Source organism: Paraburkholderia phymatum (assembly GCF_038900715.1).
GTDB lineage: Bacteria > Pseudomonadota > Gammaproteobacteria > Burkholderiales > Burkholderiaceae > Paraburkholderia > Paraburkholderia phymatum_A.
Window position 1 is genome coordinate 1 of record NZ_JAYMRZ010000028.1, and the last position, 115343, is coordinate 115343.

Consider the following 115343-nt stretch of genomic DNA (forward strand, 5'->3'; position numbering starts at 1 on the left):
CAGGCCCACGTACTTGCTAAACTGGTTCATGGCCTGCCCCCTCAATGCGGCTCTGAGCCGCGGTGTACCCCACCTCAAGCTTAATCCGCGTACCTTGAGGCGCGGCAGGTCCATACATGATGTCTAGTCCCAAGGCATCAGTTAGATTGTTGACCTCAATCTGGATGCTGTAAAAGATGATAAGCATGAGCACAAGGTCCGGTGTACCGATCGGATCAAGGTCGTATACGCCAATCCGATTCCGCGAAAGCCACGATTCTGCGATGATTTCGCCACGGCGCCCATGAGGCTCAGGACAACCGCGGCCGCAAGGGACAGCACCGACAAATCGTTTGTACGGACAGTACCGGCCAGCAGCGGGCCAAATCCGAATAAAAACACACTGGTCTCCATGCTTGTTGTAGAGAGCTAACGGCTAGTGGTAGGCCGCGCAAGTCTTCCATGCGGTCACCAATCAGTCAGCCGGACAGCAAAGGGAATTCAGGCGGGCCGAAAGGATCATCCCCCTTGGCGCGCGGTCCCTTCCATAAGGCTAGTGCGAATAGAACCGACGTGGGGCAGCAAATCGGCCAGCTTTTTGCCGCCGAATTCCGTATGAGGTGATCTTTGGCGCTGAGTGGTCCTCCTGCGGGTCACGAACAGTCGCCTCCGCTGCCCAGACCGCGAACAGTGATACATACCCGGATGGTCTTCCGGAGCCGACTAGAGCAAGGTTCACCGTTGGTCTAACACCGCCTTGGGGGCATTAGCCGCCAATGGATGTGCTCACCATCATCGGGTACCGATTCTCAGGCCAAAGGTTTTCGGGATAGCCGCGGCGACTCGAGGTAACAGTCGTGACGTCTTGCCAACTTCCTCGTCTTCTTCGCATCGGAGAATACCCCAGCGCACAAAGCGTCCGCCGACATATCGAAGAGGCTCGGGCGGCAGCGCTCGTGGTTCACGCGTACAGAAAGGTAGCGAACTCCATTCGTCTTTTGACTTCAGAACGAGCGAAGCAAGACATTGCCCTCCAATGTATGTCGGATTAACGCCATGCCCCGAAAATCCGCAGGCGTAGTGGACGCGGGTTCCAGGTAACGTTCTAAAGAACGGTAGCCGGTCAAACGAGATATCGATGCCACCGCCCCACGTTCTGTCAATCTGAACGTCTCTGAAAGCTGGCAACAGGCGACGAAGGCCGCGCTCCGCACGTACTGCCGACGCCAGGTCTGTAGTCAGCCGTGGATCCGACGTATTTCCCCCAAAGCCGATTGGACCTGAGCCCGAACCCATGAGGATCCGTCCATCGATAGTCTTCCGAAAGTAGTGGACGAACATTCGCAAGTCAGCGATGCCTTCCTCGCGCTTCCAGCCCATTAGACTGATTTTCTCCGGTGCCGGTTGCGTCATTAATGCGTAGGATGAGAACACGGTAAGGTATGGGACGATCTCCCTGCGCTTCGCGAGTTCGATGTTGGTCGCGAGCACCACTTCCTTTGCGATGATTTCACCGTTAGGGGTGGCAACGCGATTGAGCGTTCCCTGGTCGAGCCGGATCATCGGCGTGCCTTCGAATACCTTCACATCGGCAGCAATCGCCGCAGTTCGCAACTGGCGCGCGAGACGTGCTGGTTGGACAGTCGCGCCCTCGGGGAAATATACGCCTCCCCGGAAAACGGGCGATCCGCAAATCTCCCGTACTTCTTCGGCCGTCAGCGACCGTACGGTGTCCGGTACGCCGAGTTGCCGTGCCGTATCAAGGTATGCTGCGATCTGGGCATCTTGCGCCGGTGCTGCGGAGACGCGCATATGACCGTTTTCACGCCACCATACGTCGCGACTAGGCTCGGTAGCAAACAGCCGAATAGCGTCCTGAGCCCGCGCGCCAGCTCTTGCAACCGCCAACGCCGCATCAGGGCCAATGTTCGCCGCGATTCCAGTGAGAGACGGCCAGTACCCGCTGACCTTCCCACCATTTTTACCGCTCGCTCCCGAACCGCACTGGGACGATTCAATGAGAGCGACGATGAGATGTGGGGCGCGCTCCTTGACGGCCAGCGCAGTCCACAGTCCGGTATACCCGCCACCGACGATCACTACGTCAACCGTGAGCACGCCGGTAAGGGCTGGCGCCGCAGGTTGTACACCCTCGCTCCGCAGCGCTTCCTCAAACCACCATGATGGATCATGCGGAGCTTTTCCCTGCAGATTCATTGGCCCTTCCCTCTGATAAACGAATATCGCTCTCGCAACATCACCCGCGTCCTCTTCATATAACCGCTTGGATCTGAATCTCGACGAGGATGTCTTCCCCGGCCAATTTTGATTCTACCGTCGCGCGCGTGGGGGATGTTCTTTATCGACCCAAGCTTCCCATACTTCGTTTAGCTCATTGAAGGCGCTAACATCTTTGAGCCAGATATTCGCGACAGCAATACGCGACTTGGCGCTGCCTGCGGCCAGCAGATAGTTATCGATTTGTGCAAGGATATCTGCCACCTGCTCCTTGATTCCCCCTGTAGTATCCTTGGCCGTTAGGCCAGAAAAAAGGCGAATCCATTCGCGATCAATACCTTGCTCAATAGGCCCGTACTCTCCAGACGGCGAATCATGAAACCTCCTCTTTCGTTAAAAGTTCTGATGTAGCGGCTTACTCTAGGACGCTGCACTGTGCACACGCCCGACATCAATCGTTGTCTCGATTCGAATGCCTAAAGTTTTCCGCTCCGAGTCACCGAATGACTTTCACACTTCTGACGCGTCGCGCTGCCTGTAGCCCCATAGCGCGAGTATATGCAAACCAGCAGTACCGCTATCGTGACGCGCGCCCCCACACGCGGTCAAATGTCAATACAATCGATACCTATACCATTTCCTTATAGGTGGCTCAATGAAGCTCCGACAAATCGAGGCATTTCGTGCAGTAATGGAGTCAGGGTCAATGACCGGTGCAGCGCGCGACCTGCAGACAACCCAGCCCAACGTGAGCAGGCTGATTGCGCAGTTGGAGAATGAAACACGCCTTGTCCTGTTTGATCGCGCAGGCGGACGCTTGCTGCCACGGCCGGAGGCCAAAGCTTTGTTTCGCGAAGTTCAGCGCGTTTTTGTGGGGCTAAAAAGCCTGACGTACGCGGCAGATACCATCCGTAACCTCGGAAGCGGTCGCCTCCGCATCGGGGCCGTGCCGGGTATTGGACTCAGTTTCCTTCCTAGGGTCGTTGAACGTTTCAAACGGACGAGACCGGGAGTCAGCATCTCTATCCATACGAACTCATCGATCACGGTGGAGCAGTGGGTCTCGTCCGAGTTTTGCGACGTCGGAATCGTGGCGTTCGTTTCAGGGGCGGCGACGTGTCAGATTACCCGGTTACCGGACGCTCAGGCACTTTGCATGGTTCCGAAAACGCATCGGCTTGCTCGACGCACTGCGATTAACGCAAGCGACCTTCGCGGGGAGGAGTTCATCTCCATGTGTCAAGGCGATGGTTCGCGGGAAAACATTGATCAGTTGTTTGAAGAAGAAGGAGTTGAACGCAAGCTAACACTCGAAGCACAGTACAGTGCTACGTGTTGTGAGATGGTGAAACTCGGTATGGGTGTCACGTTGGTTCATCCACTCGTTGCAACAGACTTCGTCGGCCAGGGAGTGAAGGTTCTTCCTTTCTCGCCACCCCTCTGTTACCACAGCTTTCTTCTTTATCCGCCACATGATGTCGCCCCGCAACTCGTTAGCGAGTTTGCAACTCTGCTGCAATGTGAGATAGAACGCGAGCTGAAAATCTGGAACGAATAAGACGTGGATGAAGCAAGAAGGCTAGTCAGTCTGGCCGCCTGTTTTTATCAGGGTTATCGTAGGAAACCGTGGAGGGCTAGAGTCATCTCGTTATACAGAAGTGGCGCAGTAGCAGACGTTTGTCCGAAAGCGCATTGAGCGATGCGCCGGCGTGACGGGGGTTGTTAACGGCCGGAATTTCGCGTTTACTCTCGACTTTTCGTTGCGACACGACGTCGCCTGCAGAAGTTGTTCCCACGGCAACGGAGGGAACCAACCGTGTCACCGGTTGAATCCAGGAGCCTGAATAAAGCGCGGCTCTGACAACGTAACGAAGCACCGTACGGTGCGGGGTATCAATCGCGAGAGGCATACCCTTCTGGCAGCCACGCGCCGGTGAAGTGCCAGATAGTCGGCAGGGTGAAAACATTTGAATCTGCGATAAAGATCGTGACGAGAAACAAGCGGAAGTGGCTACTACGCTTGCACCAAAACGGTAATGGAGGCGGGAACAGCGTCTCGAAAATGCGCTTTCGTGACCCACATGCCTCCCGGTCAATAGCAGGCACCTAACCCGACGTACTTTTGCAAGCGGAACGTGGAAACCCCGTATCGCTCCCTATATGGGGACAGCAGGCTGCAAGGTCTGCCCATGGCGGTGCGGGCACAGGAACGGGGAGAAAGCGAATGCCCGGCTGTAATGGACGGGATACGGGTTGCAACATCACCCGACGCGAAAGCGGGCAGACTTCCTCATGGTCTCTCGTCACCAGAGAGTTTCCAGAACCATCTTAACGGAGGGAAAGCAAATGAGCGCTGCAACACAGGCGCGTGCGCCTTCTGGCGTGACGTGGGACGGCATCAATTGGGCCAAGGTCCAACGGCATGTAAGAGGGCTGCAGACGCGTATGGTGAAGGCGTCACAAGCTGGCCGCCATAACAAGGTGAAAGCCTTGCAATGGCTGCTGACCCACTCGTTCAGCGGCAAGGCGTTAGCTGTGAAGCGGGTGACTGAAAATCAAGGCAGGAACACCCCGGGAGTGGACAAGGCCATCTGGAAAACACCGGGGGCAAAGACCAACGCGATTGCGTCGTTGAAGAGGCGGGGCTACTCGCCCCTTCCGCTTCGGAGAGTATTGATACCGAAGAAAAACGGCAAGACGAGGCCGCTCGGTATACCTGTGATGACGTGCCGCGCCATGCAGGCGTTACATCTGCTGGCGCTGGAACCCATTGCGGAGACCACCGCCGACCTGAACTCCTATGGGTTCAGGCCGGAGCGCTCAACCGCGGATGCCGGGGGACAGTGTTTCGTCTCGCTTGCGAAAAAGGCAAACGCGCAATGGGTGTTAGAGGCCGACATTCAAGGCTGTTTCGACAAAATCAGTCACGACTGGATGCTCGCCCATATCCCCACGGATAAGGTGATCCTCAAGAAGTGGCTCAAGGCGGGATTCGTGTACCGGAACGAGCTCTTCCCGACCGAGGCAGGTGCCCCGCAAGGGGGAATTATCAGCCCTGTCTTGGCTAACATGACGTTGGACGGTCTCGAAGCCAGGCTGGCGGAGAAGTTTCCGCAGGCACGGCGGGCAGGTCTGAAAATGAACATGGTGCGTTACGCGGACGACTTCATTATTACAGGCAGTTCGAAGGAATGGCTGGAACAGGAGGTTAAGCCCGCAGTGGTTGAATTTCTGGCGGAACGCGGGTTAGTGCTCTCGCCAGAGAAGACCCGAATAACGCATATCAGGGACGGGTTTGACTTTCTCGGATGGAACATTCGCAAGTACAACGGCAAGCTGCTCATGAAGCCGTCCAAAGCGAACGTCAAAGCGCATCTTGACAAAATCCGTGAAGTCATCAAGGCCAACAAGACGGCTAAACAGGCAAACCTGATAAGGCTGCTCAATCCAGTATTACGTGGATGGGCGAATTACCACAGCCATGTAGTCGCTAAGGAAACCTTCGCTCGGGTTGATACCGATGTCTGGTCGATGCTATGGCGATGGGCGGTAAGACGGCACCCCAACAAAGGAGCCAAATGGGTCAAGGAGAAGTACTTCAAGGCCCGAGGTACCCGGAACTGGGTATTTACCGTCAAAGAAAAACAAGAGGACGGAACGACACGGGAGCTTACCCTGCTGCAAGAGTCGGACACGCCAATACAGCGGCATGTCAAGATCAAAGCCAACGCGAATCCGCACGACCCAAAATGGGAACAGTACTTCGAGTCCCGGTGGGGCAAGAAAATGCTGAACTCGTCAAGAGGCCGTGTGAAGCTTTACCGCGTCTGGCTCAGGCAGGACGGCCTGTGTCCTGACTGTCAGGAACCTATCGCAATGGGCACCCGCTGGGATGTCCGCCACATTGTGAAAAGAACCGAAGGCGGATCGGATTCAGGCAGCAATCTCGAACTACACCATCCCAATTGCCGTAGAAATCGGTAGTACTCCAGCCAGAAATACAGTCGTGACACCGGGTACCGAAAGGTGCCTTCGTAGAGGCTTGAGCCGTGTGGATCGAAAGACCCATGCACGGTTCTAAGGGGGCCGGGCGCGGGTAACCGCGTCGGGCTACCCGGCAATGCAGATTCGTAATGAGCCGGGAGCGTGGGTGGACGAGGAATTTGAAACACTGGATCTGGGTGACCCGAGGCGGGATCGTCGCGCGAAGGAATTACTAAAGCGGTTTGCCGCACGTCCGACGGTCAGTATTCCGGGTGTCTGTGAGGGCTGGGCCGAGACCATGGCGGCATACCGCTTTCTGGGCAATGAGCACATCGACTGGCGCGACATGATGCAGCCGCACTGGGAGCGCACCGCTGTGCGCATGGGCGAGTCACCGGTAGTCCTGTGCGTGGCTGACACGACCGAGCTGAACTTCAACGGCCAGGACATCGAGGGGGCCGGCCCGCTCAGTTACGAAGCGCAGGTGGGCATGTATCTTCACGCGACCTATGCGGTCACACCGAATCGCGAGGCGCTGGGTGTCATGAACGCCTGGATGTGGGCGCGCGAGCCGCGCGACGAAAACGGCCGGCGTGGCGGCGTATGCGAGAGCGTTCGATGGATCGAAAGTTACGAGATCGTCGCGCAGCAGGCGGCAGTCATGCCGGGCACGCGGCTGGTATATGTGGCCGATCGCGAAGGTGATATCGCCGCGCTCATGCAGCGTGCGCAGGAGTTGGGCGAACCGGCCGACTGGTTGATCCGCTCCCAGCACAACCGCGCACTCAAGGGCGAAGCAAAACTGTGGGAGACGGTACACGCGAGCGAGGTGCTCGGTCAAATCAGCTTCGTGCTGCCCGGGCGGGGTGGCCAGAAGGCGCGTGAAGTGACGCAGGAGCTGCGAGCACAGCGCGTGACGCTACCCGGGCGCGGCGACGTCGAGCTGAGCTGCATTGAGGCATGTGAAGTGAATGCGCCCACTGGTGTAAAGCCCGTCGTCTGGCGCCTGCTGAGCAATCGCGAAGTGCCCGATGCACATGCGCTCACCGAACTGATTGACTGGTACCGCGCGAGGTGGGAGATCGAGATGTTCTTCAATGTGTTGAAGAACGCCTGCCGGGTTGAAACGTTGCAGCTCTCGCAGATGGAGCGCGTGGAGAAGGCGCTTGTGCTGTATATGGTGGTGTCCTGGCGTATCGCACGGCTCATGCGGCTGGGCCGGACCTGCCCGGACCTGGATGCTTCGTTGTTCTTTGAGGCTGACGAGATACACGGCGCTCACGTGCTCTCAAAGAAACCCCGCCCGAAAAAGCCACCGACGCTTAACCAGATGATACGGATGATCGCGTCACTGGGTGGATTCCTCGGACGCAAGAGCGATGGTGAACCCGGCGCGAAGACACTGTGGATTGGCATGCAGCGTGTCATGGATGTGGTGATCACCATCCAGATCCTGCGCGACGGGTACGACACTTCTGTATAACGAGATGGGCTAGAGTAGCCGCCTTCGCAATCAGCACAGGCGGCTAGCACGCGAAGACGTTGTGGGGCCTGTGCCCATAGCTATCCCGGTAACGCTACAACACGCGACTCGTTGGCAAGCATGCGCGCTCGATGCAATCACACGCTGCGGTCGAATACTTTAGTATGTTGCTCCCCCAGAAGGTCAGCCGCCGTATACATCATACGTGAAGTACTTTTTGGAGAGCCTGTCATACGTACCGTCCTTACGTATGGCGTCGATCGCGTTATTGATCGCATTCAGAAGAGCCTTATCCTCCTTTCGGACGCCGATGCATACGCCGTTCCCAAATATCGCGGCATCCCTGATTTCGGGCCCCCCAGAAAAACCATAGTCACGACCTTGAGCCGTCTTCAGAAAGCCACCCTCAGCCTGCGGGGCAAATGCAAATACCGCGTCAAGGCGACCGCTCACGAGGTCTGCCCATGCCTGGTCCTGCGTCTGGTACGAAACGATGTCGACACCGTTTTCGCCCCAGTACTTTCTCGCATAAGTTTCCTGCGTACTTCCCTGAAGCACGCCAACGCGCTTTCCGTTGAGAGATTCCACTGTTGCCGCTAGACCGGAGCCACCTTTGACGACCAGTTTCTCGATTGGCGCATATAACTTGTCGCTGAAATCGACGATTGCGGCGCGCTGTGCGTTCTTTGACAGCGAAGAGTTGATTGCATCGAACTTCCTCGCCTGAAGCGCGGCTATGATCCCATCAAAAGAATTTTCAACCCAGACGCACTTGACTTTCATCCTCGCGCAGATCTCATTTCCGAGGTCTATGTCAAATCCGACCGGCCGTCGATTTGGAGACTTGGACTCAAACGGCGGATACGAACTGTCTACGCCGAAGCGGAGCACTTTAGGGTCTTGCGCAGGTGCGCTCGTCGAAAGACTGGTTGCGACGAACGCAAGCAGTATAGTCATAGTCACCTTCATTTTGAATCTCCTCACTGGTCCCCCAAAAGCGGACAAAAGGATTTGCACGGCGACGCGTGGTCGCCGTGATTGCCGCGCGGCTGACTCCTACGATGACCAAAATCCGATCAATTCCGGAAGTGGCGCACCAATTGGAGTCTTCCCGTAACCACGCCCCGATGATCGGACGATGTAGGGGGTGGCAAGCTCATCATGCTCGGCAACGAGGCGTGGCGTCCAATGCGGAAAATATTTGGTGCCTATAAGGAATAGGTATACCCAAGCCGTAGAATGTCGCGAAGATACGTGCGTGCGGTGGTGGATGCGGCGGCGTCGTGCCTTCCTGAACCCCCTTGTAGCTTGATAGTCACAACGGAGGTCACCATAACGCGCAGGGATATAGGTCGACGCATACGACCGACGAAAGTGGCTTACGACCACGATAGACTTCCGCTCTTTTCGCCTCTTTTGAAATCCGAGTGGGTTGTTTTGCGGGTCAAGGGCGGGCGTGAGCCCGGCGTAGCGAACCCTTGAGGCGCCTTGAATCGACAAGCTGGGGCATGGCTGATTGCGGCAGAATGCGGCAACCAGCCATGCAAGACGAAGCGAACAATGACCAATCAACTCTTTGAATCCGCCTTGGGAATCAAGGCTCCGTGGTATGTGCAAGGCGTCGACTTTGATATGGCCAAACGACAGCTGACGATTGCTGTGGACTTTGTCGCTGGCAGTCGCTTTGGCTACCCTGGGCTCGCCGGCGAGCACGCAGTGCATGACACGCAAATCAAGCGGCTGCGCCACCTGAATTTCTTCCAGCACGAGTGTTATCTGGAAGTGAGGGTGCCGCGAGTGCGCTTGCCGGATGGCTCGGTACGGCTGGTCGAGCCGGAATGGGTCGGCCAGATCGACGGTTTCACGTTGCTGTTCGAAGCGCTGGTGCTGATGCTGGCGCAGCAGATGCCGTTTGCCGCTGTGGCGCGCATCGTCAATCTGTCGTGGCACCGGGTGCATGCCATCTGCTCGCGCTATGTGGAACTCGCGCTGGCGTCGGCGAACCTGTCTGACTTGAGCTCGGTCGCCATTGATGAGACCTCGTACCGGCGAGGCCACGAGTATCTGACGCTGGTCGCCGATATGCAGGCTCGGCGCGTCGTGTTCGTCACGCACGGCCGTGACGCGAAGACGATTGAGAGCTTTGCAGCCTACCTTCGCAAGCACCACGGCACGCCTGAGCAAGTCACCTCCGTGAGCATCGACATGTCGCCCGCGTTCGTCAAAGGCGTGGGCGAACATCTGCCCAATGCGCGAGTGACGTTCGACAAGTTTCACATCGTCGCCCATGCGTCCAAGGCGCTTGATACGGTGCGTCGCCAACAACAGAAAGCCGACCCGGAACTCAAAGGGATGCGCTGGACGCTGCTCAAGGACGCCAACAAATTGAACCTTGCGCAATTGACCGACCTCGAGGCGCTGCTCAGGCAGTACACCACTAAGCGAACGGCCCGCGCCTGGTTGTATCGCGAGCAGTTGCGCGAGATTCTCGAACGCAAGCAGATTCATGTCGTCTCTGAGATGTTGCAGCAGTGGTGCACCAACGTCATGCGTTCGAAAGTCGAACCCATGAAGGACGTCGCACGGTTGATTCGTCGACACGTCGACGGCATCGTTGCGTGCACTCAGACTCGAAAGACCAACGGCTTCATCGAAGCCATCAACGGCTTGTTTCAGGCCGCCAAGCGCAAGGCGCGTGGCTATACGCGCTTCGAAACCATGCGAACCGTGCTGTTTCTTATCGCGGGCAAACTCGACTTCTCCGCATTCAACTCGCATGCCCGCTGACGGCCGTTACCCACTGCATTTTCAAAAGAGCCTTATTTTTCCTATGATAAATTAGGATTACTAGCGTATATAGGTTTCTATGAAAGACGTTGCGGAAGCGTGGGACCGTGAATTGGGGGATTGCATGAGAGACTGGCTAGGGGCTGTTTACATTTAAAAATTTGTGTTTACATCCTGTCTTTTGTACAGCGAGACAGGATGGCGCGAACGTTACTGAGCGATGAAGTATGGAAGAAGATCCGGGACATCCTGCCTGGCAAGGAAGGCGATCGCGGCCGAACGGCATCCAACAATCGCTGGTTTCTCGAAGCGGTGCTGTGGATTGCCCGGACTGGCAGTCCATGGCGCGACTTGCCTGCAGAGTTCGGTCGATGGCATACGGTGTACATCCGCTTCTCGCGCTGGCGAAGCAAGGGCGTATGGCAACGGGTGGTGAATGCACTGGCAGGCCACACGGAAATCGAGCACGTCATGATCGATTCGACGATCGTTCGCGCACACCAGCATTCAGCCGGAGCTACAAAAAAAGTGGGCCGCAAGCTCTCGGTCGTTCCCGAGGTGGACTGAGCACCAAGCTGCATCTGGCGATCGATTCGACGGGGCGTCCGTTGCGCCTGATCGTCACTGAAGGGCAGGTCGCCGACATCTCGTGTGCGGTACAACTGGTTGAGCATTTGCGCACGGGAGCGGTTATCGCAGACAAGGGCTATGACTCCGACGCCTTCGTGCAAGCCATTCGGGCTACCCACGCGAAGGTTGTCATCCCGCCACGTTCGAATCGCAAGACAAAGCGCCGCTACGACCGTGGGCTGTACCGTACGCGCAATCTGGTCGAGCGTTTCTTCAATCGCATCAAACATTTTCGCCGTGTATCCACTCGATATGACAAGCTCGCCGACAGCTATCTCGTGTTTGCGTCACTTGCCTGCATATTTGGACCGGTCGTAAATGTGAACATCACCTAGCCTGCTCAGGCGTGCGGAACCGCGACAGCGTTCGCTCGCTTATCTAAAAGGTTGGCTGGGAACAGTCGAGCGAAAAACGGCTGGCAGCTCGCAGAATGGATCGGCGAGGCCACACCCGATGGGGGTGCAGCACCTTCTCGAGCGGGCGCAATGGGATCCCGACGCCGCCCGCAACATCCTTCGCGACTACGTCGTTGAACAATTCGGCGAGCGTGATGCCGTGCTGATCGTGGATGAGACGGGTTTCCTCAAGAAGGGTGAACACTCTGCCGGTGTACAGCGCCAATACAGTGGTACGGCAGGTCGCATCGAGAATAGCCAGATCGGTGTGTTCCTGTGCTACGCAGGCAACGGGGGTAGCGCATTCATCGACCGGGCACTGTATATGCCCCAGTCATGGATAGAAGACCGTCCTCGTTGTCGGGCAGCGGGCGTCCCCGACAACGTGGGCTTTGCAACCAAGCCGCAGCTCGCGCGCCGGATGCTTGAACGGGCACTGGATGCGGGCGTACCCTGTGGCCGGGTCACCGGAGATGAGGTGTATGGCGGTGACCGTCCTTTGCGGCTTTGGCTCGAGTCGCGTGCGCAACCATTCGTGCTGGCGGTTAAGAAGAACGAACCTCTGTGGTGGAAAGGCACCGACCTATGTGCGCCCTGACAAAGATTGCGCAAGCCTTGCCGCCACAGGCCTGGCGCCGTGGCGCCGTCTTTCGGCCGGAATCGGTGCAAAAGGTGAGCGACTGTATGACTGGGCGCTGACGCCGTTATGGCGCTTACAACTGTGCGCCGAGGAACGTCGCTTCGGCCATTACCTGCTGGTGCGGCGCAGTCTCTATGAGACCCGTGAGCACGCGTATTTCATCGTCTAAGCAGCTCGCAGCAAGGTGACCCGTCAGACGCTGGTCAACGTCGCCGGTAGGCGATGGGAAATCGAGATGGGATTTGAGGCCGCCAAAGGCGAATGCGGCCTCGGTCAATATGAGGTGCGTCGCTGGCGGGGCTGGTACCGCCACATCACACTGGCATTGCTGGCGCACGCGGTGCTTGCTGCCCTGAGGGCACAGGCAAAAAAAACAGCTGAAGGTTCACTGCCATTCAGCGTTCAGGAAATCCGCCGGTTACTGTGCCGAGTGATATGGCGAACGCTCCACTCCATTGAGCATGTAATGTCGTGGTCAATATGGCGGCGCCGACACCAGTACCGAGCCCAACAATGCCATCACCGGCGACGCGGCGACGTGCACCCGGCACATCTAGTGGGTAGCCGCGTTCCTTCTCAGAAACGCGGCCCCCGAAGAACTGTACATGCAAGTTTCCCTGCATACAGCTCGAGCACAGCATTAAGCGCCATACTGACGCCGGGCTTGCTATTGCAGCGCGAGCCCTTCGCAAACGTCACATTGTTGATTCGCCTCATTGCTCAGGCGAACGGCGCTGAACCGAAGTCAGACGGGTTACTCACAGGCTTCCCTTCGTAGAAATTCAAATGCTGGCTTGCGACAACTGCACCACGCGGAAGTCTGCACCCTTTCAGGTCAGGGCAAATCTGGAACCCCTATACGACCCACTACAGGTCGTCATTCGCTTTCTCCGCGTTCTCATCCCCGCTTCCCCAACAGCTTCCCTCGCGGTTACCTGCCGCTGCTCCGCTAGACTGAAGCAACGGCGGGAAATCGGGGTTACCACGTTCCCGATCCTGCCGGCCCGACTGTTACCGGGCCTGTCCGTTTAGCGCCCGCCTATTCCCCGATGGCACTTTGGCGACGTGCCCCAAAGCCGTAGGGAAGCAACCGGCCATCCACCTTTTGGTTAGAGCCTGTCAGCAGCTTTGGCTCTGCGTACTTAACGAGGATTTGACGACGGTTCACTTACGTGTTCCGGTATTGAATGTGACAAGGCAGAATCGAGCTTTGCCATCCACTACTATGCCGATTTACGTCCGGCGGACGGCGACACGTGTCGCACACGGCTGTAGTACTAAGTGAAAACGCGATAATTGCACAGTGGTAGCCGCTTCGAAAGAATGTATCGGTAAGCTCGTGCGACCGAACAAAGTGGAAACTATAGGCACGCGCGTGTGGAATGAACGAGTTCACGCTGTACAGACGCCTCATCATCTCTTCCGCACTGCGAAGGTCCCTACCTTTACAGCAATGAGGTGATTCTTATGCTGCATGCCACCTCGGTTGCTTTCACGGCGACCGTGCCCGATATCCTGAAGGTTGCCCGCGACGCCAACTCGGCGACCTACCAGTCGTTCGCGGCATTTGGCATTGCTGCACTGCTTTACCTGACCGTCTCCTTCGCGTTAGTCGTTGTTTTCCGACGTGCTGAACATCACTGGCTCGGCTATCTCAGGCCACGCTCACACTGAATTTGGATGTCCGCGTCAGTATGACTCACCAGTGCTTTAAATGTAACGATAAGCGATCGGAATGTTGAAACGCACTACTCAAGCAGAAGCCTGCAAGCTAGAAGTTCTAGATATCCACAAGCGCTTTGGGAACCATGAGGTTCTCAAGGGCGTGTCCCTGAGCGCTAACAAGGGGGATGTTATCAGCATCATCGGAGCAAGCGGTTCGGGAAAGAGTACGTTTCTTCGTTGCATCAACCTCCTCGAGCGTCCGAATTCAGGGCGGATTTTGGTCGATAGTGTGGCGGTAAAAACGAAAACGGATCAATCCGGCTGTCTCGACATCGCGGACGCGAAGCAACTGGAACATATCCGGACGAAGCTGTCGATGGTATTTCAGCATTTCAATCTCTGGGCGCATATGAATGTTCTTGAGAACGTCATTGAAGCGCCGATACATGTCCTCGGTCTGCCACGTCGCGAAGCGGAAGAGCGCGCGCGTGAGTACCTGGAAAAAGTCGGGCTCACACCGCGCGTAGAGACGCAGTATCCTTCGCGGCGGACAGCAGCCGCGTGTCGCGCTTGCTCGCGCGCTTGCAATGCACCCTGACGTGATGCTCTTCGATGAGTCAACATCTGCGCTCGACCCGGAGTTCGTTAGTGAGGTTCTTAAGGTAATGCAAAAGTTCGCAGATGAAGGGCGCACGATGATTGTTGTTACGTATGAAATAGGGTTTGCCCGCAATGTGTCGAATCACGTTGTGTTTCTTCATCAAGAGCGAACGGAGGAAGAGGGGCCTTCTGAGAAGTATTCGGCAACACTCGAAGCGATCGTCTCAGGCAGTTTCTCTCGGGCAGCCTGAAGTAGGTCGTGGCCGTCAGAGGAGCTACAGGCGGTTGTTGAGATGACGACCACGAATGCGAGAGCAACTGCTCGTCAAGGAATGCGTCCGTACATCCGGCTTCTGATGTGCTGCTACGAGCACGAGCCATCATGGAAGTTTGCGCGCTTGCCCCTCATCGGCCTTCTGGCTTCATACTGCAGCCGCCGCATATATCAGGATCTGCAAGCGCCGGTCCGACCGGTTCGCCATGCTTACCGCTTCTTGCGCAATCGCTAAGAGGGTGAAATTACTTTAGAAGTTACAGGCTGCTACACCACCTTGAAACTATCATTGCTCGTCAATATTGCCCAGGCAATGCGTGCCGTCTTGTTCGCCAGAGCGATTGCCACGTCACTCATGTGACGGCGTTGCATCACGGCTTTGATCCATCGACTATCTGCGTTGGCAGCAGCCGTACAGTATGCCCAAGGAGGGTCAATTCACGAGCCCAGTAATGGGAACCGTGACAGGCCTCGATGCCTACCAGACTTGGCTCCAGCTTTGAGAAGAACTTTAATACGTCAGCGCGGCGCAGCTTCCGCTGTATGACCGCTGTGCCTCTACGATCGACACCGTGTACCTGGAACACGTTTTTCGCAATATCAAGACCGATGGTCAGCGTAGGCATCTCGATTCTCCCGAAAGTGGCTCCGAAAGTGTGCACCCCGGAGGGGGCGGGAGTCCATGCCATCAGCCTTGTTGAGCACTATCGTTGCGTGTGCCCCGGGCCCGGATAGTAACCGCGCAGCAGGACTCCATCCGGATCACGGCGAATACATGCGATGTAGCGCCTGGGGGGTGTTCGAGTTCGCCCGCTGCCGGTCTGACCTGTCGCTATCCTTGCCTTTGCGTCCTGGATTGCGAAGTCACGCTTCTACGAATTTACCTGTTCGCGCTGTTGTCCTACCCTGGCTGGCCCCGTGTTGAGGGAGTGGTGACATGCGAGGGATCGAAGCGCTCGCCCTTGGCCAGAATCGCCCACAGAATGCGCGCGTGCTTGTTGGCGATAGCCACCAGCGTTCGATACCAGCCTACGCGTGCCTGGAGTTGAACGATCCAGCGCGAGAGCCGGTCGGTTCGTCGATGGGCGCTCGTTACCGCGGAGCGCGCGCCCTGGAACAGCGGCATGCGCAGATACGTGTTGCCCTGTTTAGTGATGCGGCCCAGGCGGGTCTTGCCGCCGCTGCTCTTCTGTTTGGGCACCGTGCCGATCCAGGCGGCAAATTGGCGCCCGTTCTTGAAGAGGTGAGCGTCACCGACGTTCACCACCGCAGCGGACGCGGTGAGCGGTCCGATGCCGATGACCGCCATGAGGCGCTGCGCGCTGCTGTCGTGCTTCACGTGCGTGGCGACTTGCGCGTCGTACCAGGCGATTTGCTGGTCGAGGGCCTGCAGGTGTTCCCAGCCTCGCAGCAGCGCAGTGCGCGCGACACCGTTCAGTTCAGTGTCCCCGTCCTCCAGTGCCTCGACGAAGCGCGCACGAAATGCGTCAATGCCTTGCGGCAGGAACACGCCGAACTCCATCAGTTCGCTGCGCAGCCGGTTGATCAGCGCGGTACGCTCCTCGACGAAACCGCTGCGCATGCGGTGCACCACCAGCGTGTTTTGCTGGTCTGCGGTTTTGACGGCCACAAAGCGCATGTGCGGCCGGCCTGCGGCCTCGCAGATGGCCTCCGCATCGAGCCTGTCGTTCTTCACGTGCTTGCCGCCTTTGCGATACGGCGCGGCGAACTGCGGCGCGATCAGCCGAACCTCGTGGCCGAGCTCGCGCGGCTTGCGCCCCCAGCAGTGGGCTGCACTGCACGCTTCCATTGCGACCAGGCACGGCTCAAGGTTGGCAAACCATTCGAGGAATTTCTGCCGCGAGATCGCTTTCCTGACCACCACGCGTTCCATGCTGTCCACGCCGTGTACCTGGATGATGTTCTTGGCCAGGTCCACGCCGATACGAGTAATCTTGTCCATGACTTTCCCCTTCTCCGATGGGTTGCCCAGCACCAACCATCCTGGCATATCGCTATGCCACGAGATCGGGAAAGTCGTTACTAATTCGGATCATGACTGCGACTGGGGGCGAGAATCATGCCGGGCCTGGCTGGTGCCAAATCCTCGATTGTCGAGGAGTGAAGATAGTAACGGGGGCATGTTGGCTCCCCTGTGTGGGAATTAGTCTCTCAGATCGATCCAGGTTGTTTTAAGGTCGCTGTACTTGTCCAGCGCGTGCAGGGACTTGTCACGGCCGAAGCCGGACTGCTTGAGGCCGCCGAATGGCACGGAAATATCCCCATCGGCATAGCAGTTGACCCATACCAGCCCGGCGCGCAACCGACGCGAGAGTCGGTGGGCGCGGCCGACGTTGCGGGTCCAAAGTCCGGCGCCGAGTCCGTAGATTGAGTCGTTGGCGAGGCGGATGGCGTCTTCCTCAGTCGCAAAGCGCTGTACGGCTAGCACCGGTCCGAAGATTTCCTCGCGAACTACCGATAGGTCCTGGCTGGCGCAGTCGAAGATTGTCGGCTCGATGTAGTAGCCACCTGTTTCGCACCGTACCCGCTGGCCACCGGTACGCAGCACGGCCCCCTCGCTGATACCCGCTTCGATATGGCTGAGCACGGCCTGCATCTGTCGTTCATCGACGATGGCGCCGATTGGGGTGTCGGGGTCCAACGGATGACCGGGGGCCATGGCCTTGGCGTGCTTGGCGAGGCGATTCATGAAGGCGTCATGGATGCCTTCCTGTACATAGAGGCGCGAGCCCGCAATGCAGACTTCGCCCTGGTTTACAAAGATGGCCTGAGCGGCTACAAGTGCTGCACGATCGAGATCCGGACAGTCATCGAAGACGATATGTGGAGATTTGCCACCGCACTCAAGCCAGACGCGCTTGAGATTTGAGTCGGCTGAATAGCGCATAAACCGCTTGCCGGTGAGCGTTGATCCAGTGAAGGCCAGGCAATCGACGTCGGGATGCATTCCTAGCGCCTGGCCGGCCACGGCGCCAAGGCCGGGAACTACGTTGAAGACGCCTGGTGGAATACCGGCTTCCGCGGCGAGCGCTGCCAGGCGCAAGGCGCTCAGCGACGACTGCTCGGCCGGCTTGAGCACCACGCTATTTCCCACGGAAAGTGCCGGCGCTACCTTCCATGCCGACATCATCAGCGGGAAATTCCATGGCACGACAGCCGCGACAACACCCAGAGGTTCGCGCGTGATCGTGGCGAGTGCGCCTTCGCCGGTGGGCGCTATCTCATCATAGTGTTTATCCACGGCTTCGCCATACCAGGCGTAGCAGCGTGCTGTCTCGGGCACATCAAATAGCAGAGCGTCACGTACGGGCTTACCCATGTCGAGCGCCTCGATAAGCGCCAACTCCTCGGCATGCCGTTCAACCAGCGCCGCCAGATGTTGCAGCCGCCGCTTGCGCTCACGCGGCGTCAAGCCCGACCAGACGCGAGTCTCGAAGGCACGGCGCGCCGCATCCACTGCGCGATCGACATCAGACTGGCCACAGGCCGCGACGTCGGCCAGCTTGCGCCCATCGATAGGACTGGTGCAGGGGAATGTGGCGCCGTCGGCAGCAGGTGTGTAACGGCCGTCGATGTACGCCAAGCCGTCGAAGCACATCGTGTCGGCCTTGGCTTGCCAGTAGGCGAGGTCGTGAAGTTCCATGGGATCTGCGCGTTTAGAAAATGGTTAGCTGGCGACGCCGGCGCGCGCGAGCATGGCGTCGAGTAGCACGTTGCAGCCGGCTTCAAGGTGCTCCGGTTGCGCCTCCTCGATCTCGTTGTGGCTGACGCCGTCCTTGCATGGCACGAAAATCATGGCGGTGGGATGGACCATCGCCATGTGTACGGCGTCATGTCCCGCACCGGTGACAATGTCCATCGCTGGTAGGCCGCGGCGCATCGCGCTTTCGCGTACCATGCCTACGAGCTCGGTGGCAAAGGGCGTGGGGCGGTTGTACTGCGCCAGCCGTAGGTCGAGATCGACTCCGTGGCGCTTCGCGATCGCGGAGAAGGATTCGCGGAGGTGCTGGTCCATGGCGTCCAGTGTTACGGCATCGATGTGGCGCAGATCGACCGTGAAGTCCACGCGGCCGGGCACAACGTTGCGCGAAGAAGGGTGGACGTTAAGTACACCGACGGTGCCGCGACCGTCTGGCAGATTGTCGTTCGCAATACGAATCACCGTTTGCACGAGTTCACTGGCAGCCAACAGGGCATCTTTGCGCACCGTCATCGGCGTGGGGCCGGCGTGCATTTCCATACCGGTGACGGTGACGTCATACCAGCGTACGCCCAGGGAACCCGTCACGGCGCCGATCACTTTGTGCTCGGCTTCAAGTATTGGTCCCTGCTCAATGTGTGCCTCGAAGTACGCGCCAACCGGACGCGCTCCAACAGGAAAGGTGCCGTCATAGCCGATGGCGGCCAGTTCATCGCGCACGCTCAGGCCGGCACTATCGCGGGCCTCAAGCGCCGTATCTAACGTGAAGCGCCCGGTGAACACGCTTGAGCCCATCATCACGGGCAGGAAGCGCGAGCCCTCCTCATTGGTCCAGATGATGAGTTCAATGGGGGCTTCGGTCTGAATACCCTGTTCGTTAAGGGTGCGTAACACTTCCAGCCCCGCCATCACACCGTAGCAGCCATCGAACTTGCCGCCGGTGGGCTGTGTATCGATGTGGCTGCCGGTCATCACCGGCGGCAGGGCATTGTTTCGACCAGCTCGACGGCCAAAGATATTGCCGATTTGGTCGACATGGACTTCGAGCCCGGCTTCCTTCATCCAGCGAACTACCAGGTCGCGTCCCTCGCCATCAAGCGCGGTCAGTGCCAACCGGGCATTGCCACCTTTCGGCGTAGCTCCGATGCGGGCGAGATCCATCAATGATTGCCACAGGCGTGTGCCGTTGACTGTGAGGTCCTGAGTCGTATGCGGTGTACTCATGGTCTGTGTGCCTATGCGTCAATGTGAGAGGTGGCGGCCTTCTGTCGTGCGTATGCGGCGTCGCGAATTCCGGAGAGGGTTTCGCCGGGTGCGATTGCGTCGGCGTCGTAGCGCAGTTCGATGAGGGCCGGGAGCTTTTCTCTCTCAGCGAACGAGCAGGCTCGTGCCAGCGCTGCAGAGAAGTCTTCGGTGCGTTCGACCACTTCACCGTGACCGCCATAGCTCCGCGCAAGGGCGGCAAAGTCGGGATTGGTGAAGCACAGCGCGATGTCACGGCCTGGGAATTCGCGTTCCTGGTGAGAGCGGATCGTCCCCCAAATGCCGTTGTTGAAAACCAGCACAACGATGCCCACTCGGTACTGGAGTGCCACGCCCAGCTCCTGCAGGTTCATCTGAAAGCAGCCGTCGCCGGCATAGCACACCACAGTGCGCTCCGGGTTTTCGAGCTTGGCTGAGATCGCTGCAGGCAGACCGTAGCCCATGGAGCCTACGGTCGGGGTGAGGCTGGTCCCGGGGCCAGCGTATTCACGATACCGGTGCGGATACAGCGCGTAGTTGCCAGCGCCGACGGTGATGCAGGCATCGCGCGGCAATTGCTCGGCGGCGATGGCAGCGACCTCGTCGAGAGAAAGCGGTCCTTTCGCCGGCAGCGGTTTCAGGCTTGCCATGTAATCGGCGCGTGCCGACCGGACCCAGTCCATGCGCTCCAGTGGTTGCCTTGGTGCAAGTGGAGCCAACGCGCTCGCGAAACTTGCGACGTCTGCAACGATGGCCTGCGTTGGTAAAAAGACGCGACCGAGCTCACTGGCGTCCGGATAGACGTGAATGAGCTTTTGCTTCGGCATCGGGCTTTCGATGACGGTGTAACCGTCGGTAGTCGCTTCACCGAGGCGGGTACCAACCGCCAGGACGACGTCGGCGTCGAGCAGGCGTTGGCGCAGCTCGGGCGTCATCGCCCAGCCGACGTGACCTGCCGCATTCGCGCTCCGTTGGTCGAAGCATTCCAGGCGACGCCACGCCGTACCAACCGGCAACTGGAAGCGTACTGCGAAGTCTTCTACATGGCTGATTGCCTCGCGGGTCCAGCCTGTACCGCCTACGATCATGAACGGACGCTCGGCCTCTTCCAGCAGTGCGACCATCCGCTGCAAGTCTTCGGCACCTGGATGGCTGTACGTGCGGGTGTACCGGGGCAGGTCAGCGACCTCAGCCGTGCCCCACAACGTGTCTTCCGGCAGAGCCAGCACGACAGGGCCGGGGCGGCCATTGGTTGCAACCGAGAAGGCGCGCGCGATGTACTCGGGGATACGATCGGTCCGGTCGATCTGTGCCACCCATTTGGCCATCTGGCCAAACATGCGACGGTAGTCGATCTCCTGAAAGGCCTCACGTTCGTAGAAGTCGTTGCCGACCTGCCCGATGAACAGGATCATCGGTGTGGAATCCTGGAACGCTGTGTGTACACCAATGCTTGCGTTGGTCGCACCCGGGCCGCGAGTCACGAAACAGATGCCCGGCTCGCCGGTCAGCTTGCCAAGGGATTCGGCCATGTACGCAGCGCCGCTTTCCTGGCGGCAGGCAATGGGTTCGATAACACCTCTATGTTCATTGAGCGCGTCAATACACGGCAGGTAGCTTTCGCCCGGTACGAAGAATATGCGACGGGTACCGTGGATGCGCAATTGCTGCATCAGGATCTGGCCACCGTTGCGGCGCGAGAGCGGGGCGGGGTTGGAAATCGAAGTCAAGTGCATTCTCCGTGGTCTGTCTGGTCCGCATTTAGGCGGCCCAGGTTCTGAATGATGCGCACCGCGCCCAATACGGCTTGCGCGTGACCGCGCGCCGTGCAGCGACGCGAGGACGTGCCACGGGGCGGTCGGCAGGCGGTGTGAACCGTTCGAGTAAGGGGAACCAGTACGTCGGCTCCATTCTCGAGCGCGCCCTTCTACGCGTGTTCTTCCAAAGCCCCTGCGGCGATATCACGCGCTGGGTCCATTGCGACCTGCATGGGGCTCTCACCTTCGATGCTAGGTTTCTCTGCAAACGCGCGCTATCGGAATGCTATTCCCGTGATTTCAACTGCTATCTCCGTAGAGGCCAAACGCGCCTCTACCGTGGCCCGGCTGGGCGCAGCACTTTTTGCAACCCAACCATCCCACGCCTTATTCATTTCGTCGATCTTGGTGATATCAGAAAGGAAGATTTGGACGCTAACGAGATTTTCCTTGGTCATACCAGATTTTGACAATGTGATGTCGAGCAAACTCAGAACCTCTTGGGTTTGCGCGAAGACCGAATGACTTCTGTATTTATCTGCCGTGTGTCCGGCTATAAATAAGATGTTCCCAGCGAGCACAGCATCGCTCCAGCGATCAGTCATTCCTATTCTCTCAATCATTTCCAACTCCAAAGTTTATGAGGCGCGAGAGTTCCGTCATACACAGCGCTCTCGAAGTTGATTTCATGGCTCACGCAGACTGCAAACTTCACGCTTGCCCACCACGCGCCTCGCAGCAAGTACTCCTCTCAGCACTTCAGTAGGCCGCAATCTGGCGAGTTCGGGGGCGGTAATATCTTCAATTCAAGTACCGTCAGAATCGAGAGGCACTGAACGGAGCAAGATTGATATGTGATTCCCGGCCACCAATTAGTGCCGCAATATGACGTCCGGTCGCCGGCGCGCTTGTCATTCCAGAGTGAGAATGACCGAATGCGAAAAATAGGCCACGATGATTCGGGGCGCGGTCGATCACGGGAAGATTGTCAGGAAATGAAGGGCGATGGCCCATCCAGATCGAATAGTCCTTGATCTTGAGTCCGGGCAGCATTTGCTCGGTGCGGCGGATTTGAACATCCGCGCGTTTCTCATTCATTGGGGCGTCAAGACCAGCGAATTCAATCGATCCAGTGGCGCGAATGCTCCCGTCCAACGGAGATATGCCTGCTGGTCGATTAAGGCAGAGAATTGGGACTGTCGGCAACTCTACATTTGGATGCTCGATCGTAACGTGGTACCCACGCTCAGTCTCCAACGGCAAACGATAGCCTAGCGGTGCAAGAAGTCGTTGCGACCATGCCCCGGCTGCAACGACTACCTGGCTAAAACGATGATTTGCGATGCCGGTCACGAGCCGATATCCTTCAGATTCGGGAATGATCTTGAGAACATTCTCCTGTTTTATGGTGCCGCCGGCTTCTTCGAACAATTGTGCAATTTTTAAAACGAGCCTCTGTGGGTTCGTAGTGTGACCATTCTTCGGCAGGATGATCGCTTTGCTGACGTCCCTTGTGAGCGATGGCACATAGTGATAGAGATCTTCAAGTGGTAAGTCTTCGGCAACTACGCCATGGCGCTCCCAAAGTACGTCCTGAACAGGCTGTTCCTCCGGCGGTTCCTTGCCTTCCCAGTAACACACCTGCCCCTCTGTTCGAATGTGTTTAGAAAATTCCCTGGCACCAAGCAACTCTCGGTAGGCGTCAAATGCCCCATTGTGCAGCGATCTCATGGCGTCAGACCGGGCTAAGACACGATCGAACCGACCAGCTCGCGACCACTCCAAAAGCCAAGGTGCTACCCTTGGGAAATAGCTTGGCTTAATTGCCAAAGGACCAAGGGGATCACTCAACCACCTTGGTACCTTTCGGAGCATGCCCGGGATGGACATTGGGACGCACAGATCAGGGCTGATCATGCACTGATTTCCAAAGGACGCGCCGCTACCCGGCGGCAATCCGTCGATAATCGTCACATCCCACCCCTCCCGCTGGAGAGTCAACGCCACCGAAACACCGACAATGCCGGCACCGATGATTCCAATGGAACCGCGGCCACAGTCCTTAGTAGACATTTTTCATCTTCAGTTAAGCGCTATTGACGTCTGCATTGCACCGAAGGGGTTTCCCCCTATCGGTTTGGGCGCAGAGATGGAAATTACTTCGGAATGACGTCCATCTTGAACCACTTCATGGACAGGGCTTTAGCTGTGCCATCATCGATCGCAGACTTAATAGCTTTGTCAAAATCAGCTTTCAACGCTGTGTCCTCCTTGCGAAGGCCCACCGCAGCCATCCCTAATGCACTTCCAGAAAATTCTGCACCGACCATTCTGGCATCACGAAGCTCGGGCTTCTGGAATGCGTCAGTGAGCACTGTGGCGCTTGAGAATACTGCGTCCAGACGGCCGTTAATCAAATCAAGGTTGAATTCTTGAACAGTTTTATATTCCTTGATATTAATGGCTCCCTTGAAGTATCTTTGCAGAAATTCCGCACCGGTGGTCGACTCCTGAACACCGACTGTCGCACCATGAAGGACCGATTTCATCTCGGTGATTCTCTTCTGTGCCTCCGACGCCTGCGTGTCAACCGAGTAAATCTCGCCAGAGCCAGGCATCGATGCGAGCTTGCTATCCTTTAATGTTGCAAAGCCGCTAATGTAGACACCGTACGGTACAGAGAAAGAAATCACTTCTTGGCGTTTCGGAGTGATGCTCATGCCAGCCATAATGGCATCGAATTTCTTGGCGTTGAGGGATGGGATCAGGCCATCCCAGTTTTGAGACACAATTTCGCACTTAACTTTCATTCGATCGCAAAGCACATGTGCGAGATCTATTTCGAAACCATCAAGTTTTCCGTTCGGCCCCGAGAAGTTCCAGGGAGCGTACGCGCCGTCGGTAGCAATTGTGATTGTCCTTCCCTCAGCCGCCACCTGGCCGGCCATGAGAAGCAGCAACGTGCAAAACGCATTTTTCAACTTCATAGTTCACCTGTCGCAGTTGATTTGGTTGGGCTTGTGCTGCACCGGCTTCGCGGTCAGTGGGACGAAGCGTCCGCCCTCGCGAGGAATTGCCGGAAGCGGTCAGAGCACGGATTCGCGAACATTTCTGAGGTCGGGCCGTCGTCAGTAATCTCCCCTTGATGCAAAAAAACCGTTCGCGTCGAGACCTCTCGTGCAAATGCCATTTCATGCGTCACTATTAGCATCGTACGGCCCTCTGCCGCGAGATCACGGATTACCCTAAGCACCTCCCCGACGAGTTCGGGATCAAGTGCCGATGTCGGTTCATCAAAAAGAAGGACGTCGGGACGCATCGCGAGCGCCCGAGCAATCGCCGCGCGCTGTTGTTGACCACCCGAAAGCTCGGAAGGATACTTGTCGCGCTTGGCCTCAATTCCGACTCGTTCAAGAAGGGCTTCAGCTTCTGCGCGTACTTCGTTTCGGGGACGTCGCTGGACGTGAAGAGGCGCCTCCATAACATTCTGCAGAATTGTCAAATGGGACCACAGATTAAAGCTCTGAAATACCATCGCTGCGCGTTCACGAATCCTGTTGAGTTGTCTCGGATCAGCAGGCCGAGGCATGCGACCTGTTCCTGGATCAATCGTTATCTCTTCGCCCATGATCGACACGTTGCCGGCATTGGGGATTTCCAACATATTTGCGCAGCGAAGAAGTGTGGACTTCCCCGAACCGGATGACCCCAGAATAGCAATGACCTCACCCTCTTGCGCCGAGAGCGAAACGCCGTGCAATACCTCCTGCGATCCAAAACTCTTCCTTATTCCTGAAAGTGCGACTGCTGGCGCGCGCTCCTCGTTATGCATGAATCTCTCCGGTCGTTTTAGGGATGATGGATTTCAAGCGGTTCGTACGACGCGCTGGCCATAATTTCCACTCCAGCAACGCGAACAATTGTGCGACGATGAAGTTGAGCGAAAGGTAGATAGCCCCTGCCGAGATAAAGATCTCTACGGGGCGGTAGCTTTCAGATATCAATTTCGCCGCAATGCCCGTGATTTCCATGAGCGTGATCGTCGAGGCGAGCGAGGTCGACTTGACCATCAAAATCACTTCATTACTGTAAGCTGGCAGCATTTGACGAATCGCTTGAGGAATGATGATGCGGCGGAATAGCAGGATTCTCCCCATGCCGCACGCACGGGCCGCCTCGATTTGACCCGCATGGACGGACAGCAATGCCCCCCGCATGATTTCAGCCGTGTAAGCGGCGGTATTTAGCGCCAAGCCCGCAAGAGCGCAGAAATAGGCGTCCCGGAAAAATGGCCAAAGAAAGCCATGACGTATCGCTGGGAATTGGCTCAATCCATAGTAGATAATGTAGATCTGAACTAGCATTGGAGTACCCCGAAAGGCAAAAATGTAACCGCGTGCGGGTAGATCCCACCACCAACGGCGAGACACTCGCATCAGGGCAAGGCAGGAAGCGATCACGCCTCCCGCTGCTATAGATGCCGAGGCTAGCGCCAATGTAAGCGGTACGCCCTTAAGCAATAGGAGAAATGTTTGCCAGAGAAATGCGAGATCGAAGGGCATTAGATACTCCTGCGCAGACCGCGCACGCCACGAGCCTCGGCAATGCGGAATGCTTGGCCGGACACGAAAGTAATCAGAAGATAAAGAGCGGCGGCCGTCAGGTAAAAGCTGAAAGGCTGGTTTGTCGACCCTGAACCAACCTGAGCCTGCCGCATCAACTCGGCAAGGCCGATGACCGATATGAGTGCAGATTCTTTTAAAACCAATTGCCATACATTGCCTACGCCCGGCAAGGCATAACGCGCTGCCTGCGGCAACACTATTCGCCGAAAAAGCAGGAATGAACTCATCCCGCATGCCCGACCAGCTTCGATCTCGCCCTTGTTCAAACTCAAAACCGCGCCTCGTAAAACATGAGTCTGGTAAGCGCCGGATACGATGCCTAATGAAAGCGCCCCCGTCAAAAATGCTGGAGCACCAACGAAACCTCGGCTCCCGAAAAGCTCACCGACCATTGACAGCACCGAACTGGATCCGAAATACAGGAGATAGATGACGAGCAGATCAGGAATACCACGGAGTGCAGTTGTGTAGCTCGACGCAGCTAGCCGAAATGCGCGCGCGCGCGAAAGACTTGCAAATGCGCCCAAGCACCCGAAGATCAAGCCGAAAACAAATCCGCATAAGGCGACGGCGACGGACACCCCGGCTGCGGCAAGCATATCCCGCCCCCAACCATTATTACCGAATCCCATAAATTGATAGTATTCCATATTATCCACCGCTAGGATTGCCCAACCTTGTGAAATCCCAGTCGATCAGTGCCTGGGTATCCGTATCATCCTCTTAGCGTGTTCCACTGAGAGGTTGAATTTTAAATATCGCTCAAGTAGCTTTTAGGATCGACGGGCCGTGCTTTTCCGATTGCATGAAGAATCGGATGCAAAATGGTGTGGTTTTGACCAACGCCTAGTGGGAGCACACCGGCGGCCGTCGCGCGCGCCACGAAGTCGTGAATGTCTTGATGACTTTGTCGATGATCGAACCGATTCCGGAAAGGTACGTCGTCAATGTCCGCGACGTCCATTTCATGAATCGGCGCGCACAAGAGCGGGTCATTGAAAGGCCTTAAGTTCTCTACCGCACGCAGAGCATGGGAGTCGAAGCGCCAGCCATTTCTATTTGTGACTCCTAGGTCCATCGGGGGGGCATAAAAAGCAGTCAGGAGGCTTTTTAGCGCCTCAAAACCCTCCATACCCAAAGTTTCCATGGTGCCGGCGTCAACGTCCGGACGTGTTCGGTCCAAGTCCGTGAATTTCCTATGCGCAAATGCCATTTCTCCTCCAAGACTACTTACAAACGTCGTTTCCTACCGTGCATTGGTCCGCTTGTGCAGAACTCATCGTGCTAGTTTCTGCTACTATAGCTCCCATAGGAGGTTGGGACAATCGTTAAAGACTCGGTATCGGTGAAATAGGGGTAAACAGGTACGTGTTGGTTCGCCGCCGGCCAGCATGGGCGGCAGTGCTCTTGACTCCGGGAACGGGGGCGATGAGTTCAAGGCTTTGCTCACGAATGTCGCCACCGCACGGCTATCAATAAGGCGTCTAAATAGGTAACCGCTATCGAGACGTTACGTTGTTAGTATTCAGCACCGATACCACCCGAACGCACGATACGATGCCATCCCACTACTCGCGCTACACCAACCCTAACTTGGCACAGGAAAGAACGTGGAAACGATAAATCGACGCGCTTCGGACTCGCTGCATGCTGCAGTTCGCAAAGAAATTTCCCGACGAATCGAAGAGGGCGTTTATGCAGTCGAAGAACCGATTCCCTCCGCCTCCGCCCTCAGTAGTGAGTTCGGGGTTAGTACGATAACGATTGAACGCGCGCTCCGGGATTTGCAGGCTGCTGGCGCGCTCGTCGCTATCCCTGGCAAAGGAACCTACGTAAAGAAGACAAAGCGTTTTGTTCGTAGATTGGATATCAGTTTTTCCAGGACCGAAAATCAGGGGATTCATGTTCATTCCATCACAAGAGAGAAGATTCGTGATGCCACGTTGCGTTCATTCGATCCGCCTGACCGATTGATGCTTTGCGTACGAAAGACTCTACTCGCTGATGGTTTGCCGCTCGTGTATGACGCCGTATATCTCTCCTCCGATGTTAATGATGAACTTCTTAGGCTGTTCGAGAATCAGCTTGTAACCGAAGTGCTTGCACACCATGGCATCCGCATCAGAAACACCAGAATAATAGTTGACGCCGCCCCAGCCGCAGGGCCAGTAGAAGACGTTTTCGGTGTTCCCGCTGGCTACCCGATGGTGCGTCGCTGCTACCGACATACAACCACCGATCCAAACATAACGATTTTTGGTTATAACCAAGCGCCGTTCGACCAACTAGCATGGTCAGTCGATTTCGCTCAGTCTGAATGATGGAGCCATGCATTGGTGCGCATTCGAAGTCGTGAATTGAGTGTATGCCGGAAGTTGATCTATTTCCCGGAGTACGACTAATCCCTGCTTTATTTGCCGGACTGTTCTGCATTTTGTCTGCCACGTAAGCATGACGAAATGAATCGAGCGCCGCTGAGTGGCGGCAGACCTGAAGTAAGCGTAGGTCGTGGTAGGGCTTTCGAACGCTAGTTGCCGCGAGCAAGTCGCTAGCGTTTGCTCTTCGGCATCGCGCAACAGTATTCTTTACGAAATGAGGAAGCTATGGCGATAGGCGGAACGTCGCTGAGAAGCATGGTGCAGGACTGGTTGGCGCCTGACCGGAAGAGAGGATTTCGAGTCAGCCACTACGGACGATCCAGCAGGGGACGATATGTCTGCGTGGTCGCAGATAACGGAACCGGGTCGAAGGCAATGTTCTTTTTTCGTCATCGAGATGGAAGATGGTGCATTTTCCCACCCGATCCGGAGAGACCGGCCATGCGGGAGAGATCGCCCCATTCGGAGACTGGTAATGCAAGAGCCTAAGTCAGGAAAGGACAACAAGGTTGTGCACAGCTCAACTAGTACTAGTCCATAGGACTTCGACGTATTTGACCTTATTATCAACGTTTCGCATGTAGCGGCCAAGTTGTAATCTATGGCCAGCCCGAATTTTACAACCTCTGGTTCTGACGTCCTCGTGGCTTGCGCAAATCTATCCGGAATCGATGTTCTGAACCGCCTCGGGAATCTCGGAGGCCGTTTGGCTTGAGTTTGGCTTGAGTCACGCGGCCATGCGTAACCCAGCTGACCTGCTCCCCATGGTTAGTCCGATAACGATGTAGAGTTCGTTCCCAAAAGGAACGACAATGAAGAAGCGATTCAGCGAAGATGGCATGGACGCCTCCCGGCCCTTCCGGGCAACATGACGCAGTCACCCGACTGAGGAGAGAACCATGCCTGACGTTATCGGACTTGATATCGCAAAGCGCATTTTCCAGATCCACACGGCGTTGTTGCATAAATCGGTGCTGCCGCACACCGCTCTGACGTTTACGCGCAACGGTAGTGACGGCACCCCTGTTAAGGAAGGTCTGCAGAAGTCATTTTCGTAGCGGTGGTCTTCCACACTCATCGCAGTCTGAACGGCGACGACATTCCTTGTGCGGAGATCGCCCGGTACGCTCACGTGTCGGGCGCTGTGCCGGTGAAACATATGGCCGAACCGGCTCAATCTTAAGCGTTTCGCAAAGCTCTGCGCGCCATCCACAAATTGCTCAAAGCGAACAACGTGGTGATCTGGGCAGTATTTTTTATCAAACCACGATAGCGGGTCTTCGCATAGCCGAACTGCCGCTTGATGACGCGAAACGGGTGCTCAACCGTGGCACGGATGCCGGCCTTGAGTCGCTCGATCTGATCGTGTATCGCGTCCAGAGGATCACTCAGGTCCAGTAGTCTGCGCTTGCCCGGTCTCATCGCAACATGCCAACGAGCTGCGTCTGCCGCACAATGCTTTTCGATTCCCTGATACCCGGCGTCAGCGTAGACATCCGTCTCCTTGCCATGCAGCAACGCGTGGCCAACGGTAATGTCGTGCACATTGGCCGCCGTTCCAATGACTGTATGAACCAGTCCGGAGTCTGCGTCGACGCCGATGTGGGATTTCATTCCGAAGTACCAGTTGCCGCCTTTCTGCGTCGAGTGCATTTCTGGATCCCGGCTGCCAGAACCGTTCTTTGTCGAACTGGGCGCGGCAATCAGGGTGGCGTCGACTGCGGATCCAGCCTTTAGCATCAAGCCTTTTTCTGTCAGGATCTCATTGACCAGCGCGAGCATTTGCGAAGCCAGCCCATGTGTTTCAAGCAGATGTCGGAACCGGAGAATCGTGCTTTCATCCGGCAGACGCACCATGCCACCGTCGAGACCCGCGAACTCGCGATACAGCGGCACGTCGTACAGCGCCTCTTCCATTGCAGGGTCCGACAGACCGAACCACTGCTGCATAAAATGAATTTGCAACATCGTCGCGATCGGGAAAGGCGGCCGTCCGGTTTTGCCTGCCGGATAGTGCGGCTCGATCAGTGCAATCAGCTTCGACCAAGGCACAACACGCCGCATCTCATCGAGAAATTCCCGCTTGCGCGTGCGCTTGGTTGACAGATCCAGGCCAAGACCCAACTGCGACATTTCTCTTCTCCTCAACTACTCACACGTCAGAAATATAGCGGACAGATTGATGCCTAAAAAAGGATCGAACAAGGCTCGGATCGCGCCTGATTTGTGAAAGCTGCTCGTGAATTTTTGAGCCCAACTTTTCACCTTTTTGAAGCGGGCGTCGCGCGACGCCGGTCCGCTTGACGTGACTCCACACCAGTTCATCTGGATTTAGGTCCGGTGCATAACCGGGCAGGAAATGCAAAGTCAACTTGCCCTGCGTACTAGCGACATAGTCCTTAACGACGGCTTTCTTATGCGCTGGCAATCCGTCGACGATCAAATGAACCGGTTTTTTCCGATTGAACATCAACTTCTTGAGCAGTTCCACGAACAACTCGCCGCTAAGCGCCCCGTCATACGTTGCAAACCAGAAAGCCCCCTTCGAATTGACAGCGGACGCGGCGCTCATACTTTGCCGTTCGCCGGGCCGCTCGACCACCGGCGTCTCACCGCGCGGCGCCCACGTCCTGCCATGAACCGAGTCGGCACGGAAGCCCGATTCGTCCCAGAAAAAGATATCAGCCTTCTGCTCACGCGCTTGCCTGGCAATGCTCGGATAGGTGTCTCGCTGCCAACGCTCGATAGCTTCCGGGTCACGCTGATAAGCACGCTGCAACGGTTTTTGCGGCGTCAGGTTCAGACGCGCGAGCATCGCACCGATCGAAGCCAGACTCAGCGTGACGTCGAATTTCTGTCGTACCAGTTCACGAACCAGGTTGCGAGTCCACAAGCCAAAATCAAACCCGTATTGCATTGGATTCTTGCCATTAACCCAGCGCATTACCCGCTGCTCCTGCGTCGCAGTAAGCGTACGTGGTCGACCTGTGCCCTTGGTCGATCGCAGCGCTCGCACACCACGACCACGGCCGCGCGCCTGCGCCCTGATCTTGTACGCCCACGAGCGATGCATTCCAAACGACGCGGCAACATTATTTGGATGCTCGCCTTCAGCCATACGCTGAACTGCAAGAATACGCATCTCTTCGAGCGTGTTATGAGCCAAGCTCCGGCCATCTCGTTTCATGGGCGATGCTCTCAATAGCTATCGCTCAAGCATAGGTCATCTGTCCGCAAAATTCCTGACTTATGAGTAATTCGCGATGCTTCCAGGATAGCTGAACGGGGCGTCATTGCCAGGACTTTTGCAGACCTTCCTTAACTTCTGGTTGAACTGCGTACATTCTCGATTTTTGCCCGGGAAGATGCGCAAAGACGATCGCAAGAGGCAGGAGCCCAAAGGGGTTTATCGAGTCAGCAACTGGGCTGAGTACAACGCGGGCTTGATCGCGAGAGGTGACGTGACGATGTGGATCGACGAGAGCGTCCTGACGCACGCGCCCGCGACGGGTTCATCCAGACGCGGGCGGCCATGCATCTACGCCGACGCAGTGATTCAGATGTTGCTCGGATTGAAACAGGTGTTTCGCTTGCCGCTGCGGGCACTTCAGAGCTTTGCTCAAAGTCTGCGCGCACTCGCCTTCGCCGGGCTGCCGGTACCCAACTACACGACACTGAGCCGTCGCTCGCAGGAGCTGAAAGTCGCGTTGCCTGCGATGCGCAACGGCGAGTCGCTGCATCTGCTTGTCGATAGCACAGGGGTGAAGCTTTACGGTGAAGGCGAATGGAAGGTGCGCAAGCACGGTTACGCAAAGCGTCGCACGTGGCGCAAGGTGCATCTGGCGCTGGATGCGAAGACCGGCCAAGTCTGTGCTGCGCTGATGACGCATCAGGACGTCGCCGATGCCGACGTCCTGCCCGGGCTGCTCGACCAGATCCCCCTGGACGACGCGATCGATACTGTCGGTGGAGACGGTGCATACGACACAAAGCAATGCCACGGGGCGATTGCCGCGCGCGATGCACAACCGGCGATTCCGCCGCGCGAAGGGGCAAGGCCCTGGTCGGGGAACACGCCCGGCTCGGCTTGGCGCAACGAGGCCATCGGTGCAATAGCGCGAGACGGCCGACGAGAATGGAAGAAGCGTAGCGGCTATCACCGGCGCTCGCTGGTCGAGAACCTCATGTATCGATTCAAGACGCTCACCGGCAATCGTCTGTGGGCGCGCGCGATCGGCTCGCAAGCGACCGAGGTCGCAATTCGTGTGGGCGTACTTAACCGAATGACGGCACTCGCACGCCCGCAATCCGTTCGCATTTCCTGAATTCACGACCACAGAAGCACCTTTGTCTTCAAACCCGATTTATGCAACAACGCCGATCCACACGGTGAATTCGGAGACCGGCGAGATCTTGCGCATGATGGTTCGCAGATCAGAGATGGCACACTTCTTTTGTCGTCGCCAGCACAGTGTGGTTGTGATGGAGGCGTGCGATAGTTCCCATTACTGAGCCCGCACGATACGTGAACTCGGGCATGAAGTTCGGCTCATCGCGACCAAGTTCGTCAGGCCTTTTGTGAAGGGCAACAAGACCGATGCGTCAGATGCCGAGGCTATCTGGGAAGCTGGCCAGCGACCCGGCATGCGCTTTGTTCCTGTGAAGACAGAACATCAGCAGGCGGTGCTTGCACTTCATTCGATGCGTGACGGACTGGTAAAAGCGCGTACGGCACAAATCAACCAGATCCGTGCGACGTTCTATGAATTTGGCGTCGCCCTTCCAGAGGGCAGACACTGGGGCATGAAGGCGTTGAACGAACCGTTTGCGGCACTCGAGGGCCGAATTCCTGCTATGGTTCTCGACGCTCTGCAGACACAAAGCGTACTGATACGGGACCTGACCGGTCGGATCGACGAGATTGAGAAGAAGCTCGATGCGTTTCGGCACCACGATGAGCGGTGCAAGCGATTGCTCGCGATCCCAGGCGTCGGGTTGCTCACTGCGACGGCCGTGGTTGCTGATGTTGGGAACGGTCAAGAGTTTCGTTCCGGCCGTGAATACGCTGCGTGGCTTGGTCTGGTTCCGCGCCAAGCCGGCACAGGAGGCAAAGTCCGCCTTCTCAGCATTAGTAAACGGGGAAGTACCTACCTGCGTACTCTCGTCATTCACTGTGCTCGAGCTGTCGTCGCCAGACGCAAGCAGCGATCTTCGTGGCTTGAGCGGCTTCTGCAGACACGTCCGTGGAATGTTGCCGTGGTCGCGTTTGCGAACAAGATCGCCCGGACCATTTGGGCCCTCCTTGCGCACGGTAGAAGCTTCGATCCCGCGTACGTATCGAAACCTTCTGTCTGAACGCTTGTAGACGTAAATTTCTTCCACTGGCAAAACATCCGCATTGCGGCCGCTTCACCACTTTGCTAATACCGACGGGTAGCGTCCTCCGCAGTCTCTTCGTCTCTGCCATGGGATTGGCGCACCTTTCGACTCGAAATATTCTACTTGACTTCGGTAACGCGCCAAAGCCGTAGAATGCGCGCATGAGGAGTGCTCCCCACCGAACTCAAACGCGAACGCACTGTCGAAGTGAATTGTGCGCTTGTCTCGCTCCGTACCGGTTCCGTCTTCCGTCGCACCACAGGCATGCCCGCGTATACAGACCGCTTAACTAGGGAGCGGATCACATTTCTCCGATGGGCCGTCCATCAAGCTCATATCGCCCCGACACAAAAGATCAGCTGAGTGTTTTTTGTTACACGATCGTGGATGTTTTGTAGCAAAGATGACATGACGGTATCCGATGCGTACACAAGGAATGAAGTGGGATAAATAGAAATGAAACGCGCTGGATAGAATGCTGAGCGTGCATGGCACGAAACCTGCAAGAAAGCCGTTTGCATGGGCACGCTCCAGACAATGAGCACTCGACAGCACGCGACAACTCGTTATCCCTTGATCATTCGCGTCGACGATGCTGTCAGCCAGCGGCCATGGGAGGTCAACCTTAAGGACCGGATTCGCTGGCTCTAACGAAAGCGTCGCCGGACAAATAACGGTTATAGAGTTCTCGAGTATCCGCTGAAGGCGCGACCGCTAACAAAGGAGTTGAAGAACATGCATTGTGATCGACCGAACCCGCCACCGTCGATGCGTAGCCTTGCTGATTTGGGTACCGGTACCATACATTCCCGTCTCCCACGCGGTGTGCCATTACCGGCCGGATTGTCATGCACGATAGTGTCATTTGAGCCCCGTGCCCGAACACACTGGCATATTCACCCGTTAGGCCAACAATTGTTCGTGACAGCGGGATGTGGGTGGATGCAGTGTGAAGACGAACCAATTGTGGCCATACATGCTGGAGATATGGTGTGCATTGGACCGAACCGAAAGCATTGGCACGGTGCGTCACCATGGACCTCCGTGAGGCTGATTGCGCTCCAGAAGGAGCATCACAGAAAACGTGTCGATTGGCTAAAACCGGTTACCGACGAGCAGTACTACGCCAGACCGTCTCTCGACATCTGACGGAGCGCGATTTTAGGGTTCTTTTGAATCTCGAGTGGGTGGTTGCCGGGTCAAGTGCGGGCGTCAGCCCGGCGAAGCGAACACTTGACGCGCATGGCGGAAGTAAGCTGGCAGAGGGGTCGGTTGCGGCAGAATGCTGCAACCAGCCCTGCAAGACAACGCGAATTATGACGAACCAAACCCAACTGTTTGAAGCCGCCCTGGGAATCAAGGCGCCGTGGTATGTGCAAGGTGTCGATTTGGGCACGGAACTGACGATTGCGGTGGACTTTGTTGCGGGCAGCCGGTTTGCCTATCCCGGGGTGCCGGGCGAACACCCGGTGCACGACACGGTCATCAAACGACTGCGCCACCTCAATTTCTTTCAGTTCGACTGTTACCAGGAGGTGCGTGTCCCGCGTGTGCGCCTGCCGGACGGCTCGGTGCGGCTCGTAGAGCCTGACTGGATGGGTAAGCTCGATGGCTTTACGCTGCTGTTTGAAGCGCTCGTGCTGACGCTGTGCCGGGAGATGACATTTGCGGCGGTAGCGCGCCTGGTGAACCTGTCGTGGCATCGCGTGAAGGCCATCTGTGATCGTTACGTGGACCTGGCGGCGGCTGCGACTGACCTGTCCGAAGTCACTGCGGTGTCCATTGACGAAACCTCGTGCCGACGGGGCCACGACTATGTCTCGCTGGTCGCCGACATGGACGCCAGGCGCGTGGTCTTTGTCACGCCAGGCAAGGATGCAGGCGCGGTCGAACGCTTTGCCAATCACCTGGAGCAACATAACGCAACGCCTGCGCAGATCAAATCGGTGAGCATTGACATGTCGCCCGCCTTCATCAAGGGCGTGCAAGAGCATCTGCCCGATGCGCGCGTGACCTTTGACAAGTTTCATGTCGTGGCGCACGCCTCGAAAGCCCTCGATGGCGTGCGCCGCGAGCAGCAGAAGACCGATCCCGGACTGAAGGGCATGCGCTGGTCGCTGCTCAAAGATGCTGACAAGCTGAATCTCGCGCAACTGACCGATCTCGAGGTGCTGATCAGCCAGTACACGACCAATCGCACCGCCCGCGCCTGGATGTACCGCGAACAACTGCGCGAGATTCTCGATCGCAAGCAAATCCACGTCGTCTCCAAGATGTTGCGCCGCTGGTGTAGCAACGTCATGCGTTCCAAGGTTGAACTCATGAAGGATGTCGCACGAATGATCCTTTGTCATTTCGACGGCATCGTCGCGTGGGCCCAGACGCGCCAGACCAATGGCTTCATTGAAGCCATTAACGGCCTGTTTCAAGCTGCCAAGCGCAAGGCACGCGGGTATGCCAGCTTCAACACCATGCGCACCGTGCTGTTCCTGATCGCGGGCAAGCTCGACTTCTCGGCCTTCAATCCACATGCCTCGTGAGCCGCATTACCCACTCCACTTTTGAAATAGCCGATTTTAGAGAATCAAAGGCACTTCCTCCTTCTAAAGTTCGCGGCGGAAGCGGCAAACTGACATCAACTGACTGTGTCGCGATAGTGGAATCAGGATGATTATGCCCATTACGATGACGAATACCTAAATCACCAGCGAATAGAACTGTGGATGACTATTCGATCTGTGTCGTCGAATTTGATATTCCCAATGTGCATGGTTATGGGCATGAAAGCAAGGTGCCAGAGCTTGCATGGCACAACTACCGCCGCGTCTACATTGTGTTTCGAGCCACCTCCCTTCATGGCGTCGGGCGCGTCATTCGAGTTTGGCGAAATCAAGACGTTGCTATTTCGGACCATTTTGATCATCCCATGCTGCTGTGAACCGAAGACCCGTTCTATGCATACGTGCGCGGCATGGATTACGTCGGTGTTCACAGTGGCCCTGTTCAATCCAACCGCCGATTACATATTTCAGTGGCTGGGTGAGCGCACTCGGCACTCGAAATGCTGGAAGCCACCGACGTGTGGTTGGTCGGACTTTGATTTTAGGAGACACGCAGATGCACTGTGACGTACCGTCTGTAGCCGTTCCACCCGTTGGCAGTTATCCGGTCAACGAGATTTTCGAGTCGTTACAAGGCGAAGGCAGCTTCACCGGCACACCTTCAGTGTTCGTCCGTCTGCAAGGGTGTCCGGTGGGTTGCGCGTGGTGTGACAGCAAGCACACGTGGCAGGTGATGCCAGAGCGCGAAATCAGTGTCGGGGCGATGGGTGAGAAAACCGGGCGGCCGTGCGACAGCTATGCGTGGTGTGACGTGCCGACGCTCGCGAACATTGTGCGGGCGGCAGACGCTGAGCACGTAGTCATCACGGGCGGCGAACCGTGCATGTACGACCTGCGCCCGCTGATCGCGAAGCTCGAAGCGTGGCATCACCGTGTCCAGGTCGAAACCTCGGGCACTTACGTGCCGCTCGTCACGCCGAGCACCTTCGTCACCACGAGCCCGAAGTACGGAATGCCAAGTGGACGCCCGGTGCTCGATGAGGCGTTGGCGCGCGCCAACGAGATCAAGTATCCGGTCGGCAAGCAGCGCGACATTGATATCGTGCTCGAGAGACTTGACCCGATCCAACGCGCGCGGGGCACCCCGATCTGGTTGCAGCCGCTGAGTCTGTCGTCCCGCGCCACGGGCATCTGCATGAAGGCGGCGCACCGCTACGGCTGGCGCGTCTCGTTGCAGACGAATAAGTTCATCAACATCAGGTAGCGTCATCATTCCAGCCCGAGGAAGAAAGTCCACGCCCACGATGCTCAAGCTGATCGAGGGCAGTTGCGTCACCCTGACCAAGCGCCGCTCCCGTCCGGGCATTCTCCCGTGCTCGTGTGGACGAACGCGCCCGTGCGGGATGGATTTGCATCACGCCCGAACGCGAGCGGCTCGCCTAGGCCGTTTCGCCGTGGCGCTCGCGATGGGCACGCAGTACGAGATATCCGTTGAATCGCTACGATTCAGATCGATATGTCGTTCGGTTTAGGCGTGGCATGGGATTTTACCTACCAGCACGGCGCCTGATACTCGGTTGTGTAACTCCATTGAATTGTATTTGTGAAAAAAAGAAGGTGAACCGATGAGAGTTTTGGCAGTTTTTATTCTTCTGATAATCTATTTTCCTGGTAATGCGTGGACGGCAGTCAACGATCGTCGCGTAGTGACTTGGAATCTCCAAGGCTCCAGCGCAAGCACGGAGAGTAAATGGAATTCAAATATTCGTACGGTGCTACTTGGAAATCGGGATGACGGACCGATACCCGTTTCAAGGCACATTGATGTTATGATGATACAGGAGGCTGGAACACTACCTGCATCAATTACGACTAATCCGCCACTTCCATTGGAAGGCCGATTAGTGAACCCGGATCTGGTTGTCGCTCCTATAAACGAATATGTCTGGAATTTGGGTACCTCACGAAGGCCAATCGATTACTACGTGTATTTTTCGCGAGTCGATACTGGTGCCAATCGAGTAAATCTGGCTATTCTCAGCAAAGAAAAGGCTGATCAAGTAATCTTGCTTAGACCGCGGGCTTGGAGTGGAGCAAGGCCAATACTGGGAATCAGACTCGGATCTGACTATTATTTCGGGATTCATGCCTTGGCAAACGGCGGAACGGATTCCGGAGCGATCGTTGCTCGAGTTTGGGAGTATTTTAATCAAAATCAGATATCGGACCAATGGTTGATTGCTGGTGATTTTAATCGCGAGCCCAATCAATTGCGCGACCTCCTTCGGAGAAGCTATCCGCAAGAATATAGAAACGTGACTTTCCAGTATGAGGATCGGCCCACCCATAGAACAAGCGGCCACAATCTAGACTATGGGATTGCTGGACAGCTGAACAATCCATCCGGCGGCCCTAATTTTGATTGCAGCTTATTTACGCCGAGCCTAATTGGGCAGTTGGTATCAGATCATTCTCCTGTTTTACTTTGGCCGAAGAAATAGACGAGCGAGAACGACAAAGATGATTGGCAAGGCGAACGTTGGTGTGCACGCCCAATGGTCGAGGCGATCAGGATGTGTTCGACTTTCGTTTCGCCAGCCAATGGCTGCGCAACCCGCTGCCAGACACCGTCGCAATCGGGAAAAACGTAAACGCGGTCTGTTACCGGACGAAGCACACTGGCAGGTGGCGCCATGGGCTTCCCGGCCGAACGGCGATGACGCGCAGGAGAAGGAGAATCTGCCCCGAACACGCAAAGACCGCGCGCAGCAGCTACCGTGATTGCAAGAAATCTCGTCAATGGTAATGATCCTTGGTGCAGGCGATATCGACCGCCTGTTCTTTGCGATCTGCAGGATGGCGGTAGCGAACGCATACGGGTCGCAAGCGTGATTGCACCGACGAACGCGCGATCGGTGACGAGCACGGCGTCGTAGGCACCATGATTCACTTGCGGAATGCATCTTCGGCTTGGGGGCGGTCCCGTGCAGAGCAACATGACATGAGCGCCGAAGTGGTCCCCAGCGCCGAATCAGGAGCCTGCTGGGACGCAGACGACGATGTGCGTGCATGGCGACACTCCGGGCCAGGCGGTACGACACGTCGGCAACGATGCTTGCCGATTGTCGAGAGAGATGGGCCGGTGTCCCTCGATTCCTTGGAACAACCTTGAATACGTTCTCCGCAGCGGGCGGGGACACGACGAAATGTTGAAGGCATGTTGGCGCGGGCCTTGATAGACGGTGAGCAGGGTCGTCGCATTGTCATGCGGCAGGGCTTCCGTGGCTGAAAATATTGGAAGGGGCGAGAAGCGTCTGAGGATGTGCAGGCGGCCGACGCTCGCAACCTTCTGGTCGAACGCGATGCCAAAGAATTGCAGTACATCCTCGTCCAATCAGTGCTCGCATTTCTAGCTGGAGTCCCTATTGGAAGAAGGCAAAGGCTTCGTAGGTCGAAAATGGATCGAGCACGTCAAGGATATCGGCAAAGCGTGCACGCTGCGCGCCTTGTTGTTGAACACAGGGCGTTACTCGGCCCTGCGGGCATCAAGCCCAGCAGGCGCGACAGACGGGCATCGAACTCTTCGAACCTGATCGATTGCCTTTCAATGCACGGAGCCGAAGAACGCCATCGCGCCTTCTGCTGGCGTCAGGCCCGCCTTGAAGTACCCCTCGAGGCGGTCCGCAATCGCTTCGTCGAGTGTGAAGGGCGGCCGGATGTAGCCCACATTGAACGCATGGTCGTACCAGTCGCTGAGCCACGCGCGCAGTTCGATCACATATTGCGGCAATGCATTCGAGGCGTCGTCGTGCATGTACATCTCCTTGGCTTGCAGAACGATCAGGCTGCCTTGCGGCCTATCCCCATCTCCGGTCGGCGCCTGTCCGGCGGAAACACGTGCCACGTGCCGTCGGCATGGCGAAAGAAGAAGAGGGAGAACGAGCCAGTCGGCCGGTCGATCTGAATGCACACGCGACATGTTCCACCGGAGCGCGAGCGTTCCAGCAGGCGCACACGCGCTGTCCGGCCTCGCGTCGAGCCGACCGGTTTTTCGACCTGAGAGCGCAGCGATCTGTTACCCGCCATGACTTTCCCCGCGATGCACAATGAATCGATGCTACGGGGGATCGGCGCGCGCGCCCAATCGGCGGCGGCGGAATGTCGTCTCAGGAAGCGCTGATTTCAGCCGTCAGGGTTTTCCGACGCGGGAATCAGGATGTCACACGACCGTCTTTGCGCGTGCGCTGACTGCGGCATAGTTTCTGATCGGAGATGATGAGCCATCAAAACGCGATGTCAAACCGATGCATCATGATGGCCTATTTGTCCGAGCGGGAGAACGTTGTCGAGCAGGTCGATTCGCTCTGTCTGCGGCTTTTTGACACCTGGTGCGAGACGGGCAGTGTGACGCCGCTCGCGTATCTGTTGCATTGCTGGCTGTTGGCCGACAGTGCGCCGGGCGCTCTGCGGCGGCTGGGTGAAACGATGCGAGATTTGCGGCGCCATCACGCGGACCAGCTCGACGCGTACGGCTTTCAGGCGCTGTGCGAAATGGCCGATCTGATCGACGAACTGGTAGAACGTCCGGCGCGCACGGTCCGGATGATGGCGGTGGGCGAGGTGCCGGAATAACAAAAGGACACCGCGGTCATAAACGCGCAAAGACATGCGGGCAGGGCACAATCGCTGCGGCGGGGGCGCGTTGTTTCATCGGACGTTTGAAACCCGGGTGGGGCGCGGTAGACCGGGCTTTGGCATCGAGTGCAGAATAGGACACACACAAAGGCGGCACTTACGGGAAGATATGGTTCTCGACAGGTTCGACGCATGGTGGAGCGGGCTCCGTTACGTGCGGCGCAGTGTGGTGCTGCGGCTGCTCGGTACGGTGCTCGTCTTTAGCTGCGCGATCACGCTGATCCTGACGGCGGTGCAGCTTTATCGCGACTACGAGCGCGGCATCGCGCAGATTCAGAACCGTCTCGTCGATATCGACCGCAGCTATCGCGACAGTCTCGGCGAAGCGCTATGGCAGCTCGATCAGCCGCAAGTGAAGCTGGAACTGGAAGGCATGCTTCTCCTCGCGGATATTCGCGCCGCCCAAGTGCGCGAGTTGCCATCGGCCGGCACAGCGATGGTCGTGGCCGTGGGCGAGCGCATGAAGGAGATGACGGTCGCGCGGGAGTTACCGATCCTGTACCGCGTGCAGGACAAGGTGGAGCGCATCGGCACCCTGTATGTGGAGGCGACGCTCGCCAATCTCTATCACGAGCTTGTGCACACCGCGCTCGTGATCCTCGTGAGCCAGGGCGTGAATACGTTTCTGGTCGCGCTCTTCACGTTCTATATCCTGTGGCGGCTCGTCAAGCGGCATCTCGCGGCGATCGCGCGCGCTGTCAACGATTGCGATTTTCACGAGCCGCCGCGCGAGGCGGATGAGATCGACCGCGTGGCGTCGGCATTCGACGGGATGCGTATGCGCCTGCATCGTGCGTATCTCGACGAGCGCGAGGCGTCCATCGAGCGCGAAGCATGCCGCTTAACTGCATCCTTGGTTATGCGCAGATCCTCGGAATTTCATCAGCTTGCGCGCGACAGCAACATGCGCGGCATCATTCAGTGGGCGGAGCGCATCGCGGCAAGCGATCCGGCGCATGCAGCGTTCGCCGCGCGGCTGCATGAACTGGCGCGCGTGTATCAATCGAAGGCGATCCTGCAACTCGTCGAGCGGTACCTGGAGGGGAGCACCGCATCATGAGCCCTCTCGCCGCCCCGGTCGCACATACGGGCACGGTCCTGATCGTCGACGACACGCCCGCGAATCTCGGCATGGTCGTCGACAGTCTCGAAGCGCGCGGCATCCGCGTGCTGGTCGCGCTTGACGGCATCGAAGCGCTGGAACGCGCGGCATTCGCGCAGCCCGACGTGATCCTGCTCGACGTGAAAATGCCGGGCATCGACGGCTTCGAGACGTGTCGCCGTCTGAAGCGCGACGAACGCACGCGCGATATCGCCGTGATCTTCATGACCTCGCTGACGGGCGACGAGGATCGCGTCGAGGGTTTTTCGGCGGGCGGGGTCGATTACGTGACCAAGCCGTTGCGCGTCGACGAGACGCTGGCGCGCGTCGGCGTGCATCTTGAGCTGCGCGCGATGCACAAGCAGCTTCTCGCACAGAACCGGCAGCTGCTCGCCGAAGTGGCTGTGCGCAAGGAAACGGAGGCTGCGCTATCGCGGGCGCGCGACGACCTCGAACGGCGCGTCGCGTTGCGCACCGAAGAACTGGCGCGTGCCAACGCGAACCTGCAGGCGCAAATCGATGAGCGGCGGCGCGCGGACGCGCGCCTGCAGGCAAGCGAGGCGCGCTTTCGCGCGATCGTCGAAACCAGTCCGGTGCCGTTGTGCATTACATCGATGCCGGCGGGGCGCATCCTGTATACGAACGAGCCGCTGCGTGGACTCCTCGGCATGGGTGAAGGTATGTCGGCCAATATCGCGGATTTCTACGCCGATCCAGGCGAGCGCGAGCATCTGATCCAGCATCTGAGGACGGAGGGCAGCCTGCGCAATGCGGAGGTGCAGTTCCGGCGTCCCGACGGCACGCAGTTCTGGGCGATAGCGACGGCGCGCGTCGCGACCTACGACGATTCGCCCGCGATCTATGTCGGCCTTAACGACATCACGGGACGCAAGCAGATGGAACAGGAGCTCGTCGAATCACGCGAGCAGCAGCGCGAGCTGTCCGCGTACATGGAGGCGATCCGCGAAGAGGAGAGAAAGCGCATCGCGATGGAGATTCACGACGAGCTTGGCCAGCTGCTGACTGCGCTCAAAATGGACGTGTCGCTGCTCAAGATGCGCCTCACGCACGATCCGGAAGCAATGAAAAAAGCCGACGACATGCGCGAACTGGTCGAAGGCACGATCTGGATGGTACGCAACGTCGCGAGTCATTTGCGGCCGGCCGCACTGAATTTTGGCATCGTGTCGGCGCTCGAATGGCTGGTCGACGAGTTCAACCGCCGCAATCCGATTCCTTGCGAGTTGCGCATCGTCGGTGGCGAGCCCGCGCTGTCGGATGCGCACGCGACGGCTGTGTTCCGCATCGTGCAGGCGTCCCTGACGAACGTCACGCGTCATGCCGACGCAACGCGCGTGGTCGTGACGCTGATCTTGACGCCCGAGAAGCTCGAACTGCACGTGCGTGATGACGGTCGCGGTTTCGACCAGCAATTGGTGAAGCGCGACTACTCATATGGCCTGCTTGGCATGAACGAGCGCGCGCGGCTGATCGGCGGATCGCTTTCGATCGGCAGCGCGCCGGGCGCGGGCACCACGGTTTCGATTCACATCCCGCTCGATGGCGGACCTCGAACATGATCAGGATACTCATTGCAGACGATCATGCGATCGTCCGTGGCGGACTCAGGCAGATCGTCGCAACCACAAGCGATATCGTCGTCGTGGCGGAAGCGGCGCAAGGGGCAGAAGTGGTCGACAAGCTGCGCAGTTGCGTCGTCGATCTGCTCCTGCTCGACATGACGATGCCCGGCATCAGCGGCGTCGATCTGATCCGTCGAGTACGGGCAGAGCAGCCTTCGCTACCCGTACTCGTGCTGAGCATTCACGACGAGGCGCAGGTGGCGTCGCGCGCATTGCGCGCGGGCGCGACGGGCTATCTGACCAAGGACAGCGACCCGGACGTGCTGCTCGCGGCGATCCGCAAGCTCGCGGACGGAGGCCGCTTCATCGATCCGAAACTCGTCGATGCAATGGTCTTCGAAACACATCGCGGCGACGTGCCGCCGCACGAAGTGCTGTCGGACCGCGAATTTCAGGTGCTGCAGATGCTCGCGGCGGGCAGGAGCATCAACGAAATCGCCGACGCGTGCGCGCTCAGCGCGAAAACGATCAGTACACACAAGATGCGACTGATGCAGAAACTCGGGCTTTCCAACAATGCCGAGGTGATCCGATACGCGATCCGGCACGGGTTGATCGTCGGGTAGCGGGATGCCGCGGAACGCAGGAATAAGTGAGTATCGCGAGCATTCTGCAGGGGCGTCCGAATCTTTTTTCAGCGGCCCGCGACAGGATTTCATCAGGCTTGCTGGCAATACGCGAGCCACCTGCGCGACCATTTCACCAGTGGTTATCGTGAAGTGTGCGATTCGACGGGCGGCGAAGAATTCGTTTGAAGATCAGATACGGCTGGCGCGTGTAATTTCCTCTCCTGCGCGACGCGGCAAGCGCAGCGTGACGGGAATCGACGCCAGCGAGCACAAGCTCACCAGCAGAAACGCGGGCCAGAAATCCGACCACATGATAGACGCGTGCCCGTTCGCTAGGCGGGAAATCTGCAGCATGATGCCGCCGATCGTCACGCTTAGACCGAGCGACATCCGGTGCACAGCACTGCCGAGGCTCGTTGCCCGTCCAACGTCGCGACTCGCGACTTCTGCATAGGTTAACGAGTTGAGGGTCGTTAATTGCAGCGCCGGAAAGAAGCCGCCAACCAGCACAACTACCCAGATGACCCACGTTGGTGTGCACGGGGAAAAAAATCCGTGAGCTGCGACCGACACGCCCGAGAGCGCGGCATTCACCACCAGCACCGAACGGAAGCCGTAGCGTTTCAGTACGCGTGTGGCAACCGTGCGTGTGAACACGGCACCCAAAGCGGACGCGCAAGTGATGAGGCCTGACTCAAAGGCACTCATGCCGTATCCTTCCTGCAGCATCAGAGGCAACAGGAACGGCATTGCGCCAAGGCCGATGCGGAACAGCGATCCGCCGAGGACGCTCGCGCGAAACGTCGGTATGTCGAAAAAGTGCAGATCGAGGAGGGGCAGCGGTGTGCGCCGTTCATGTGCAACGTATCCGGCGAGCAATACGACGCCCATTACAGCCATGCAGCAAGCATCGCGGTTCGAAATGAGTTCAGAACCGATAAGGGACAAGCCAAGCAGAAGTAGAGCAGTGCCCGCCCCTGTCAGAAAAAAGCCTGTCCAGTCGAGGCAGCCCGGATGAGGTTCGTCGGTGTTTGCCATGTGTTTATTCGTCAAGCAGATGCCGAGAATGCTGATAGGCACGTTGACAAGGAAAGCTAGGCGCCAATGCGAGTAGCTTGTAATAAGGCCCCCGAGTAGCGGGCCTGCGGCGGGGCCGAGCATCGCGGGAACGCTGAGATAATTCATCGCGCGTATGATATCGGCCCTCTGCACAACGCGAAAAATGATGATCCGGCCCACCGGCACCATCATCGCGCCTCCGACGCCCTGCACGAAGCGTGCGAGCGCAAAGGTGATGAGGGAATTTGTCGCCACGCAGAGGAGAGAGCCGACTAGGAAGATGCCAATCGCTGAGCGAAAGACCGTGCGCGCACCGAAGCGGTCTGCGAGCCAGCCACAGACAGGTATAAACGCGCCGAGCCCAACGGCGTAACTCGTCACTGCAACTTTTAACGTCACCGCATCATGCCCGAAATCGCGTGCCATCGTCGGCAGAGCCGTGACGATGACGTTCTCATCGACACATTCCATGAATATGGCGCACGCGACGATCATAGGCGTGATCAGGGCTTTCCGGCCAACACTCGAGCTAACCATTTTGATTGTTCAGTTGCGTGACTCTCTCTGTTCATAGAGCAGGCCATGGAGCTTCTGCAGGTTTGGACTCAATCCGCCCTCAGGTCTGATAGCGCGGATGGTCGACGTGTGCGCGTAGCCGAAGAGTGTATGCTTGGTGTACGGAACGTTGTGCCTTGTGTCACAGAGGCTATAAGCTCCTCGCACGAATGATTTAAAAGGGAAGCCTACTGCCTCGTTGCGGACGGAGTCGGTACGCGACTTTCGCGTTTCCTTTCCTTTGTGCCTTCTCACCATGCAATAGTTGAGCCAGCACCCGTAAATAGCAGGAAGATGAAATAACGTTTACTGAAACCGAGATTGGACATTATGTCCACGTTCCATTGTGAATGTTCTTCTTTAGGACGATTACAAAAAATTGCGAGTTCTTTCACAAGTTATTTTCCAGTCTTTCGCTATGTCGAACATCCGACAATGTCGGGTTGCGAAATGTCGGTTTGCCGTCATTGTGTCGATTCTTAGGCGCTTGCGCTTGTCGTCTAATTGATGTCAATAGATCTTGCTCGTCGATAGGGTTCAGAACAGCCGTTTGCTTGTCGTCTGGCTTCACAACTTCCGACGCTTGCGCATCCGCTTCGAACGCTTCGCTTTCATCCATGAAGCTTTCCTGAAGCTGGCCTGCTGCATCATATGCTGGCGACAGCTTCAAACATCGTTTAGTTACTAACCCGTGCATAAATAAGCGAACATAAATCGACACGATGACCTAAGCTCTTAAAGGGGCTTGGGGAGAGACGTGATGCGTGAGAACGACGGTCGACAGCTTTCACATGCAACGCTCGAGGAGATCCGCATTCGCGCGGTCAAGAGGGTTGAGGCCGGTGAGTCACCGGAAGACGTAATCCGCACACTGGGCTTTTCGAGGGCGCGTATTTACGAGTGGTTAGCGGCATGGCGCGAAGGAGGTATCGAGGCATTACGGGCCAAGGCCATTCCAGGCCGGCCGATGAAGCTGTCGTCCGAGGCTATCCGGTTTGTCTATCAGACGGTCACAACGAAGAATCCAATGCAGATGAAGTTCGAGTTTGCGTTATGGACGCGAGACATGGTGCGGGAGTTGATTCGCGAACAATTCAACGTCAGGCTTTCCGAGGTATCGGTCGGACGGCTGCTCAGGAAACTCGGCCTTTCACCTCAGCGGCCGCTGGCGCGTGCTTACCAGCGTGACCCGGAACCGGTCGAGTCATGGATGCGGCAGGAATATCCGGCGATTGTGAGACAAGCCAAACGCTGTGGGGCACTGACATTTTTCGTCGACGAATCGACGGTGCGCTCCGACTATCACAGCGGCCCGACTTGGGCACCGGTCGGTCAAACGCCGGTAGTCGAAGTCACAGGCGCACGCTTCAAGGTAAATCTGATTTCGGCGGTCAGTCCGCGTGGCCAACTGCGCTTCATGTGTTTTGACGGTAGTTTCAAGATCTCGGTGTACGTCGACTTCGTCCGGCGGCTGATGCTCAATGCCGATGCCCCCGTTTTCCTGATTGCAGATGGCCATCCGGTTCACCGATGCAAGGCAATTCGTGAGCTTGCCGCAGAATCAGATGGGCGCCTTTGTCTGTTCTTTCTGCCTGCGTACTCGCCGGATTTGAATCCGGATGAGCTCGTATGGGGTTATCTCAAACACCACAAGATCGGCAAGCTTGCTATCAAAGGGCCCGGGCATCTAAAGCGGCGTGTTCGGGCGGTTCTGCGCTCGTTGCAGAAAATCCCTGCCTTGGTCCGTTCCATGTTTCAACATCCATCAGTCCGCTACGCGGCATGACACATGTCCGGTTACTTTGTTTCGACTTAGTAAGTGTGCGCGCATCGTTCTTGTCGGCATCGAACTGATGCTTATGGACCGCAAGGGGCAGTTGCAAGACGATGATATAGGCAGAACCGCCGCAGAGCAGTTCCCACTCGCTAGTTACGTAGGCTCCCATTTTTTTCTGAGAGCTTTCTCATCTCGATTTTCTTGTTGCGAAAGAGCCAGTTGGTTTTCAGGCTGCCGGGGCCTCGTGTCAATGGAGGCAATCGTCTTTGCCTGATTCCTACTGAGTTGGGTGCCGGTGCATTTGACTTCTGCACGACTACACACGAGCAAATTGGGGGTTACTGGTCCGTGCCCGTTGGGTTCGCGACCCAAGTCTGCTTTGCAACGTTCTCAGTTCGGCGCACGTAACAATATCGTGTGCGGCAAATGATGTCGGGCGACGAGGTCTCGTCTCGACTCTCGATCTTCGGCAGGCGAATCATTCGTCAAGCGTTCACGACGGCCTTCATGTCAGAATGGATGGACTCCTGCCGATCATCGATCAGCCATTACGTATGCGTGACCGTTCCACGATGGCAGAATGTGCGAAAGAAGAGCCATTAACCGGTTGCCTGCAGTACGAGTTGCGCAAGGAGCGATCGGCGGCTGGGCTCATGTGCATTGCATCCGCGCATCTACTGCGATCTGTTTGCGAAGCGCCTCGAAACGCTCAAGCACCTTTTCTTCAAAACGCGGATCGGGGCTAGCAGAAACGACGGCATCGACCGCTGCCCAGTCCTGTTCCGTCAACACCTGCGCGGCGCGAGGCATCAAATCTCGCTCCTCAGTAGAAATGTGGTGACGATAGTACACAAGGTACGTGGCCGTGGCCGCCTCCAGAGCCGTGCGGGAGACGATGACATCTCCAGCGGCTTCATTGATGCGATTCAGGAGTTCATCGCCGGCCGCGGCAATCACGCGATGCTCCTGCAGGACTCGATTCACGACGACTTGAATCCCGGGATCGCGTTTGGCAAGCCGAGCGTACGCGACATCCTCGCGCGGATGATGAATACGATCGGAAAAATTCCGCATGTAGTAAAGGATGTCGTTCATAAGCCCGTAATTCGGACTCTCGCCTCGATGCAGCACAGCCACCTGTTCTTCGAGAAGATCGAGTAGCCGGGCAAAACTAACGTGCTCGGTGTGCCATACAGAAAGTGAGTCCGGCATGACATTGCTCCATGGTCAGGTACAGACTGTCTGAACCAAACGGTGAATGCAGCCCTTGTCGGCGTTATCGATAGTGCCGCAGCGCGACCGGTACAATCGAAATGTTACCAGGTGCACCGCCAAGAAGGACTGACGCAGATCAATACACTGTGGTATTGGTAGGCAGAGATCGGTCGCGGCACGGACAGCCTGGGACAGCGTCAAGCAGCACGCCGGCCGGTCAACATGGTTGTCGCGGTCCACGGAGGCACGATCACGGTTCGTAGGTGCGCCCGATCGGCTCACGATACTCCGCGCTGAACCACAGGAACCATTCCGAGAGCAGGTGCTGGATCTGCGCGGCCGCGTCGTCGGAGAGTTCGGGCAGCGTTGGCGTACGCGGTATGTCATCCGCTTGCCGGTTTCGGGCCTTCGTGCGTCTGGATTGCCGGTTCATCGGAATTCCTCAATGTCCTGTTGCAGCAGTTCAAGCCCGGAGTCGGACAGCAGCGTGTGCGTGCAGCCGGCGCTCTTGAGCGCGTGCGAGATCAGTTGCCTGCAGGCGGTTGCCCGCCTAGATGTAATGCATCAGGGTGGTGAACTTCGCACCCGGTCGGTCTTTGGCCGTCTGTCGTATGTTTTCGAGCGCGGATCCCACGTCATATTACCGATCCCGCGACGGAGCTTACCCGCCTCACCTCGAATAGCGCGAGATACCGCTCCTCATTCTGCGCGCGACGTAACAGATGAGCTGCGCCACCGATTCGCGGGTCCACAGATAGAATGGCAACGCCAGCTGATCCGGATCAGCTTGTGGACTTCACGGCCGTGATCCAGCCGGCCACTTCCCGGCCGACGGCCACGCTTGCCTGGCCAGAGCGATGTCAACCCGCCGTCTCGCGAGCGCGGGGGTGCGCATAACGTTTGCTTCCTCTCGGTATTGACAAATCAGCGGCCAGCGCAGGCCGTTAAGCAGGGTTAGCGATTCTCAAGAGGCGCTGCGAACCGCGCGTGGAATGCGCACGGCGGTCGGCTACGCTTCGCCGTGCGATGTCAAGTATGTACGGTTGGCGACAACAGCTTTTACCAGTGCAGTACTGGCAATTTTACGGCAACGGGTGCAGAAACTTGGTCACGCTGTAGCAGACGACCGTTCCCATTTCTCGCTCCGGAGAGGTCTTTGATGGCACGCATTGCAAAAAGAAAGCTGTTAAGTGCCGACACCGTGGATAAGGCATCAGCAGTCCGCTATCAGATGTCGGAGATTCACCAGACGTTGCGTGATCGGATCTGCACTCTCTATTATCCTCCCGGCACCGTACTAGGGGAGACTGCACTTGCGGACGAATTCCAGGTCAGTCGCACACCGATCCGGAAAAATCTTCAGAGGCTCGAGTACGACGGCCTCGTGGAAATAAGGAATGGCGTTGGTACGATAGTCAGGGGCGGTGATCTCCGAGAATACCGTGACACCTACGCATTCCGGCTAAAATTGAGCGAGATGCTTGGTGACTTCTGTTCTCCAGCACACGCTCCCAAAGCGCTTGAGCGAATGCAAGGACTGGTCCTCAGAGCGAGGACGCTGCAACACAAGCCGCCGAATTTCGAAGCATTCGGGCAGATCCTCCATGAGTTGCATTCCGTAATCAACGGTCTGATAACGAACGGAGAGGTTCGCCAAACGCATGACCGTTGTTACTTGCAAGTATCGCGCCTTCGGCTCAATATTGTGGAACTTTTATGGGACGACGAGGTTAAGAACCTCAGCGGAGAGCTAGAGGAATGTTGCTTGGCGCTGCGCGCTGGGGATATGCGCGCTCTTGGACTAGTACAACGGAACTACATTTCGTTCGGTCTCACACATATCGCTCGTTTGATCTCATAGTTTGCCGGACAGGTCATGTAATTTGACCGGTACCGTGATGCGGTAGTTCGAAAGTGTCCAAATTTTCTTGTGCAAAGTGTACGAACGCATAACATCAGATACTGTTCCCATTCTGGAACGGTATTGGTAAAATCGATGCTTGCAGAGGATTGCGAACTGACTCGTGACGGGCTTCCGTTCATATGCGGCGCAGTACCACCCGGCGGTGATGGCTCGCGGCGCAAAGTGTTTGATCTCGGCATTTTCGCCAGGGAGGTGGCTGCGGAGACCGATGTTTTGTGAACCGCGGGCGCAAACGCAAAGAACGGAATCACACTGTCCCCGGGCTAGTGCCAGACTGCTACAACGGTCGGCAGATTACGGCCCCACGGGCCCTGTTCAAAGGCGAGCAGTTCGGCCTCGGCGCTCGGGACTGTGTAAAATTGGTCAGATTGCGGCGGCTAGTTCGCTGCGTGCAGTTCGTATATTCCAACGCGTCGCGGATCAGATGCGCGATGCAGGTTTGTAGCGTCATCACCGGAAACACTTCGACCAGCGCCTCGACATGCCCTTCAGTTCATCGGTCGCGGCAATCAGGATGTTCTGCACGCACCGTGTTTTTAGGTCGCCAAGGAACTTCATCCCGAACTTCGCGCCCTTGATCTGTTCGATCCACAGGCTGAGAATGTCGTGTGTGCCATCCCGGTAGCGCGCCCAGCGGCAGAACACGGGCTCGTTGCATACACCCGTCGTCACGTATCTTACGGGCAACGCCTCAAAGAACGCCACTGGGTACATCGGCTCGAGCGGGCGGGTCTGCTTGGCGCTCACTTCGTCCAACACGGCAGAGCTGATGACTTTAGAAGACATCTCAATGCCGTGCTGCCCGGACACAAAACCTTGGACTTCCCTGCATGGTCATGCCGCACGCGTACATCGCGATGTCTTATCGTCGAACGTTGTCAATCTGGATTGGATCGAGAGTGCCAGCACGGTGGCGTGAAATTTTCAGCCTTAGCGGACCGTCGTCGGCAGACTCTTGTCGCCGTTGCACTGGTTGGTCGTGTTCCGAGGCCATTCCATGCGATTGGCCCAGATGGTGAACAAGCTCTGCGCCCATGGCGCGCACTATAGTATCTGAACGCTGCCGACACGAGCGGCGCAGCCTCGGCGATCGATCAGTTCCTTCGGAATCGACGGCAGCGTTGGCTGATCCGCAGAATCCGGACTCGGTTTCCGCGGCATGGGATGCTCCTTTCATCCTATGCGATGAATACAGAAATCGAGACCGGTTCACAGAACCTAACAGGGATACGGTGTTCTTTATTCTTTCGAGTCGCTCGGTGAGGCTCTGTGGTGATCTCATGATTTCGCTTGCGGAACAACAGATTCGTCACCGCTGCGAATAACCATGCTTAGGTCATGACGCAAATACTCTTCACGATTCTTGGGAGATATCCCTCGTTTCAATAATTGAAAGGCAAGGTATTCTTCCCACGAGAAGGCATCAAATCCGAGGTGGTAATTAATGTGTTGCTGGTCCTTTGCGTGTGTAAGAACAATCCATTGATGCCCCAGTGGGTGCGGAGCATCGATGAGAACGAGGTCTAACCCGCATTGCTCGGCGAGCGAATGAAGAGTTGAAGCCTTGTAATACTGAACTTCTGGATACGACCAGTCTGTACCGATGCTGTCTGAATCTCCCGCCAGAAAAGCCGTCACAAATTTACCATTTGATCGCAGACTCCGCGATACTGATGTGAGGCACGTTTTAATTTGCGTCTTGCTCGCATGCGTAAATATTCCAGCGGCAATTATGTAGTCAAACTGACAATTGAACTGGGATGCATTAAAATCTGAAATATTCCACAAACATTTACGCCTATCCGTTTGGTTTGCAGCCGAACGAGCCGATTCTATCGGTGTGACGAACATCTGATCACACGCGCGAGCCGATAGCCGTCCCGCTGCGAGGCTGTCGCAGCGGTTTGGAGCCACTCCAAACTTCACGCATGCCGCCAATGCAAGAGCAGTGCCAAGGCGCAGGCGGGCAGGCGTGTCATGGCTCGGCAATGTCGAGGTTGTCGAGGATATGCCCAGCTTGCTATGCCAGTGTTCGAAAGCCGACAAAGCTACCGTTGCTGAGGGGCTTGTCAGAAATCTCTCAATCTCTCTGCGGCGGCCCTGAGAAGGATGTCCACGTAGCGATGCCCTGCATGCACCGGCCACCGCATCGGCATGTCCGGCTCGTGTTGTGAGAAGGGGCAGACGAGGGGGTGTCGCAGTAAGGCGCTGGAGTAAGATTTGCCCCCACATTGTTGCCGGCCTTGTCCACCGCGCGGTACAGGTGTTTCCACTGGCCGCCCACCTTGACGTACGTCTCGTCCATGCGCCAACTGGTGCCGACCAGACGTTTGTGTCGGCGAAACGCCTTCTCGAACAGCGCACGAGCTTGATGACCCAGCGGTGCACCGTCGAATGGTCCACCTCAACACCTCGTTCGGCCATCATTTCTATATGAACGCGTCCCTTTGCGCCAGTTCTCGCATGTTATGACAGACAGGATGGGCTGCTGCTCTATATCCGTACATGGACTCCCGCCTATGAGCAAGATCGGTTTGCAATTTGAAGGTCTCGACTGCGTCCGTACATTCGGCTTTTGATGTGCTTACTATCAGCACGAGCCATCATGGAAGTTTGCGCGCTTGCCCCTCATCGGCCTTCTGGCTTCGTAATGCAGCCGCCGGATATATCAGGATCTGCAAGCGCCGGTCCGACCGGTTCGCCATGCTTGCCGCTTCTTGCGCAATCGCGAAGAGGGTAAAAGTACTGAGATATTAAAGATTACTACGCCACCTTAAAGCTATCGTTGCTCGTCAATATGGCCCAGGCGATTCGCGCCGTCTTGTTCGCTAGAGCGATTGCCGCGACACTCATGTGTCGGCGTTGCATCACAGCTTTGATCCATCGACTATGCCGGTCGTCGCGGCGATTCACGAAACGCATCACTGCGCGCGCACCTTGTACAAGCAAGGTCCGGAGATAGGTGTCGCCGCGTTTTGTAATGCCCCCCAACTTCGCCTTGCCGCCGCTCGATCGTTGTGTCGGCGTCAGTCCCAACCATGCCGCGAACTGTCGTCCGTTCTTGAACTGCGACGGATCTCCAACGCTGCTGAACAACGCGGTCGCTACTAGCGGGCCGATGCCAGGAACCGTAGCAAGTCGCCGGCAACCCTCGGTTTGAATATTTCGGCTATCTCGTTAGGGCCTGTTCACACTAATCGTACTTGACCGTATACTTCGGTGATGGAAATCACCGAAGCCCAATATCAGCGGATTGAGCATTGCCTGCCGCGACAACGCGGCAATGTCAGCCTGACAAACCTGCAGGTGCTCAATGCGATTCTTTATGTGGCCGAGCATGGTTGCAAATGGCGCGGACTGCCCAAGCGCTTTGGCCGATGGCACACGATCTACACGCGAATGAATCGCTGGTCCCGCAACGGCGTGCTGGATCGTGTGTTCACTGAATTGCAGCGTGAGCAGATCGTTCGCATCAGGATCGAGGCGGTCTCGCTGGATAGCACGATGGTAAAGGTTCATCCTGATGGCACCGGTGCATTAAAAAAAACGGACCTCAAGCAATCGGAAAATCCCGAGGTGGATGGACCACCAAGATTCATATGGTTGCCGCGGATGCTCGAACAGCCATAACGTTCGCCCTGTCTGCTGGCCAGGCAGGTGATGCGCCAGAGGGGCGAGCCCTGTTGCAAAGCCTTGGCTCGCCCAATCGGCCACTGCATCTGCTGATGGACAAGGCGTACGAAGGCGACGAGACGCGACAACTCGCACTCGACCTGGGGTTCATTCCGGTGGTTCCGCCGAAAAGCAATCGGCTTGAGCCGTGGGAATACGATCGCGAAATGTACAAGCGCAGAAACGAAGTGGAACGCCTGTTTCGCCGCCTTAAAGGCTTTCGCCGCATCTTTTCCCGATTCGACAAATTGGACGTGATGTTCCTCGCGTTCATCAATTTCGCCCTCATTGTCGACGGGCTCAAATAGTGTGAACAGGCCCTAGTGAGTTCATCGACCCATTGTTGAAGGGCCGCGAGCTGTTCGAGGTACATCGATCCCAGGCGTCGCAGCACGAGCGTGATCCGGGCATCAAGATTGTTGACGAGTGCGACGATACCGTGTCTTAACTGGGAATGCCTATCGGGAAGATGAATCCCTCTTCGGCAAACATGCTGCGGATCTGGTTATACTTCGCCGTTCGTTCGTGAATGAGTCGCTCGCGCATGCGGTGAATCGACTGTAGCGACTGCTGCTCGGCGCTCTTGATGGGCACCGGGTGAATGCCGGGCCGAGAAACAGCTGCGCAAATAGCTGCCGCATCATTCGCATCGTTCTTTCCGCCGACTCGGAATGGTTTCACGTACTGTGTTGGCAGGAGACGTGCCGTGTGCCCGAGGATTGTCAATTCACGAGCCCAGTAGTGGGAACCGTGACACGCTTCGATACCTATCAGACTCGGCTCCAGCTTTGAGAAGAACTTTAGTACCTCAGCGCGGCGCAGCTTCCGCTGTACGACCGGTTTGCCGGCACGATCGACGCCATAAACCTGGAACACGTTTTTCGCGATATCAAGACCGATGGTGAGCGTAGTCATGTCGAATCTCCCGAAAGGGGCTCCGGCAGTGTGCGCCCCGGAGGGGGCGGGAGTCCATGCCATCAGGCTTGTTGCAGCCCAATGGGCTACGGCCCCTATGAAATCCGCTGGCCCGCGCCTCATTCTTCAAGCGAGCTCGAAGCTCTAGAGATGATTCAGGCTTGGCGGGCTCCGGTCCTACCTGGCTTGTCATCACACTCGATTGCTGCGCAACGTTTCGACGTTCACCCTGTGTTAAACGTTGATCTGCTTCATGGCGCGGGGAGCTCAGACTGGCTTCGCGCTCATATATCCTTTCTTGTACGGCCGGTCATGCGCAAGGACCGCCCAGATCGTGCGCGCCATCTTGTTGGCCAATGCGATGACCACGACATTCTTTGGCCGCCGCCTCTTCATCTGCTCGACCCACTCACCCGGCTCCTTTGTATGCTCGAGAACGCTACGCGCACCGTGGATCAGCAGAGTGCGTAGATACGTGTCACCCCTCTGATCCCGTGCAGATTCACCTTGCCGCCCGACCCCGTCTGCCTCGGTACGATCCCGACCCACGCAGCGAACTCCCGCCCCGAACTGAACGCTTTGGCGTCGCCCATCATCGCAACTGCTGCCGTTGCCGTCAGCAGTCCGACGCCGGGAATCTCGCCGATTGCTTTTACCGATTTGTCTTCCTTCTTCCACTCGCGCATGCGGCGCTCAATCTGTACTACCTGTTCGTCCAGCTTCGCCAGTCCGTTCCACTGCTCGCGGAATGTGTCAATGATCACAGCAGGCAGACGTTCAGCGAGCCGTTCGAGCACCGCCGGTATCTCCTTATCCAGTTTGCTTCGGCCCTTGCTCATCACCTCGCCGTATTCCGTCAGCAGTCCTCGCAGGTTATTGATCTGCATCGTTCGGAACTTGAGCAGTTGCTGCCTCATCCGGTGCAGCCCAAGCATAGCTTGCTGTCTCGGTTTTTACCGCTACCGGCTTGCCTGGCTGCTGTACTGCCAGCCAGATCGCCCGGGCGTCCGCCGCATCGTTCTTATTGCGGATGTTGAATGCCTTCACAAACTCTCCCGGCATCAGCTTCACCTCGTGGCCCATCGGCGTCAGTTGCCGGGCCCAGTGGTGCGCACCACCGCACGCACGACAAATTCACATCCACCGGGTAATGCACCCGTTTGAGAGCCGTGTCAATGCTTGGGGGCCGCGTCTTCTCCGTTTTTGGCCGTCAACAATGCGGGCGGGGGGGCGAATCTTACGACCGGCTCCTTACTGCGACACTACCGTCCTGCGTGCCAATGTTCAGGTCCGGCAATTTGTCCTCGAACAGACCGGGCACGAGCGTTAGCGCAATTCTTTTGAAGTCGCGAAAGGTTCGGGCATAGCCCCGTCGTAGTTTTTCCTGGATAAAGGCTCTCGTCCGAAGACGGGCGATTCAGATCGACCACATAACGTGAAACGCGCGCGCCGATGGTCCGTCGCACCTAAATCGAGTGCAAAGGCATAAAGACGATCCCGATGCCAATCGGTATCGGCGACTGTCAACGCCGCATCCGTGCACTGGTTTCGCAGGGCGTCGGGGATGTAAGTGCCGAGATGCGGAATAGAGATGAGAAGCGGGGCGTTTCCGCGCGTTAATGTGTAGAAGTCGTTCACGAAACCTTTCTAGTTCGTCAGTTTCGGGAGCAATGCGTCTGCCGGTAGCTGGGGCAAACTGCGGGTGAGCGCGGGGCAGATAAGCTGATCCAACACCCGACCGGTGAGCGAAGAGATATTCTCCACGAACTCAACCCACTTCCCCTGCCTGTGCAGGATGAAAAAATCGCGTCTACTGAGCCGTCCTGTCGGGAGTGGAAAAACGGCGATCTCGTTGAGATAATGTCGTGCCTGCCATAGACAAAGCGGCGTTGAGATCGCAAATCCAAGATTTGCGCTGACCAGACTAAGCATCGGATCGGTGGCATCGAATTCGTATCGACGCGGGCCATTGATGCCCAGATGTCGTGCCAAGCGTTCGATCTGCTGTCCAATCACCGATCGGGCCGTATACCGTATCAACGGTAGCTCAGCGGCTAATTGCCTCCAATGTGAGTCTTTGGGCGCGCGTCCATCAAGCCAGCGGCGAGACGTTACAGCTAGAAAAGCCTCCGAGAGAAGAGGTAGCTCGACAATGCGGTTGTCGTTGACCACCGTCTGCGTGCACACCACGACATCGACCTCACCATCGTGCACTTGTCTGGAAAGTGCAGGCGTGAGCCCCGACCACATCTCGATCTGGCGAGTTGACCCGGACATCGCGCGGATGATTTCCGGCCCGACGGTAGCTGCGAATGAATCGACGCATCCGAGGCGCACAGGCGGGGTGCCAGCTAACGAAGCATCCTTGATCCGGCCGCTGACCGTATGCGCATGCTGGAGCAGTGGACTGGCAAGTTCGAGCAAGGCGCGCCCAGCCAGATTTGGACGCGGTGGACGGCTGTCCCGGTCGAACAGATCTGCACCCTGCTCGCGCTCGAGAGCAGCGATGGATTGACTTACCGCGCTTTGGCTGACTTGGAGGCGCTTCGCGGCTGCCGTCATTGAGCCGGTCTCACACACCGCAACGAACGCTTCCAAAGCGCGAAGATCGATGGGTGACCGAGGGCGTTTCATTGTTGCTCCCAACATGAAGGCTTTTGATGAGACGTACCATCCTGAAACGCCGCACATGCCGGCCGCTATGAGCACGACGCTCGTTTGAGCCCGAAGCCGCTCATATCGCCATCAACCAAAGCCTTCGTGCTAAAACCGCTGCCGAAGTGTGCTCAGTGATTGACTTGAGACCCGAACGGGTTTTCGTGCCTCAGTGCCGCGTTTCGGCAATGTGCTCAGTACGAGGAAAGAAGCCGACCATACCCGTTGATACGGTCCGGCAACCCTGCAAGCCTCATGACGTCCCAAGCGACTGCCTGATTGCTGGTAATGACTGGCTTTCCGGTCCGCTGTTCAATCTCCTCGATGACTTCGATCGATCTGAGTGCTCCGCAGCTGATGAAGATCGCGTCGGCGTCTGGCCGATCCAGAAAGAGAGCCATTTGCACGATGCTGTCGGGCGTGACTCGCACCATATCGCTGTCTTTCTCTAGCTGAAGACCATGGATAGCCAATACTTCAAAGCCCTCGTTTTCCAGATAGGACTTTTCCATGATATTGATCTCGTCGAGATAGGGCGTACCGATAACGATCCGTTTGGCACCGATGGCACGAAGTCCGCGAATCACCGCTGTGATCATGCTTGTGGTCTTCGCATTCGGAGCGCCTCGGGTCAATTCCGCGAAAACTTTCTTCTCACCAACAACAAGGCTGCCGGAGGTGCAACCGTAGCAGATGACGTCGAGACTGCCGTCAGGAAGGATTCGAGCCGCCGCATCAGCAAGGCTGGACGCGATGTTGTCGAGGGACTCCCTCGTGATGCTATCCGGATTGGGGACCCTTGTGAAATGGATTCCTATCCCCTTCGGAAGCAAGGTGAACATGTCGTCTTCAATCGTCTGCTCGGTAGCAAGCAGTACAAATCCGGCCTTTGCACGGTCATGGCGACCACCATCAAGCCTGGCTTCAAATCCAGTCTTCTCAGTCATGATATGGACTCCTATTTATGAAATAACGTGTGCGTATGGACATGGTCACCCTGCTGGTGCAGTCGGGGCTGTGCGCGACTAGCCAGTTATGAATCGTGCGATGCGAGCCAATCCGAAGGAGATGTAGTTGCGTTGCACCAGGCCCAAGGCGCGCATATCTGCCGCCCGGAGCGCCCGGCAGCACTCTTCCAGCTCATGGTTTAAATACTCGACTTCTTCTTCCCAAAGATCGCTAACAAAGTTGTACCAGACACGTGATGCCTGAAAATAGCACCGGTCATGCGTCTGTCGCAGTTCCCTGTTTCTGATCAGTTCATTGATCGCGAAATGTAGCTCGTGAAGGATCGCCCAGAACTCGTCGAAGTTGCGAGAGGTGTTCGATAGCGCGGCAGCGCGCGGAACCAGTCGCTCGATGCGCTCAAGTGCCTGCGGGGCATCGGTGGGCGAACAAAAGTCACCCAGCATCTCGCTCAGCCTCAACCGGAAATTGTAGGTGTCACGGTACTCCCGAAAATCAACACCGCTCACGATCGTACCGACGCCGTTTTTTGTCTCAACCAGACCTTCGTACTCGAGGCGCTGCAGAACCTGACGAATAGGCGTGCGGCTAACTTCGAATTCTTCGGCAAGCACGGTCTCTCCCAGCAATGTGCCAGGCGGATAGTGGAGGCTGCAGATGCGATCGCGCAACGTCCGATAGATGTCCGGCGTCTGGCCGCGAACTGCGGGCGCTTTCGAGGTGGGCCGCAAAGCTTGTCCCTTAAGTTTGACCACGCGTGCCATTAAAAAATCCTTCACAAGTGTGGTTGTGATAGTCGGCGCCGCCCAGTGATGACTGCGCTGGTGCTGATATCTGCCCAATGATAGCCAGGATCAGTAGCTGTTCGCAACCTGTACACAGCTTAGCGCGATTTACGGAAAGGGAGAAGCTCTGCGTGATGGCATCAGCCGGTCGTTACGGTGCGCACAGAAAGTCAGGAGCCTATGGTGTGGTTGTAAGTAACTGAATAAGCGCAATAAACATCGCTATCATCCGATTTTTCCAGCCCCGTGAAACCTCGGTTTGCCTAAGCAAACATACCACTTGACATGCCAAATTGGTGCTCCTAGAGTCGAGCTGTGTACTTGCTGCATACAGCTAACAATGGAGGACATGTGGACGAATATGCAGGCCGGGTGGGCAAACTGCGTGACGCACTGCGTCGCGCCAATATCGATGTGGCGTTGATTAGCGACCCAGACTCAGTGGCCTACTTCGGGGGCTTCTGGAACTATCTGGGCGTTGAGTTCGGCCGCCCTACGCTGATGGTGATTTCTCAGGATCATGAGCCGGTCCTGATCACGCCGTTGATGGAATCCGAGATGTGCGGTCTGATGACCTGGGTCAAAGATATCCGTCCCTGGGCCGATGGTATTGATGATGAATGGCGAAAGCCGCTGCGAGAGGTACTGCAGGCTTCGAAGGCAAAGCGCGTGGGGATCGAGCGCGCGAAAATGCCGCCGCTCGTTTCAGGTGCACTTCCCGTTGAGGCAGGCAGCCTGACCGATGTGGGGCAGATCATCTTCGATCTGAGGACGATCAAGTCTGGAAGCGAAATCGCGGTCATGCGGCAAGCCGGGCAGGTGGCTGTTGCGATGGTCGAGGCGGCAAAGGAAGTCATCCGGGAGGGCGTACCGGAGTACGAGATTGCACTGGCAGTGATTGCCGGGGGCACCCGAAAAGCTGCTTCGTTCCTTGATGAACACAAGGATAGATTCGTTTCGCCGACGATCTACAACCTTCAAATCCTCCAGTCCGGACGTGACGTCTGTCTTGTACACCGCCGATCCTCGGTTCGCACACTGAAGCGCGGCGACCCGGTCTACCTGTGCTTCTGTGGCATCGCCAACTTCAAGAACTACAAGCTCGGCTTCGACCGCGAGTTCTTCGTCGGATCGGTGACTGACGAGCAAGCTCGGGTTTATGAGGCCGCGGTTGCAGCGCAGCAAGCCGCGCTCGCGCAGATCAAGCCAGGTGTGCGCTGTGAAAATGTCAATGCTGCCGCTGAAGAGGTCTATCGGGACGCGGGATTTGCCCCGGGATATCGGACCGGGCGCTCGATCGGCTACTCGTTCCTTGAGACGCCGGAGCTCAAGCGCGGCGAGCAGCGGACCCTGGAAGCGGGTATGACTTTCGCGGTCGACGGTGGCATCACGATCGAAGGAGAGTTTGGCGGGCGAGTAGGAGACTCGATCGTCGTGACGGCAGATGGATTTGAATATCTGACCGATTATCCGCGCAAACTGACAGTGGTGTGAGCGCCATGGACGATCCGGTTACCCTCAGAACGCTGATCGCGGTGAATCGCGAGTTCTTCGGCAGTCGTTGGAGCGAGAAAGATCTCGAAGAGCTGGTCAACCCGCGTTTTGGCGTCGTCTCGGATCTGTCCAGCCTGGTAGAGCGGCTGTCAGCAATCCGGGCGAAAAATCTTGCTGACCAGGCCCCGTTCTGGATCGTGGAGTGTCAGCCATGAAGCCAGTGAACGGCAACACCCTGAGAGGCATTTCAAAGGCGCTTTCGCGTGGGGATGTCACAGCCCTTGAGGTTGTTGATCACAGCCTCGCGCTCGCGGAGGCGACCAATGGGCTGCTCAAGAGCCTGATCACGGTGACCGGTGACTGCGCTCGCGCTCAGGCAAGGTCGGCCGATGAGCGCCGGCAAGTTGGTAGACGGCGGGGAATACTCGACGGTATCCCGTACGTGGCGAAAGACGTATTCAAAACGGAAGGGATCCGGACTACGGCGGGAAGCAAGGTATTGGCTGAACACTATCCGCAAGAAGATGCCGTTGTCGTTCGGAAGCTGGCGGAAGCGGGAGCGGTCCTCGTTGGCAAGGCGAACATGCACGAGTTCGCATATGGCGCGACAGGGGAGAATCAGTTCACCGGCACGACAGTGAACCCGTGGGACCAACGGCGCCTGGCAGGGGGCTCCAGTGGCGGCTCGGCTGCTGCTGTTGCAGCCGGGATTGTTCCCTTTGCGTTGGGCACTGATACAGGGGGATCAGTGCGTGTACCGGCAGCGCTGTGCGGAGTAACCGGCTTCAAACCGACGTTCGGACTGTTGGACTCCACTGGCGTCATTCCGTTCTGCTGGACGCTTGACCATGTGGGCATCATCGCCGGGAATGCGGATGACGTTTCCGTGGTGATCGACTCGCTGACAGATCTGCAGGTCTTCCGTACCAATGGCTCGCTGCATTCCCTTCGTATCGGGATTCCAAGAGGCTGGACCTCTCTTCTTGAACCTGGCGTTCGAGCCGGATACGAACGGGTAGTTGCCGTTCTAAGGGCGTCCGGCGCTACTTTCCACGAGATTGACCTGCCGGAACATGCTGAATCCCGGACCGTATCTCTCACCATTCAACTGGCCGAAGCTTTGGCGTATCACTCGCCATTGATCGCGTCGTCAGGTGAGCAATATGGGCTCGATGTCCGCAGCGGCTTTGTCCTCGGTCAGCAGTTATCCGCCGAAAGCTATGTGCAATGCCAACGGCTGCTGAGCGCGTACCGGGCGTCGTTCACGCGACATTTCGAGACCATTGATGCCATTCTGACTCCCACATGTCCGGTCGTCGCCCCCGAGACAGGCAGTACACGAATACCAGTCGGCGATCAACTTCTCCCGATCGGTAACGCGCTGACGCTTTTTACGTCCTTCTTCAATCTGGTCGGCGCGCCGGCCGTCGCACTGCCTGCCGGCACTGATGACAAGGGATTGCCAGTCAGTGTGCAACTCATCGGCGCACCAGGCAAGGACATCGCGATTCTTGAACTTGCACGACATCTTGAACAGGAACTGGCGCGAAGGTAAACGTGGCAGCTCTGTAGCGAATTCCACTTCAACGCAATGTAAAGGGGTTAGTATGCAAATCCGCAAAACATCGAAGCACGCTCGGACCTGTCTCTTCGTGCTGCTGAGCGCGATTCTTCCTGTCACGTCTGCCAGTGCCCAACAACTGGTCGTCGCCTCGTTCGGTGGGGCATATACCGCAAGCCAGGCGAAGGCCTTCTTTGAGCCGTACGCCGCAAAAACCGGGACCAAAGTCCTTCCCGCTGACTACAACGGCGGGCTGGCAGAGCTTCGTTCGCAGGTGCAGGCGGGCTCCGGTGCGTGGGACGTGATCGATCTTGAATTCCAGGATGCAGCTCGCGCATGCGACGAAGGATTGATTGACCCGATAAAGCCAGGTTCGCTTCCAAACGGTCAGGATGGCAAGTCCGCGTCTTCCGACTTCGTGCAGGGTTCCCTGATGGACTGCGGCGTCGGAACGATCCTCTGGTCGAACGTGATTGCATATGACAAGCGAAAGTTTACCGGGGAGCAGCCTGCAACAATTGCCGACTTCTTTGATTTGAAGCGGTTCCCGGGCAAGCGCGGGCTAAGCAACAAACCGAACGGAAACCTCGAATGGGCGCTCATGGCTGATGGCGTACCGCGAGACAAGGTTTATGCAACCCTGCGCACGGCGGCCGGCCTCGAGCGTGCGTTCAAGAAACTCGACACGATCAAGGCTAACGCGATCTTCTGGGGGGCGCAGGCACAGTCCGTCCAGCTTCTCGCCGATGGAGAGGTCGTGATGACAGAAGGCGGCAATGGCAGATTCACAGACGCCATCACCAAGGACAAGAAGCCTTTCGGTATTCTCTGGCAAGGCCAGATCATCAACGGTGATGTGTTTGCTGTATCGAAGGCCAGCAAGAATAAAGCGGCTGCGCTCGATTTTATTCGCTTTGCCACTTCGGCGCCTCAGCTTGCTGCGCAGACAAAATACATCAGCTATGCCCCCGCGCGTCGTTCCGCATTGCCATTGGTGGACGCATCGCTGCGAGAGAATCTGCCGACATCGCCTGCGAATCTGAAGGTTGGTCTCGCCAGTGACACGGCGTTCTGGAACGACGAGCAGGACGAAATCAATCGCCGTTGGGCTGCGTGGATGGCCCACTAAGAGGAACGTTATGAACATGCTAAACGTCTTCCACCAGCGAGAACAGGGCAATGCTGGACGAGCCGATAGTGACCACGTTGTTTTCTCCCAGGTCGAGAAGAGCTACGACGGCAATACGCACGTCGTCAAATCACTCTCGCTCTCAGTCAAACGTGGCGAGTTTCTCACGTTGCTGGGTCCGTCAGGCTCTGGAAAAACAACGACGCTGATGATGCTTGCAGGCTTCGAGGCACCCACTGCGGGGACGATTAGCATCGGTGGCGTGAATCTGACAAACACGCCACCACATAAGCGGGGCATCGGCATGGTGTTCCAGAACTATGCCCTGTTTCCTCACATGTCGATTGCGGACAACGTGGCGTTTCCGTTGGCCGCAAGGAAGATGCGAAGGAGCGAGATCGCCGAGCGCGTGGCACGGGCGTTGGAGATGGTCAAGATGCAGGATTATGCGTCGCGCCGGCCCGCGCAGCTTTCAGGGGGGCAGCAACAACGTATTGCGCTGGCCCGAGCGCTTGTGTTTGAGCCAACTCTTGTCCTGATGGACGAGCCGCTCGGCGCGCTGGACAAACAGCTTCGCGAGCACATGCAGACTGAAATCAAGCACCTGCACAAGTTGCTGGGCGTTACGGTCGTGTATGTGACCCACGATCAGGACGAAGCTTTGGCGATGTCCGATCGGGTCGCCATTTTCAACAATGGAGTGATCGAACAGATCGGGCCGCCCACTGAGATTTATGAATCGCCGAACACCGAGTTTGTGTCACGGTTCGTCGGCGACAACAACCTTCTGGAAGGGGTTGTGGACGACTGTTATATTTCAGAAAGGGGGGGCTATCGCGCAAAGATCACGCACGGCGCTTGCCAATTTGAAGCGGTGGCCACCAAGCCACTTGCGTCGGGTACGCATATCACCCTGGTGTTAAGGCCGGAAAGGGTGTCGCTTGCTGGACAGGACGGATCTTTTGAGAACCAGGTGAGTTCCCAGATTGTAGACTCGACGTATTTCGGCGATCACGTTCGCCTGACATGCCGAATCCCCAGCGGCAACGAAATCATAGTGAAACTGGCGAATACGTCGAGTCTGGGTTCCCTTCAGGCCGGGCAGACGTTGCCTATCGGCTGGCGCTCGGCTGATAGCCGTGCACTACTGGCAATGGGAGGATAGCGATGAGCCCGATGACTATGGCCGAGACGCACAGCCAGGACGCTTCATTTCAGGAACAGTGGGGCGCCGCATTGAAAACGCGCGTTCAAAAAGCGCGGCGGCGCGAGACGCGCAAGTCGTTGTTGCTGGTTGTGCCCGTGATTCTGTTCCTCATGCTGACCTTCCTCGTGCCAATCGCCAAGATGTTTCAGGTCAGTATCTATGATCCGACATTGCGCGATCTTCTGCCAAATACAGCTCGTACGCTCGATGGCGGTATGAAGGTGACAACGGGGAACCAGGTCTGGCAGAACCTGGCCCGCGATCTCGTTTCGGCCAGAGATCAGGGCAAGCTGGGCATTGTCGCGAGCCGACTGAACGCTGAGCGTCCAGGGCTGCGATCCATCGTAGAACGTACTGCCCGGCGCGCAGCGACTAGTGACGATGTGCCTACCGCCCAGTGGTTCGCAAATATCGACCTGGCCTGGGGTGAACCCGAAATAATGCCCATGCTGGCGCGTGCCACGCGCGCATTCACATTCGACAACTATCTATCGGCGTTAGACTTCCGCCGCGATGAAAAAGGAAGCATTGCTTCCCAACCGCAGGATGAGCGGATTTATCGGTCTTTATATTTGAAGACTTTCGGGGTGGCTATCGCCGTCACGGTTCTTTGCGGTGTAATGGGCTACCCGATCGCTTACCTGATGGCGACGAGCTCAAGGGCGACCGCGAACCGGCTGATGATCCTGGTGCTGGTTCCATTCTGGACATCCATGCTGGTTCGGGTTACCGCATGGATGGTGCTGCTGCAGTCCCAAGGCGTCGTGAACGATCTTCTCGTGCTCGCTGGCGTGGTCAATGAGAACAATCGCGTAATGCTGATCTACAACCTTACCGGCACCTTGATAGCGATGACACATATCCTGTTGCCGTTCTTCATACTTCCGCTTTACAGCGTGATGGTCGCGGTACCTCCCAGTTATATGCGGGCCGCGCAATCGCTCGGTGCCGGACGGTTTAGTGCCTTCTGGAAGGTCTATTTCCCTATCACGCTCCCAGGCGTCGGGGCTGGCGCGCTGCTGGTGTTGATCCTGGCCCTTGGGTACTACATCACACCGGCTCTTGTCGGTGGACAGTCGGGACAGGTGATCTCCAATATGATTGCTTTCAATATTCAGACCTCGCTGAACTGGGGTCTCGCGGCCGCACTGAGCATCGTGCTACTGGTTGTGGTGCTGGCCCTTTATTTCGTCTACAACCGTCTGATCGGTGCTGAAAACCTGAGGATGGGATAAGCATGAACATTCATACGCAGCCATTTCGCTCGCCCGTCGAGAAAGGATGGAACGTTATTTTTGTACTGATCTGCACGACGATCTTTCTTTTTCTTGTTGCGCCGATCCTGGTCATCATTCCTTTGTCCTTCAACGCCGAGCCCTATTTCACGTTCACACGGGCAATGTTGCACTTGCATACCGATGCGTGGTCCCTTCGTTGGTATGACTCATTCTTTAGCAACCCTCGCTGGTTGCTTTCGGTGAGGAATAGCCTCGTCGTCGGCGTCGCGACCACGATTCTCGCAGCGTCAATCGGGACCGCGGCAGCGCTAGGTTTAAGGCAGCGCCTGCTGCCTGGCAGGTCGCTCATGATGAGCTTCATCCTTGCACCGATGGTGGTGCCGACAATCGTTACAGGCGCCGGAACCTATTTTGTTTTCGCAAAAGTTGGGCTGGTCGATAATCTCTGGGGGCTGATTGCCGCGCATACTGCGCTCGGGATTCCATTCGTCGTAGTCACGGTCCTGGCTTCTGTCAGCGGCCTGGATCGATCATTCGAAAGAGCGGGCGCGATCATGGGGGCGCCACCGTGGATGGTTTTTCGCAAGGTCACACTACCACTCATCATGCCGGGCGTAACGGCGGGCGCAGTCCTGGCCTTCATCACGTCTTTCGATGAGGTTGTTTTCGCGCTGTTTCTGTTGCCAAGTCCGCAGTACTTCACATTGCCCAGGCAGATGTGGTCCGGCCTTCGCGAGCAGATCAGTCCCGCGATTCTGGCCGCGGCGACGCTCTGGATATTGCTCTCATTGGTCATGATGTGGCTCGTCGGCGCACTTCGCAAAAGAGCGGCGCTTGCGCGACGATCGTCGTAGGGGCGCCCCGTGTCTCATCTCGGTCGCGTAATCGTCGAACGCGGCAACTCACCGCTGCTCGTCCTGACTCCCCATGCCGGTAGGCAGATCCCGCAAGATTTCATCCGTCCGCGAGGTGGGGAGGCGATGCAGGGTGATATTGCAGACCCGGCTGGCGAAACCGTCCGGACACTGGCACGAAGCCTCAACGCGTCCTTGATTGGCGGACCGTATCATCCATGCGTAATCGATCTGAATGTTGACGCGGACGATCCGGATCTTACGCCGCATTTCAATCGGCTGAGAGTCTGCCCGTCCCACACAGCCGATGGCGAAGCGCTCTATGATGACGACGTCGGATACGAACGGGCGGTGCACGCGAGGGTCGCACAATACTGGCGACCTTTCCACGACGCCGTCACTCAGGAGCTTTGCCGTCTGCATTCCATGCATACCCGCGTGCTCGTATTTGTCACTCATGCGGGACAATGGTTGCATTATCCTGACAAGCGAGCTTACCTCGCAGATTTCACATTTTCGACGCACTTGGGCCGATCCGTCGACATCCGCCTGCTCGAGGCACTAACGGCCAACGTCGAGCGAGGCGGGTACTCGTGGGTGCTGAATCCTGGCGACGCCGGCGGCGTCGCTGCGCAGAGATACGGCAATCCGGGGAACGGAGTGCACGTTATCCAGGTTGAGATCGGCGCACGATGGCGAACAGGCTGTACGTTCGATCCAAGTCTGCGACCGGCAGTCGTCACCGAGGACGGCCAGGAGGGTTTGTCTTCGATTCTCGCAAACATGCTCAACACCCTTGGCTCCAGGCTGGTGGAGATTGATCGCTGAGACGTTGATAAGCGATTGTTCATCGAGGTAGAGCGAGTTCGCGGTGCGAAGACTCGCGACTTGCGCTCTGCACTTGCGCTGATTGCGGGAGCGACGCATGTTGTGCTTGTGGCGGTGGGATTTCATGTGGACATCGTTGCGCGTAAGTATCCTCAAACGGGTAACTCTTTTTTCTGCTGCTTCGCGTGATGACGTCAGTCGAGCGCTTGTAGCAACACTCACGGCTCAAGCGCATGCAGTGGCTCGAGTTAGGCGGCGTGGTCTCGGTCGGAGCGTGCACCGTCTGGTCGCGAAGGGGGCATTTCCGAGCGTGCTTGTCGCGTTCGGCTATCCGGTGATACGTCGTACCGGGCGGGAACGGGCGTACCGGATGCCGCGAAGCGCGTTATGGAGGGTGTGCTGCCGGTCATTACCGCACGCGACGACGCTCGGATCGCACTTTTGCGGTTCATGTGAATGCGGTGCGCCGAACTGGCGCGGCACGGGGACAGCGGTCCTGAAAGCCCACGCTTCGGGAACCATAGATATATGATTATCGGGGAACAGGGACGCCTCCTGAGATTGCGCCAGGAGGGTCGTCCTGCAAACACTCTTCGTCAAATCCGGCTCGTTAGTTCTGGCAAGACGGTAAAAAGGTCATCCACAAGGCCGTAGTCGGCAACGCTAAAAATCGGCGCTTCCGCATCTTTATTGATCGCGACGATCACCTTTGAGTCCTTCATCCCGGCGAGATGCTGGATCGCGCCGGAAATGCCGACCGCGATGTAGAGTTGCGGTGCGACAATCTTGCCGGTCTGTCCGACCTGCCAGTCGTTTGGCGCGAAGCCTGAATCCACCGCGGCGCGCGATGCACCTACTGCCGCGCCGAGCTTCTGCGCCAGCGGATCGAGTAGCGTGAAATTGTCCGCGCTGCCCATGGCGCGCCCGCCCGACACGACGATGGGTGCCGACGTCAGTTCCGGCCGCTCGCTCTTTGCGAGCTCGCGACGAACGAAGCGTGCGCAGCGTGTGCCTTCGCTGGCGTCGTGCGTTTCGATCGGCGCGACACCACCAGCCGAGGGCGCGGCATCGAAGGCGGTCGTGCGAATCGTGGCGACCTTGATCGGGTCGTCGCATTGCACCGTGGCGATTGCGTTGCCCGCGTAGATCGGGCGATCAAAGGTATCGGCCGAATGAATGGCGATGACATCGGAAATTTGCGAGGCGTCGAGCTTCGCGGCGACACGCGGTGCGACGTTCTTGCCGGAGGCGGTCGCGCAGAACAGCACGTGCGTGTACGACGGCGCGAGCATCAGCACCTGCGTGGTGACGTTCTCGGCGAGACCGTCGGCGAGGTGGGGCGCGTCAATAAGGATCACCTTATCGACGCCTTGTATCGCGGCGGCCGCTTTCGCGACGGCGCCTACATCGTGCCCGACGACGAGCACGTGCACACAGTCATTCAACTGGCGCGCGGCGTTCACCGTGTGCAGCGTGGCGAGCTTGAGCACCGAGGCTTCATGGTCGGCAATGACGAGAGTGGTCATTCAGATTACCTTCGCTTCGTTTCTGAGTTTGTCAATCAGCGTGGCGACGTCAGGGACGCGCACGCCGGCCTTGCGCGCTGCCGGCTCGACGACTTTCAGCGTCTTCAGGCGCGGCGCCGGATCGATCCCGAGTTCAGCCGGTGTGAGGATATCTAGCGGCTTTTTCTTCGCCTTCATGATGCTGGGCAGCGTCACGTAACGCGGTTCGTTCAGGCGAAGATCGGTTGTCACGATAGCCGGCAGGTCGAGCTCAATCACTTCGAAGCCGCCGTCCACTTCACGCGTGACGGTTGCCGTGTTGCCCTGAATCTCAACGGCGCTCGCAAACGTGGCCTGCGGCCAGTCGAGCAGCGCGGCGAGCAATTGGCCTGTCTGTCCGGCGTCGTCGTCGATGGCCTGCTTGCCGAGAATGACCAGTTGCGGCTGCTCGCGTTCGACTGCCGCCTTCAGCAGCTTCGCGACCGCAAGCGGTTGCAGCTCAACGTCTGTCTGAATGTGCAGCGCGCGGTCCGCGCCGATGGCGAGCGCCGTGCGCAGCGTTTCCGCGCTCTGCGCCGGGCCGCACGTTACTGCGATGACGTCGCTGGCGTGGCCGGCTTCCTTCAGGCGCGTCGCCGCTTCGATGGCGATTTCGTCGAACGGATTCATCGACATCTTCACGTTGCCGATATCGACGCCCGTCTGGTCCGCCTTCACGCGAACCTTCACGTTGTAGTCGACAACACGTTTCACTGCTGCCATGACCTTCATGCATGCTTTCCTTTGATGGGGAGAGAGTCGGCGTGCGCGGCGTGCCAGCCGCGTGACACGGGTTCGATGATGACAAGCGCACCGTATGGCGCGGGGGCATGTGTTGGTGCTTCGTTTGAGACTTTGCCGGTGTCTTCGTCGCGCGATGGCGCAATCTCGAGCGCAGGGCCGTCGGCGAGTCGCGTCGCGACGTGCGCAGCGTCGAGCACAATGGCGCCTCCGCTGTCTGTCGCGCTAACGATGCCACTGCCGCACAGCGTTACAACAAGCACGAAGCAGCCGGCCTGCACATACGCCGCTTCGTACAGCGGCGTGATGTGCGCGTGGTAGCGCCCGCGCGCGGCCATCGCGTTGAGCTTGATGACAGGGCCGTCGCGCAACGTGGCCTGCCAGGTGGTGCCCCCGTCGTATTCGGATGGGCGACCGGGTTGGAGTTCGACGCGCGTCGTGCCTTCGTCTAGCGTGACGCCTGCACCTTGCATCACGAGCGACACGCGCGTCATGCCGGCGAACCGCGAGTATGGACCGTCGCGTTCGACGTCCGCGAGGCTGATGCGCCAGCCGCCGTCGACGTCTTCCGCGAGCATCCGCATGGTGCCGCCGCCGTTGCGCCAAGGTTGCAATGCGAACGACGTGAGCGGCCGGATCGCGAGGCCGGCGGCTGCCTTCGCGTCAGGAGACGGCGCCGAGCCCATACTTGCCGGTCAGGAGCTTGCCGGTTGCGAAGCGTTCGATCGAATACGGTTTGAGCGATACATCCGTCGGCAAACCGAGCGCGCATTGCGCGAGGATCTTGCCGACCGTCGGCGAGAGCTTGAAGCCGTGGCCCGAGAAGCCGTAGCCGACCACCAGACCTTCGATGCCCGGCAGCGGACCGAGCACCGGATTCCAGTCCGGCGTCACGTCGTACACACCCGTCCACGACGACGCAATGCCCGCAGTCTCGTAGGCGGGGAACCGCTCCGCGACCTGCGCGCCGACATCGACGATGTAGTCCATCGGGATGTCGCCTTGTTCGGTGTCGGCAGTGTTCAGTTTTTCTCCGACCACGCCTTCGCTGACCAGCATCTGGTTGCCGCCATAGCTGCGGTAATAGAGCATGCCATCCGACGCGAGATCCTTAAACACGGGCATCGTGAATGTGTAGGGCGCTTCCGCATATTCGAGCGCAAGTACCGCGTGACGCTCGGGGGCGATCGGCAGCGTCTTGCCGGTCCAGCCGGCGAGTTCCGGCGTCCAGATGTTTTGCGTGCTGATGACGGTGCCGGCCGCGAAATCTCCGGCGCTGGTCGATACGCCGACCACCTTTCCATTTTCGATGAGCAACTCGTTGACGGCGACGTTTTCGCGGATTGTTACGCCGCCGCGACGCGCGGCGCGCGCAAAACCGGTCGCCGTGAGATAGGCGTCGGCGAAGCCGGCTTCTGGCTCGTAGCCGATGAGCGCAGCGTCGTCGAAGGTGGCGATCGGCATCAGTTCTTGTGCCTGGCGCGCGTCGAGCAGTTCGAGCGGAATGCCCTGCTGCTTCTGTTGATCGAGCGATGCACGCAGTGGTTCGAGCTTGTCATCGTCGGCTGCGACGATCATGTAGCCGCATTTGACGAGGCCGCACGACGCTTCGTCATCTCCGAGATAATTGGTGAAGTCGTTGAACGCCGACCAGGACTTGCGCGCCAGTTCGACGTTTTCCTTTACCGAATAGTGCGTACGCAGGATCCCGGACGACTGAGCCGTTGTGCCGGCGCCGATCGTCGCCCGATCAAGCACCAGCACATGCTTTGCGCCGAGCTTTGACAGGTGAAAGGCAACAGACGTCCCGATCACACCCGCGCCTATCACAATCACATCGTATTTGTTCACGGACGCACGCCCCTTGTGAGATTGATGTGCCCAGTCTGCGCTTCACCGTGGAGGCCTACGTTTGCATAAGCAAATCTGTTGATCGCCCATAAGATGCAGCTCAGGCGCGAGAGATGTGACAGAAACACTCCGATGGGTGGCACTATGGAGTCTTACCATGTACTCGGGCGGGTGAAAAAGTCCAGATGCAAGAGATTGCAAGAGGTGCTTTCGTGGCGATGGCTGCAATCGCGATCGCCTTGTTGAGTTGCGTGGCTGCGCGCTGTTTGTTGCGGCTTTTCCTGTCATCGCCGCGCGCGGCGGTGGTTTCCGAGGTGATCGGCCTGGCCATGCTGATTGCCTCGTGTGCTTATTATTTTAGCGGCGGGCGAGCATAATCGAGCCAACCATCCACCGCATGTACAGGAATGCAACGGAGGCGCCGCGCCCTGCACGTCGCGGCCTTCGTGCGGCACATGTAGCGTCGTGCCCGCGACGTCGACTTCCGAGTAGCGCGGATTGCGCCTCAGCACTTCCCCGGGCAGCGTGTTCGTGCGGCCGAGAAATGTCGATGCAAACGGCGTGGCGGAGCCCTCGTAAGCATTGTACGGCGTGCTCAGTTGCGCGATGCGGTCGCTCATCGTCATCGCTTCGACCTGATCGTGCGTGACAAGGATCGTTGTGATGCCGAGACGCTTCTGGATCGCGCGCAGTTCGATGTGCATTTCCTCGCGCAGCTTCGCGTCGAGATTCGACATCGGTTCGTCGAGCAGCAGCAACTCGGGCCGCATCGCGAGCGCCCGCGCGAATCGCGACGCGCGGGCGCTGGCCGCCCGACAGTTCCTTCGGATAACGCGTGTCGAGACCTTTTTCAACTGCCGGGATATTGCCGGGTGTGCGCCCTTATAGGCCTTAACAAAATGAGTTCTTCAATCTTCGCCAACAGATGATGCAGCAGGCGATTTTCATGAAAGCTTCGTGGATAAAAGCGAGCCGTTCGAAGCGTATGCGTAGCCGGCGAAAGTTGTGAAGCCACGAAATAGTTCGCTCCACGACCCAGCGTGTTTTGCCTAGCCCGCTCCCGTGAGGCTGACCGCGCCGAGCGATTTCGGTTGCAATGCCGGCGGCACGTAGTGGACGTCGATATTTGTCGTGGTCGTAGCCTCTGTCACCTTGAACGACCCGAGGCTTCGATAGTGGTAGTGGTCGGCCACGCTTGCCGCTGATGGGCGGGATAGCCTCGACCAGCGCTTGAAGTTGAGTGACGTCGTTGCGGTTGGCGCCGGTCAGAATCACCGCGAGCGGGATGCCCTGCGCTTCGGTGATGAGGTGGTGCTTTGGACCGGGTCGCGCGCGGTCTGTGGGATTCGGTCCCGTTTTTGACCTGAGCCCACAGCACGGATTGAAGAGGAGTCGACGATGACGCGAGACCAGTCGATTTGGTCGGCGGCACGTAGCCGCGCAAGCAGCAACCAGTGCAACTGGTCCCAGACGCCTGCCTCCTGCCAGTCACGCAGGCGGCGCCAGCAACTCATACCGCTGCCGCAGCCCATATCACGAGGTAGCGGGTCCCACCGAAGGCCGGTCTGCAAGATGAAGAGGATGCCTGTGAGCACCGCGCGATTGTCGAGCGGTTTGCGTCCTGGGTAACGGTGACGCCGCAGCTTTGGAGGGGGCAGCAACGGTTCGATGAGTGCCCAAAGCTCGTCGTCGAGTATAGGTTTAGCCATTTCCCTTTCGTCGTCGAAACAATGAGCAGGTTAACAGCATTTATCGAGGGTTAACAGCCCCTTCTTCATTTTGTTAAGTGTTCTTAATGCACGTCAAATGGAAAGAGAACTCGCAATTCTCAGTGATACACCTCGGTGACCCTCAAGCAGTATTCGCAGCTTACCCGGTTCGTCGAGGTGACCGATAACCGAATCGGCGAGCATGTCGATGACAGGTCCTGGCGCGGTGCAGGGTAGCGTAATAGTCTCATCGACGGTGCTTGCGCCAAAGTTCAGAGCTGTAATCTGAGTCTCTTTCCCTCCAGGAAGTTCGTGAACCATTACTAGGAGGCCTGGCGCGACAACGTCAGGAATCTCGATTTGCCTACTCGAGGCAATGCCGTACGAGTCACGCACAGCGAGGAGACGCTTGAGTTGCGAGGCGAAAGAGGCAGGGTCGGCGAGCTGCTCCGGCAACGTACCGTACAAGGCCACTGCGCGCGTTATGCCTTCATCAGATGTGTATGCGTGCGGGTTTTCTCCCGTCAGATCATAAGCGCCGCGTTGTACCCAGCGCGTGTCTCCGTCAGTCGTTCGCTCCTCGACGGCCTCAATGGGTAAGGGCAGTGCGCCGACAAGGTCCCACCCCGATATTGCAAAAACGCCCGGCTGCAAAGCATTGAACATCGCAAGAAGAAGATGAATTTGTCGGATATTGTCTCTGTCCCCGGGCGTTATGGCGTCCAGGTCCAGAATATTGAGTGCCGCAGTGATGACGCTGGCTGTCGTGCAAGACACGCCGTTTGTCACGAAAGGAAGGTTGTAGGGTGCATGCTCGCCGCTCAAGCGCTCGTACATCTTCTCCCGGATATGCTCTCGAAGAGTGTTGCCGTTCCATGTCTGCCCTTGGAAAATAAAAGTTGCGTTAGCGTGTAGCGTCCAGAAATGTACGAGCTCCAGCGTCAGTTCATCATGGTTCTGAAGTGCGTGAATGAGAGACGCCGGGTCGATGCCGTACTGATGGACTTTGCGTAGCATCAGTCGCAAGAATTCAGTGTCTCCCGTCAGAAGTGCATGCTGATACGCAGGACGTGTGACGAAGTCGTAAGACAGGTCAGCGCCATTTTTGGACATTGCCGCCATGTCGTCGAGGGTGAGATTGAGTTCCTGAAAGCTGAACCCACCGGCCTTACGAATCGCCCCGGCGAGAAGCTGGTTGCCCGCGACCGCGAGTGGATGGCTCTGCGACCATGCATTGCCGTGTGGTCTTCGCTCGATGCCCAGGAAGCCGTTGGCATCTAGGCGAAGTCCGCGAGCGCCGAGAACGTCCAGGGAGTGCAGAGCATCACCGATACTGATTTGTTGGGCGGCGAATGTTGGGTCGAGCCAGTTTAGTGACGGTTGACCTTCCTTAAAGTAGTGAAGGTATACCCACCGGCGCATTACGCCGTCTACGCCAAGTACAGGCGCGGTTGCACTCCAGTCTGTTTCCTTGACGCCTGGCGCAAAAAACATTACCCGCTGAAGTTGGCCAACGATGTAGCACTTGCTTTTCAGGGTGTCGACCACGTCAGCCGGCAGATTGATGGAATCTTTTCCTCCCGGTACGTCTGGCAAAAGGTTCCAGTCGCCAGGCATGATCTCGATCATATGGTAAAGGCCCGGATAGTCCCCGTAATTCATCTCAGCGAGCCGGAAGTCGGGGCCTTTGCCAGTATGCAAAGGAATGACATCGTCAATGACAACAGCGTTGTGCGCTGCCGCCATGCGACTCATTGCTATGAAATCTTCTTCTGTACCGAATCTGGAATCGATCTCCAGGCCGATGCGATCAAAGTTGCCGTCTACCGAATGGGTAAAGCGCTCGCCATTAAGACCACCGGCGACTTTGGTTGGACCCGGGTGAATTGCATTAATACCCATCGAGGACAACGAACGCCACAGTGTCTCGCTTCCCAATGCCTGGAGTACCGACTGTCCCGGCGCGGCTATAACCGCGCTCGGGTACGCGGTGAACCAGACAGACGAATTTGCGCACACCCCACGCGGGCGGGCCTCGGCATAGGGGTGACGCCAAAGCTTGGCTTGCCCCGCATAACTGCGTGCCCGTGCGCGAACCTGGTGGAGCATTGAAAGACTCACGAGCCACTGGATATGCTCTGAAGCCGGAACATTCATGGCAGACCTCCTCGAGATATTCTTGAGGCGATATCAGCGTTTGGGCGCGCTCAACCAGCGCCGTGGATACCCCGAGGCCAATGAGCCTTCATGCCTCGTTACAGTTTGCGCGCACGTCACCGCGCGTGCCGGGTCCCGCCTGATCGTCATAGCCGACGATAGCCTTCACTTCGAGAAACGCCTCCAGACCCCACTCGCCATATTCACGGCCGTTGCCCGATCGCTTATAACCGCCGAACGGCGAGCCCGCGTCCCACGCCGGATAGTTCAGATAGACGCTGCCCGCGCGCAGCCGGAACGCCACACGCCGGGCGCGCGCCGGATCCGTGGATTGAACGTATGCAGCAAGTCCAAACGGTGTATCGTTGGCAATCGCGATCGCGTCTTCCTCGTCGCGATACGGCATGATGGCGAGCACTGGACCGAAAATCTCTTCTTGTGCAATCGTCATCGAAGGGTCGACGTTTGCGAATACCGTGGGCCGCGCGTAGTAGCCGCGCGTCAGGCCATCGGGACGTCCCGGCCCGCCGGCTGCGAGCAGTGCGCCTTCCTCGATGCCTTTTTTGATCAGCCGTTGCACGCGCGTATATTGCACGTCGCTCACCACAGGGCCCATCGTGGTGCGGTCGTCGTTCGCGGGACCCACACAGTGAGAGGCCGCCGCATGCTGTGCAATGCGCACGGCCTCGTCGTGCAGCGCTGCGGGCACCAGCATGCGTGTCGGCGCGTTACACGACTGGCCGCTGTTGCCAAAGCACTCATAGACGCCCGAGGTGACGGCGGCTTCCAGGTCCACATCGTCGAGAAGAATGTTTGCGGACTTACCGCCGAGTTCCTGATGCACGCGCTTGACGGTCGGCGCCGCGAGCTTCGCGATTTCCACTCCCGCCCGCGTCGACCCGGTGAACGACACCATGTCGACGTCCGGATGACTGCAGAGCGCCGCGCCCACTGTCGGGCCGTCGCCGTTCACGAGATTGAACACGCCCGGCGGCACGCCCGCGGCATCGAGAATCTCGGCGAACAGCACGGCGTTCAGCGGCGAGATCTCGCTCGGCTTGAGCACCATCGTGCAGCCGGCGGCAATCGCGGGGGCGACCTTGCAGACAATCTGATTGATCGGCCAGTTCCATGGCGTGATGAGCGCGGCCACGCCGACTGGCTCGTAATTGACAAGTGTCGTGCCCTTCTTGCGCTGCCACGCGAAGCGCTCGCAGGTACGCAGGAGTTCTTCGAGGTGACGTCTGCCGAGCGCGGCCTGCCATGTATGCGAAAGCATTTTCGGCGCGCCGATCTCGCGCGAAATGAGATCGGCCATCTCGTCGTAACGCGCCGTATAAGCATCGAGTATGCGGCGAATCAGTGCGACGCGCTCGGTCAGCGGCGTCAGCGAAAACGACGCGAACGCGCGCTTTGCGGCTGTCACCGCGCGCTCCACGTCGTCGGCATTGCCGAGTGCGATCTGCGCGAACGCCTCTTCCGTGCAGGGATCGACAACGGCGAGGCGGGCGTCGCCCGACGGCGCGACCCAGATGCCGTCGATGTAAAACTTCTGTGCATTCAACATCTGCTTCTCAGTCCGAGAGAGTTTCAAGAAGAACTGCCGGGATTGTTAATCCAGAGCCAAACCCGTTAGCTTCGACCGCAGCCTCTCCAGGGTGAGCTGGGTAGCTGGGCGTAGTGATGCATGGCTCCCCGACTTTCGTCGTCTGCGCATATGGTTTGAAAGACGCGTCGACATTTACAAGGGATTGCTGACGATAGGATGCCACATGGTTTGCCGGTGGAGATCTTCAATGTTCCGAAGAGGTCTTTTGAAATGTCCTCCATGGCATGCAAACTATTCGGAAGGAGCGTGTAAAAATCAAAACAAACAGCACTCCCGAGTCGCCTAATGTGCAGTATAGCGAAAAGGCCTTTTGTGCCTTTGATCGCAATCAACGCATGACTATGTTCTACTGAGTACATCGTCGGCGCTTCGACTCCCGGAGTTACGTTGTGTCGGTCGGTCTTACGCGCGTAGCCGTATCGAATGACCTGGAATCACTAAGAAAAACCGAGAGACATCTGGCGTGCGCGTCATATCCATGGCAGCATCGCCAGACGAAAAAAGCGGCAACGGTTGGATGCGGTGCGGCGGCCGTAGATTCCGGCGACGACATTGCCCGCTGAAACGGGCATACGACTTACGCGCCGAGCAGGATTACGCGGGCTCGGCGGCATGGCAACTGGCGGAAGAGGCGTGCCCCCGGAGCATTTCTGTCTCAAGCAGCATGTTCGCCGGAACCGCGTGGAACCATAAATGGCCTTGCTCCATCAGCGCGTGCGGCAGGCTCTAGCGGTGTTTGTCGATCTCAACGCGGTAGTCGATGTGAACGGTTACCGTGTTGAATCGTGCAAGTTTATAGGGTTGAGCTAGCAGCGACTGCAGTGCCGGTGTGTCCATTCGGCGAATGTGCTGGCACGACATCCCGGGAGCTTCTGGAAAGGACGCTCGTCCAGGTTCTTGAGCAGCGGTCGGATCACTTCATTGACCGAGTGGACCGACGCGAACCGATGATGGCGCAGGCGCGCCATGATCTAGCGTTCGACCACTTGGACCAACTTCTACTTTCGGCTCGTCCATCGGGCGATATACGCGTGCAGTGAGGAATGACTTGCCGTAGTGACGTGCAAAGTCCAGTACGGTGTCGCCCGCGCGAGATTCATAGCGGTCGGTGTTGATTTGCACGGAATCCTGCTTGGCCGTCGTACGGATTGCTCGGCATCGAACGCGCGCCGATCACGAGCCCTTCCTTGTGGGTTGTCGTAATTGACACCTTGACGCCAAATTCGTACAGCGTACGAGCCTTGCCTTTGGCCAGACATTCGACTTCCGGTGCATGCAATGCGTAAAGCTTGTTCCTGTCCTTCTGCTTCTGCGACAGGATCCGCCTGGTGCGGCCGATCAACTCCTGCAGCGCATTGCGCCCGGTGTCAGCAACCGATTCGAGCTGACGCTCCACGTCACGCATCACCCGGGCAACGCGCGAGCGCAATGTACGCAGGGCCTTCTTCATGCGCTTGTACTGCTTCGCATGGGCGTAGTGGCCAATCTGACGCGCCAGATGCGGTGCCTCGCGGTTATAGATCTTCCGCAGCTTCAGTCCGTGCCGTGCTGCAGCCTTCACCAGATATTCTCGACACCGTTCGAGCAGGCGAGAGGGGTTGGATGGGCGATCGGCTTTTGCATGACTGTCGTGTCGACGATCACGCGTTTCGCGCTTGAGGCCTTGCTCACGTTTCCGCGCTTCGCCGCTTCGATCGTCTCGGCCAGCAGTTCTTCAACGCAGGCTTCTTCCAGGCGCTTGCGCCAGCGCGTCAGACTCGACGGATCGACCGGCGGCTCGGTCTGCAAATACGTCTCGCCGGTAAAGACCTGGCCAATACGGGTTCTCCACCCATTGCCAGACCACTTCCTCGTCCGACAGATCGAACGCATGCTGGAGATACAACAGCCCAGCAATCAACCTCGGTGACGTTGCCGGACAACCCTTGCGTGAGACGAAGCTCGCGCTCATTGAGGTATCCAGCCGATCCCTGTTGATCAGATCGGCCAGACGTACCAGCGGGTGCTTCAGGTTGATCTGCTAGGAACAGATCGCCTTCGCTCACCGGAATTTGCAGGAAACTACCCGTAATCTGGCAGGTCCCATGCAAATGCATCAACCACTTTCCACTTCAAGCCCTTGCTGTACAAGGTGCTTCGAATTATTCAGACCCGACTCCTTAGACGTTAGGTGTCGCGAATTGGGTGTTAATCACGGCTTCGACCAGCGTAACTCCGTTGGGGGTAAGTGTTACCACATCCCTATCGATTATGACCAACGCCTTGTCAACCAGCGTTCTGAGCGTGGGGCGGATAATCGGATTGTCGAAGAAGCTTCTGCCATCAAAACGCCGCCTGAACACGTTGTCATTCACCGGAACCAGTGTGGAGAGAGCCATTTTGAAAGCGTTCACTTCGCGCTGAAGTGGGGAGACCCCTCGGCTTTCCTCAATGGGCAGACGGTTTTCATCCAGAGCTTCCTTGTATCTTTTGTAGCCGGTGACGTTGATGGCCTCGGCCCGGGTACATTTCGAGCTGGCGCCGAGGCCGATCGCCACTTCCGGGTACTGCTTATCGAGGTCGGTCACTAGCCCTTTCCATTTCTCCGGATGCTGATGGTTCTGGTGAAAGTACGTAGTCGGATGTTCTAGATATCCGGACGAGAGGTACTGCTCGATTAGATCGCGCATCTGATACTGCTTACCCAGCCCCGGGAAGTTCATCTTACGACTGTTAATAAGCCCGTTTTTCTGCCACAGACTTTCTCGTTCTCCGGAAACACCGGTACGCTTTTTCAGAAACTTTTCCATATGTAGCTTGGTGCAGACCACGTGAGAAAGTTCCAGTTCGAGGGTTTTCTCGATGTCATATTTTACATCATCCACGCTCTGGCCAAACATGCCGTAGATAAGGTCGACGCTGACCCAATCCAAGCCGATTTCACGCGCGTTAAAAATTGCATCCAAGCACTGTTCGGCAGAGTGCATACGTCCACACGCTGAGATAATGCGGTCGTCGAAGGCTTGGGCACCGAAGCTGATTTTGGTAAAGCCCAACTCTTTTAACAGTCGAAGGTATTGTTTGGTCAGGGTACCCGGCTCGCCTTCAAAGCGCATGGTAGCAACAGAAAGGTTAAAGTGGCCCTGATAAAAATCCATCAGACGCCGCAACTCAGACTCAGGAAGCAGCGATGGCGTACCGCCGAAAATGTTGAATTCGCCGACTTCGGCATGTGCGAGACATGGAACGTTCTGAAGCCACATAGTGGCCTCTTTGATGTTGTAATCCACCAGATCCCGGAACACTGCCTGTGATGAAGTGGCCTGTGGATTCAGAATAAGCGTCGGGTACTGGCAGAAATGGCAGCGGTAACGGCAGGTGGGGATATATGACCAAAGATGAATCTGCTTTGCCTGTTTTATATCACGCTCCATGTCATCAAGGAAAGCGGCGAGTGGATAATCACAGATATCGCCAGGGAAGACGTGACAACCGAACGGATCTTTAAAGACATACTCCAGAAATGTGATGTTCTCCGGGCGGGAGAGAAAACTATATACTCGCGGCACCGGATAATTTGTATCGATATCGTTTAGTGAGTTCAGAGTTTCGCTGTTCATCAGAAGACCCCACCGTTAGCGAAGTAGTTGTGCGCTTCGCCGGACTCACGATCTTCACAGAAATAGTAGACAAAACGCTCGAAATCTTCCGGTTTGACCACATCGAAACACTCTGGCAACGGCGGCGGAAAACCGATATCGTCACCAACGGCGCGACGCATGGCACTGAAAATTTCATCACAGAACTCGAAATAGAGCCGATAGGCCGGGGTTTTGTAAGCATGGATCGGTTTGAAGTCGATAATTCTTGAATCGTGCTTAATTTCATGGATGCGGTGATACAGACGGTCAGCCGCTGGCTCGGTAAAAAATTCGCGCACGGCGATGTCCTCCAGCAAAATCTGCGGATTGAGTAGTGCCGGCAATACAATGTTTTTGGGAACGTAGTCTTTAATGGAGCAAAACCAGGCCTGCTGCGACTGCGCGGGAGTGGTGTCGTAGAGTGTTGACTTTTGCTTTTGCTCGTCCGGGCGTACGTCTTTCATGATGATGATGCCATCCTGCCCATAGGCGATGCCGCCGATCACTTCCTCCAGAATGGTATCCACGCGACGGCTGTTAATTTCCACTCGGGAATCCCGGGCGTAAACCGGCTTGCCGCCCTCGGCGATTACCCGGATCCCGAAGTCCCAGTCATCGGAGAGGTGTTGTACAAAGCGGCCATTGTTCAGCTGGTAGAAAATTTCGATACCTCCCACTTTGTCGTACAGACTGCGCTCAACGGCAAACCCTTTGCCGTCCGGATAGCCGCCGAACAGCGAAAACGACACGTCACGGCAGCGCAAGGTTTTTTGGATTTCCCGAAAAAGGTTGGGGCGATTGCGGAAGGATTCTTCGTTGTAGTAGTAATTACACGTGCCAAGATCCCCATTTGCCTCAACCATTTTGTTAATCAGCGCGTGCAGCCAGTAAGGATCTACGGTGCAGTCCGCATCGGCCGACACAATATAGTGTTTTTTCTGAACTCCTAGCCGGTTGTCGCGGGCTTTTGCGCGCACAGAAGCGTAATCCATACCGCGTTTTCTGGCGGACGAGACACCCTGAATGGGCTCATGGAGGACATGAATCTCCATGGATGGATTTTGGGCTTTGAAAGTGTTAATTTTTTCAACGGAATCGTCCGTAGAATTATTATCGACAAGAATCAGTTCATAGCTGTTGTGAGTAATCATGCTGTTATGTGTTTTCTGGTTAAACAGGGAGAGCAATACCTCACAGATGCGATTGCCTTCGTTATAAACTGGCAACGCAACTGATACAAATACAGTATCACGCATCCTTCCTTCAGAACAGTGCACGTCGAGAATGTCAATTACATTATTGGAGAGTAACTGCTTACCAATGGAAAAATTCCGCCCAGCAACGTCATACATCAACCGCCTATTATTGAGGAACCGGTACACCTCCTTAATAAATGCTTCATCAGGCAAACCGTCCTGCTCCTCTGATATCGGCATAACCGGCGCCTCAAATCCATACTGACCGTAGACTTCCCAATAATATTCGTAGCTGGTAGTGATGTAGCAGCGCTGGTTACTAATCGCTTCTCCAACAGGATTTCCATAGCTGTCGTAATCCCACGAAGTAAGGAAAGAGACCAGATCGCAGGAGTAATATAAATCCTCAATAGTAGTGGCTTCTCCCAGTGAAAACATGTATTTGTGCCGAAGCGGACCAACGAATTTGATAAATGACTTAACGTTTAATTTTTTGGCCAATGCATTCAGTCCCCGATGGTAAGAACGGTTTTCATCGGGATCGCCTGCCACAACCAGATAAACTTTCCGGTCGATATTGTTCTGACTAAAAAGTTGGTTTAGTCGATGGACCAGACAAACGTCCCGGTCCAAACGCTTTTGCGGAATAATGCGAGTGGTGCGGGCGATCAAAATGTCGCTATCGCGGATAAGGAAATTTTCCCTGATACTAGTATGTTTACCGTGTTCGGTGAAATTATAGGTATTTTTTTTAACCTTGACGTTTACTTTGTGATCACACCACGCTTCCAGTTCATTTTTCAGGTGGTTATTGAGTGTGACGTATGTTATATACTTGGATTTAACAGGCTTAACGGCATGAGGATAAGGTGCTGCACCGTATTTCATCGCATTTTTTTCACTGTTCCACATTAGATCGTGATCGCGCCAGATGACGTAATTCCCTAAGCAATTACGTTTACCGTAATCTTCAATCGCTGTGTATAGCGCCTTGGTATAGATAATATTTTCCGGAAGCGTTCCATTCTCAACAATCACATAACTGATGCCTAGCTTTTCCCATAGCTGAACGATTCGATGTGCCAGTCGCAGAGAAGATTCGCTAATTGCAAGCAGGAGTTCTTCCTGCTCTCTGGAAGAAGCCGGTGGAACTCGACCCATCAGAACATTGTGCGCGTGCGTTAGGAAATCAACGCTGTAGTGGGGAATAGAATCGATATCGTCAATACGAACCAGATCGAATATACCCCTATAAATCTCTTTTTCGTGATCGTAAGGCTTGCCGAATTTTCCTTTATCTACCTTTATATCGTAACCTAGGTCGAGATAAGACTTGATCTGATCCCGCGCAAGGATTTTGGCCATTTTTGACGCCTCAACTGTGATGCCTGATACGGCGACAGCGTCAAATGATATAAATATGGCCGCGGCATGCATATCTTTATGACACATTCAGAATCACCATAAAACAAATTGTGAATATGAATCATAATCGCGACCAAAAAACATTTATTTGCGACACGATGTCGCCGTGGTTCGAACGGGATTTCCGACAGTGCCTCATGGCGCGCTAGGCTTCGAACTATGCCCGGTCGAGACAATGAACGGCGTCGTGTCGCAGATGCAATTTCCGCGACGTGACGTTCGCGTACGGGATGACCGAAACCCCCAAACCTCCCCGGTAACGTTCCAGAGCTGCACCGACGACCCGCTCGTCAAGTGGGTGACAATGAATGGCCGCGTGCAGTCAAATCCTTCGAAATGCAGATCGATTGTTGGAAAGTAAAGTCGTGGATGACAGCATTCCATGAATCCACCGTACTGCGGGAGCAGACACCCCCGGCCGCCGGCACGGCAATTGTCCGCGAGGACGATCGCCGGAGCTTGCGAGGCCGTCACTCAGGAAGCCGTGCTACGCGACCGCGAACAACGCTTGCCGCACAGCAAAATTGAATTGTTTTTCTCGTTCCGGTCCGTGGGCCATCGCCGTGCCGAAGGTGTCCGGCGATGCAGGAGTATCGTTCGTGACGTTGAGCGAGGTAAGGAAGATTGTTGCAGTAGCGGACCCATTCTCGGGCAAATGCTACAGAATCACTTCGAGCATTAGATAACGCACGAATCAGGGTAATTTCTGTGCGTCCCTAACCTTGTGAATACCTATATCTAGTCGATGCAGGGCCCGTCCGAATTCCCGATCTCGAGGCTAGGCTGCCAAAGAACGTGCAGCTTCTCGGGTGGCTTGCCGTTGAGCACTGCAAGCATTAACTCAACGATCGTCACACCTACATCATGCGGAACGGCCCATTGGAGGATTGTGAAGTTGTAGCCCATGAGCGTGTCTGGAGGGAGGCCACCATTGACGATGATCGACATTTCGCTTCCGAGCATGACCCTGGCGTCAACAAGCGCACGCACGGCACCGGCGCCGCATGGGGGGTTGTCCACGATCACGGCAGTCGGTCTCGGATTGCATGAAAGAATACGCGTCATTGCTTCGTAGCTGCTGGCGCGGCTGAGCGTACCTTCGATCACGTAGCGCGCGTTTACGGGCAGACCGGCGGCGGCCATCGCGTCAATGTAGCCTTTACGCGCCTGTGTTGTAAAATGCAACTCCAATGGTCCGTTGAGCAACGCGATCCGGCGGTGGCCAAGGTTCACAAGCCGCTCGACTGCCTGGCGTACTCCGGCCTCGGTGTCGAAATCAAACCAGGAGTACGGACCTGGAAGGATGCTGCGGCCGTAGGCAACGAACGGGATGCCCTTTTTCACAAGATACTGCAGCCGGCGATCATTCAGTTTGGTACGCGTGACGATCATGCCGTCGACGCGGCGTCCTTCAGCCATCCGCTCGTAGGTACGGAGTTCGTCGACGTTAGAGGCCGAGGCAATGATTAGATCCTTGTTGGTGCACTCGATGGCCTTAGTCATGCCGGACACGACTTCGAGGAAGTATGGATCTCCTAGATCATGCGCCGTGGGCGGACAGATGATGCCGATAGCATCGGCGCGCCCGGTTGCCAGGTGCCGCGCCATCGAATTGGGGCGGTAGCCGACGCTCGCCGCAACCGCAATGACTCGCTCACGGGTGCGCTCACTCACTTCCGGGTGGCCGTTGAGCGCACGGCTGACTGTGGTTCGCGACATTCCAAGCTTGTGCGCAAGATCTTTGAGTTTCATCGCGTGTCCCGGTCTTGCCGCTGTCCTGCCAACCTGTCGGGGCCACCGACCCCGTAGCGCGAGGCGTCAACCTGCAACCCTGCCATCATCAACGACATGGACGGGCATCGGATCAGAGATCTCCCCGATCTCGCAGGAATAGAGCGATCCGCTGCATTGCCGACTGGAAAGTCTTCCTCGACCAGCTTCCATTCGCCAAGCGGATGATCGGCAATCAGATCGTGCGTGCCCTTCATCGACTCGGACATGCGCTTGCGGCAATACGTCGGCTCGATATGGTCCTTCGCGGTGCAGAACAGGCAGTACCAGCGGCCCTGATGCTCGAAGACCTGCGGTACTTCCAGTTGCCCGAACACTTTCGAGCGGAACAGCGGCGGGCGCAGCGATCTATGCTCGAGATCGCGCGACATCGCATGCCCGAGCACGCCGCGTCCGATCGCTGGGCCCACGGGCTCTCGTGTGATGAACATCATGTGCCAACAGTCGCCGTTCGGGGCTGCGAAGACTCGGGAGGCGCGGAAGGCCTAGTCCTCCAATACATCTGCTTCAAGAGCGGCTGTACCTGTAAGGATCGGTGTTCAGCATCCGATTGTGCACGAATCGTTCCCACCTGTGCAGATTGTCGGATCAAACTGCACCCGTTTGGTTCGACTTCAGATGATGGTCTGCGCCCAACAACATATACATGGCGGGCACGACGAAGAGCGTAAACAGCGTGCCGATCGACAGCCCCGTGAAGATCACGAGCCCCATCGCGTAGCGGCCCGCCGCGCCCGCGCCCGATGCGATCACGAGCGGCAGCACGCCCAGCACCATTGCGGCCGTCGTCATCAGGATCGGCCGCAAGCGCACGCCGGCCGCTTCTTCGAGCGCCTCGCGCTTGCCGCGTCCCGCGCGTTGCAGTTCGTTCGCGAACTGCACGATCAGAATGCCGTGCTTGCTGATGAGGCCCATCAGCGTGACGAGACCCACCTGCGTGTAGATGTTGAGCGTCGAGAGTCCCATGTTGATGAAGATGAGCGCGCCGAACAGCGCCATCGGCACCGACACGAGAATCACGACAGGATCGCGGAAGCTCTCGAACTGCGCGGCGAGCGCGAGAAACACGATGATCGTCGCGAACAGCAGCGTGATCACGAAGCCGCCGGACTCCTGCACGAACTGCCGCGACAGGCCCGAATAGTCGGCCGTATAGCCCGTCGGCGCGACGTCGGTGGTGGCCTTGCGCAGGAAGTCGAGCACTTCGCCCTGCGAGATGCCCGGTGCGAGCACGCCGGAAATCGTCGCTGAATTGAGCTGCTGGAAGTGATTGATCGACTCGGGCACGATGGTCTGCTTCAGATGCGTGACCGTCGATGCGGGAATCACGCTGCCATCGGGCGTGCGCAAATAGTAGTCGAGCACTTGCGACGGGTTTAGCCGGTCCGTTTGCAACACTTGCGGAATCACCTTGTACGAGCGGCCCGCGATCGAAAAGTAGTTGACGTAGTTGCCGCCGAGCGCCGCGCCCAGCGTCTGCCCGACATCGCTTTGCGACAGGCCGAGCGAAGCGACCTTGTTGCGGTCGACGAGCAGCATGCTTTCCGGCTTGTCGATTTTCAGGTCGCTGTCGACGAAGAAGAACATGCCGCTTTCGCGCGCTTTTTGCAGCACGGCTTGCGACACTTCATTGAGGTTCTCGAACGGCTCCGTCGTGCTGATGACGAACTGCACGGGCAACCCTTGCGCGCCCGGCAGCGGCGGAAACTGGAACGCGGCGACGCGCGCGCCCGCAATGCTGTCCCACTTCTGCTGAAGCTCCTTCTGCAATTGTGTCGCGCCCTTCTTGCGCTTGTCCCACGTCTTGAAGAGCACGCCACCAAAGCCCTGGTTCAGTGTCGGCGCGCCCGTCAGCTGGAACATCTGCGAGTACTCGGGCAACTGCTTCGAGATATCGAACACCTGGTCCGCGTAGGTCTGCATCTGCTGGATCGTCGCGTTCGGCGGCCCCTGGATCTGCGACAGCACGATGCCCTGGTCCTCCTGCGGCGCAAGCTCCGATTTCGACGTCATGAAGAGGTACACGGTGCCGCACAACAACAGAGCGCCCATCACGATGAACACGGGCCACGTGTCGAGCATCGCATGCAGAAGACGCCCATAGCCGCGATGCACGCGCTCGAACTGCCGGTCGACGAAGCGCGCGAAGCGGCCCGACTCCTGATCCGTGCGGAAGAAGCGCGAGCACATCATCGGCGATAGAGACAGCGCAATCACGCCCGATACGGTCACGGCGCCCGCCAGCGAGAATGCGAACTCGGTGAAGAGCGCGCCCGTCAGTCCGCCCTGGAAACCGATCGGCAGGTACACGGCAACCAGCACGACCGTCATCGCGAGAATCGGTCCGCCGAGTTCGCGCGCGGCGATCAGCGCGGCTTCGAAGGGCTGCTTGCCTTCCTCCTTCATATGCCGGTCGACGTTCTCGACCACGATGATCGCATCGTCGACGACGAGCCCGATCGCGAGCACGAGCGCAAGCAGTGTCAGCAGATTGATCGAATAGCCGAGCAGTTGCATCACGAAGAACGTGCCGATCAGCGAGAGCGGCATCGCGATCACGGGCACGATCACCGCGCGGAAACTGCCGAGAAACAGGAAGATCACGACCGTCACGATCAGCAGCGCTTCGACGAGCGTCTTCACCACTTCTTCGATGGCCGTGTTGATGAAGTCGGTTGCGTCGTAGACGATGTCGCCCGTCATGCCTGTCGGGAACTGCTTCTGCAGGTCCGGGAAGATCGTTCTCACGCGCTTCGCGACGTCGAGCACGTTCGCATCGGGCGCCACCTTGATGCCGATGAACACCGAACGCTTGCCGCTGAACGCGACGTTGAAATCGTAGTTGTCCGCGCCGAGCACCACGTTTGCGACATCTTCGAGGCGCACGATCGCGCCATTCTTCTGCTTGACGACGAGCTTCTTGAAGTCGTCGACGGAATGCAGGTCCGTGCCCGCATTCAGATCGACGCTGATCATCTGGCCTTTGGTCGTGCCGAGCGTCGCCAGATAGTTGTTGTTGCCCAGTGCCGTGGAGACGTCGGCGGCCGTGACGTTGTGCGCGGCGAGCCGGCTCGAATCGAGCCACGCGCGCAGCGCGAACTGACGGCCGCCGAGAATTTCCGCCGTCTGCACGCCCTGGATCGAATCGAGCTTCGGCTTCACGACGCGCAGCAGATAGTCGGTGACGTTGTTGCTCGGCAGCACGTCGCTGTAAAAGCCCACGTACATCGCGTCTGTGGTCTGGCCCACCTGCACGGTCAGCACCGGCTGCTGCGCTTGCGGTGGCAACTGGTTGCGCACCGACGCGATCTGCGTGTTGATCTCCGTCAGCGCGCGATTCGAGTCGTAGTTCAGGCGCAGCGTCGCGGTGATCGTCGAGACGCCCGCGCTGCTCTTCGACGACATATAGTCGATGCCCTGGGCCTGCGCGATTGCGGATTCGAGCGGCTGCGTGATGAAGCCGGCCATCGTGTCTGCGCTCGCGCCGTAGTACGACGTCTTGATCGTCACCACGCCGTTTTCGGTCTGTGGATATTCGCCGACCTTCAGCTCGGAGAGCGAACGCAAGCCGAGCACGAGGATCAGCAGACTCACCACCGATGCGAGCACCGGGCGTTCAATGAAGATGTCGGTGAATTTCATCGGGTGGCCTCTTATTGTTCCTGAGGCATCGGATTCGGGTTGTCCGCAGGCAGCACGCGGTTGTCGATCACGAGCGGCGTGCCGTTCTTCAGCTTCAACTGGCCGCTCGTCACGACCTGCATGCCTTCGCTGATGCCCTTGAGTATCGCGACCTGATCGCCGCGCGTCGGCCCTGGCGTGACGAACACCTGCTGCGCGACGGGCATGATCTTGCCTTGCGCGTTCTTTTGCGCGCCGGGCTTCACGACGAATACGGTCGCGCCGTACGGGTTATAGGTGATCGCCGTTTGCGGCAGGGTCAGATAGCGCTGCACGGTGCCCGCGTCGATCTTCACATTCGCGTACATGCCGGGCAGCAGCTTGCGCTCGCGGTTGTCGACGGTCGCTTCGATCTGCACGTTGCGCGTCGTGTTGTCCACGCGCGGATTGATCGAGCGGATCTTGCCGTCGAACGTGCGGTTGCTGAACGCATTCGTATCGACGACGATCGCCTGGCCGACCTGCAATTGCCCGAGCTGCTGTTGTGGCAGATAGAAGTCGGCGTAGATCGGATCGATGGCTTGCAGCGTGACGATCGCATCGCCCGGATTGATGTACTGGCCGGGGTTGACCGTCGTGATGCCGACGCGTCCTGCGAAGGGCGCGCGTATCGTTTTCTTGTCGACGAGCGCGGCCTGCTGATCGACCTGGGCTTTCTTGCTCTTCAGGTCGGCGGCATCGGCGTCGAGCTGGGCCTTCGCAATCGCCTGAATGTCGAACTGCGCCTTGTCGCGCTTATAGACGGTTTGCGCCAGTTCCGCGGCAGCTTGCAGCGACGCAAGCTGCGCGCGGTCAGAATCGTCGTTCAGGCGCACGAGCACCTGGCCCGCCTTCACTTCCTGGCCCGAGCTGAACGCGATTTCGCGCACGAGCCCGGCCACTTCCGTCGTCACGTCGACGCCGCGCACCGCGCGCAGGCTGCCTACGGCGGCAAGCTGCGGCTGCCATGTCTGATAGCCTGCAACAGCGGCCGTGACGGTCGCGGGCGGCACGGCATTGCTCGCCATGAACTTTTTGAGCATGTGCGCCCTGAACAGATTGAAGCCGACCAGCGCGCAGAGCAGTACGCCCACGCAGATCAGCATGATGATCATCCGCCTGGTCATCGGTCTTTTCGTTGTCATCGTTTCGTCCTTGCACGGCAAACTGCTGAGGTACTGATGAGGCACAAACCAACTCGTCCGGTGGCGCTGGCGTCCGCTCGCATGCGACGCGCGGCTATTGCGAAAGGATTCACTGCGGCCTGGCAGACGCCGGAGCGGCCGCCGGCGTGGCCTGGGCTGCCTGACTTGTCGCCGTGTCGTTCCACCAGCCGCCGCCGAGCGCCTGGAACAACGCCGCCGTGTCCGCATAGCGCGCGGCCTGCGCCTGCGCGAGATTCACGACGGTCTGCTGGTACTGGCGCTGTGCATCGAGCAACGCCAGATAGCTGACGCCGCCGATGCGAAACTGGGCGCGCGTCAGATCGAGCGAATCGTGCGCCGCGCGCCATGCTTCCGTTTGCGCGCGCAGGCCGGTGGCATCGTGTTCGAGCGCGCGCAACGTATCGGCGACGTTCTGGAACGCGAGCAGCACCGTCTGCCGGTATTGCGCGTTGGCCTGATCGAAGGCGGCTTCGGCTGCGCGCTTTTGCGCGCTCAGCTGGCCGCCATGAAAGATCGGCTGCGTGACGCCTGCGCCGATGCTCCAGATCATGTCGGCGTACTTGAGCAAGCCCGCGGGCGTAAGCGCCTGCGGGCCGTAGCTCGCAGACAGCGTGAGCTGCGGATACATGTTCGCCGTCGCGACGCCGACCTGGGCGCTCGCCTGATGCAGCGTGGCGTCGGCGGCGAGGATGTCGGGCCGCTGCCGCGCGAGTGACGACGGCACGCTGACGGGCAAGCTCTGCGGCAGCGTGAACATCGACAGCGTGAACTCGGGCACGCCCGTGTCGCTCGGCGGCTTGCCCGCGAGCACGGCGAGCTGGTGGCGCGTCTGATCGAGCGACTGGCGCAACGGCGGCAACGTCGCGCGCGTCTGCGCGACGAGCGTTTCCTGCGAGAGCACGGCCGCGCGGCTCACGCCGCCAAGCTCGAACTGCTTGCGCAACACGCCGAGCTGCGCGTCCTCGTCGGTGGCGATGCGCTCGGTCGCGTCGATCTGCTCGCGCAGCGACGCTTCCTTGACGGCCGCCGTCACGATGTTCGCGGACAACGCGAGATACGCGGCTTGCAACTGAAAGCCCTCGTAATCGACCTGCGAGCGCAGCGATTCGAGTTCGCGCCTCCCGCCGCCGAATACGTCGAGGTTGTACGACACGCTCACCGATGCGTTGTACAGATTCAGTATTCTATGCAGACCGGGCTGACCGAACGTGACGCCGTTGAATTTCTCGCGTGTCGCGTTGGCCTTCGCATCGACGGACGGATACAGCGTGGTGCCCATTTGCGCGCGCAGATTCTCGCCGGCCTGCCGGAGCGCCGCTTGCGCCGCGGCGACGTTGGGACTGTTGGCGAGCGCTTCGCGGATCAGCGCGTCGAGCGGCTCGCAATGAAAGAGCGTCCACCACTGCGCGGGAATGTCCTGGCCGGCGACGAACTGTTGCGGGACGCCCGATGCGCCCGGCGCCGACGCCGTTCGATCGGGCAGCGGCGTGGGCGTGTAGGTGTCGGTGGCCGGCGGGGCGGGCGTTTGGTAATCGGGACCCAACGCGCAACCCGACAGCGAACAAAACTGTGAAAGCAGGACTGTAACCAGTGCGATGCGCGCGCAAACGCGATGCGCAATGCGGCGCCGAATTGCACCACTAAATTGCCGATGCAATCGGCTGCGACCAACTGCGGTTGACGTCATGGAACACCTATCCACCTTAGTTCGCGTGAGCGGCGTGTTGTCAAAATTGCGGATGCAGAACTTACCCGTCCCCGCTGCGCTGGTCTTCCTGCGAGGCGGTCAATGTAAGCATGAGTGATTTGGAGCGATATTTGGCTCGCCTCCGCAGCGAACTTCGGGCGCGCGCATCTGATAACAGGTTGCGAACATCCTTCGCGCGTGGTCAATGCCTGTCAAGCCAGTTCAAAACAATTTCGACACCCTCATTAATCGACAGCAAACAAGTGTCGATGAAGACGTCTGGTGCCGTCGGCTGTTCGTACGGCGAGTCGACGCCGGTGAAATGTTGGATTGCGCCACGTCTCGCGAGCCGATAGAGTCCTTTGGGATCACGAGCCTCGGCTACGGCCAAAGATGCGTGGACATGAATTTCAGCGAAGTTATGCTTCCCTGCGATGGATTTGGCGAGTTCTCGGTCCGAGCGGAAGGGGGAGATGAGGCACACCAGTACCACGATGCCGGCGTCAGCCATCAATTTTGCAACTTCCGACACGCGCCGTACGTTCTCGTGTCGATCCTCATCGCTAAAGCCGAGGTCCTTGCAAAGACCGAGCCTGACGGAGTCGCCATCGAGAGTGTAGGTGAGGCGGCCGGACGCATGAAGACGCGCCTCAACCCTGTCAGCGATAGCCGATTTTCCAGACCCGGACAGACCGGTGAACCACAGAATGGCAGGCGTTTGTCGTAGCAACCGTCGTCTAGACTCAGGATCAATGCGAAAGTCGTGTGAGTAAAGATGTGAAGTCGATGCCTCGTTCGTCATACACGCCTACGTAAGCTGGTTGGGATGGTTGCTGGAATTCGGGTACGCGCGCTCAAGCATTGCAGCAGTGTGACGTCAGTTGAACGTGGACGAACGGATCTGCCGTCGACGCGGCAGATTGCCGCCTATCATTCAAGGCCCAAGCGCGACGAATCGGAATATTCCGAGCGGTGCAGTCGTTTCCCACTCATACTGGTGCACAGCATGCGGGTTCGTCGGTTGACGATGGCAGGCCGTTCCCGCGTGCCTTGCTCAATAGAAGACCGTCGCACCATACATGTTCGACGCGTCCCCATTTACAGGCTGAAGCAGCGTCCGGGAAGAAGCCTCGCCCGTGATGATTGGCGCTGGTGTTGCAGAGCAATGGAAGACCTGTGAGCTTTTCGTATTCGATCAGCAGTTGGGCTACCGGATGCTCGGAAGTTCTTGCGATCGTCTGCAATCGAGCCGACCCGTCGAGGTGCACAACGGCAGGAACCTTGTCCTGCCATTCCGCGCGCGTCTGATGATCGAACAGCATGTAGGGGTCTGGAGTGCCGGGGCAAAATACGGCAGGAGCACGGTCTTCGAGGCATATTGGTGCCACGGGGCGGAAATGCTCTCGATACTTGATATCGTTGAGGATAGCCTTCATAGCGGGCGAAGTCGCAGCGGCCAGGATGCTTCTGGCACCCAATGCCCGAGGCCCCAGCTCGGCGCGGCCGGCAAGAAAAACGACGGGTTCATTATCCGCGAGTATCCGGGCGAGTTCCGCAATGGAGCAAGGAGACGCCGTCCATCCGGCCGGCACGTCGCCAGTTTTCACGGCTGGTCCGCTATAGACCGACCATTCCAACGGTACGAAGCCTTTGTCCGCGGCCATCGCGCAACAAGCGGCGCCAATCGCCGATCCACTATCATTCGGAAAGGGCGGGACCCAGATTGCGTCGAACAAGCCACTCGCACGTAATGCGCTATTCCATTTGATGTTGAGTGCGCATCCGCCAGAGATACACAAATTTCGCGGCCCCGGAATCGAATGTCGCTGGAGCGCCATTCCCATTTCGTGAACGAGAAGACGCTCAAGGAATACATGAAAGGAGACGAGTACGTCTTCGTGAGGCTTGGTCTTTAGTTGTGGCAGGCTTGCTTCGAAGAAGTCGCGTACAGCTGCGAGCGATGTTTCCGGAAGATGGACATTCTGGCGGTAATTTCGCGCAATTTCCGTATCGCCGGCAAAGCGTTCCTGGTAAAGCCGATGAAACTCAGTGACGATGTCTTCATCGAGGGACCCGAGCGCGATATATGCCATAAGCTTGCCGGCCACGCCAAGATCCCACTCCGCGCCGTCCGCCTTCTTATAGGGCCCAAAATGATGACCTGCCGCAGCGTATATTTGGCCGATGACCGGAAACAGGCAGTCAACGAGGCGCGCTCCGTGGCGTTGTACGTGGTACAGCCTCGGCACCATTCCACCATCCCAGACCAGGCACAACGCGGGCTGCTCGCTCCGCGCGAACGGGCTGGTGCAGTACGCGGAGGCAACATGGCCTGACACATGAGGATAGCTTTTATATGTACGTGACGCTCCGCCGACCAGCAGTCCGGTGCCGTCGACCGAGGCAAGAAGATGGTCTACTTTGCGTTCGATATAGGGGGCGCCATTTAGGCTGACCAGCGTGGAGCCACTGACCATCCGAAACTGTGACTCCACTTCGCCGTCCCAGCCGTCGACAACAAACTGGTCTATATCTTCGACACGCAAGCCACCTTCGCTCAATGCGGCCGCAACTGCATCCAGGTTCTCGATTTTTTGGTATCGCGGGTTGTTTTCCCGCTTCTCCTGTTCGATGCAAAAAACGAGTTTTCCATCCTCGACAACGGCGATTGCTCCGTCGTGTGTCAGCTTGAGGCCACAAATGCGCATAGTATCCCCTACTCAAAGAGGGTAATTGGGTTGAGGCGAAAGGAAAGCCCGGCTCCGGAAGCGCGCGAGCAGACAGTCTTCATTGGGCGACTCACCGACGCACTCCACGCGCTCAACTTCGGTCAGTTCTTCTTTCAGAATTTCCAAGACCGTTTCTGCACCGGCAAGGTGTCCCCACCGCCGGCAACTGGCGTCACGCGCCGACCCGAATATCAATCGGCCACCAGGTACAAGCATCCGTACGAGATTGCGAATAGCGGCGCGCACCTCCTCGATGTTGCCGAGGTAATAAAGGACTTCCGCCACTACGATCAGATCGAACTTGTCGAGGGTCAAAAAATGCTGTACGTCTGAAACAATCCAGACCGTGTTCGGTGGCTCCTTCAGACGTTCGCGTGTTTTCGAGAGCGCTTGTGGCATAACGTCGATAATGGTGAGCCGTTGGCAATGAGGTGCCAATCTTTCCGTAAACGCTCCTCCCGCGCATCCGACTTCTAACGCGTTGGAGACAGATCCGTCGACGAGTGACATTCGGAGCATTTGCTCATGGCGTTGGAGTTCGAAGGGATTACTGTCCAGTTGCCACGGGTCGTCCGCGTCCAATTCTCGACGCAGTAATTCAAAATTCGTTACATTTCTCAATTTGGTCTACCTTACTAGTAGTCCACTACAACGTCGTTGTACGACGCGCTATGCGGGACGCGTCGCTTTCCGGACAGAACCGGCGTGCCTCACAGCTCGGGTCCGTTGCGCTCGATGGCGGCGCCGTCGGGCCACTCGCTCAGCGGGCTACCGATCGGCAAAATCACAGCCAGCACGTCTTCAATGCGCGTAGGAGGTAAGTCAAGGTGAACGTTTGGGAGCGTTGATCGCACGCGCACCCCATCCAAGATTGTCCCCATTCCATTCCGAAACAATCTGGCAAAGTGATTCTTTAAGGCATGCCGGACTGTGCCAAACGCAAATGGGACGCGGAGTTCTTGCAGCACTGGATATATCGCGCGGATCGAATGACCGATTCCGAACCCTTCGAGATCCGGACGCACCCCATACAGTCCCAATTCGGCTACAAGTACATCGACCGAGCCTACCTTGATGAAACGACGAAGCGATCCCATGTGAGCTGCAACACCCCTCGAATCGTAGGCGATGGCGCGGAGTTCGGGCCGCGCACCGGCCCAACTTCGGCCACCCTCGAACGGTTTCGCGTTGAAAGCTCCGGTCGGCCCATACGTCGTTCGGAAGAATCGGGCCAACTCGATGTGATCGGTGAGTTCAAGCTCATTTTCCCAGCACAATCTCCATTGCACTTTTGAGGACATGCACAGTTACCTCGTTTTGACGCGTTCATCGCCTGCTGCGCGAGCGGCCAGACATACCGATGGTGCGCATCAGTTTTCTATGGCTATAAGGGAACGCAAGGATTAATCAAACCGATCATTCGTTAGCTAAACAGATCTCGCTTAGAGACAAGACGACACTTAAAATGATCTGTCAACAGGCGGGTTATACGATCGAGTTATTCGTAAGGGGTGTTTAAAAATCGATCTTCCCACCTTCGAAGAGGCTCTCGTACTGCCCGCCTGCGAAGTGACGCTTCAACTCCTCAAAATTGAGTACCGTTTGTTCCAGTGGCCTCACTTCCTGACGTTGAAGGGCTGTGCTGCCAGAGTATGGACGCACAGGAATTTCGAGGAAAGACCAAACCGCTTGCAGACATGAAGCAGGATTGTCCAGCAGACTTTCATACTCGACGGTAAGAATGTTCGCTGGTGCGAATGAGTCCATCACCAGTCGGTGGAAATCGTCAGCAGCTTTGAGATAGTCCTCACAGTCTTTAATTTTCAAGGATACCTGAGGAGGCGGACCGGAGTCGTTGCCTGCGCCAAACTTTAACCATTGACCACTTTGCCTTGCCTGCACCAACGATCGCAGTGATTCCAATGTATTTCTGCGGATCACAAGCATCACCTTGAGGTATGGCCATCTAGCCAACTCATCAAAGAACCCTGGACGTTCCTGAAGCTGAGGTTGGTTGATCTTGCAACCGACGTGTGTGATCGCGTTCTTTCCGGCTCGGGCGGGATAGTGTAGATAGGCGAGTTCGAGGAGTTCGTGATCGGTAAGTAGCAAGCGTTTGCGATTGTGCCAGATCGCGTCGTAAGGATTGAGCAACTCGCCATTGCTTGATACGTTGCGATGTTCGTTTAGCAATTCTTCAAGATAATGTGTGCCCGTCCTTGGCATCCCGAGGATTACAAACGGATTAATTATCAGCATGGGGTGGGTCATAGCGTATCTTCAACAGAATCGGAAGCGATGGTTCTAAAAACTGATTCCTGTCTAGTTCATTACAAGATCTGATCCTGCTCGGTTTCCAATCATCTGCGTCAAGATAGGAGGCGTCGGCGAAACAGTACTGCCGACAGAAAGAATGGCAAGACTGTGTAGACGCAAAGCGCAATCACATGCAGACCGATTCCGGCGGCTGGGCGCGCAAGCATCGCAGGGCGGATGAGTTCAACGGAATGTGTGAGCGGCAAGAATCGCGCAAGCTGTCGAAATGCACCTGGAAGATGGGCGACCGGAAAGACGACACCGCTCAGAAAAAGCATGGGTGTCAGAACAAGTGTTTGATAGAAGATAAAGTAATCATAACTCGGCGCGATCGCGATGAGGACCATGGCAATACTCGCGAAGGCGAGGCCAGTTAAGATAACGACAGGAATGACATAAAGAATGCCCGGAAAGGCCGCATAGCCCAGCGTCGTGGCAACCGCCGTAACAGCCGTGCCGGCCAAAAGGGCTTTTGTTGCTGCCCAAGCCAATTCACCGAGAACGACGTCGCCGATCGTGAGTTGAGTACACAAGACTGCTTCCCACATGCGCTGAATGTGCATGCGAGCGAAAGTCGCATAAATCGTTTCGAACGTCGCGGAAGTCATTGCGCTTGTCGCTACCATTCCAGCCGCCAAAAAGGCTACGTAAGAAGTGCCTTCGATGCGGCCTATCATTATTCCCACGCCGAAACCCAATCCAAACAGATACATCATCGGGTCCGCAAGGTTACCGATAAGCGAAACGAGTGCAGTTTTTCGCCACGCCAGATAATTGCGGCGCCATACCATGCGCCAGTTCCAAGTGTTGGTGGGCATAGTCATCGTGAATAGTTCACGCATCATCTAGTCCTTCATATCGCGTCCGGTCAACCGAAGAAACACGTCTTCCAGGTTTGCGGGACGTTGCAGAACGCGCAGACCCGTTCGCTTGCACAACTGCATGCGCACCTGTTCCAGATCGGCTGCATAGCAAAACAGCGTCTCGCCGCTCACCTCCGTGCGCTGCGCGTATGGCTCGAGCAATGCACGCAGTTCGTGCGAATCGCCGCCATATATCTCCAGCACGTGGCTCCCAATTTGTTCCTGGATTAGCGCATGAGGGGCACCTTCCGCAATGCTGCGTCCTTTGTCGATCACGCAGAGCCGATCGCACAATCGTTCGGCCTCTTCCATGAAGTGAGTGGTTAGAAGGATTGTCTTGCCGCGCGCAAGTAGAGAGCGCAAGCGGTCCCAGACGAGGCGGCGCGCATGTGGATCAAGGCCGGTCGCAGGCTCGTCCATTACCAGCAGTTGTGGGTCGTTGATAAGCGCCCGGGCGATGGTCAACCGACGCTTCATGCCGCCGGATAATTCTGAGACGCGCGCGTGAGCCTTGCTCTCCAAGTGCGCGAATTCAAGCAGCGACGGAATCACCGCTTCGACTTCGCCCGCGCTCATGCCAAAGTAGCGCCCGAATATCTGCAGGTTCTCGCGGACCGTAAACCCGGGCTCAAGGTTGTCAAATTGCGGAACTACGCCGATACGCCGCCGTGCCCGACGTGCGCGTACGGGCACGGGCTCTCCAAGGACAGTGATAGCACCTGCGTCAGGCGACGCCATACCGAGGATCATGCGCGCGGTCGTGCTCTTGCCTGCGCCGTTGGGTCCCAGCAGGCCAAAGCATTCGCCCTGCTCGACGCGAAATGAAAGTCCGTTAACGACCTGTTTGCCGTCATATAACTTTCTCACGCCAGTAAACGTTATCGTTGCAGCAGCCATTGAACGGAAGGTCGAAATGTGGCTTTGTTAAAAGAAGAGCGTGATTTGCGCGCGAGATCTAAGCATCATTCACTACGGACTACATTGTTCGACGTTCTGAATGACGGTGGCTTGCACTGTCTGTCACACTGCGCATCCATACCCGTCGATGCATTAGCGTCTGTCGTCGCAGCGTGTCCAGGCGGATCGACGTATTCGCGACAGTCGTCGGCGGCAGACCCTCGGGAAAGCCAGTTGCTGTTACTCAGCGTACACAATGCGTAGGCTTTTACTGGAAGCAATAACAAAAGGTTGATAAATGTGTGCGCGGAAAATCCGAGAAATCGAAGTTCTCGAGACCGAACTGCGGCCACGGAACAGCGGATCATAGTCATTGAGGCTATTAGAAAGCATGCGTGCCAAGGTGCCGAGGCTGTCAGAACGATCTGCAAGAACCCGGCAAGCATTGAAACGGCAAGCAAAAGCGACCCTACGTTTTGCCCGATCACGTCCAGCGTAAGGTAACGATCGAGACGAGGCAGGAGGCGCAGCGCAAGCAGCGTGTCGCGATAAGTACTGCGCGCCCAACGTAGTTGTTGACGCAGATACGGCCACAACTTGTCTGGTACAACGGTAGCTGCGATCGCGTCTGGAACATATTCCGTTCGGTAACCAGCTGCCAGCATAAGAATTGTCAAATGACGATCTTCGCCAAAGTCACTGCGTTTTCCGCGAAACGTCTGAGTCTCGTACTGGTTCAGCAGCAAAAGAAGCGCGGATCGCCGATAGATGGCGCATGGACCGCAGCAGCACATAACGGCACCGAAACGGGCTTGAGCGGCACGCTCTTCGTTGCAGGCGAGCCAGTATTCCATATCGATCAGACGGGTCAACCATGTGTCGCTGCGATTGCTTGCTGTCAATTGACCCATGGCGGCCCCGATCGCCGTGTCGCTCATTGTTAGTACGAGTTTCTTCACGACGTCGGGCGCTAGGGTCGTATCTGAGTCGACGTTAAGTATCAGTTCCGCGGACGAAGAGCGGATCGCAGCGATTTGTGCCTTGCGTTTTCCTACGTTCCGGGGAAGGAGGACAAAATTGAATCTCGGATCGTGCTCGTACTCGTGGTACACCATTCTCAACGCGTCTCGATTGGCTGAACCGTCATCGACCACGTGGACTTTAACGGGGCCAGCATACTCCTGCGTCGCGATTGAAGCGAGGCATGCCCGCAGTGTGTCCGGGTTTTCGTTGAAGCACGGCACAATAACGTCGACATCGGGCAGGGAGTTGCAGTTGGTCGAGTTACTTCTCGCCGGTGGCCCGCTAGCCGGCATGGCGTGTAGAACCTGCGCGCTTTTATAAATGGTCGAAAGTAGTGCGTACAATAAAATGGAGGTCGTGTTGATCGTGGCAGGGATGTTCATCGAGGTCAGTTTGCTAAGTGGCGTTAAGAAATGATCTGATTACAGGCCTGCCGTGATCCAGAGAATGAACAGGTGGAAAACGCCAAAGATTTGCTTGCGAAGTTCCTGTCGGTAGTGGGCAAGGGTGTCTCTCCAATCCGCCTAGATCCATGGATGATGTCTCGCTATGTCTTGGCGAGATCGCAGAATCTTGCGCTCTCTCGTCGCTCGGTTTCTCAGCTAGTGCACGGCCATGATAGCGAGCTGGCAAGTAATATATCCATCGGCCGATGCAGAAAGCTCGGTCAGTGATTCCTGTTTATTGCGTCAGGATTTCCTGATGCGTTCATATCGATTAATCCGTTCGAAGCCGTTTACAAGCTGCTGCTCATGATTTGAGAAACCTCTTGTAATGAGGCGCACCAGCCTTGATAGATGGTGCCGGTTTTTGCGGGGGCTCATCGGTTCACTTTGTCGACATCAAGGCAGTGAACTGATTACAAACCTGCGTTCCTTCAAAGCTGGAATCAGGCGCGACAGCGCCGTGACGGTCTGATCGCGCGATGTGGCGCGAGCATCCGGATACCACTCTCCAGGAGGGCTCCCATCGTGTAAAAGGACAATAGAGCCTGGCTGCACGGACGCCAGCACAGCGTGCACAATCGCGTCGACACCGGGGCGAGACCAATCTCGCGGGTCTATCGACCAGTGAAGTGCCGTCAGTCCCGCCTTTGCCGATTCGGCAATTACTTCTTTCGTCCATATTCCGTATGGCGCACGCACATACCGCACCGTTGCGGCAGGGCATGTCCGCTTGAATATCGCGTTCGCTTCCAATATCTCACGCCGTGTCTGTTCCGGTTCGCATTTTGAAAGATCCCGATGCGTCATCGTGTGATTGGCGATCTCGTGACCTTCAGCGATGATCCGTTCTATCAACTGTGGATGACTTGCCGCGTAGAAGCCAAGTACGCAGAACGTTGCCGGCACCTTGTGCTGCCCCAACACGTCAAGTATCTTGGGCGTCCATACTAGGTCTGGACCGTCATCGAAAGTAAGGTAAACCTGACGGGATTGGTGTTGGCGGTCGAAGTTGTCCGGCACTTCGGACACTAATCGAATCGGTTCGCACCCGTCTCGTTCTGGTATGTCATCCTTCATCTCTAAGTCATCGAGTATTCATGGTGGTGCGCAGAAAACGTCGCGGTGGTGAAAATCTGTCTACGACTCACAATTTGGGAATTTGCAAAAAACGGTCGGTCAGTAATTCGAAGAAAATCTTCATGCGACCTCTTGCAGCTTTAGTCTTGATAGGCGTAACTTTGCGGGACGACAATTAATTTGTACAATCGATTGTTTCGATACGTCGCATCCACACAGCGAATACCTGAACATGCGCTTCAAAGGCCTCGATCTCAATCTTCTTGTTGCGCTGGATGCGCTGATGACGCAACGCAATCTGACTGTCGCGGCGCAGAACATCAATTTGAGTCAACCTGCCATGAGTGCCGCGGTCGGCAGGTTACGAGACTATTTTTCTGACGACCTGTTCGTGATGAGGGGCCGCGAGTTTGTTCCGACAGCTCGGGCGATGGAGCTCGCAGGCCCGGTTCGGGAAGCTCTGTCGCACATACAGCTTTCGATCATTTCGCGCGACGTCTTCCAACCGGCCAAATCGAATCGCCGTTTTAGGGTCTGCCTTTCTGATTTCATGACACTTGTCTATTTCCAGGATGTCGTAAAACGTGTCGCGCGCGAAGCTCCCTCAGTGAGTTTTGAACTGCTTTTTCCTGACGACGAGCCCGGCGAGTTGCTTCGTCGAGGTGACGCCGATTTTCTGATTTTGCCGGAGCTGTTGCTGGCAGATTCTCACCCCAAAGCGGCGCTCTTCGAGGAGAAGCTCGTATGTGTCGGATGTCCAACAAACAAACAGTTGTCGCGGCGGCTCCCGTTGGAGAAGTACATGTCGATGGGACACGTGACAGTGAGGTTCGGACGGGCGCGCAGGCCCTCGATCGAGGAGTTTTTCTTACTCGATCTCGGTCTCAAGAGGCGCGAAGAGGTTGTCGTGCCGACCTTTGATCTGGTTCCATCCATGCTATCGCGTACCAACCGTATAGCAACGATCCCTATGAGGCTGGCAAGGCATTTCGCCGAAGTGGTTCCCCTCCGGATCGTCCAGGTACCACTGCCCCTTTCCTCGTTCACTGAATCGATCCAATGGCCTGCGCTGCACAACGCTGACCCTGCAAGCATCTGGATGCGCGAGCTGTTATTACAGGAGGCGCAAAGCCTTGTGGCTGGCTAGTATCGATGGGTTCACGGCGAATTCGGGCCGGGCCGAATTCCTTTTTCAAAGGTCGCGAGTGTCGCGACCTCCGCGAGGGTGAAGCGAAAATCCCGCAGCGTCGCGTGAATTGCCACGGCGATTTCGTGTTCTGATGCACCCCGGTAGCGAAAGCGCGCGAGGATCGTATCGTAGCCGCCAGCGCCGTCGAAGACATGATGTTGTTTTGGCAAGACGGTTTCATAGAGCGCCGCGATTCCTTGCGGCAATTGCGCATCGACGAACGCCTTGCCGACTGGCTCCGGTAGCATCAGGAATCCGCCGCGCGCGCGCAACGTCGATGCGGCGAACGCGGCTCGTGCTTGCTCCGCGAAACATGCCTCGTCACCTGACTGCTGCGCGACCCACAAGGCGAACAGGTCAATACCGTACAGATCGCGAAACAGGAAAGGGATCTCCCCCCCGCCCACGCGCGCACCGATCTCGAGGAAGTACAGGGCGCCGGGGCCTCGAATGATCTCAAGATGGAACGGTCCATTGACCAACGCGAGCGCGCGGAGGCTGGCATCTGCAAACGCGAGCAGTGCATCATTCAGCGGCCCGGGATCAAGCATTACGGAGCCGAGTGGTTTGCCCTGCGCGAACTCAAGGCAAGTGTTGATATAGCGTGACGCGCGCGCGATCACAAATGCACGGTCAACAACGAAGCCGTCAACGTGGTAAATCGTTCCTTCGATGTACTCCTCGCATTCGTACTCAACGAGCGGTAGAGTCGGCAACAGTGCATTGAACTGCGCCTCCGTGTCGACGCGCCGTACACCTACGCTTGCGGCACCGGTGCGCGGCTTTGCGATGAGCGGAAAACGCATTGTATTGATCGGCTCCGCATCGGGAGAGGTCAGATTTTCCAGCGCTGCAAAGCGCGGCACACGCAGGCCGGCTGCCGCGACGGCGTGCTTCATGACCGCCTTGTCGCGAAACCGGACGACTGCATCAGGCAGGTCACCAGGGATACTGAACGAATTGCGGAGCCGCGCGGCCGCCATCAGGTCGAATTCGGACAGCGCGACGAGCCTGTCGATGCCGCCCAGTGCCGAGCTGCAGGCGCGCACGGCCGCGTGCAGCGCATCTTCATCGCCGAAATCGGGTAGCTGTTCAATGTGAGTGATGCGCGACGCGCGCAGTGCTGCCGCAGCGTTTGGCGTGCAGACGTATGCCACGTCGTGCACGGCATGGTCGATATAGCGATGGTAGGCCGCGAAGTCGTCGGACCAACGATTAAGCACAACGATGCGTCTACTGTTGGAAGACAGGCTGATTGTCATGTCGAGAAGTTTTCAGATATCGTCAAGGGTGCGATTAAATCTAAGAGCGCTTTGCGCCTCGGCGAGACGTAAATCAAGCGTCGGGCGATCGGCAGCGGTAAACAGCACATGTCCGGCCCGGCCGCGAAAATCCATCAGTTGTGGCACGGCACCGCCGATGTAGGGATGGACCTCGATCTCCTCGAAGCCAGGCATTGCGCGCACCCGTTCGACCGCGGCGGCGCTGGAGAAGCGGCCCGTTACAGGCGCGAGGAACCGCACACCGCTCGCGCACGTCGTAACCTCTGTGTCGTAGCCGGGCGCCGGATTGGTGTCGCCGAGATGGCTGCGTATCATCACTTCCGGCAACGAGAGTGACTTGCTGAGTTCAACCAGACGGTAGATGCGGTCCCCTCCGAGCCGCGCGGCGATCTCGATGAGCACCGGACCGTCGCGTGTGATGCGGGCCTCCGCATGGAAGACGCCGAGTGTAAGGCCCATTCGTGCTGTGATTTCTTCGACGTATGCGACCAGCGCCGCTCGGTGCTCTGGCCTCAGCGCTGCTTCAACCGTGTGTCCCATCTCGACGAAATACGGCTCGGCGCTCAGCAGCTTTTCGGTTACAGCGACAACACGCGGCCCGCGCCCGTCGATGTAACCTTCAATGCTGTACTCCGGACCCTTGAGATATTGCTCAAGCAGCAAAACGTTGCCAATCTTGCGGCCCATGTCTACAACGCCTTGGTGTATGGCGCGCTCGACCGCGAACTGCAGCTCGGCAAGCGAGTTGACGCGCGTCACCAGTTGGCTACCGCAGCCGTCCACAGGCTTGAGAACGGCTGGGAAGCCGACCTGCGAGGCGGCCGTCGTGATGTCGCGGGGATCTGCGATTTGAGCGAACTGTGGCACCGCCACTCCCATAGTTGCGAGGTGCAAGCGGCTGTGGTACTTGTCTTGAGTTAGCGCTGCCGCTTCAGGCGGCAAATGGGGAAGACCGAGCCGGGCCGCCGCTTGCGCGGCTACGCCGACTGTGTATTCGAACCCGGGCACGATTGCGTCGACGCGCATGGCGCGCGCCGTTGCGGCGACCGCGTCTGGGGAAGCGGTGTCGACCACGGTGAACGATGCGGCGGCGTTGCGAAGTGCAGGCAGAACGACGCGCTCGTCACGGTTGGCCGAAAGCACATGCGCGGCGACACCGAGGCGCGCAGCAGCGGCGATAAGCGACGCGCCCGACGACGCCGGTTCAATTACGATGACGGCGGTCACGCGGATGCTCCTTATGTGGCAACCGGTTCAGCTTGAGGCACTGTTGTCACAAGCAATTCGTCGAAGTATTCGTGGATCAGTTCGACGAAGTGGCACAGATAGGTCTCCGCTTTTTCCGTTCCGCCCCAGTTGTCGATTGCCCGCTGCAGGGCGACCCACATCCGCTCATTGTGATCGCGCGATTCGTCGTAGTGAATGTGGCCGAGCGAACCCCTCACATAATCGTGTCCGAACGCGCGCGCCGCAGCTTCAGTGATGACCTTGTTGTAGCGATCCGAATACCATTCGACGAACCAATTCCACACCATCGTCGGCAGCGGCCCGTCGCGGCCGATGCTCAGATAGAGGTAGCCAATTAATTTGTCGGTGCTGTGAAAGGGCGCGGTGCGATCGACGTCGGCTGCGGAAAGGCCGAATTTCTCGATGTCACGTAAGAATAGCCCATCGTGCCCGTATTCTTCTGCGAGGTATCGCGCGAGAAACTGCGCGAGCACGTTGTCCTTGTAGCTGATTTTGTAAAGTGCGAATGCGTCGACTTCGTTGTTGAGCCGGATTCGCAACACGGTTTCGACGAGATGCCGGCGATAGTATTCACTGTCGATCCAATCTCCACGATGGAACGCAGCTGTTTCCGGCGAAGTGGCAAAAATCTGCTTCATCGCCTGCTCAGCGACTTGCTCTAGATGAACGCGATCGTTGCTTGTTGACATATAACCTCCAAGTAAAATAGAAAAACAAGAACGGAGAAAACAGCGCTGTGGCCACTCTTTATTCACTGGCTGGAAGAGCCAAAAGACACCGGGTGATTTTTGAGCAACGCAATATGTACCTCGGGACTTATGAGGCTTCTTGTTCTCCGGAGTTGCGCAGGCCGCAGTCGTTGTGTGGTGAGACGCAAGACTTTCAAATGCTTCTCAATGATGTTTGATTAGATTAGAACCGACTTGCCCGGGTCTTCCTGCTAGTAGCTCGGCAACACGCAGAACTCCTTCCAGATTGGCGGCGCATACCTGCAGCCACGTTGTGCGAATCGTGCCGTATGCCCTAATGAATGGCAATGGTGCAGTCTTTGGCCGACCCCTGCGGGCGGACGTGGCAGCGCACATCGGCGCGAGCGCGAAGTGGTCGCTCTCGACTTGTTTTGCGTTCAAATTCTCGCTCGCGCATGTTCTCTGCGTGAGTGACGGAAGGATATTAACCCCAGGTGTATGCGTGGTATAAGCTGATAATCTTTATGTCTGCATGAGGGAAATTGATGATTCGCGATCTCGACAGCGCGCTGCTGCGTACGTTCGTGACGGTGATTGAGGCCGGCAGCGTGAGCAACGCTGCAATGGCACTTCATCGCACCCAGGCTGCCGTCAGCATGGCTCTTCGTCGTCTTGAAGACGAAGTCGGCCAACGCCTGCTCGAACGTTCGCCGCGCGGCGTGAAGCCGACTTCGGCGGGCAGTGTGCTGCTACCGTATGCGCACAAGTTGCTCGAAATTGGGCTTGCCGCCCGCTCCGCACTCAATGCAGGCGACGTTTCAGGTACCGTCAGGATTGGCATTCTGGAAGACGTCGCAATGAGTCACCTCCGCCATGCACTCAGGCAGTTCTCGGCATCGTTTCCTGACGTCGCACTGGAGATCGTCGTCGACGCCAGCCCTGCGTTATCCCAGCGGCTCGCAAGCAACACGCTGGATTTTGCGATTGGCGATCCTGCGCTGATTCACGTCGAGCCGCTCGTTACCTGGCGGCATCCGCTTCGCTGGGCCGTCGCACGCACGCGAAACGCTGACCTGCGAGGTGGACCCCTTCCTATCGTTGCATTCGGCGGAGCATGTCGATGGCAGGAGAACTTCTTTGCGACATTGCTTGAAGCCGGCATCGCGTGGCGCGTCGCGTGCACGAGCACCAGTTTGTCCGCAATCCAGTCGGCCGTTGAGGCCGGGCTCGGTATTGCCCTGCTTCTCGATTGGCATGTGCGCCGCGATACGATGCGGGCAATCGATCCGTGTTCTGCCGGGCTGCCTATACCACCTGTCGCGGAGTTCGGCCTGTTTAGTCCCGCGAATGCACACGACAGCACGTCCGCAGCAGCGGCTCTGCAGCGCTTCCTCTTTCGCGCGTTGCAATTGGGATCCACAGACGACGGCGCACTCAACTAAGGGCGTACCGGCATGCCGCTACGCAGGCTTCCATGTTATCCGCGTCTTCCGGCGGGCTGCGTCGGACGGGGCAAGCTTTCGACGTATCAGAACTCGCGGTATATGCGCGAGACAAATGCGCCGGGCTGCCACCGTCCAGGCGCAGGGGGAATCTCTGGGGGCAACGGCGATATTCCAGCAAGCCGGTGAATGAAGCTTGACAAATGTCATTGAAAAATCTAGTCGGAGATGCAATCAGATTTCCTTCCCTCAAGCAGGTCGTTCGTGTTATTCGTGCATTCGAACAGTAAGCGGATGCTCGATTGGTCGATTCATACGCTCTAGGCCGACTGCCTGCCGGGCGCAGTGCTTGAGAGATGACCTGTTGCAGAAGAAATGAGCGAGGCGAGGCGTAGTTCTCGTAACATGGCGTCACACTCGTATGTCGTGTTCCGGCTAAACATGGCCCCCGTCCAGTTTGTATCGAGCTTCGGTGCAAGTTAATAAGCAAGCCTCATAAGTTGCCCGATGCTGAAGATGACGTGAATTTGTAGTAAAACCTCCAATTTTTTCCGTTAGTATCCTAGGCGCGCATACAGGCACGTTGTTGTGGTTGTCGCCCCTATTCGATATCGCAGTTGCGACTTTGTCCGTTTTGTCGGCGTCATCGACACGCGCTTAGTTGTGGCGTGCAAATTTGTCATCGCCGACGCGAGCACAGTATCGACTTTTTTGTCGAGCCGTGTTTCCGGCGGCGCTTGGCGCGCTAGCGCCGGAGTTCAAATCGATGCCGCATTTTCATGTCAACGAGAGACCTCGAGATTTCGATGTAGTGTACGAAGTAGTAAAGACGCTAGTCTCGTCCCGTGATGCCGAGCGGACGTTGGACAGGTCGCTGCGTTATCTGTCATATGCGCTCGGATGGCGCTCCGCGTTCATCGCCGTCAGGGAACCGAATGGACATCTGTGCAGTTTGTGCAGCACTGGGTTGTCAGAGGGATGGCGCGACAGTGCGCGATTCTTGTCTGGAGAAGGGATCGTAGGACGGTTGCACTCGAGCGACGCGGCAGTGGTTGTGCCTGAGCTGAATGAAGAACCGCTTTTCGCGGACGACATCGGAGCCTTCGGTGTATCGGAAGGTGAACATGTCGCTCTGCTCGGGACTCCGATCCGGCACGAAGGGCGGCCGCTCGGCGTGCTTGTGGCTTTTTGCGAGAATGCGGACGGCAAACGCATTTTCGGCGATGACCTTCAGCTTATGAAGATTGTAGCGGCGCCGATGGCACAGGCGCTGCTGCTTCATCGTGACGACAAGCCCATGCGCGACGGCGCAGAGCCGGTCAGGCGCCCGCGTAAGGAAACCATTCGTGCATATCAGCTCGATAACACGATCGGTGCGTCGACGGCGATGCAGCAGGTTTTTGCGCAGGTCCATCAAGTGGCGCCGTCGAGAACGACGGTGCTGTTGCGCGGCGAGAGCGGTACGGGCAAGGAATTGATCGCGCGTTCAATCTGTCGTCTATCCCCGCGCAAGGAGCAGCCATTCATCGCGGTGAATTGCGCGGCGCTCACGGAAACGCTGCTCGAAAGCGAGTTGTTCGGCCACGAGAAGGGCGCGTTCACTGGGGCGCAATCTCAACGCAAGGGGCGTTTCGAGCTAGCGCACGGCGGGACACTTTTCCTCGACGAAATCGGCGATATCTCTCCGTCCTTCCAGGCCAAGCTCTTGCGCGTTTTGCAAGAGCGGGAGTTCGAACGGGTAGGTGGCGCGACGCCGGTAAGAGTCGACGTAAGGCTGATTGTTGCGACGAATCGCAATCTGGAACGAATGGTGAGGGACGGGGAGTTCCGCGCGGATCTGTATTATCGCATCAACGTGGTAAGTATTCTTTTGCCGCCGCTGCGCGAGCGTCGCGAAGACATTCCGGCAATGGCGCAGTATTTCCTCCATCGTTTCAATCGCGAGAACGGTCGTTCACTGCGCTTCAGCGACGAAGCATTGCGCGTGCTGTCGAGCTGTTACTGGCCCGGCAACGTGCGCGAACTCGAGAACTGTGTTGAGCGCACTGCGACGATGACACACCATCAGATCATAGATCGCCTTTGCTTCCTCTGCGAGATCGACCAGTGCCTGACGAAGGTATTGCATCACATCGAGCGTGAAGATGCTGTGCGTCCCGGTCCCCCGTCGGAGCTTGCTGCGAGCGAAGCGTCGAACGCGCTCGCAAGCGGCCACGCCGCCGATCTTAACGGCGGCCGGTTCGACGTCCCTCGCGGCGACGGCAGGCCGGAGGGCGAGCGTGAGCGGCTCGTCTGGGCAATGGAGCGTTGTGGCTGGGTGCAGGCGAAAGCAGCACGGCTCCTAGGCATCACGCCGCGGCAGATCGGTTATGCGCTGCGCAAGCACGAGATCAAGGTACGTCGCTTCTGATAGACACAAGGCCCGCGAGTACATCTGCATTGCCGTGCAATGTCGCAATCCGTTCAACTCCGTCTGGATGATGCCAATGACGACAATTCCTGGTCCTGCACGGCGCAGCAATGGTGTCGCATGCGCTCTACATCGATGGTATGCAACTTGCCTGTCGTCGTGGACCGCAGATTGTCAGGAGTCGACGATGTTGTTCAAGACGAGGACTGCCGAAGTGTTCGAGGAGCCAGGTTGCGCGAAGAACCAGGCCAAGAGCGAGAAGGAGCGCAAGCAGGGCTGCGCGAAACAAGTCTCGCCGGGAGCGGCGGCTGGCGGGTGCGCGTTCGACGGCGCGAAGATCGCACTGCAGCCGGTTGTTGACGTTGCTCACCTCGTTCACGGCCCGATCGCATGCGAGGGGAACTCCTGGGATAACAGGCATGCGGCATCTTCCGGGTCGACGCTCTACCGCACAGGCTTCACGACTGACCTCAATGAACTCGATGTGATCTATGGTGGCGAGAGGCGGCTCTTCAGTAGTGTGCGCGAGATCATAGAAAAGTACGATCCGCCCGCCGTGTTTGTCTATCAGACGTGCGTGACCGCGCTCATCGGCGACGACATAGAAGCGGTTTGCAAACACGCATCCGAAAAGTTCGGGAAGCCCGTTATACCGGTGAATGCCCCCGGTTTCGCCGGATCGAAGAACGTGGGGAACAAACTTGGGGGCGAGGCGCTTCTCGATTACGTGATTGGCACTCGCGAACCGGCGTATACGACGCCTTGGGACATTAATATCATCGGCGAATATAACCTGTCGGGTGAACTGTGGCAGACGAAGCCGCTCTTCGATGCGCTGGGTATTCGTATATTGTCCTGCATTTCCGGCGACGGCCGGTACAGTGAGATAGCGAGTGCGCACCGCGCGAAGGTCAATATGGTGGTTTGCTCGAAGTCGATGATCAACGTCGCGACAAAGATGTGGCAGCGCTACGGCATTCCGTACTTTGAGGGCTCGTTCTACGGAATCGGCGATATGAGCGATGCGCTACGCCGGGTCGCGACGCTGCTGGTGCAGCAGGGCGCAGCCGAGGACCTGCTTGCGCGTACCGAGCGCTTGATTGCGGCAGAAGAGGCGCGTGCCTGGGCTCGCATTGCTCCGTACCGCGCGCGCCTCGATGGCAAGCGCGTGTTGCTGATTACGGGCGGTGTGAAGTCGTGGTCGGTTGTGGCGGCATTGCAGGAGGCGGGGCTTGAGATCGTCGGCACGAGTGTTAAGAAGAGCACGGATGGCGACAAGGACAGGATCAAGGAGATCATGGGAGACGACGCGCGCATGGTCGAGAATATGACGGCACACGAAATGTACACGATGCTCTGCGACGCGAAGGCCGACATCATGCTGTCCGGTGGGCGCTCGCAGTTTGTCGCGCTGAAGGCGCGCACGCCATGGCTCGACGTCAACCAGGAACGCCATCATCCGTACGCCGGGTATGAGGGCATCGTCGCGCTAGTACGCGAAATCGACCGCGCGATCCATAACCCGGTCTGGGACCTGGTGCGTATTCCGGCGCCGTGGGATGAAGAGGCTGAGAGGCTCGGTACTGGTCTGCCGCAGTTCCCGGAGGACAGGACGCCAGCGTTGCGGCGCGCAAGCGTGCAGGATTGCTCGACTGGCGTTCGCCCGAGCGTCACAGCCTGAGCGCAGCGTGGAGCGAACATCATGGCTATAGTCGTTGAGTCAAAGAAAGCTTGCACGGTCAATCCGCTGAAAATGAGCCAACCGCTTGGCGCGAGCTATGCGGCCATGGGACTCGACGCGTGCATGCCAGTGATGCACGGCTCGCAGGGCTGCACGTCGTTCGGCCTCGTGCTGCTGGTGCGCCATTTCAGGGAGGCAATTCCGCTGCAGACAACAGCGATGGATGAAGTCACCACTATTCTCGGCGGATATGAAAATGTCGAGACGGCGCTGCTAAACATCCGTAGGCGCGCGGCGCCAAAAATCATCGTGCTCTGCTCGACGGGGCTCACCGAGACGAACGGGGAAGACATCGTGGGCCATCTCGCGATGGTGCGCAAACGCGAGCCCGAACTGAACGACACCGAACTCGTCTACGTTTCGACGCCGGATTATGTTGGCGCCTTTGAAGACGGCTACAGGCATGCTCTTACCGCGATCGTGAAGACGCTGGTCAAGCCGCTGCCTACTGTGCACCGACAGGTCAATCTGCTACCTGGTAGTCATCTATCGCCGGGCGATATCGACGAACTGCGAGAGATCGTCAGCGCATTCGGGCTAGACCCGATCATACTCCCCGACGTCTCGCGTTCGCTCGACGGCCACGTTTCGCCTGTCTGGCGTGGTACCACGCTAGGCGGAACCACGCTCGATCAGATCCGGATGGCGGGTGGTTCGGTCTTTACAATCGGAGTTGGAGAGCAAACCCGCGAAGGTGCGCAGACGCTCGAGTCGATAGCTGGGACGCCGTTCGAAATTTTCGAGCGGCTCACCGGGCTCGAACCCAATGACCGGTTCTTGCAGCGCCTCGCGCAACTTTCGGGGCAGGCCGTTCCGGCAAAGTACCGCCGGCAGCGCAGCCAACTGCTCGATGCGATGCTCGACGGCCATTTTTACACCGGCGGTATCAAGGTGGCCGTGGGTGCAGAACCGGATTTGCTGCTCGCAATCGGTTCGCTGCTACAGGAAATGGGCGCGGAACTGTCGGTCTGCGTCAGCACGACCACATCGGCGTCGCATGCGCTACTTTCGACGAGCAGGGTGGTGCTGGGTGACCTGGAGGACATGGAGCGAGCCGCGACCGGTTGCGATCTGCTCATCACCCATTCGCACGGCAGGCAGATGGCCGCGCGCCTTGACAAGCCACTCATGCGCGTAGGCTTTCCCGTGTTTGATCGCATCGGTAACGCACATCGTTGCCAGATCGGCTATCGAGGCACGATGAACCTTATTTTCGAAATAGCAAATCTGCTGACCGCACAGATTGCACACCACCATCCAGCCGACTGGGCGTTGCCGCCATCGTCGATCGCCGTCGCCGTAGCAGCCCCAGCTATGAAATGACGGTGCTGGTGATTACAGCCAGCACTATGAACATTACTAGGAACCCATCGCATGAAAATTGCATTTGCCACGCAGGATAAGGTGCATGTCGACGCGCACTTTGGGTCGGCGAAGAACATTGTTACGTACGATGTAACGGTCGACAGTCATAAGTTCGTGGAAGCCTTTTATTTTGGTGACAATCTGGAGGAGGACGGCGACGAGGACAAGCTCGCGCAGAAGCTTGAAGTGATCCACGGCTGTGCGATCCTGTACGTCGCGGCTATTGGCGGTTCGGGCGCGGCGCGCGTGGTTGCACTGAAGGTCCATCCGGTCAAGGTTTCGCAGCCGGAGCCGATCGAGGACATCCTGATGAAGTTGAGGGACGTCCTGAAGGGCACACCGCCACCGTGGCTGCGCAAGGCACTCACCAAAAATGCTGGTAGATCATACGATATTGGAGGATGACGAGATATTTGATCGCTAACTCAATCACCGACACGATTGCCGCGCTGGCGGCTCCGCGACGCCTGCAGTGGGTCGTGTGACAGGGGAGGACATGATGAATGACCCGCAAGAGCTGAAGGCGCGCCTGAAAAAGCTCAATGCATTGGCCGTGCAAGCCAAGATGGATCTGCATGACCTGTCGGAAGAACTGCCGACCGGTTGGGAGCAGATCCTGATCGTCGCCCAGCGCTGTCACGACGCGCATGCCGCACTGATGGACGCTCGCAAGACCGCAGCGGCGGTTTCGGGTGAACCCGGGAGGCTGACATGAACGATACCTTCAGCGTGAAGCTACCCGGTGGCGAAACCTGGACTCCGGCTTTTGTCTCCTCGCTCGACGAGGAAAAATGCATCGGCTGCGGGCGATGCTTTCGAGTGTGTTCTCGAGGTGTCCTTCAACTCGTTGGTGTAAGCGAGGACGGCGCCCTCATTCCGCTCGATGACGATGATGAAGAGGAGTACCAAAAGAAGGTCATGACAATTGCGCACCCACTGTTGTGTATCGGCTGCACGGCGTGTGCGAAGATCTGTCCAAAAAAGTGCTACAGGCACGCCCCGGCGCAGATTTGAGCGCGAGAGTATGACTATGGATTTCCATGCGACGCTGATGCGCCACGCGATAAACACTAACGACTGCACGGTCCTTGCACTCGCTGGAGTGCTTGCAGCGGCGTTCGAGGAAGCCGGCGTGCGCATACTGCCTATCCGCGGACTGAACGCCGACGAGACCCGCTGGCTACTTGCACGGTGGTTTCCAGGCGCGGACGATGCATTATCGCTGCCACAGGGTGCATTGGTTACGACCACCCCGCGGCGTGGCTCGCGTTACGACGAGGTCGAAGACCTCATAACCCTGTTCAAGGCGCATGCTGATCCGCGCGCAGGTACAACCAGCGAAGTCCATTGCATTTCCCATGCCTTGGCCTGCGCGTGTGTGCGGGACAAACACCTCTGGCAGGACTTGCGCCTTCCTTCGCGTCATGAATTGTCGGGGCTGCTCGGCTACTGGTTTCCACGGCTCGCTGAGAAAAACGTCCACGGCATGAAGTGGAAAAAATTCCTCCATAAGCAACTGTGCGAGCGAGAGGCGTTGTCTATCTGCAAGGCCCCGTACTGCGGCGACTGCGCGGATTTCGCGGATTGCTTCGGACCGGAATGAAGATTCTGGCTGCCCAAGTGAGCATGCGCCCGCGGGGAAGGTGTGCGATGACTGTCAGGTTCGACACTGACACTCAAACGCCCAGAAACTCGCAGGGAGACTGGCGGTAGCCGTGCCGGGGATGTACTACCAAATTATCGCGACCCGGACTGTGCCAGCAATGCTTCCACGACATCGAAACCGACGCAATCGGTAGGGTCCAGCTTGCGTAGCTTGGCGATCAGCTTCAGTGCAACGGCGCGGTTGCCGCGCCGCACGCTGATGAACGCCAGTGCCTTGAGCGTGAATAGCCAGAAGCGGCTAGGACCAGGAATGGTGAAGTCCGCATCGCCCGGTTGTACCGCACACCAGTTGCTGTCGATCGACGCTTGTCGGGCGGCGATCGTCAAAGCCTTGGTCGCGACCTCCTGCGCCTCGCCAAGTTCACCGCGGTTCGCATGGAACTTATACAGGAGATAGTAGGGGGGCAGGCAGCGCGGGTACGTCAGAACCGCGGTCCATAGCGCGGCGGCCACATCCTCATCGTCGCCGCCGCGAGCCGTGTCGATCAGCTTTAGCACGGCGGCGGGGACGTTGCCGCCGAAGAGGTCGGTCGATTCGATACCGGTAATGAGGTTCATCAACTTGCTCCGATGATGGGGCTCCCCCCGCCTTCGCGAAGTTCGGGAGCCGATTTGATAACGAT

91 protein-coding genes and 19 pseudogenes are annotated in these 115343 nt (G+C 57.5%); 43 read left to right on the forward strand and 67 right to left on the reverse strand.

Annotated elements, in window-relative coordinates:
* Positions 1-121: 121 nt before the first annotated feature.
* The 3 genes and pseudogenes from VSR68_RS35460 to VSR68_RS35470 all read right to left on the reverse strand — a co-directional run.
* Positions 122-381, reverse strand: a pseudogene (locus tag VSR68_RS35460) (ABC transporter permease subunit); the annotation flags it as partial.
* Between the two features lie 390 nt (positions 382-771).
* Complete coding sequence (locus VSR68_RS35465; RefSeq protein WP_342944223.1) at positions 772-2196, reverse strand: FAD-dependent oxidoreductase; 1425 nt, start codon at positions 2194-2196, stop codon at positions 772-774.
* Between the two features lie 114 nt (positions 2197-2310).
* On the reverse strand, positions 2311-2565 hold the full coding sequence (locus VSR68_RS35470; RefSeq protein ID WP_342944302.1) for a Rid family hydrolase: 255 nt from the start codon (positions 2563-2565) through the stop codon (positions 2311-2313).
* Between the two features lie 307 nt (positions 2566-2872).
* Here VSR68_RS35470 and VSR68_RS35475 point away from each other — a divergent pair, with 307 nt between their 5' ends.
* From VSR68_RS35475 to VSR68_RS35485, 3 genes are all read left to right on the forward strand, one after another.
* Positions 2873-3775 (forward strand): LysR substrate-binding domain-containing protein, encoded by a 903-nt coding sequence (locus VSR68_RS35475; RefSeq protein WP_342944224.1) that lies wholly within the window; start codon positions 2873-2875, stop codon positions 3773-3775.
* A gap of 788 nt (positions 3776-4563) precedes the next feature.
* A complete protein-coding gene (gene ltrA / locus VSR68_RS35480; protein ID WP_342944225.1) occupies positions 4564-6201 on the forward strand; it encodes a group II intron reverse transcriptase/maturase in 1638 nt (545 codons plus the stop codon).
* Between the two features lie 136 nt (positions 6202-6337).
* Complete coding sequence (locus VSR68_RS35485; protein WP_342944226.1) at positions 6338-7684, forward strand: IS4 family transposase; 1347 nt, start codon at positions 6338-6340, stop codon at positions 7682-7684.
* A 183-nt stretch (positions 7685-7867) separates the two neighbouring features.
* Here VSR68_RS35485 and VSR68_RS35490 read toward each other — a convergent pair whose 3' ends face one another.
* Positions 7868-8653, reverse strand: coding sequence for an ABC transporter substrate-binding protein (locus tag VSR68_RS35490; RefSeq protein ID WP_342944227.1), 786 nt, complete (start codon positions 8651-8653; stop codon positions 7868-7870).
* 591 nt (positions 8654-9244) lie between these two features.
* Between VSR68_RS35490 and VSR68_RS35495 the strand changes: the two genes are divergently transcribed.
* The 4 genes from VSR68_RS35495 (at position 9245) to VSR68_RS35510 (ending at position 12305) form a co-directional block, all read left to right on the forward strand.
* Entirely contained in the window at positions 9245-10471 is a 1227-nt protein-coding gene (locus VSR68_RS35495) for an ISL3 family transposase (RefSeq protein ID WP_342944228.1), read from the forward strand.
* 198 nt (positions 10472-10669) lie between these two features.
* Positions 10670-11436, forward strand: a protein-coding gene (locus VSR68_RS35500; RefSeq protein ID WP_085965141.1) for an IS5 family transposase whose coding sequence is annotated in 2 segments (ribosomal slippage) — positions 10670-11000 and positions 11000-11436 — 768 coding nt in all. Because the reading frame shifts where the segments join, the coding sequence is not laid out codon by codon here.
* Positions 11437-11491: 55 nt separating this feature from the next.
* On the forward strand, positions 11492-12094 hold the full coding sequence (locus tag VSR68_RS35505) for an IS701 family transposase (protein WP_342944303.1): 603 nt from the start codon (positions 11492-11494) through the stop codon (positions 12092-12094).
* A complete protein-coding gene (locus VSR68_RS35510; RefSeq protein WP_342944229.1) occupies positions 12084-12305 on the forward strand; it encodes a hypothetical protein in 222 nt (73 codons plus the stop codon). Before VSR68_RS35505 ends, VSR68_RS35510 begins: the two co-directional genes overlap by 11 nt.
* Before the next feature lie 1098 nt (positions 12306-13403).
* Here the strand turns inward: VSR68_RS35510 and VSR68_RS35515 are convergent.
* Positions 13404-13502, reverse strand: a pseudogene (locus tag VSR68_RS35515) (amino acid ABC transporter permease); the annotation flags it as partial.
* Position 13503: 1 nt separating this feature from the next.
* On the opposite strand from VSR68_RS35515, the pseudogene VSR68_RS35520 reads away from it, so the two are divergent.
* Together VSR68_RS35520 and VSR68_RS35525 are read left to right on the forward strand one after the other, a co-directional pair.
* A pseudogene (locus tag VSR68_RS35520) lies at positions 13504-13810 on the forward strand (amino acid ABC transporter permease); the annotation flags it as partial.
* Positions 13811-13871: 61 nt separating this feature from the next.
* A pseudogene (locus VSR68_RS35525) lies at positions 13872-14657 on the forward strand (ABC transporter ATP-binding protein).
* Positions 14658-15064: 407 nt separating this feature from the next.
* Here the strand turns inward: VSR68_RS35525 and VSR68_RS35530 are convergent.
* From VSR68_RS35530 to VSR68_RS35585, 12 genes and pseudogenes are all read right to left on the reverse strand, one after another.
* Positions 15065-15301, reverse strand: a pseudogene (locus tag VSR68_RS35530) (IS110 family transposase); the annotation flags it as partial.
* 275 nt (positions 15302-15576) lie between these two features.
* Entirely contained in the window at positions 15577-16638 is a 1062-nt protein-coding gene (locus VSR68_RS35535) for an IS110 family transposase (protein ID WP_342944230.1), read from the reverse strand.
* Positions 16639-16839: 201 nt separating this feature from the next.
* A complete protein-coding gene (locus VSR68_RS35540) occupies positions 16840-18339 on the reverse strand; it encodes an aldehyde dehydrogenase (RefSeq protein WP_342944231.1) in 1500 nt (499 codons plus the stop codon).
* A 24-nt stretch (positions 18340-18363) separates the two neighbouring features.
* A complete protein-coding gene (locus tag VSR68_RS35545) occupies positions 18364-19620 on the reverse strand; it encodes a Zn-dependent hydrolase (protein WP_342944232.1) in 1257 nt (418 codons plus the stop codon).
* A gap of 11 nt (positions 19621-19631) precedes the next feature.
* Entirely contained in the window at positions 19632-21374 is a 1743-nt protein-coding gene (locus VSR68_RS35550; protein WP_342944233.1) for a thiamine pyrophosphate-binding protein, read from the reverse strand.
* A gap of 296 nt (positions 21375-21670) precedes the next feature.
* Positions 21671-22018, reverse strand: coding sequence for a RidA family protein (locus tag VSR68_RS35555; protein ID WP_342944234.1), 348 nt, complete (start codon positions 22016-22018; stop codon positions 21671-21673).
* Positions 22019-22211: 193 nt separating this feature from the next.
* Positions 22212-23468, reverse strand: coding sequence for an FAD-binding oxidoreductase (locus VSR68_RS35560; RefSeq protein ID WP_342944235.1), 1257 nt, complete (start codon positions 23466-23468; stop codon positions 22212-22214).
* An 83-nt stretch (positions 23469-23551) separates the two neighbouring features.
* A complete protein-coding gene (locus VSR68_RS35565; RefSeq protein WP_342944236.1) occupies positions 23552-24382 on the reverse strand; it encodes a lysine/arginine/ornithine ABC transporter substrate-binding protein in 831 nt (276 codons plus the stop codon).
* Between the two features lie 53 nt (positions 24383-24435).
* On the reverse strand, positions 24436-25227 hold the full coding sequence (locus VSR68_RS35570; protein ID WP_342944237.1) for an ABC transporter ATP-binding protein: 792 nt from the start codon (positions 25225-25227) through the stop codon (positions 24436-24438).
* Entirely contained in the window at positions 25220-25957 is a 738-nt protein-coding gene (locus tag VSR68_RS35575; protein ID WP_342944238.1) for an ABC transporter permease, read from the reverse strand. The genes VSR68_RS35570 and VSR68_RS35575 overlap by 8 nt, the downstream gene beginning before the upstream one ends.
* Complete coding sequence (locus tag VSR68_RS35580; RefSeq protein WP_342944239.1) at positions 25957-26670, reverse strand: ABC transporter permease subunit; 714 nt, start codon at positions 26668-26670, stop codon at positions 25957-25959. The genes VSR68_RS35575 and VSR68_RS35580 overlap by 1 nt, the downstream gene beginning before the upstream one ends.
* Positions 26671-26771: 101 nt before the next feature.
* The gene (locus VSR68_RS35585) at positions 26772-27203 is read right to left on the reverse strand and encodes an arginase family protein (RefSeq protein ID WP_342944240.1); all 432 of its coding nucleotides are present in this window, start codon (positions 27201-27203) and stop codon (positions 26772-26774) included.
* Positions 27204-27630: 427 nt separating this feature from the next.
* Here VSR68_RS35585 and VSR68_RS35590 point away from each other — a divergent pair, with 427 nt between their 5' ends.
* The gene (locus VSR68_RS35590; RefSeq protein ID WP_342944241.1) at positions 27631-28341 is read left to right on the forward strand and encodes a GntR family transcriptional regulator; all 711 of its coding nucleotides are present in this window, start codon (positions 27631-27633) and stop codon (positions 28339-28341) included.
* Between the two features lie 956 nt (positions 28342-29297).
* Positions 29298-29456: a hypothetical protein gene (locus tag VSR68_RS35595; RefSeq protein WP_342944242.1), complete on the forward strand. Its 159-nt coding sequence runs from the start codon at positions 29298-29300 to the stop codon at positions 29454-29456.
* 121 nt (positions 29457-29577) lie between these two features.
* Here the strand turns inward: VSR68_RS35595 and VSR68_RS35600 are convergent, their stop codons facing one another.
* The gene (locus tag VSR68_RS35600) at positions 29578-30531 is read right to left on the reverse strand and encodes an IS5 family transposase (protein ID WP_342944243.1); all 954 of its coding nucleotides are present in this window, start codon (positions 30529-30531) and stop codon (positions 29578-29580) included.
* A 19-nt stretch (positions 30532-30550) separates the two neighbouring features.
* Complete coding sequence (locus tag VSR68_RS35605) at positions 30551-31585, reverse strand: IS630 family transposase (RefSeq protein WP_342944244.1); 1035 nt, start codon at positions 31583-31585, stop codon at positions 30551-30553.
* 178 nt (positions 31586-31763) lie between these two features.
* Between VSR68_RS35605 and VSR68_RS35610 the strand changes: the two genes are divergently transcribed.
* The 6 genes and pseudogenes from VSR68_RS35610 to VSR68_RS35635 all read left to right on the forward strand — a co-directional run bounded on the left by VSR68_RS35610 (position 31764) and on the right by VSR68_RS35635 (position 38839).
* On the forward strand, positions 31764-32723 hold the full coding sequence (locus VSR68_RS35610; RefSeq protein WP_342944245.1) for an IS5 family transposase: 960 nt from the start codon (positions 31764-31766) through the stop codon (positions 32721-32723).
* Between the two features lie 22 nt (positions 32724-32745).
* Positions 32746-33753 (forward strand): annotated as a pseudogene (locus VSR68_RS35615) (IS110 family transposase).
* A gap of 1340 nt (positions 33754-35093) precedes the next feature.
* Positions 35094-36317, forward strand: coding sequence for an ISL3 family transposase (locus VSR68_RS35620; RefSeq protein WP_342944246.1), 1224 nt, complete (start codon positions 35094-35096; stop codon positions 36315-36317).
* A 179-nt stretch (positions 36318-36496) separates the two neighbouring features.
* Positions 36497-36715 carry a hypothetical protein gene (locus VSR68_RS35625; protein WP_342944247.1) on the forward strand — a complete coding sequence of 73 codons (219 nt, stop codon included), beginning with the start codon at positions 36497-36499 and terminating at the stop codon, positions 36713-36715.
* Between the two features lie 179 nt (positions 36716-36894).
* Complete coding sequence (queE, locus tag VSR68_RS35630) at positions 36895-37602, forward strand: 7-carboxy-7-deazaguanine synthase QueE (protein ID WP_342944248.1); 708 nt, start codon at positions 36895-36897, stop codon at positions 37600-37602.
* Positions 37603-37963: 361 nt separating this feature from the next.
* Positions 37964-38839: a cytolethal distending toxin subunit B family protein gene (locus tag VSR68_RS35635; RefSeq protein WP_012406728.1), complete on the forward strand. Its 876-nt coding sequence runs from the start codon at positions 37964-37966 to the stop codon at positions 38837-38839.
* Between the two features lie 32 nt (positions 38840-38871).
* Here VSR68_RS35635 and VSR68_RS42945 read toward each other — a convergent pair.
* The 4 genes and pseudogenes from VSR68_RS42945 to VSR68_RS35650 all read right to left on the reverse strand — a co-directional run.
* A pseudogene (locus VSR68_RS42945) lies at positions 38872-39047 on the reverse strand (IS5/IS1182 family transposase); the annotation flags it as partial.
* Between the two features lie 322 nt (positions 39048-39369).
* Positions 39370-39732, reverse strand: coding sequence for a nitrogenase-stabilizing/protective protein NifW (locus VSR68_RS42950; RefSeq protein WP_428983665.1), 363 nt, complete (start codon positions 39730-39732; stop codon positions 39370-39372).
* Positions 39733-39942: 210 nt separating this feature from the next.
* A complete protein-coding gene (locus VSR68_RS35645) occupies positions 39943-40152 on the reverse strand; it encodes a hypothetical protein (RefSeq protein WP_201662255.1) in 210 nt (69 codons plus the stop codon).
* Positions 40153-40178: 26 nt separating this feature from the next.
* A complete protein-coding gene (locus VSR68_RS35650) occupies positions 40179-40424 on the reverse strand; it encodes a hypothetical protein (RefSeq protein WP_342944249.1) in 246 nt (81 codons plus the stop codon).
* A 225-nt stretch (positions 40425-40649) separates the two neighbouring features.
* Here VSR68_RS35650 and VSR68_RS35655 point away from each other — a divergent pair, with 225 nt between their 5' ends.
* The 4 genes from VSR68_RS35655 (at position 40650) to VSR68_RS35670 (ending at position 44344) form a co-directional block, all read left to right on the forward strand.
* Positions 40650-40970: a hypothetical protein gene (locus tag VSR68_RS35655; protein ID WP_342944250.1), complete on the forward strand. Its 321-nt coding sequence runs from the start codon at positions 40650-40652 to the stop codon at positions 40968-40970.
* Positions 40971-41142: 172 nt separating this feature from the next.
* Positions 41143-42093, forward strand: a complete 951-nt coding sequence (locus VSR68_RS35660) for a hypothetical protein (protein WP_342944251.1) — start codon at positions 41143-41145, stop codon at positions 42091-42093.
* Complete coding sequence (locus tag VSR68_RS35665) at positions 42090-43715, forward strand: response regulator (protein WP_342944252.1); 1626 nt, start codon at positions 42090-42092, stop codon at positions 43713-43715. Before VSR68_RS35660 ends, VSR68_RS35665 begins: the two co-directional genes overlap by 4 nt.
* On the forward strand, positions 43712-44344 hold the full coding sequence (locus VSR68_RS35670) for a response regulator transcription factor (protein WP_342944253.1): 633 nt from the start codon (positions 43712-43714) through the stop codon (positions 44342-44344). Before VSR68_RS35665 ends, VSR68_RS35670 begins: the two co-directional genes overlap by 4 nt.
* Positions 44345-44536: 192 nt before the next feature.
* On the opposite strand, the gene VSR68_RS35675 is transcribed toward VSR68_RS35670, so the two are convergent.
* Together VSR68_RS35675 and VSR68_RS35680 are read right to left on the reverse strand one after the other, a co-directional pair.
* The gene (locus VSR68_RS35675) at positions 44537-45901 is read right to left on the reverse strand and encodes an MFS transporter (RefSeq protein ID WP_342944254.1); all 1365 of its coding nucleotides are present in this window, start codon (positions 45899-45901) and stop codon (positions 44537-44539) included.
* A gap of 451 nt (positions 45902-46352) precedes the next feature.
* The gene (locus VSR68_RS35680; protein WP_342944305.1) at positions 46353-46580 is read right to left on the reverse strand and encodes a hypothetical protein; all 228 of its coding nucleotides are present in this window, start codon (positions 46578-46580) and stop codon (positions 46353-46355) included.
* Between VSR68_RS35680 and VSR68_RS35685 the strand changes: the two are divergent.
* Together VSR68_RS35685 and VSR68_RS35690 are read left to right on the forward strand one after the other, a co-directional pair.
* Positions 46524-46649: pseudogene (locus VSR68_RS35685) on the forward strand (IS5/IS1182 family transposase); the annotation flags it as partial. The gene VSR68_RS35680 and the pseudogene VSR68_RS35685 overlap by 57 nt on opposite strands.
* Before the next feature lie 72 nt (positions 46650-46721).
* Complete coding sequence (locus tag VSR68_RS35690) at positions 46722-47747, forward strand: IS630 family transposase (protein ID WP_342944255.1); 1026 nt, start codon at positions 46722-46724, stop codon at positions 47745-47747.
* Between the two features lie 642 nt (positions 47748-48389).
* On the opposite strand, the gene VSR68_RS35700 is transcribed toward VSR68_RS35690, so the two are convergent.
* Positions 48390-48950 (reverse strand): hemerythrin domain-containing protein, encoded by a 561-nt coding sequence (locus VSR68_RS35700; protein WP_342944256.1) that lies wholly within the window; start codon positions 48948-48950, stop codon positions 48390-48392.
* A gap of 253 nt (positions 48951-49203) precedes the next feature.
* Positions 49204-49386, reverse strand: coding sequence for a hypothetical protein (locus VSR68_RS35705; protein ID WP_342944257.1), 183 nt, complete (start codon positions 49384-49386; stop codon positions 49204-49206).
* Positions 49387-50112: 726 nt separating this feature from the next.
* On the opposite strand from VSR68_RS35705, the gene VSR68_RS35710 reads away from it, so the two are divergent.
* Positions 50113-50814, forward strand: coding sequence for a GntR family transcriptional regulator (locus tag VSR68_RS35710; protein ID WP_342944258.1), 702 nt, complete (start codon positions 50113-50115; stop codon positions 50812-50814).
* A gap of 513 nt (positions 50815-51327) precedes the next feature.
* Here the strand turns inward: VSR68_RS35710 and VSR68_RS35715 are convergent.
* The 4 genes and pseudogenes from VSR68_RS35715 to VSR68_RS35730 all read right to left on the reverse strand — a co-directional run.
* Positions 51328-51693, reverse strand: a pseudogene (locus tag VSR68_RS35715) (transposase); the annotation flags it as partial.
* 462 nt (positions 51694-52155) lie between these two features.
* Positions 52156-52803: a hypothetical protein gene (locus tag VSR68_RS35720; protein ID WP_342944259.1), complete on the reverse strand. Its 648-nt coding sequence runs from the start codon at positions 52801-52803 to the stop codon at positions 52156-52158.
* A 301-nt stretch (positions 52804-53104) separates the two neighbouring features.
* Positions 53105-53307 (reverse strand): annotated as a pseudogene (locus VSR68_RS35725) (DDE-type integrase/transposase/recombinase); the annotation flags it as partial.
* A gap of 333 nt (positions 53308-53640) precedes the next feature.
* Positions 53641-54036: pseudogene (locus VSR68_RS35730) on the reverse strand (IS110 family transposase); the annotation flags it as partial.
* A gap of 63 nt (positions 54037-54099) precedes the next feature.
* Between VSR68_RS35730 and VSR68_RS35735 the strand changes: the two are divergent.
* Positions 54100-54857, forward strand: a protein-coding gene (locus VSR68_RS35735) for an IS5 family transposase (RefSeq protein ID WP_342944260.1) whose coding sequence is annotated in 2 segments (ribosomal slippage) — positions 54100-54415 and positions 54415-54857 — 759 coding nt in all. Because the reading frame shifts where the segments join, the coding sequence is not laid out codon by codon here.
* A 13-nt stretch (positions 54858-54870) separates the two neighbouring features.
* Here the strand turns inward: VSR68_RS35735 and VSR68_RS35740 are convergent.
* The 6 genes and pseudogenes from VSR68_RS35740 to VSR68_RS35765 form a co-directional block, all read right to left on the reverse strand.
* Positions 54871-55464: pseudogene (locus tag VSR68_RS35740) on the reverse strand (IS110 family transposase); the annotation flags it as partial.
* Between the two features lie 267 nt (positions 55465-55731).
* A pseudogene (locus VSR68_RS35745) lies at positions 55732-56589 on the reverse strand (IS110 family transposase); the annotation flags it as partial.
* 233 nt (positions 56590-56822) lie between these two features.
* Positions 56823-57102, reverse strand: a pseudogene (locus VSR68_RS35750) (N-formylglutamate amidohydrolase); the annotation flags it as partial.
* A 9-nt stretch (positions 57103-57111) separates the two neighbouring features.
* Entirely contained in the window at positions 57112-58098 is a 987-nt protein-coding gene (locus VSR68_RS35755) for a LysR family transcriptional regulator (RefSeq protein WP_342944262.1), read from the reverse strand.
* 215 nt (positions 58099-58313) lie between these two features.
* Positions 58314-59066, reverse strand: a complete 753-nt coding sequence (locus VSR68_RS35760; protein ID WP_342944263.1) for an arylmalonate decarboxylase — start codon at positions 59064-59066, stop codon at positions 58314-58316.
* A 78-nt stretch (positions 59067-59144) separates the two neighbouring features.
* The gene (locus tag VSR68_RS35765) at positions 59145-59849 is read right to left on the reverse strand and encodes a GntR family transcriptional regulator (RefSeq protein ID WP_015004797.1); all 705 of its coding nucleotides are present in this window, start codon (positions 59847-59849) and stop codon (positions 59145-59147) included.
* Between the two features lie 372 nt (positions 59850-60221).
* Here VSR68_RS35765 and VSR68_RS35770 point away from each other — a divergent pair, with 372 nt between their 5' ends.
* The 8 genes from VSR68_RS35770 to VSR68_RS35805 are packed head-to-tail and all read left to right on the forward strand — an operon-like array spanning position 60222 to position 68181.
* Positions 60222-61364, forward strand: coding sequence for a Xaa-Pro peptidase family protein (locus VSR68_RS35770; RefSeq protein ID WP_342944264.1), 1143 nt, complete (start codon positions 60222-60224; stop codon positions 61362-61364).
* Positions 61365-61369: 5 nt separating this feature from the next.
* Positions 61370-61579 carry a hypothetical protein gene (locus VSR68_RS35775; protein WP_342944265.1) on the forward strand — a complete coding sequence of 70 codons (210 nt, stop codon included), beginning with the start codon at positions 61370-61372 and terminating at the stop codon, positions 61577-61579.
* The gene (locus VSR68_RS35780; protein ID WP_342944266.1) at positions 61576-62919 is read left to right on the forward strand and encodes an amidase; all 1344 of its coding nucleotides are present in this window, start codon (positions 61576-61578) and stop codon (positions 62917-62919) included. The genes VSR68_RS35775 and VSR68_RS35780 overlap by 4 nt, the downstream gene beginning before the upstream one ends.
* A 52-nt stretch (positions 62920-62971) precedes the next feature.
* A complete protein-coding gene (locus VSR68_RS35785; RefSeq protein ID WP_342944267.1) occupies positions 62972-64054 on the forward strand; it encodes an ABC transporter substrate-binding protein in 1083 nt (360 codons plus the stop codon).
* 10 nt (positions 64055-64064) lie between these two features.
* The gene (locus VSR68_RS35790; protein ID WP_342944268.1) at positions 64065-65219 is read left to right on the forward strand and encodes an ABC transporter ATP-binding protein; all 1155 of its coding nucleotides are present in this window, start codon (positions 64065-64067) and stop codon (positions 65217-65219) included.
* A 2-nt stretch (positions 65220-65221) separates the two neighbouring features.
* Positions 65222-66496, forward strand: a complete 1275-nt coding sequence (locus VSR68_RS35795) for an ABC transporter permease (protein WP_342944269.1) — start codon at positions 65222-65224, stop codon at positions 66494-66496.
* Between the two features lie 2 nt (positions 66497-66498).
* On the forward strand, positions 66499-67353 hold the full coding sequence (locus tag VSR68_RS35800; RefSeq protein ID WP_015004801.1) for an ABC transporter permease: 855 nt from the start codon (positions 66499-66501) through the stop codon (positions 67351-67353).
* Between the two features lie 9 nt (positions 67354-67362).
* A complete protein-coding gene (locus VSR68_RS35805; RefSeq protein ID WP_342944270.1) occupies positions 67363-68181 on the forward strand; it encodes an N-formylglutamate amidohydrolase in 819 nt (272 codons plus the stop codon).
* Positions 68182-68777: 596 nt separating this feature from the next.
* On the opposite strand, the gene VSR68_RS35810 is transcribed toward VSR68_RS35805, so the two are convergent.
* From VSR68_RS35810 to VSR68_RS35865, 12 genes and pseudogenes are all read right to left on the reverse strand, one after another.
* Positions 68778-69707 (reverse strand): electron transfer flavoprotein subunit alpha/FixB family protein, encoded by a 930-nt coding sequence (locus VSR68_RS35810; protein WP_342944271.1) that lies wholly within the window; start codon positions 69705-69707, stop codon positions 68778-68780.
* A complete protein-coding gene (locus VSR68_RS35815) occupies positions 69708-70457 on the reverse strand; it encodes an electron transfer flavoprotein subunit beta/FixA family protein (protein ID WP_342944272.1) in 750 nt (249 codons plus the stop codon). It lies immediately after the preceding gene.
* Entirely contained in the window at positions 70454-71152 is a 699-nt protein-coding gene (locus VSR68_RS35820; RefSeq protein WP_342944273.1) for a HutD/Ves family protein, read from the reverse strand. The genes VSR68_RS35815 and VSR68_RS35820 overlap by 4 nt, the downstream gene beginning before the upstream one ends.
* Positions 71130-72317, reverse strand: a complete 1188-nt coding sequence (locus tag VSR68_RS35825; RefSeq protein ID WP_342944274.1) for an FAD-binding oxidoreductase — start codon at positions 72315-72317, stop codon at positions 71130-71132. Before VSR68_RS35825 ends, VSR68_RS35820 begins: the two co-directional genes overlap by 23 nt.
* Positions 72318-72739: 422 nt before the next feature.
* Positions 72740-73166 (reverse strand): annotated as a pseudogene (locus tag VSR68_RS35830) (ABC transporter ATP-binding protein); the annotation flags it as partial.
* A gap of 42 nt (positions 73167-73208) precedes the next feature.
* A protein-coding gene (locus VSR68_RS35835) for an IS5 family transposase (protein ID WP_342944275.1) occupies positions 73209-74026 on the reverse strand; the annotation gives its coding sequence in 2 pieces (ribosomal slippage) (positions 73209-73678 and positions 73678-74026; 819 coding nt in all).
* A 93-nt stretch (positions 74027-74119) separates the two neighbouring features.
* Entirely contained in the window at positions 74120-76183 is a 2064-nt protein-coding gene (treS, locus tag VSR68_RS35840) for a maltose alpha-D-glucosyltransferase (RefSeq protein ID WP_342944276.1), read from the reverse strand.
* A gap of 88 nt (positions 76184-76271) precedes the next feature.
* Positions 76272-77750: an aldehyde dehydrogenase family protein gene (locus tag VSR68_RS35845; protein ID WP_342944277.1), complete on the reverse strand. Its 1479-nt coding sequence runs from the start codon at positions 77748-77750 to the stop codon at positions 76272-76274.
* 771 nt (positions 77751-78521) lie between these two features.
* Positions 78522-78905: pseudogene (locus VSR68_RS35850) on the reverse strand (IS21 family transposase); the annotation flags it as partial.
* A 22-nt stretch (positions 78906-78927) separates the two neighbouring features.
* Positions 78928-79809, reverse strand: a pseudogene (locus tag VSR68_RS35855) (IS5 family transposase); the annotation flags it as partial.
* Between the two features lie 142 nt (positions 79810-79951).
* Entirely contained in the window at positions 79952-81391 is a 1440-nt protein-coding gene (locus tag VSR68_RS35860; protein WP_342944278.1) for a radical SAM protein, read from the reverse strand.
* Entirely contained in the window at positions 81391-84060 is a 2670-nt protein-coding gene (locus VSR68_RS35865; RefSeq protein ID WP_342944279.1) for a glycosyltransferase, read from the reverse strand. The genes VSR68_RS35860 and VSR68_RS35865 overlap by 1 nt, the downstream gene beginning before the upstream one ends.
* A gap of 355 nt (positions 84061-84415) precedes the next feature.
* Between VSR68_RS35865 and VSR68_RS35870 the strand changes: the two are divergent.
* Positions 84416-84706, forward strand: a pseudogene (locus tag VSR68_RS35870) (hypothetical protein); the annotation flags it as partial.
* 65 nt (positions 84707-84771) lie between these two features.
* Here VSR68_RS35870 and VSR68_RS35875 read toward each other — a convergent pair.
* From VSR68_RS35875 to nodB, 14 genes are all read right to left on the reverse strand, one after another.
* A complete protein-coding gene (locus VSR68_RS35875; protein ID WP_342944280.1) occupies positions 84772-85785 on the reverse strand; it encodes a substrate-binding domain-containing protein in 1014 nt (337 codons plus the stop codon).
* Positions 85782-86195, reverse strand: a complete 414-nt coding sequence (locus VSR68_RS35880; protein ID WP_342944281.1) for a hypothetical protein — start codon at positions 86193-86195, stop codon at positions 85782-85784. The genes VSR68_RS35875 and VSR68_RS35880 overlap by 4 nt, the downstream gene beginning before the upstream one ends.
* Before the next feature lie 217 nt (positions 86196-86412).
* Complete coding sequence (locus VSR68_RS35885; RefSeq protein ID WP_342944282.1) at positions 86413-89466, reverse strand: efflux RND transporter permease subunit; 3054 nt, start codon at positions 89464-89466, stop codon at positions 86413-86415.
* Between the two features lie 11 nt (positions 89467-89477).
* A complete protein-coding gene (locus tag VSR68_RS35890; protein ID WP_342944283.1) occupies positions 89478-90629 on the reverse strand; it encodes an efflux RND transporter periplasmic adaptor subunit in 1152 nt (383 codons plus the stop codon).
* Between the two features lie 109 nt (positions 90630-90738).
* Positions 90739-92337, reverse strand: coding sequence for an efflux transporter outer membrane subunit (locus VSR68_RS35895; RefSeq protein ID WP_342944284.1), 1599 nt, complete (start codon positions 92335-92337; stop codon positions 90739-90741).
* A 202-nt stretch (positions 92338-92539) separates the two neighbouring features.
* Complete coding sequence (gene cysC / locus VSR68_RS35900) at positions 92540-93139, reverse strand: adenylyl-sulfate kinase (protein WP_342937489.1); 600 nt, start codon at positions 93137-93139, stop codon at positions 92540-92542.
* Positions 93140-93326: 187 nt separating this feature from the next.
* A complete protein-coding gene (gene nodU, locus VSR68_RS35905) occupies positions 93327-95045 on the reverse strand; it encodes a nodulation protein NodU (RefSeq protein ID WP_342944285.1) in 1719 nt (572 codons plus the stop codon).
* A gap of 12 nt (positions 95046-95057) precedes the next feature.
* On the reverse strand, positions 95058-95687 hold the full coding sequence (nodS, locus tag VSR68_RS35910; protein ID WP_342944286.1) for a nodulation methyltransferase NodS: 630 nt from the start codon (positions 95685-95687) through the stop codon (positions 95058-95060).
* Positions 95688-95776: 89 nt separating this feature from the next.
* Positions 95777-96367, reverse strand: coding sequence for a NodA family N-acyltransferase (locus tag VSR68_RS35915; protein ID WP_342937492.1), 591 nt, complete (start codon positions 96365-96367; stop codon positions 95777-95779).
* Between the two features lie 214 nt (positions 96368-96581).
* Positions 96582-97337 carry a sulfotransferase gene (locus tag VSR68_RS35920; protein ID WP_342944287.1) on the reverse strand — a complete coding sequence of 252 codons (756 nt, stop codon included), beginning with the start codon at positions 97335-97337 and terminating at the stop codon, positions 96582-96584.
* A gap of 98 nt (positions 97338-97435) precedes the next feature.
* Positions 97436-98227 (reverse strand): ABC transporter permease, encoded by a 792-nt coding sequence (locus tag VSR68_RS35925; RefSeq protein WP_342944288.1) that lies wholly within the window; start codon positions 98225-98227, stop codon positions 97436-97438.
* Positions 98228-99160 carry a nodulation factor ABC transporter ATP-binding protein NodI gene (gene nodI / locus VSR68_RS35930; RefSeq protein WP_342944304.1) on the reverse strand — a complete coding sequence of 311 codons (933 nt, stop codon included), beginning with the start codon at positions 99158-99160 and terminating at the stop codon, positions 98228-98230.
* Between the two features lie 47 nt (positions 99161-99207).
* Positions 99208-100548, reverse strand: coding sequence for a chitooligosaccharide synthase NodC (gene nodC, locus VSR68_RS35935; RefSeq protein WP_342944289.1), 1341 nt, complete (start codon positions 100546-100548; stop codon positions 99208-99210).
* A 459-nt stretch (positions 100549-101007) separates the two neighbouring features.
* Positions 101008-101640, reverse strand: coding sequence for a chitooligosaccharide deacetylase NodB (gene nodB / locus VSR68_RS35940; protein ID WP_342944290.1), 633 nt, complete (start codon positions 101638-101640; stop codon positions 101008-101010).
* A 280-nt stretch (positions 101641-101920) separates the two neighbouring features.
* On the opposite strand from nodB, the gene VSR68_RS35945 reads away from it, so the two are divergent.
* Complete coding sequence (locus VSR68_RS35945) at positions 101921-102835, forward strand: LysR family transcriptional regulator (RefSeq protein ID WP_342944291.1); 915 nt, start codon at positions 101921-101923, stop codon at positions 102833-102835.
* Positions 102836-102846: 11 nt separating this feature from the next.
* Here VSR68_RS35945 and VSR68_RS35950 read toward each other — a convergent pair whose 3' ends face one another.
* Genes VSR68_RS35950 through VSR68_RS35960 form a run of 3 tightly spaced genes read right to left on the reverse strand, consistent with a single transcriptional unit; the run spans position 102847 to position 106097 of the window.
* Complete coding sequence (locus tag VSR68_RS35950) at positions 102847-104139, reverse strand: ATP-grasp domain-containing protein (protein ID WP_342944292.1); 1293 nt, start codon at positions 104137-104139, stop codon at positions 102847-102849.
* 12 nt (positions 104140-104151) lie between these two features.
* Positions 104152-105387, reverse strand: coding sequence for an ATP-grasp domain-containing protein (locus tag VSR68_RS35955; RefSeq protein ID WP_342944293.1), 1236 nt, complete (start codon positions 105385-105387; stop codon positions 104152-104154).
* Between the two features lie 11 nt (positions 105388-105398).
* On the reverse strand, positions 105399-106097 hold the full coding sequence (locus VSR68_RS35960) for a hypothetical protein (RefSeq protein ID WP_342944294.1): 699 nt from the start codon (positions 106095-106097) through the stop codon (positions 105399-105401).
* A 545-nt stretch (positions 106098-106642) separates the two neighbouring features.
* On the opposite strand from VSR68_RS35960, the gene VSR68_RS35965 reads away from it, so the two are divergent.
* From VSR68_RS35965 to VSR68_RS36000, 8 genes and pseudogenes are all read left to right on the forward strand, one after another.
* Positions 106643-107539: a LysR family transcriptional regulator gene (locus VSR68_RS35965; RefSeq protein ID WP_342937501.1), complete on the forward strand. Its 897-nt coding sequence runs from the start codon at positions 106643-106645 to the stop codon at positions 107537-107539.
* A gap of 766 nt (positions 107540-108305) precedes the next feature.
* Positions 108306-109949, forward strand: coding sequence for a nif-specific transcriptional activator NifA (gene nifA, locus VSR68_RS35970; protein WP_342944295.1), 1644 nt, complete (start codon positions 108306-108308; stop codon positions 109947-109949).
* A gap of 187 nt (positions 109950-110136) precedes the next feature.
* Positions 110137-111630, forward strand: a complete 1494-nt coding sequence (nifE, locus tag VSR68_RS35975; protein WP_342944296.1) for a nitrogenase iron-molybdenum cofactor biosynthesis protein NifE — start codon at positions 110137-110139, stop codon at positions 111628-111630.
* A gap of 21 nt (positions 111631-111651) precedes the next feature.
* Positions 111652-113013 carry a nitrogenase iron-molybdenum cofactor biosynthesis protein NifN gene (gene nifN, locus VSR68_RS35980; protein WP_342944297.1) on the forward strand — a complete coding sequence of 454 codons (1362 nt, stop codon included), beginning with the start codon at positions 111652-111654 and terminating at the stop codon, positions 113011-113013.
* A 51-nt stretch (positions 113014-113064) separates the two neighbouring features.
* Positions 113065-113479, forward strand: a pseudogene (gene nifX / locus VSR68_RS35985) (nitrogen fixation protein NifX).
* 72 nt (positions 113480-113551) lie between these two features.
* Complete coding sequence (locus tag VSR68_RS35990) at positions 113552-113770, forward strand: CCE_0567 family metalloprotein (protein WP_342937505.1); 219 nt, start codon at positions 113552-113554, stop codon at positions 113768-113770.
* Positions 113767-114069, forward strand: a complete 303-nt coding sequence (gene fdxB / locus VSR68_RS35995; protein WP_342944298.1) for a ferredoxin III, nif-specific — start codon at positions 113767-113769, stop codon at positions 114067-114069. The genes VSR68_RS35990 and fdxB overlap by 4 nt, the downstream gene beginning before the upstream one ends.
* Positions 114070-114085: 16 nt before the next feature.
* The gene (locus VSR68_RS36000; RefSeq protein ID WP_342937522.1) at positions 114086-114658 is read left to right on the forward strand and encodes a nitrogen fixation protein NifQ; all 573 of its coding nucleotides are present in this window, start codon (positions 114086-114088) and stop codon (positions 114656-114658) included.
* Positions 114659-114792: 134 nt separating this feature from the next.
* Here the strand turns inward: VSR68_RS36000 and VSR68_RS36005 are convergent, their stop codons facing one another.
* Complete coding sequence (locus VSR68_RS36005; protein WP_342937507.1) at positions 114793-115278, reverse strand: hypothetical protein; 486 nt, start codon at positions 115276-115278, stop codon at positions 114793-114795.
* Positions 115279-115343 lie beyond the last annotated feature (65 nt).

Bases quoted from the DNA above. Each gene is read 5' to 3' on its own strand.
- VSR68_RS35465 (WP_342944223.1), bottom strand. From the start codon at position 2,196: ATGAATCTGCAGGGAAAAGCTCCGCATGATCCATCATGGTGGTTTGAG.
- VSR68_RS35475 (WP_342944224.1), top strand. From the start codon at position 2,873: ATGAAGCTCCGACAAATCGAGGCATTTCGTGCAGTAATGGAGTCAGGG.
- ltrA (WP_342944225.1), top strand. From the start codon at position 4,564: ATGAGCGCTGCAACACAGGCGCGTGCGCCTTCTGGCGTGACGTGGGAC.
- VSR68_RS35485 (WP_342944226.1), top strand. From the start codon at position 6,338: ATGCAGATTCGTAATGAGCCGGGAGCGTGGGTGGACGAGGAATTTGAA.
- VSR68_RS35490 (WP_342944227.1), bottom strand. From the start codon at position 8,653: ATGAAGGTGACTATGACTATACTGCTTGCGTTCGTCGCAACCAGTCTT.
- VSR68_RS35495 (WP_342944228.1), top strand. From the start codon at position 9,245: ATGACCAATCAACTCTTTGAATCCGCCTTGGGAATCAAGGCTCCGTGG.
- VSR68_RS35535 (WP_342944230.1), bottom strand. From the start codon at position 16,638: ATGGACAAGATTACTCGTATCGGCGTGGACCTGGCCAAGAACATCATC.
- VSR68_RS35540 (WP_342944231.1), bottom strand. From the start codon at position 18,339: ATGGAACTTCACGACCTCGCCTACTGGCAAGCCAAGGCCGACACGATG.
- VSR68_RS35545 (WP_342944232.1), bottom strand. From the start codon at position 19,620: ATGAGTACACCGCATACGACTCAGGACCTCACAGTCAACGGCACACGC.
- VSR68_RS35550 (WP_342944233.1), bottom strand. From the start codon at position 21,374: ATGCACTTGACTTCGATTTCCAACCCCGCCCCGCTCTCGCGCCGCAAC.
- VSR68_RS35555 (WP_342944234.1), bottom strand. From the start codon at position 22,018: ATGATTGAGAGAATAGGAATGACTGATCGCTGGAGCGATGCTGTGCTC.
- VSR68_RS35560 (WP_342944235.1), bottom strand. From the start codon at position 23,468: ATGTCTACTAAGGACTGTGGCCGCGGTTCCATTGGAATCATCGGTGCC.
- VSR68_RS35565 (WP_342944236.1), bottom strand. From the start codon at position 24,382: ATGAAGTTGAAAAATGCGTTTTGCACGTTGCTGCTTCTCATGGCCGGC.
- VSR68_RS35570 (WP_342944237.1), bottom strand. From the start codon at position 25,227: ATGCATAACGAGGAGCGCGCGCCAGCAGTCGCACTTTCAGGAATAAGG.
- VSR68_RS35575 (WP_342944238.1), bottom strand. From the start codon at position 25,957: ATGCCCTTCGATCTCGCATTTCTCTGGCAAACATTTCTCCTATTGCTT.
- VSR68_RS35580 (WP_342944239.1), bottom strand. From the start codon at position 26,670: ATGGAATACTATCAATTTATGGGATTCGGTAATAATGGTTGGGGGCGG.
- VSR68_RS35595 (WP_342944242.1), top strand. From the start codon at position 29,298: ATGCCTGACGTTATCGGACTTGATATCGCAAAGCGCATTTTCCAGATC.
- VSR68_RS35600 (WP_342944243.1), bottom strand. From the start codon at position 30,531: ATGTCGCAGTTGGGTCTTGGCCTGGATCTGTCAACCAAGCGCACGCGC.
- VSR68_RS35605 (WP_342944244.1), bottom strand. From the start codon at position 31,585: ATGAAACGAGATGGCCGGAGCTTGGCTCATAACACGCTCGAAGAGATG.
- VSR68_RS35610 (WP_342944245.1), top strand. From the start codon at position 31,764: ATGCGCAAAGACGATCGCAAGAGGCAGGAGCCCAAAGGGGTTTATCGA.
- VSR68_RS35620 (WP_342944246.1), top strand. From the start codon at position 35,094: ATGACGAACCAAACCCAACTGTTTGAAGCCGCCCTGGGAATCAAGGCG.
- queE (WP_342944248.1), top strand. From the start codon at position 36,895: ATGCACTGTGACGTACCGTCTGTAGCCGTTCCACCCGTTGGCAGTTAT.
- VSR68_RS35635 (WP_012406728.1), top strand. From the start codon at position 37,964: ATGAGAGTTTTGGCAGTTTTTATTCTTCTGATAATCTATTTTCCTGGT.
- VSR68_RS35645 (WP_201662255.1), bottom strand. From the start codon at position 40,152: ATGCACGACGACGCCTCGAATGCATTGCCGCAATATGTGATCGAACTG.
- VSR68_RS35650 (WP_342944249.1), bottom strand. From the start codon at position 40,424: ATGGCGGGTAACAGATCGCTGCGCTCTCAGGTCGAAAAACCGGTCGGC.
- VSR68_RS35655 (WP_342944250.1), top strand. From the start codon at position 40,650: ATGATGGCCTATTTGTCCGAGCGGGAGAACGTTGTCGAGCAGGTCGAT.
- VSR68_RS35660 (WP_342944251.1), top strand. From the start codon at position 41,143: ATGGTTCTCGACAGGTTCGACGCATGGTGGAGCGGGCTCCGTTACGTG.
- VSR68_RS35665 (WP_342944252.1), top strand. From the start codon at position 42,090: ATGAGCCCTCTCGCCGCCCCGGTCGCACATACGGGCACGGTCCTGATC.
- VSR68_RS35670 (WP_342944253.1), top strand. From the start codon at position 43,712: ATGATCAGGATACTCATTGCAGACGATCATGCGATCGTCCGTGGCGGA.
- VSR68_RS35675 (WP_342944254.1), bottom strand. From the start codon at position 45,901: ATGATCGTCGCGTGCGCCATATTCATGGAATGTGTCGATGAGAACGTC.
- VSR68_RS35680 (WP_342944305.1), bottom strand. From the start codon at position 46,580: ATGGATGAAAGCGAAGCGTTCGAAGCGGATGCGCAAGCGTCGGAAGTT.
- VSR68_RS35690 (WP_342944255.1), top strand. From the start codon at position 46,722: ATGCGTGAGAACGACGGTCGACAGCTTTCACATGCAACGCTCGAGGAG.
- VSR68_RS35700 (WP_342944256.1), bottom strand. From the start codon at position 48,950: ATGCCGGACTCACTTTCTGTATGGCACACCGAGCACGTTAGTTTTGCC.
- VSR68_RS35705 (WP_342944257.1), bottom strand. From the start codon at position 49,386: ATGAACCGGCAATCCAGACGCACGAAGGCCCGAAACCGGCAAGCGGAT.
- VSR68_RS35710 (WP_342944258.1), top strand. From the start codon at position 50,113: ATGGCACGCATTGCAAAAAGAAAGCTGTTAAGTGCCGACACCGTGGAT.
- VSR68_RS35755 (WP_342944262.1), bottom strand. From the start codon at position 58,098: ATGAAACGCCCTCGGTCACCCATCGATCTTCGCGCTTTGGAAGCGTTC.
- VSR68_RS35760 (WP_342944263.1), bottom strand. From the start codon at position 59,066: ATGACTGAGAAGACTGGATTTGAAGCCAGGCTTGATGGTGGTCGCCAT.
- VSR68_RS35765 (WP_015004797.1), bottom strand. From the start codon at position 59,849: ATGGCACGCGTGGTCAAACTTAAGGGACAAGCTTTGCGGCCCACCTCG.
- VSR68_RS35775 (WP_342944265.1), top strand. From the start codon at position 61,370: ATGGACGATCCGGTTACCCTCAGAACGCTGATCGCGGTGAATCGCGAG.
- VSR68_RS35780 (WP_342944266.1), top strand. From the start codon at position 61,576: ATGAAGCCAGTGAACGGCAACACCCTGAGAGGCATTTCAAAGGCGCTT.
- VSR68_RS35785 (WP_342944267.1), top strand. From the start codon at position 62,972: ATGCAAATCCGCAAAACATCGAAGCACGCTCGGACCTGTCTCTTCGTG.
- VSR68_RS35790 (WP_342944268.1), top strand. From the start codon at position 64,065: ATGAACATGCTAAACGTCTTCCACCAGCGAGAACAGGGCAATGCTGGA.
- VSR68_RS35795 (WP_342944269.1), top strand. From the start codon at position 65,222: ATGAGCCCGATGACTATGGCCGAGACGCACAGCCAGGACGCTTCATTT.
- VSR68_RS35800 (WP_015004801.1), top strand. From the start codon at position 66,499: ATGAACATTCATACGCAGCCATTTCGCTCGCCCGTCGAGAAAGGATGG.
- VSR68_RS35810 (WP_342944271.1), bottom strand. From the start codon at position 69,707: ATGACCACTCTCGTCATTGCCGACCATGAAGCCTCGGTGCTCAAGCTC.
- VSR68_RS35815 (WP_342944272.1), bottom strand. From the start codon at position 70,457: ATGAAGGTCATGGCAGCAGTGAAACGTGTTGTCGACTACAACGTGAAG.
- VSR68_RS35820 (WP_342944273.1), bottom strand. From the start codon at position 71,152: ATGGGCTCGGCGCCGTCTCCTGACGCGAAGGCAGCCGCCGGCCTCGCG.
- treS (WP_342944276.1), bottom strand. From the start codon at position 76,183: ATGAATGTTCCGGCTTCAGAGCATATCCAGTGGCTCGTGAGTCTTTCA.
- VSR68_RS35845 (WP_342944277.1), bottom strand. From the start codon at position 77,750: ATGTTGAATGCACAGAAGTTTTACATCGACGGCATCTGGGTCGCGCCG.
- VSR68_RS35860 (WP_342944278.1), bottom strand. From the start codon at position 81,391: ATGAACAGCGAAACTCTGAACTCACTAAACGATATCGATACAAATTAT.
- VSR68_RS35865 (WP_342944279.1), bottom strand. From the start codon at position 84,060: ATGTGTCATAAAGATATGCATGCCGCGGCCATATTTATATCATTTGAC.
- VSR68_RS35875 (WP_342944280.1), bottom strand. From the start codon at position 85,785: ATGAAACTCAAAGATCTTGCGCACAAGCTTGGAATGTCGCGAACCACA.
- VSR68_RS35880 (WP_342944281.1), bottom strand. From the start codon at position 86,195: ATGTCGCGCGATCTCGAGCATAGATCGCTGCGCCCGCCGCTGTTCCGC.
- VSR68_RS35885 (WP_342944282.1), bottom strand. From the start codon at position 89,466: ATGAAATTCACCGACATCTTCATTGAACGCCCGGTGCTCGCATCGGTG.
- VSR68_RS35890 (WP_342944283.1), bottom strand. From the start codon at position 90,629: ATGACAACGAAAAGACCGATGACCAGGCGGATGATCATCATGCTGATC.
- VSR68_RS35895 (WP_342944284.1), bottom strand. From the start codon at position 92,337: ATGACGTCAACCGCAGTTGGTCGCAGCCGATTGCATCGGCAATTTAGT.
- cysC (WP_342937489.1), bottom strand. From the start codon at position 93,139: ATGACGAACGAGGCATCGACTTCACATCTTTACTCACACGACTTTCGC.
- nodU (WP_342944285.1), bottom strand. From the start codon at position 95,045: ATGCGCATTTGTGGCCTCAAGCTGACACACGACGGAGCAATCGCCGTT.
- VSR68_RS35915 (WP_342937492.1), bottom strand. From the start codon at position 96,367: ATGTCCTCAAAAGTGCAATGGAGATTGTGCTGGGAAAATGAGCTTGAA.
- VSR68_RS35920 (WP_342944287.1), bottom strand. From the start codon at position 97,337: ATGACCCACCCCATGCTGATAATTAATCCGTTTGTAATCCTCGGGATG.
- VSR68_RS35925 (WP_342944288.1), bottom strand. From the start codon at position 98,227: ATGATGCGTGAACTATTCACGATGACTATGCCCACCAACACTTGGAAC.
- nodC (WP_342944289.1), bottom strand. From the start codon at position 100,548: ATGAACATCCCTGCCACGATCAACACGACCTCCATTTTATTGTACGCA.
- VSR68_RS35945 (WP_342944291.1), top strand. From the start codon at position 101,921: ATGCGCTTCAAAGGCCTCGATCTCAATCTTCTTGTTGCGCTGGATGCG.
- VSR68_RS35950 (WP_342944292.1), bottom strand. From the start codon at position 104,139: ATGACAATCAGCCTGTCTTCCAACAGTAGACGCATCGTTGTGCTTAAT.
- VSR68_RS35960 (WP_342944294.1), bottom strand. From the start codon at position 106,097: ATGTCAACAAGCAACGATCGCGTTCATCTAGAGCAAGTCGCTGAGCAG.
- VSR68_RS35965 (WP_342937501.1), top strand. From the start codon at position 106,643: ATGATTCGCGATCTCGACAGCGCGCTGCTGCGTACGTTCGTGACGGTG.
- nifA (WP_342944295.1), top strand. From the start codon at position 108,306: ATGCCGCATTTTCATGTCAACGAGAGACCTCGAGATTTCGATGTAGTG.
- nifE (WP_342944296.1), top strand. From the start codon at position 110,137: ATGTTGTTCAAGACGAGGACTGCCGAAGTGTTCGAGGAGCCAGGTTGC.
- nifN (WP_342944297.1), top strand. From the start codon at position 111,652: ATGGCTATAGTCGTTGAGTCAAAGAAAGCTTGCACGGTCAATCCGCTG.
- VSR68_RS35990 (WP_342937505.1), top strand. From the start codon at position 113,552: ATGATGAATGACCCGCAAGAGCTGAAGGCGCGCCTGAAAAAGCTCAAT.
- fdxB (WP_342944298.1), top strand. From the start codon at position 113,767: ATGAACGATACCTTCAGCGTGAAGCTACCCGGTGGCGAAACCTGGACT.
- VSR68_RS36000 (WP_342937522.1), top strand. From the start codon at position 114,086: ATGGATTTCCATGCGACGCTGATGCGCCACGCGATAAACACTAACGAC.
- VSR68_RS36005 (WP_342937507.1), bottom strand. From the start codon at position 115,278: ATGAACCTCATTACCGGTATCGAATCGACCGACCTCTTCGGCGGCAAC.